The organism is Rhizobium sp. 22-785-1 (assembly GCF_053521965.1).
Window position 1 is genome coordinate 342,697 of record NZ_JBNWDI010000001.1, and the last position, 113,518, is coordinate 456,214.

The 113,518-nt window shown below is 57.1% G+C and carries 110 protein-coding genes, 2 tRNA genes and 2 pseudogenes; 36 read left to right on the forward strand and 78 right to left on the reverse strand.

The genetic code is table 11. From position 1 onward, the window contains the following. Nucleotides 1-170: 170 nt before the first annotated feature. Nucleotides 171-1,010, reverse strand: a complete 840-nt coding sequence (locus ACQZ5M_RS01615; protein WP_296018439.1) for a cell envelope integrity EipB family protein — start codon at nt 1,008-1,010, stop codon at nt 171-173. 118 nt (nt 1,011-1,128) lie between these two features. Here ACQZ5M_RS01615 and ACQZ5M_RS01620 point away from each other — a divergent pair, with 118 nt between their 5' ends. From ACQZ5M_RS01620 to ACQZ5M_RS01635, 4 genes are read left to right on the forward strand one after another with little or no spacing between them, the layout of a single operon-like run. Beyond that, a complete protein-coding gene (locus ACQZ5M_RS01620) occupies nt 1,129-1,599 on the forward strand; it encodes a RidA family protein (protein WP_296037291.1) in 471 nt (156 codons plus the stop codon). After that, complete coding sequence (locus ACQZ5M_RS01625) at nt 1,596-2,339, forward strand: glycerophosphodiester phosphodiesterase (protein WP_296037295.1); 744 nt, start codon at nt 1,596-1,598, stop codon at nt 2,337-2,339. The genes ACQZ5M_RS01620 and ACQZ5M_RS01625 overlap by 4 nt, the downstream gene beginning before the upstream one ends. Next, entirely contained in the window at nt 2,336-3,526 is a 1,191-nt protein-coding gene (locus ACQZ5M_RS01630; protein WP_449078946.1) for a GNAT family N-acetyltransferase, read from the forward strand. Before ACQZ5M_RS01625 ends, ACQZ5M_RS01630 begins: the two co-directional genes overlap by 4 nt. A gap of 21 nt (nt 3,527-3,547) precedes the next feature. Further along, nucleotides 3,548-3,967 (forward strand): HIT family protein, encoded by a 420-nt coding sequence (locus ACQZ5M_RS01635; RefSeq protein WP_296078150.1) that lies wholly within the window; start codon nt 3,548-3,550, stop codon nt 3,965-3,967. 131 nt (nt 3,968-4,098) lie between these two features. On the opposite strand, the gene eno is transcribed toward ACQZ5M_RS01635, so the two are convergent. Then, a complete protein-coding gene (eno, locus tag ACQZ5M_RS01640) occupies nt 4,099-5,373 on the reverse strand; it encodes a phosphopyruvate hydratase (RefSeq protein WP_296078148.1) in 1,275 nt (424 codons plus the stop codon). A gap of 216 nt (nt 5,374-5,589) precedes the next feature. Continuing rightward, entirely contained in the window at nt 5,590-6,438 is an 849-nt protein-coding gene (kdsA, locus tag ACQZ5M_RS01645; protein WP_449078947.1) for a 3-deoxy-8-phosphooctulonate synthase, read from the reverse strand. A 481-nt stretch (nt 6,439-6,919) separates the two neighbouring features. Between kdsA and lexA the strand changes: the two genes are divergently transcribed. Then, nucleotides 6,920-7,645: a transcriptional repressor LexA gene (gene lexA / locus ACQZ5M_RS01650; RefSeq protein WP_296078147.1), complete on the forward strand. Its 726-nt coding sequence runs from the start codon at nt 6,920-6,922 to the stop codon at nt 7,643-7,645. A 147-nt stretch (nt 7,646-7,792) separates the two neighbouring features. Here the strand turns inward: lexA and ACQZ5M_RS01655 are convergent, their stop codons facing one another. Continuing rightward, a complete protein-coding gene (locus ACQZ5M_RS01655) occupies nt 7,793-8,191 on the reverse strand; it encodes a GFA family protein (protein ID WP_449078948.1) in 399 nt (132 codons plus the stop codon). 376 nt (nt 8,192-8,567) lie between these two features. Between ACQZ5M_RS01655 and ACQZ5M_RS01660 the strand changes: the two genes are divergently transcribed. Continuing rightward, the gene (locus ACQZ5M_RS01660) at nt 8,568-9,257 is read left to right on the forward strand and encodes a glutathione S-transferase family protein (RefSeq protein WP_449078949.1); all 690 of its coding nucleotides are present in this window, start codon (nt 8,568-8,570) and stop codon (nt 9,255-9,257) included. Between the two features lie 11 nt (nt 9,258-9,268). On the opposite strand, the gene ACQZ5M_RS01665 is transcribed toward ACQZ5M_RS01660, so the two are convergent. Beyond that, nucleotides 9,269-11,749: a ComEC/Rec2 family competence protein gene (locus ACQZ5M_RS01665; RefSeq protein ID WP_449078950.1), complete on the reverse strand. Its 2,481-nt coding sequence runs from the start codon at nt 11,747-11,749 to the stop codon at nt 9,269-9,271. Between the two features lie 259 nt (nt 11,750-12,008). On the opposite strand from ACQZ5M_RS01665, the gene gltA reads away from it, so the two are divergent. Together gltA and ACQZ5M_RS01675 are read left to right on the forward strand one after the other, a co-directional pair. After that, complete coding sequence (gltA, locus tag ACQZ5M_RS01670) at nt 12,009-13,298, forward strand: citrate synthase (RefSeq protein ID WP_296018848.1); 1,290 nt, start codon at nt 12,009-12,011, stop codon at nt 13,296-13,298. 199 nt (nt 13,299-13,497) lie between these two features. Next, nucleotides 13,498-13,935 (forward strand): PACE efflux transporter, encoded by a 438-nt coding sequence (locus ACQZ5M_RS01675; RefSeq protein WP_296018846.1) that lies wholly within the window; start codon nt 13,498-13,500, stop codon nt 13,933-13,935. Nucleotides 13,936-14,026: 91 nt separating this feature from the next. Here the strand turns inward: ACQZ5M_RS01675 and ACQZ5M_RS01680 are convergent, their stop codons facing one another. From ACQZ5M_RS01680 to ACQZ5M_RS01695, 4 genes are read right to left on the reverse strand one after another with little or no spacing between them, the layout of a single operon-like run. After that, entirely contained in the window at nt 14,027-14,635 is a 609-nt protein-coding gene (locus ACQZ5M_RS01680) for an ABC-type transport auxiliary lipoprotein family protein (protein WP_296078142.1), read from the reverse strand. Between the two features lie 29 nt (nt 14,636-14,664). Further along, nucleotides 14,665-16,035, reverse strand: coding sequence for an MlaD family protein (locus ACQZ5M_RS01685; RefSeq protein WP_296018844.1), 1,371 nt, complete (start codon nt 16,033-16,035; stop codon nt 14,665-14,667). Between the two features lie 2 nt (nt 16,036-16,037). Next, nucleotides 16,038-16,877, reverse strand: coding sequence for an ABC transporter ATP-binding protein (locus tag ACQZ5M_RS01690; protein ID WP_449078951.1), 840 nt, complete (start codon nt 16,875-16,877; stop codon nt 16,038-16,040). A gap of 10 nt (nt 16,878-16,887) precedes the next feature. Then, entirely contained in the window at nt 16,888-18,045 is a 1,158-nt protein-coding gene (locus ACQZ5M_RS01695) for an MlaE family lipid ABC transporter permease subunit (protein WP_449078952.1), read from the reverse strand. A 145-nt stretch (nt 18,046-18,190) separates the two neighbouring features. Between ACQZ5M_RS01695 and dgcA the strand changes: the two genes are divergently transcribed. After that, the gene (dgcA, locus tag ACQZ5M_RS01700) at nt 18,191-19,174 is read left to right on the forward strand and encodes an N-acetyl-D-Glu racemase DgcA (protein ID WP_449078953.1); all 984 of its coding nucleotides are present in this window, start codon (nt 18,191-18,193) and stop codon (nt 19,172-19,174) included. 24 nt (nt 19,175-19,198) lie between these two features. Here dgcA and ACQZ5M_RS01705 read toward each other — a convergent pair whose 3' ends face one another. Next, on the reverse strand, nt 19,199-20,029 hold the full coding sequence (locus tag ACQZ5M_RS01705) for a UDP-2,3-diacylglucosamine diphosphatase (RefSeq protein ID WP_296018835.1): 831 nt from the start codon (nt 20,027-20,029) through the stop codon (nt 19,199-19,201). 231 nt (nt 20,030-20,260) lie between these two features. Between ACQZ5M_RS01705 and ACQZ5M_RS01710 the strand changes: the two genes are divergently transcribed. Together ACQZ5M_RS01710 and ACQZ5M_RS01715 are read left to right on the forward strand one after the other, a co-directional pair. After that, nucleotides 20,261-22,579, forward strand: a complete 2,319-nt coding sequence (locus ACQZ5M_RS01710) for an NADP-dependent malic enzyme (RefSeq protein WP_296018833.1) — start codon at nt 20,261-20,263, stop codon at nt 22,577-22,579. 145 nt (nt 22,580-22,724) lie between these two features. Further along, on the forward strand, nt 22,725-23,924 hold the full coding sequence (locus ACQZ5M_RS01715) for a DUF2865 domain-containing protein (RefSeq protein ID WP_296078135.1): 1,200 nt from the start codon (nt 22,725-22,727) through the stop codon (nt 23,922-23,924). A gap of 922 nt (nt 23,925-24,846) precedes the next feature. Here ACQZ5M_RS01715 and murI read toward each other — a convergent pair. The 3 genes from murI to ACQZ5M_RS01730 all read right to left on the reverse strand — a co-directional run bounded on the left by murI (nt 24,847) and on the right by ACQZ5M_RS01730 (nt 27,099). Next, complete coding sequence (murI, locus tag ACQZ5M_RS01720; RefSeq protein WP_296078133.1) at nt 24,847-25,680, reverse strand: glutamate racemase; 834 nt, start codon at nt 25,678-25,680, stop codon at nt 24,847-24,849. Continuing rightward, the gene (locus tag ACQZ5M_RS01725; RefSeq protein WP_296078131.1) at nt 25,658-26,491 is read right to left on the reverse strand and encodes an RNA methyltransferase; all 834 of its coding nucleotides are present in this window, start codon (nt 26,489-26,491) and stop codon (nt 25,658-25,660) included. The genes murI and ACQZ5M_RS01725 overlap by 23 nt, the downstream gene beginning before the upstream one ends. 77 nt (nt 26,492-26,568) lie before the next feature. Next, nucleotides 26,569-27,099, reverse strand: coding sequence for a hypothetical protein (locus tag ACQZ5M_RS01730; protein WP_449078954.1), 531 nt, complete (start codon nt 27,097-27,099; stop codon nt 26,569-26,571). 214 nt (nt 27,100-27,313) lie between these two features. On the opposite strand from ACQZ5M_RS01730, the gene ACQZ5M_RS01735 reads away from it, so the two are divergent. From ACQZ5M_RS01735 to ACQZ5M_RS01745, 3 genes are all read left to right on the forward strand, one after another. Further along, a complete protein-coding gene (locus ACQZ5M_RS01735) occupies nt 27,314-28,528 on the forward strand; it encodes an NADP-dependent isocitrate dehydrogenase (RefSeq protein WP_449078955.1) in 1,215 nt (404 codons plus the stop codon). A gap of 129 nt (nt 28,529-28,657) precedes the next feature. Beyond that, nucleotides 28,658-29,281, forward strand: coding sequence for a glutathione S-transferase family protein (locus ACQZ5M_RS01740; RefSeq protein WP_449078956.1), 624 nt, complete (start codon nt 28,658-28,660; stop codon nt 29,279-29,281). A gap of 233 nt (nt 29,282-29,514) precedes the next feature. Continuing rightward, on the forward strand, nt 29,515-31,632 hold the full coding sequence (locus ACQZ5M_RS01745; RefSeq protein ID WP_449078957.1) for a putative bifunctional diguanylate cyclase/phosphodiesterase: 2,118 nt from the start codon (nt 29,515-29,517) through the stop codon (nt 31,630-31,632). A gap of 140 nt (nt 31,633-31,772) precedes the next feature. On the opposite strand, the gene lipB is transcribed toward ACQZ5M_RS01745, so the two are convergent. Then, complete coding sequence (gene lipB, locus ACQZ5M_RS01750; protein WP_296078125.1) at nt 31,773-32,507, reverse strand: lipoyl(octanoyl) transferase LipB; 735 nt, start codon at nt 32,505-32,507, stop codon at nt 31,773-31,775. A gap of 188 nt (nt 32,508-32,695) precedes the next feature. On the opposite strand from lipB, the gene ACQZ5M_RS01755 reads away from it, so the two are divergent. Further along, nucleotides 32,696-32,780, forward strand: a tRNA-Leu gene (locus ACQZ5M_RS01755). An 89-nt stretch (nt 32,781-32,869) separates the two neighbouring features. Here the strand turns inward: ACQZ5M_RS01755 and ACQZ5M_RS01760 are convergent. The 3 genes from ACQZ5M_RS01760 to recA form a co-directional block, all read right to left on the reverse strand. Further along, nucleotides 32,870-33,058, reverse strand: a complete 189-nt coding sequence (locus tag ACQZ5M_RS01760) for a hypothetical protein (protein ID WP_449078958.1) — start codon at nt 33,056-33,058, stop codon at nt 32,870-32,872. A gap of 471 nt (nt 33,059-33,529) precedes the next feature. Then, nucleotides 33,530-36,193 (reverse strand): alanine--tRNA ligase, encoded by a 2,664-nt coding sequence (gene alaS / locus ACQZ5M_RS01765; protein ID WP_449078959.1) that lies wholly within the window; start codon nt 36,191-36,193, stop codon nt 33,530-33,532. 206 nt (nt 36,194-36,399) lie between these two features. Then, complete coding sequence (gene recA / locus ACQZ5M_RS01770; protein WP_296018863.1) at nt 36,400-37,488, reverse strand: recombinase RecA; 1,089 nt, start codon at nt 37,486-37,488, stop codon at nt 36,400-36,402. A gap of 245 nt (nt 37,489-37,733) precedes the next feature. Here recA and ACQZ5M_RS01775 point away from each other — a divergent pair, with 245 nt between their 5' ends. Continuing rightward, nucleotides 37,734-38,672, forward strand: coding sequence for a carbohydrate kinase family protein (locus ACQZ5M_RS01775; RefSeq protein ID WP_449078960.1), 939 nt, complete (start codon nt 37,734-37,736; stop codon nt 38,670-38,672). A gap of 30 nt (nt 38,673-38,702) precedes the next feature. After that, nucleotides 38,703-39,626: a pseudouridine-5'-phosphate glycosidase gene (locus ACQZ5M_RS01780; protein WP_449078961.1), complete on the forward strand. Its 924-nt coding sequence runs from the start codon at nt 38,703-38,705 to the stop codon at nt 39,624-39,626. 71 nt (nt 39,627-39,697) lie between these two features. Here ACQZ5M_RS01780 and ACQZ5M_RS01785 read toward each other — a convergent pair whose 3' ends face one another. Together ACQZ5M_RS01785 and ACQZ5M_RS01790 are read right to left on the reverse strand one after the other, a co-directional pair. Then, the gene (locus ACQZ5M_RS01785; protein WP_449078962.1) at nt 39,698-41,929 is read right to left on the reverse strand and encodes an OmpA family protein; all 2,232 of its coding nucleotides are present in this window, start codon (nt 41,927-41,929) and stop codon (nt 39,698-39,700) included. A gap of 327 nt (nt 41,930-42,256) precedes the next feature. Continuing rightward, complete coding sequence (locus ACQZ5M_RS01790; RefSeq protein WP_296075634.1) at nt 42,257-43,522, reverse strand: MFS transporter; 1,266 nt, start codon at nt 43,520-43,522, stop codon at nt 42,257-42,259. A gap of 332 nt (nt 43,523-43,854) precedes the next feature. Here ACQZ5M_RS01790 and ACQZ5M_RS01795 point away from each other — a divergent pair, with 332 nt between their 5' ends. The 5 genes from ACQZ5M_RS01795 (at nt 43,855) to ACQZ5M_RS01815 (ending at nt 47,729) form a co-directional block, all read left to right on the forward strand. After that, nucleotides 43,855-44,628, forward strand: coding sequence for an ABC transporter substrate-binding protein (locus tag ACQZ5M_RS01795; protein WP_296018875.1), 774 nt, complete (start codon nt 43,855-43,857; stop codon nt 44,626-44,628). 116 nt (nt 44,629-44,744) lie between these two features. Beyond that, nucleotides 44,745-45,545, forward strand: a complete 801-nt coding sequence (locus tag ACQZ5M_RS01800) for an ABC transporter permease (RefSeq protein ID WP_296107111.1) — start codon at nt 44,745-44,747, stop codon at nt 45,543-45,545. Beyond that, on the forward strand, nt 45,542-46,372 hold the full coding sequence (locus ACQZ5M_RS01805) for an ABC transporter permease (protein WP_296107113.1): 831 nt from the start codon (nt 45,542-45,544) through the stop codon (nt 46,370-46,372). Before ACQZ5M_RS01800 ends, ACQZ5M_RS01805 begins: the two co-directional genes overlap by 4 nt. A 160-nt stretch (nt 46,373-46,532) precedes the next feature. Next, the gene (locus ACQZ5M_RS01810; RefSeq protein ID WP_449078963.1) at nt 46,533-46,799 is read left to right on the forward strand and encodes an usg protein; all 267 of its coding nucleotides are present in this window, start codon (nt 46,533-46,535) and stop codon (nt 46,797-46,799) included. 105 nt (nt 46,800-46,904) lie between these two features. Then, on the forward strand, nt 46,905-47,729 hold the full coding sequence (locus ACQZ5M_RS01815) for a class I SAM-dependent DNA methyltransferase (protein WP_296018883.1): 825 nt from the start codon (nt 46,905-46,907) through the stop codon (nt 47,727-47,729). Nucleotides 47,730-47,861: 132 nt separating this feature from the next. Here the strand turns inward: ACQZ5M_RS01815 and ACQZ5M_RS01820 are convergent, their stop codons facing one another. The 3 genes from ACQZ5M_RS01820 to ACQZ5M_RS01830 form a co-directional block, all read right to left on the reverse strand. Beyond that, a complete protein-coding gene (locus ACQZ5M_RS01820) occupies nt 47,862-48,350 on the reverse strand; it encodes an Lrp/AsnC family transcriptional regulator (RefSeq protein ID WP_027677373.1) in 489 nt (162 codons plus the stop codon). A 66-nt stretch (nt 48,351-48,416) separates the two neighbouring features. After that, nucleotides 48,417-49,064 carry a uracil-DNA glycosylase family protein gene (locus ACQZ5M_RS01825; protein WP_449078964.1) on the reverse strand — a complete coding sequence of 216 codons (648 nt, stop codon included), beginning with the start codon at nt 49,062-49,064 and terminating at the stop codon, nt 48,417-48,419. A gap of 1 nt (nt 49,065) precedes the next feature. Further along, nucleotides 49,066-49,611, reverse strand: coding sequence for a thermonuclease family protein (locus tag ACQZ5M_RS01830; protein WP_449078965.1), 546 nt, complete (start codon nt 49,609-49,611; stop codon nt 49,066-49,068). 140 nt (nt 49,612-49,751) lie between these two features. Here ACQZ5M_RS01830 and ACQZ5M_RS01835 point away from each other — a divergent pair, with 140 nt between their 5' ends. Then, on the forward strand, nt 49,752-51,287 hold the full coding sequence (locus tag ACQZ5M_RS01835; RefSeq protein ID WP_296081559.1) for a sensor histidine kinase: 1,536 nt from the start codon (nt 49,752-49,754) through the stop codon (nt 51,285-51,287). Nucleotides 51,288-51,290: 3 nt separating this feature from the next. Here ACQZ5M_RS01835 and ACQZ5M_RS01840 read toward each other — a convergent pair whose 3' ends face one another. Next, entirely contained in the window at nt 51,291-51,728 is a 438-nt protein-coding gene (locus ACQZ5M_RS01840) for a diacylglycerol kinase (protein ID WP_449078966.1), read from the reverse strand. 7 nt (nt 51,729-51,735) lie between these two features. Then, entirely contained in the window at nt 51,736-52,758 is a 1,023-nt protein-coding gene (gene cobT / locus ACQZ5M_RS01845) for a nicotinate-nucleotide--dimethylbenzimidazole phosphoribosyltransferase (RefSeq protein WP_449078967.1), read from the reverse strand. A gap of 220 nt (nt 52,759-52,978) precedes the next feature. Here cobT and cobS point away from each other — a divergent pair, with 220 nt between their 5' ends. The 3 genes from cobS to ACQZ5M_RS01860 are packed head-to-tail and all read left to right on the forward strand — an operon-like array spanning nt 52,979 to nt 54,639. Next, nucleotides 52,979-53,731, forward strand: coding sequence for an adenosylcobinamide-GDP ribazoletransferase (cobS, locus tag ACQZ5M_RS01850; RefSeq protein WP_449079181.1), 753 nt, complete (start codon nt 52,979-52,981; stop codon nt 53,729-53,731). Between the two features lie 9 nt (nt 53,732-53,740). Continuing rightward, the gene (locus tag ACQZ5M_RS01855) at nt 53,741-53,935 is read left to right on the forward strand and encodes a DUF1289 domain-containing protein (protein ID WP_296018903.1); all 195 of its coding nucleotides are present in this window, start codon (nt 53,741-53,743) and stop codon (nt 53,933-53,935) included. After that, nucleotides 53,932-54,639, forward strand: coding sequence for a retropepsin-like aspartic protease family protein (locus ACQZ5M_RS01860; protein ID WP_296075616.1), 708 nt, complete (start codon nt 53,932-53,934; stop codon nt 54,637-54,639). Before ACQZ5M_RS01855 ends, ACQZ5M_RS01860 begins: the two co-directional genes overlap by 4 nt. Before the next feature lie 7 nt (nt 54,640-54,646). Here ACQZ5M_RS01860 and ACQZ5M_RS01865 read toward each other — a convergent pair whose 3' ends face one another. The 4 genes and pseudogenes from ACQZ5M_RS01865 to ACQZ5M_RS01880 all read right to left on the reverse strand — a co-directional run. Beyond that, complete coding sequence (locus ACQZ5M_RS01865; protein ID WP_296018906.1) at nt 54,647-55,408, reverse strand: ABC transporter permease; 762 nt, start codon at nt 55,406-55,408, stop codon at nt 54,647-54,649. After that, nucleotides 55,405-56,343, reverse strand: coding sequence for an ABC transporter ATP-binding protein (locus tag ACQZ5M_RS01870; protein ID WP_296018908.1), 939 nt, complete (start codon nt 56,341-56,343; stop codon nt 55,405-55,407). The genes ACQZ5M_RS01865 and ACQZ5M_RS01870 overlap by 4 nt, the downstream gene beginning before the upstream one ends. 329 nt (nt 56,344-56,672) lie before the next feature. Next, nucleotides 56,673-57,845, reverse strand: coding sequence for an extensin family protein (locus ACQZ5M_RS01875; protein ID WP_449078968.1), 1,173 nt, complete (start codon nt 57,843-57,845; stop codon nt 56,673-56,675). 231 nt (nt 57,846-58,076) lie between these two features. Further along, nucleotides 58,077-58,919 (reverse strand): annotated as a pseudogene (locus ACQZ5M_RS01880) (methyl-accepting chemotaxis protein); the annotation flags it as partial. A 328-nt stretch (nt 58,920-59,247) separates the two neighbouring features. On the opposite strand from ACQZ5M_RS01880, the gene ACQZ5M_RS01885 reads away from it, so the two are divergent. Further along, nucleotides 59,248-59,559 (forward strand): DUF1883 domain-containing protein, encoded by a 312-nt coding sequence (locus tag ACQZ5M_RS01885; protein WP_296018911.1) that lies wholly within the window; start codon nt 59,248-59,250, stop codon nt 59,557-59,559. Between the two features lie 63 nt (nt 59,560-59,622). Here the strand turns inward: ACQZ5M_RS01885 and ACQZ5M_RS01890 are convergent, their stop codons facing one another. Next, nucleotides 59,623-60,939 (reverse strand): replication-associated recombination protein A, encoded by a 1,317-nt coding sequence (locus ACQZ5M_RS01890; RefSeq protein WP_296075605.1) that lies wholly within the window; start codon nt 60,937-60,939, stop codon nt 59,623-59,625. Continuing rightward, on the reverse strand, nt 60,936-62,342 hold the full coding sequence (locus ACQZ5M_RS01895; protein WP_296075602.1) for a DegQ family serine endoprotease: 1,407 nt from the start codon (nt 62,340-62,342) through the stop codon (nt 60,936-60,938). The genes ACQZ5M_RS01890 and ACQZ5M_RS01895 overlap by 4 nt, the downstream gene beginning before the upstream one ends. A 172-nt stretch (nt 62,343-62,514) precedes the next feature. Here ACQZ5M_RS01895 and ACQZ5M_RS01900 point away from each other — a divergent pair, with 172 nt between their 5' ends. Continuing rightward, entirely contained in the window at nt 62,515-62,868 is a 354-nt protein-coding gene (locus ACQZ5M_RS01900; RefSeq protein ID WP_449078969.1) for a lysozyme inhibitor LprI family protein, read from the forward strand. Here ACQZ5M_RS01900 and ACQZ5M_RS01905 read toward each other — a convergent pair. Together ACQZ5M_RS01905 and ACQZ5M_RS01910 are read right to left on the reverse strand one after the other, a co-directional pair. Beyond that, nucleotides 62,865-63,866 carry a serine hydrolase domain-containing protein gene (locus ACQZ5M_RS01905; RefSeq protein ID WP_296075598.1) on the reverse strand — a complete coding sequence of 334 codons (1,002 nt, stop codon included), beginning with the start codon at nt 63,864-63,866 and terminating at the stop codon, nt 62,865-62,867. The genes ACQZ5M_RS01900 and ACQZ5M_RS01905 overlap by 4 nt on opposite strands. A gap of 161 nt (nt 63,867-64,027) precedes the next feature. Continuing rightward, on the reverse strand, nt 64,028-64,705 hold the full coding sequence (locus ACQZ5M_RS01910) for an SDR family oxidoreductase (protein ID WP_296075595.1): 678 nt from the start codon (nt 64,703-64,705) through the stop codon (nt 64,028-64,030). A 188-nt stretch (nt 64,706-64,893) separates the two neighbouring features. On the opposite strand from ACQZ5M_RS01910, the pseudogene ACQZ5M_RS01915 reads away from it, so the two are divergent. Continuing rightward, nucleotides 64,894-65,325 (forward strand): annotated as a pseudogene (locus ACQZ5M_RS01915) (GNAT family N-acetyltransferase); the annotation flags it as partial. Between the two features lie 137 nt (nt 65,326-65,462). On the opposite strand, the gene ilvD reads toward ACQZ5M_RS01915, so the two are convergent. Next, complete coding sequence (gene ilvD, locus ACQZ5M_RS01920; protein ID WP_296018921.1) at nt 65,463-67,298, reverse strand: dihydroxy-acid dehydratase; 1,836 nt, start codon at nt 67,296-67,298, stop codon at nt 65,463-65,465. A gap of 252 nt (nt 67,299-67,550) precedes the next feature. Between ilvD and ACQZ5M_RS01925 the strand changes: the two genes are divergently transcribed. The 3 genes from ACQZ5M_RS01925 (at nt 67,551) to msrQ (ending at nt 69,812) form a co-directional block, all read left to right on the forward strand. Beyond that, the gene (locus ACQZ5M_RS01925; protein ID WP_449078970.1) at nt 67,551-68,024 is read left to right on the forward strand and encodes a hypothetical protein; all 474 of its coding nucleotides are present in this window, start codon (nt 67,551-67,553) and stop codon (nt 68,022-68,024) included. Nucleotides 68,025-68,212: 188 nt separating this feature from the next. Beyond that, the gene (gene msrP, locus ACQZ5M_RS01930; protein WP_296075590.1) at nt 68,213-69,154 is read left to right on the forward strand and encodes a protein-methionine-sulfoxide reductase catalytic subunit MsrP; all 942 of its coding nucleotides are present in this window, start codon (nt 68,213-68,215) and stop codon (nt 69,152-69,154) included. A gap of 1 nt (nt 69,155) precedes the next feature. Then, nucleotides 69,156-69,812: a protein-methionine-sulfoxide reductase heme-binding subunit MsrQ gene (msrQ, locus tag ACQZ5M_RS01935; protein ID WP_449078971.1), complete on the forward strand. Its 657-nt coding sequence runs from the start codon at nt 69,156-69,158 to the stop codon at nt 69,810-69,812. Here the strand turns inward: msrQ and ACQZ5M_RS01940 are convergent. Continuing rightward, nucleotides 69,787-70,197 carry a ribosomal maturation YjgA family protein gene (locus tag ACQZ5M_RS01940; protein ID WP_449078972.1) on the reverse strand — a complete coding sequence of 137 codons (411 nt, stop codon included), beginning with the start codon at nt 70,195-70,197 and terminating at the stop codon, nt 69,787-69,789. The genes msrQ and ACQZ5M_RS01940 overlap by 26 nt on opposite strands. A gap of 64 nt (nt 70,198-70,261) precedes the next feature. Here ACQZ5M_RS01940 and ACQZ5M_RS01945 point away from each other — a divergent pair, with 64 nt between their 5' ends. Next, complete coding sequence (locus ACQZ5M_RS01945) at nt 70,262-71,131, forward strand: DUF817 domain-containing protein (protein ID WP_449078973.1); 870 nt, start codon at nt 70,262-70,264, stop codon at nt 71,129-71,131. 188 nt (nt 71,132-71,319) lie between these two features. Next, entirely contained in the window at nt 71,320-71,694 is a 375-nt protein-coding gene (locus ACQZ5M_RS01950; RefSeq protein ID WP_449078974.1) for a hypothetical protein, read from the forward strand. A gap of 500 nt (nt 71,695-72,194) precedes the next feature. Here the strand turns inward: ACQZ5M_RS01950 and rplQ are convergent, their stop codons facing one another. The 31 genes from rplQ to rpsL form a co-directional block, all read right to left on the reverse strand. Then, nucleotides 72,195-72,620, reverse strand: coding sequence for a 50S ribosomal protein L17 (rplQ, locus tag ACQZ5M_RS01955; RefSeq protein ID WP_296038462.1), 426 nt, complete (start codon nt 72,618-72,620; stop codon nt 72,195-72,197). 117 nt (nt 72,621-72,737) lie between these two features. Continuing rightward, nucleotides 72,738-73,748 carry a DNA-directed RNA polymerase subunit alpha gene (locus tag ACQZ5M_RS01960; RefSeq protein WP_003495228.1) on the reverse strand — a complete coding sequence of 337 codons (1,011 nt, stop codon included), beginning with the start codon at nt 73,746-73,748 and terminating at the stop codon, nt 72,738-72,740. Nucleotides 73,749-73,933: 185 nt separating this feature from the next. Continuing rightward, nucleotides 73,934-74,323, reverse strand: a complete 390-nt coding sequence (gene rpsK / locus ACQZ5M_RS01965; protein WP_296038463.1) for a 30S ribosomal protein S11 — start codon at nt 74,321-74,323, stop codon at nt 73,934-73,936. 137 nt (nt 74,324-74,460) lie between these two features. Then, nucleotides 74,461-74,829 (reverse strand): 30S ribosomal protein S13, encoded by a 369-nt coding sequence (rpsM, locus tag ACQZ5M_RS01970; RefSeq protein WP_113327213.1) that lies wholly within the window; start codon nt 74,827-74,829, stop codon nt 74,461-74,463. Between the two features lie 224 nt (nt 74,830-75,053). Beyond that, on the reverse strand, nt 75,054-75,668 hold the full coding sequence (locus tag ACQZ5M_RS01975) for an adenylate kinase (protein ID WP_449078975.1): 615 nt from the start codon (nt 75,666-75,668) through the stop codon (nt 75,054-75,056). Next, a complete protein-coding gene (secY, locus tag ACQZ5M_RS01980) occupies nt 75,665-77,005 on the reverse strand; it encodes a preprotein translocase subunit SecY (protein ID WP_296038467.1) in 1,341 nt (446 codons plus the stop codon). Before secY ends, ACQZ5M_RS01975 begins: the two co-directional genes overlap by 4 nt. A 357-nt stretch (nt 77,006-77,362) precedes the next feature. Further along, a complete protein-coding gene (rplO, locus tag ACQZ5M_RS01985) occupies nt 77,363-77,842 on the reverse strand; it encodes a 50S ribosomal protein L15 (RefSeq protein WP_296075583.1) in 480 nt (159 codons plus the stop codon). 16 nt (nt 77,843-77,858) lie between these two features. Beyond that, nucleotides 77,859-78,065: a 50S ribosomal protein L30 gene (rpmD, locus tag ACQZ5M_RS01990; RefSeq protein WP_296038469.1), complete on the reverse strand. Its 207-nt coding sequence runs from the start codon at nt 78,063-78,065 to the stop codon at nt 77,859-77,861. An 11-nt stretch (nt 78,066-78,076) separates the two neighbouring features. Further along, the gene (gene rpsE, locus ACQZ5M_RS01995; RefSeq protein ID WP_027677412.1) at nt 78,077-78,646 is read right to left on the reverse strand and encodes a 30S ribosomal protein S5; all 570 of its coding nucleotides are present in this window, start codon (nt 78,644-78,646) and stop codon (nt 78,077-78,079) included. A 127-nt stretch (nt 78,647-78,773) separates the two neighbouring features. Continuing rightward, nucleotides 78,774-79,136, reverse strand: coding sequence for a 50S ribosomal protein L18 (gene rplR, locus ACQZ5M_RS02000; protein ID WP_062427526.1), 363 nt, complete (start codon nt 79,134-79,136; stop codon nt 78,774-78,776). 12 nt (nt 79,137-79,148) lie between these two features. Then, complete coding sequence (gene rplF / locus ACQZ5M_RS02005) at nt 79,149-79,682, reverse strand: 50S ribosomal protein L6 (RefSeq protein WP_062427527.1); 534 nt, start codon at nt 79,680-79,682, stop codon at nt 79,149-79,151. Between the two features lie 42 nt (nt 79,683-79,724). Further along, nucleotides 79,725-80,123: a 30S ribosomal protein S8 gene (gene rpsH, locus ACQZ5M_RS02010; RefSeq protein WP_062427528.1), complete on the reverse strand. Its 399-nt coding sequence runs from the start codon at nt 80,121-80,123 to the stop codon at nt 79,725-79,727. A 12-nt stretch (nt 80,124-80,135) separates the two neighbouring features. Next, the gene (gene rpsN, locus ACQZ5M_RS02015) at nt 80,136-80,441 is read right to left on the reverse strand and encodes a 30S ribosomal protein S14 (protein WP_062427529.1); all 306 of its coding nucleotides are present in this window, start codon (nt 80,439-80,441) and stop codon (nt 80,136-80,138) included. 33 nt (nt 80,442-80,474) lie between these two features. Continuing rightward, nucleotides 80,475-81,032: a 50S ribosomal protein L5 gene (rplE, locus tag ACQZ5M_RS02020; RefSeq protein ID WP_296038471.1), complete on the reverse strand. Its 558-nt coding sequence runs from the start codon at nt 81,030-81,032 to the stop codon at nt 80,475-80,477. After that, nucleotides 81,025-81,333, reverse strand: a complete 309-nt coding sequence (rplX, locus tag ACQZ5M_RS02025; RefSeq protein WP_062427531.1) for a 50S ribosomal protein L24 — start codon at nt 81,331-81,333, stop codon at nt 81,025-81,027. Before rplX ends, rplE begins: the two co-directional genes overlap by 8 nt. 12 nt (nt 81,334-81,345) lie before the next feature. Next, entirely contained in the window at nt 81,346-81,714 is a 369-nt protein-coding gene (rplN, locus tag ACQZ5M_RS02030; RefSeq protein ID WP_027677419.1) for a 50S ribosomal protein L14, read from the reverse strand. A 234-nt stretch (nt 81,715-81,948) separates the two neighbouring features. After that, nucleotides 81,949-82,185 (reverse strand): 30S ribosomal protein S17, encoded by a 237-nt coding sequence (gene rpsQ, locus ACQZ5M_RS02035; protein WP_027677420.1) that lies wholly within the window; start codon nt 82,183-82,185, stop codon nt 81,949-81,951. An 11-nt stretch (nt 82,186-82,196) separates the two neighbouring features. Beyond that, entirely contained in the window at nt 82,197-82,397 is a 201-nt protein-coding gene (gene rpmC / locus ACQZ5M_RS02040; RefSeq protein WP_027677421.1) for a 50S ribosomal protein L29, read from the reverse strand. Between the two features lie 12 nt (nt 82,398-82,409). Next, nucleotides 82,410-82,823: a 50S ribosomal protein L16 gene (gene rplP, locus ACQZ5M_RS02045; RefSeq protein WP_027677422.1), complete on the reverse strand. Its 414-nt coding sequence runs from the start codon at nt 82,821-82,823 to the stop codon at nt 82,410-82,412. Between the two features lie 38 nt (nt 82,824-82,861). After that, nucleotides 82,862-83,593, reverse strand: coding sequence for a 30S ribosomal protein S3 (gene rpsC, locus ACQZ5M_RS02050; protein ID WP_296038473.1), 732 nt, complete (start codon nt 83,591-83,593; stop codon nt 82,862-82,864). Then, a complete protein-coding gene (gene rplV, locus ACQZ5M_RS02055) occupies nt 83,593-83,982 on the reverse strand; it encodes a 50S ribosomal protein L22 (protein WP_296038474.1) in 390 nt (129 codons plus the stop codon). The genes rpsC and rplV overlap by 1 nt, the downstream gene beginning before the upstream one ends. Nucleotides 83,983-83,984: 2 nt before the next feature. Continuing rightward, nucleotides 83,985-84,263 carry a 30S ribosomal protein S19 gene (rpsS, locus tag ACQZ5M_RS02060; RefSeq protein WP_027677425.1) on the reverse strand — a complete coding sequence of 93 codons (279 nt, stop codon included), beginning with the start codon at nt 84,261-84,263 and terminating at the stop codon, nt 83,985-83,987. A gap of 15 nt (nt 84,264-84,278) precedes the next feature. Next, nucleotides 84,279-85,115 carry a 50S ribosomal protein L2 gene (rplB, locus tag ACQZ5M_RS02065; protein WP_062427534.1) on the reverse strand — a complete coding sequence of 279 codons (837 nt, stop codon included), beginning with the start codon at nt 85,113-85,115 and terminating at the stop codon, nt 84,279-84,281. A 44-nt stretch (nt 85,116-85,159) separates the two neighbouring features. Beyond that, a complete protein-coding gene (locus tag ACQZ5M_RS02070; RefSeq protein WP_296038475.1) occupies nt 85,160-85,453 on the reverse strand; it encodes a 50S ribosomal protein L23 in 294 nt (97 codons plus the stop codon). Further along, nucleotides 85,450-86,070: a 50S ribosomal protein L4 gene (gene rplD, locus ACQZ5M_RS02075; protein ID WP_296038476.1), complete on the reverse strand. Its 621-nt coding sequence runs from the start codon at nt 86,068-86,070 to the stop codon at nt 85,450-85,452. Before rplD ends, ACQZ5M_RS02070 begins: the two co-directional genes overlap by 4 nt. Before the next feature lie 12 nt (nt 86,071-86,082). After that, entirely contained in the window at nt 86,083-86,724 is a 642-nt protein-coding gene (gene rplC, locus ACQZ5M_RS02080; RefSeq protein WP_296038478.1) for a 50S ribosomal protein L3, read from the reverse strand. 172 nt (nt 86,725-86,896) lie between these two features. After that, complete coding sequence (gene rpsJ, locus ACQZ5M_RS02085) at nt 86,897-87,205, reverse strand: 30S ribosomal protein S10 (protein ID WP_003507767.1); 309 nt, start codon at nt 87,203-87,205, stop codon at nt 86,897-86,899. Nucleotides 87,206-87,516: 311 nt separating this feature from the next. Further along, a complete protein-coding gene (tuf, locus tag ACQZ5M_RS02090; RefSeq protein ID WP_296082073.1) occupies nt 87,517-88,692 on the reverse strand; it encodes an elongation factor Tu in 1,176 nt (391 codons plus the stop codon). Nucleotides 88,693-88,757: 65 nt separating this feature from the next. Next, the gene (gene fusA / locus ACQZ5M_RS02095; protein ID WP_113261681.1) at nt 88,758-90,857 is read right to left on the reverse strand and encodes an elongation factor G; all 2,100 of its coding nucleotides are present in this window, start codon (nt 90,855-90,857) and stop codon (nt 88,758-88,760) included. Between the two features lie 33 nt (nt 90,858-90,890). Continuing rightward, nucleotides 90,891-91,361 carry a 30S ribosomal protein S7 gene (rpsG, locus tag ACQZ5M_RS02100; RefSeq protein WP_062425165.1) on the reverse strand — a complete coding sequence of 157 codons (471 nt, stop codon included), beginning with the start codon at nt 91,359-91,361 and terminating at the stop codon, nt 90,891-90,893. Nucleotides 91,362-91,437: 76 nt separating this feature from the next. Next, on the reverse strand, nt 91,438-91,809 hold the full coding sequence (gene rpsL / locus ACQZ5M_RS02105; RefSeq protein ID WP_003507760.1) for a 30S ribosomal protein S12: 372 nt from the start codon (nt 91,807-91,809) through the stop codon (nt 91,438-91,440). A 557-nt stretch (nt 91,810-92,366) separates the two neighbouring features. Here rpsL and ACQZ5M_RS02110 point away from each other — a divergent pair. Beyond that, nucleotides 92,367-92,660: a transcriptional regulator gene (locus ACQZ5M_RS02110; RefSeq protein ID WP_113261687.1), complete on the forward strand. Its 294-nt coding sequence runs from the start codon at nt 92,367-92,369 to the stop codon at nt 92,658-92,660. A 118-nt stretch (nt 92,661-92,778) separates the two neighbouring features. Here the strand turns inward: ACQZ5M_RS02110 and ACQZ5M_RS02115 are convergent, their stop codons facing one another. From ACQZ5M_RS02115 to ACQZ5M_RS02170, 12 genes are all read right to left on the reverse strand, one after another. Further along, entirely contained in the window at nt 92,779-94,527 is a 1,749-nt protein-coding gene (locus ACQZ5M_RS02115) for an FAD-dependent monooxygenase (RefSeq protein WP_296075552.1), read from the reverse strand. After that, nucleotides 94,524-95,021 carry a MarR family winged helix-turn-helix transcriptional regulator gene (locus tag ACQZ5M_RS02120; RefSeq protein ID WP_296075550.1) on the reverse strand — a complete coding sequence of 166 codons (498 nt, stop codon included), beginning with the start codon at nt 95,019-95,021 and terminating at the stop codon, nt 94,524-94,526. The genes ACQZ5M_RS02115 and ACQZ5M_RS02120 overlap by 4 nt, the downstream gene beginning before the upstream one ends. A gap of 85 nt (nt 95,022-95,106) precedes the next feature. Beyond that, a complete protein-coding gene (locus tag ACQZ5M_RS02125; protein ID WP_449078976.1) occupies nt 95,107-96,690 on the reverse strand; it encodes an ABC-F family ATP-binding cassette domain-containing protein in 1,584 nt (527 codons plus the stop codon). A gap of 255 nt (nt 96,691-96,945) precedes the next feature. Further along, on the reverse strand, nt 96,946-101,154 hold the full coding sequence (rpoC, locus tag ACQZ5M_RS02130) for a DNA-directed RNA polymerase subunit beta' (RefSeq protein ID WP_449078977.1): 4,209 nt from the start codon (nt 101,152-101,154) through the stop codon (nt 96,946-96,948). Nucleotides 101,155-101,337: 183 nt separating this feature from the next. Next, on the reverse strand, nt 101,338-105,477 hold the full coding sequence (rpoB, locus tag ACQZ5M_RS02135; protein WP_449078978.1) for a DNA-directed RNA polymerase subunit beta: 4,140 nt from the start codon (nt 105,475-105,477) through the stop codon (nt 101,338-101,340). Nucleotides 105,478-105,737: 260 nt separating this feature from the next. Beyond that, on the reverse strand, nt 105,738-106,115 hold the full coding sequence (rplL, locus tag ACQZ5M_RS02140) for a 50S ribosomal protein L7/L12 (RefSeq protein WP_004442635.1): 378 nt from the start codon (nt 106,113-106,115) through the stop codon (nt 105,738-105,740). Between the two features lie 58 nt (nt 106,116-106,173). After that, nucleotides 106,174-106,692, reverse strand: coding sequence for a 50S ribosomal protein L10 (rplJ, locus tag ACQZ5M_RS02145; protein WP_296075535.1), 519 nt, complete (start codon nt 106,690-106,692; stop codon nt 106,174-106,176). Between the two features lie 362 nt (nt 106,693-107,054). After that, on the reverse strand, nt 107,055-107,750 hold the full coding sequence (gene rplA, locus ACQZ5M_RS02150; protein ID WP_296075533.1) for a 50S ribosomal protein L1: 696 nt from the start codon (nt 107,748-107,750) through the stop codon (nt 107,055-107,057). A gap of 2 nt (nt 107,751-107,752) precedes the next feature. Beyond that, nucleotides 107,753-108,184 carry a 50S ribosomal protein L11 gene (gene rplK, locus ACQZ5M_RS02155; RefSeq protein WP_062588826.1) on the reverse strand — a complete coding sequence of 144 codons (432 nt, stop codon included), beginning with the start codon at nt 108,182-108,184 and terminating at the stop codon, nt 107,753-107,755. A gap of 218 nt (nt 108,185-108,402) precedes the next feature. Continuing rightward, complete coding sequence (gene nusG, locus ACQZ5M_RS02160) at nt 108,403-108,933, reverse strand: transcription termination/antitermination protein NusG (protein WP_296075560.1); 531 nt, start codon at nt 108,931-108,933, stop codon at nt 108,403-108,405. A gap of 21 nt (nt 108,934-108,954) precedes the next feature. Continuing rightward, nucleotides 108,955-109,155, reverse strand: a complete 201-nt coding sequence (secE, locus tag ACQZ5M_RS02165) for a preprotein translocase subunit SecE (protein ID WP_003523719.1) — start codon at nt 109,153-109,155, stop codon at nt 108,955-108,957. A 186-nt stretch (nt 109,156-109,341) separates the two neighbouring features. Then, nucleotides 109,342-109,417: transfer RNA gene (locus ACQZ5M_RS02170), tRNA-Trp, on the reverse strand. A 464-nt stretch (nt 109,418-109,881) separates the two neighbouring features. Here ACQZ5M_RS02170 and ACQZ5M_RS02175 point away from each other — a divergent pair. Continuing rightward, nucleotides 109,882-111,897 carry a methyl-accepting chemotaxis protein gene (locus ACQZ5M_RS02175; protein WP_449078979.1) on the forward strand — a complete coding sequence of 672 codons (2,016 nt, stop codon included), beginning with the start codon at nt 109,882-109,884 and terminating at the stop codon, nt 111,895-111,897. A gap of 243 nt (nt 111,898-112,140) precedes the next feature. Here the strand turns inward: ACQZ5M_RS02175 and tuf (ACQZ5M_RS02180) are convergent, their stop codons facing one another. Continuing rightward, nucleotides 112,141-113,316 (reverse strand): elongation factor Tu, encoded by a 1,176-nt coding sequence (gene tuf / locus ACQZ5M_RS02180; RefSeq protein ID WP_296082073.1) that lies wholly within the window; start codon nt 113,314-113,316, stop codon nt 112,141-112,143. Between the last annotated feature and the right edge of the window lie 202 nt (nt 113,317-113,518).

Genomic DNA, 113,518 nt, shown 5'->3' on the forward strand with positions numbered 1-113,518 from the left:
GTTGAACCCCCGCGAAGCGAACAGCGCCGTTTGAGCGGCACCACCGGGCGGAATGAACCGGATTTCTCCCGGAACACCCCAAGCTTCGCGTGTGGAATGGTGAGCCGCATACAGCGAGCTCACCCAAATTGCAAGCATCCGGCATGAAAAAACGCCGGCATCGTCAGATTTCAGCGCACTTGTGGCGCTTCGCAGGTTTCAGGCTTGAGAACATCGAGCTTTGCAAGCTTGCCGGTCAAGACGAAGTCGCCATAGTCCATTGTCAGGTCTCGGGTGATTCCGTTCTCGTAAAGCTTGAACGACATGCGATAGATCGGCAGCGAGTCCGTTCCCGTCTTGTCGTTATAATAGGCAATCGTGACTGGCCAGAATGGCGCCTTGGCAAAGTCTCCCGCCATACTGGCATCGGCATCGCCGTCTTTGGGAGTCTGCTGCTTTCCGACGAGAGTGGATGTGATCAGGCTTTGATCACCGTCATCGGAACCGTCGAAGACGCGCGATTCGAAGATACGCTTGCCCATCTTGGCATTCTCGATGACCTGGAACATATGCTCCGTAGGGAATTCACCAGGTACGAGATCGATTTCACGCGGATCCGGCTTCGAGAGGTCGACTTTCATCTTGCCTTCGACGTCAGCGGCAGAACCGATAACTTCCTTGTCGAGCTTGTCGTCGGTGAAGGACTTGGTTTCGAAGGTGAATTTCTTCGATGCCGCGTCCTCGTAGGTCGTCGTCTGCTGGTCGGTCATCCGCACCGCGTCACCGGTATTGATCTGGGTGACAAAACGAAAATCCGTCTTGTAGCCCTTGCAGGACGAGCCGGTGAATTCATAGACCATACGTCCGGTCATACCTTCGATGCCGGAGCGGTCGGACGCGTCCTTCAGCTCAAGATCATAGACGGCGCGGTGGGAGATCAGATTGGGAACGCTGGCAGGCACGGCACTTGCGATGCAGGGCATGAGGCCCACGCCAGCGGCAAGAACGAGAGCAAGGTTCCTGACGATCATTCAATATCTCCTGTTGGACTCATCGCTCATACTGTACAAGCAACCGTCCGGCTTTTGGACATCATGCCCTGAATGCCGGATTTTTGAAAGTTTTACAACCAAAGCGGAAACGGAAAAAATGTCGGACGCAATCGAAGCCCGCCTCAAGGAACTCGGATACACTCTTCCCGCCGCAGCAGCCCCTGCCGCCAACTATGTTCCCTTCACCATCAGCGGCAATCTGCTCTATATTTCTGGCCAATTGCCGATGGAATCCGGCAAGATTGCGGTCACCGGACACGTCGGTCGCGACGTTGATGTTGCCAGCGCGCAAAAGGCGGCAGAGCTTTGCGCCGTTAATATTCTAGCGCAGGTCAAAGCGGCGTTGAACGGCGATCTGTCCAAGGTCCGTCGTGTGCTGAAGCTGAACGGATTCGTTGCCTCCGTCCCGGAGTTCACGGAACAGCACCTCGTCATCAACGGCGCGTCTAACCTGATCGCCAATGTTCTGGGTGACGCAGGCAAGCACGCGCGCGCAGCGGTCGGAATGGCATCGCTTCCTTTCAATGCCGCCGTCGAAATCGACGCCATCGTGGAAATCGACGTATGACACTGAAACTGTCCTGGTTGACGGCGCAGCCCGTCGCCCATCGCGGCTACCACGATCTGAACAAGCAAGTCTGGGAGAACACGCTTTCAGCCTTCTCCCGAGCCATCGAGGGCGGTTATGCCATCGAATGCGATGTGCAACTGGCCGCAGACAGCGTTCCGGTCGTTTTTCATGACGATGAGATGACCCGTCTTACGGGCATCAGGGGCGATGTGCGCGAACGCACCTCCGCCGAACTCGGGATGTTGTCGATCGGTCAGACAAGAGATCGCGTACCGACGCTGAAGCAGCTACTACAGCTGTGTGCTGGCAAGGTGCCGCTTGTCATCGAGTTGAAAGGTCGGGAGGGCGAAGGCGTCGATGATGGCTTCGCCGAAGCCGTTCTGGATGATCTCGAAGGCTACCGGGGCCAAGTGGCGCTGATGAGCTTCGACCACCATCTGCTGAAGGCTTTGAAGACTGCAGGCTCCCCCTGGCCTTTGGGGCTGACCGCAGAAGGCGCTGATCCGGAAGACTTCTTCAAACACGACGAGGCAATGCAGATCGGCCTCGATTTCATCTCCTATTTCTGGGGCCACCTACCGAACAGCTTCATTGAAGCGCAGCGGAAGCTTGGCGTACCGGTAATTACCTGGACGGTACGGGATGAAAATGCCTTGGAGAAGTCCTATACTTATGCTGATCAGATAACATTCGAGGGTTTCGTTCCCGACGTGAAGGACCGGCCAGCTACCGCATGAGCGACGAATACACCATTCGCGTTGCACAGTCCTTCAAGGACATTGCTCCGGAAAGCTGGAACAGGCTTTCCGGAGCATCCAGATCGGCTATCGCCAATCCCTATAATCCATTCACCTCCCACGCCTACCTCGCCTCGCTTGAGGATTCCGGCTCGGCCACGGCCAAGACCGGTTGGCTCGGTCAACATCTGTTGCTGGAGCGCGGCGATGGTGAATTGATGGGCGCCGTTGCGGGCTATCTGAAGAATCACAGCCGCGGCGAATATGTCTTCGACCACGGCTGGGCCGATGCTTTCGAGCGAGCGGGCGGGCGCTACTACCCTAAGCTCCAGTGCTCCGTCCCCTTCACGCCTGCAACCGGCCCACGCCTTCTGACCAGTGGCGTGGACGTAGCCGCGTTTCAGCAGGTCCTCGCATCAGGTCTCCGGCAGGTGACAGAGAAACTCGGAATATCTTCCGCGCATATCACCTTCGCGCCGGAAGACGAAATCGAAGCGCTGCAGGATGAAGGTTTTCTGCATCGCACCGACCAGCAGTTTCATTTCATCAATCAAGGCTACCGAGATCACGCCGATTTTCTTGATGCCCTGTCATCGCGCAAGCGCAAGAGCCTGAAGAAGGAACGGCGCGCAGCGCTGGAAAACGGCATCGAAATCGACTGGCTGACCGGCAGCGATTTGACGGAAGATATCTGGGATCAGTTCTTCACCTTCTACATGGATACCGGCAGCCGCAAATGGGGCAAGCCTTACCTCACCCGCAATTTCTATTCCCTCATCGGCGAGCGGATGGCAGACGATATCCTGCTGGTGATGGCAAAGCGCGACGGCAGGTACGTCGCCGGCGCCATCAACTTCATCGGTGGGGATGCGCTTTACGGACGCCACTGGGGCTGCATTGAAGATCATCCCTTCCTGCATTTTGAAGTCTGCTACCATCAGGCGATCGACTTCGCGCTTTCCAAAGGCTTGAAGCGTGTGGAAGCCGGCGCCCAGGGCGAGCACAAACTGGCCCGCGGCTACACGCCGGTCACCACCCACTCCGCCCACTACATCGCCCATCCCGGCCTTCGCCACGCCATTGCCGATTATCTGGAGCGTGAGCGTAGCGAGGTCGAACAAATCAACGACTATCTTGAAGACCACAGCCCGTTTCGCAAAGGCGAACGGCAGGAAGACGACGTCTAGAAAATTGTAAGGGAGCGCTCAATGGCCGTCTATGACGACAACAACATCTTCGCAAAAATCCTGCGTGGGGAAATCCCTTGCGTCAAGGTCTACGAAGACGACCACACGCTAGCCTTCATGGACGTGATGCCCCAGGCACCCGGCCACTTGCTGGTGATCCCGAAAAGCGGTTCGCGCAACATTCTGGACGCCGATCCCGAAGTTTTGATGAAGACGATTCCGGTCGTCCAGAAGCTCGCGGTTGCCGCTAAGGAAGCCTTCGATGCGGATGGCATTTACATTTCGCAGTTCAACGAGCCGGCCGCTGGCCAGACCGTCTTCCACTTGCACTTCCACGTTGTCCCGCGCAAGGACGGCGAGCCATTAAAGCCGCACAGCGGCGCAATGGCGGATGTGGAGATGTTGAAGGCTCACGCCGAGAAGATCAAACAGGCAATGTAAGTGCGAATCTCGACGTTCCGATCGTCGAGAAGAAAGACCGCATCGCTCACGAAAAAACCCGCCGAGTCCATCGGCGGGTTTTTCTGTTAACGGGCTTATGGAAAGCCACTCCAGATCATCGGAGCTTCAAATCAGCCGCGCAGGATCGAACGACCGGCATAGGCAGCCTGCGGACCCAGCATCTCTTCGATGCGGATCAGCTGGTTGTACTTGGCCAGACGGTCGGAGCGCGACAGCGAGCCGGTCTTGATCTGACCGCAGTTGGTAGCAACTGCGAGATCGGCAATCGTCGAATCTTCCGTCTCTCCAGAGCGGTGAGACATGACCGCGGTATAGCCAGCCTTGTGTGCCGTCTCCACAGCATCAAGCGTCTCGGTCAGAGAGCCGATCTGGTTGACCTTGACGAGGATCGAATTGGCAACGCCCATCTTGATACCGTCGCGCAGGCGCGAAGAGTTGGTGACGAAAAGATCATCGCCAACGAGCTGGACCTTGGAGCCGATCTTGTCGGTCAGGTACTTCCAGCCATCCCAGTCGTCTTCGGCCATGCCGTCTTCGATGGAGATGATCGGGTACTTTGCCGCAAGTTCTGCGAGGTAATCGGCCATGGCTTCCGGCTCGAGCGTGCGGCCTTCGCCTTCCATCTCGTACTTGCCGTTTTTGAAGAACTCGGTCGAGGCGCAGTCGAGAGCAAGCGCGACGTCGTCGCCCGGCCTGTAACCGGCCTTTTCAACCGACTTCATGATGAAGTCCAGCGCTTCCGGCGCGCTCTTCAGGCCTGGCGCAAAGCCGCCTTCGTCGCCGACATTGGTGTTGTGGCCCTGGGCTGCCAGTTCCTTTTTGAGAACGTGGAAGATTTCCGCGCCGATACGCACTGCGTCACGGATACTTTCCGCGCCGACCGGCATGATCATGAATTCCTGGAAGTCGATCGGGTTGTCGGCATGCGCACCGCCATTGATGATGTTCATCATTGGAACGGGCAGCAGGTGGGCATTCGGGCCACCGACGTAACGGTAAAGCGGCAGGCCAGTGGTTTCGGCAGCAGCCTTGGCGACGGCAAGCGAAACGCCGAGAATGGCGTTGGCGCCGAGGCGGGACTTGTTCGGCGTGCCGTCAAGCGCGATCAGTGTCTGATCGACATGGATCTGGCTTTCAGCATCGAAACCGCCAAGCGCATCGAAGATTTCGGTGTTGACGGCTTCGACAGCCTTTTCAACGCCTTTTCCGAGATAGCGCTGTCCGCCATCGCGCAGCTCGACAGCCTCGTGAGCGCCGGTGGATGCGCCAGATGGAACGGCGGCGCGACCGAAGGAGCCGTCTTCGAGGTACACATCGACCTCGACCGTGGGATTGCCACGGCTGTCGAGGATTTCGCGTGCGATGATGTCGGTAATGGCTGTCATGGTCTCTCCCTTGGGACTGGAACAGAGGATTTCAGTCGCTTGTCTTAGAGCGCATCGGCAAAGCTGTGAAGCCGTTTTTGAGCCGGATAGCGGTTAAGCGATACTGAAATATGTGAAAGGTCATTGCCACTTCGCTGTAGACGAAGCGTGAGAAATTACAATGACGACGCGTCGTCCTACGCGCCGCCCCACCTATAAAAATCGATTAGGCCAAAATCAGGCAGCCTTGGCGATGGCATCAAACGCCAGAAGCTTTTCCAGAAGCTTCGGCATATCCTTCAGATGAACCATGTTCGGTCCGTCAGACGGCGCGTTGTCCGGGTCTTCATGAGTTTCGACGAAGAGGCCGGCAATGCCGACGGCGACAGCCGCACGCGACAATGTCTCGACGAATTCGCGCTGGCCGCCGGTGGAACCGCCCTGCCCTCCTGGCTGCTGCACGGAATGCGTCGCATCGAAAACCACGGGCGCACCAAGCGAGGCCATGATCGGCAGCGACCGCATGTCGGACACCAGCGTATTGTAGCCGAAAGACGCGCCACGTTCGCAGAGAAGAACATTGGGATTGCCGCTCTCATTGAGTTTTGAAAGGACGTTCTTCATATCCCAGGGCGCCAGAAACTGCCCCTTTTTCACGTTGATGACCCGTCCGGTCTTTGCGGCGGCCACCAGAAGATCGGTCTGACGGCTGAGAAACGCCGGGATTTGCAGGACATCGACGGTCTCCGCTACAACGGCGCACTGCTCTTCCGTGTGGATATCGGTCAGCACCGGAAAGCCGAACTCTTTCTTGAGGTCGGTGAAGATTTCCATGGCCCTGTCGAGGCCGATACCGCGCTTGCCGGAAAGAGAAGTACGGTTCGCTTTATCGAAAGAGGACTTGTAAACCAGCCCGATGCCGAGCTTGGCGCACAATTCGTGAAGTGTGCCGGCAATCATGAAAGCATGGTCGCGGCTTTCCATCTGGCACGGGCCGGCAATCAGCGAAAACCGCTCCGTGTTGGAGAAGGATACAGCGCCTTTTCCCTCGCCAGCGACCACTTTCAAATTGTTCTTTACAGTCATCTCATTCCTCACGACTCATGCGCCGGACATCGCCGGCAACCGCAACTTTGCGAGCATGCAAAGGCCTTACAACATCAGCCCGAAAATCGGAATCAATTTTCCAGCTTTTCAGGCTTGATACCTTGCGCCAGCAACATGCGACAGACATTCTCGCTGTTCTCACCTCCAGAGAAAGTTGGGCCGGTTACGATGCCTTCCAGGCCTTCTTCGCACGCTGGCTTCGGCCTGCTCCTTACTCGTCCTGCGAGACGCGCTTCTAACCAAGCTGAGCGATCAACCTGCTGCTCGCCATCGTCGTGTTCAGGAGGATGCTGTCATATTCCTAGCGGCAAGCTTCCACATTTGCGCGGAAACAGGACAGCAAAACGGCAAGCCCGAACGTTTGCGGAATTTTAAGGGATTGCAGAACACATATGGAACATATAGTGTTCGTTCTGTATTTGTTTCGCGAATCTTCGCAACGCATTCCAAGGGTTTTCTCATGCTCACGCGCAAACAGCAGGAACTGCTCCTATTCATTCATGAACGAATGAAAGAGTCCGGCGTGCCGCCGTCTTTCGATGAGATGAAAGATGCCCTGGACCTCGCTTCCAAATCCGGTATTCACCGTCTGATCACCGCCTTGGAGGAGCGCGGCTTCATCCGCCGTCTGCCGAACCGGGCAAGAGCGCTGGAGGTTATCAAACTCCCGGAAGCCTATTCCGCACCCGCGCAGAAGCCCGTACGTGGATTCTCCCCAAGCGTGATCGAGGGCAGCCTCGGAAAGCCGAAAGCGCCGGAACCTGCTCCTGCCCCGAAGCCAGTAAATGATGCGATTTCAAGCGCGGTCACCGTTCCTGTGATGGGACGCATCGCTGCCGGTGTTCCGATCTCCGCCATTCAGAACAATACCCACGATGTTGCCGTGCCGGTGGACATGATCGGAACGGGTGAACATTACGCATTGGAAGTCAAGGGTGACTCCATGATCGAGGCCGGCATCTTCGATGGAGACACCGTGATCATACGCAACGGCAGCACGGCCAATCCTGGAGACATCATCGTCGCTCTTGTGGATGATGAGGAAGCGACGTTGAAACGGTTCCGCCGCAAGGGTGCTTCGATAGCCCTGGAGGCCGCGAACCCGGCCTATGAAACCCGTATCTTTGGGCCCGACAGGGTCAAAATTCAGGGCAAACTTGTGGGTCTCATTCGCCGTTATCACTGACCGGTGACTGAAGGCACCCCTACATCGGACCGGTTGAGCGCAGTAATCTCAGAACAAAACCAAAAAAGCAGGTCATCGCCTGCTTTTTTTGTATTCCGCGCGTCAACGGAGACAGAAGCAATGATGGGACAATGAAACTGCACGGGTCTATCGCCCTTCTTCGGTTCGGCCTGTCGATTTCCGATCGCGATCGAAACGGCGCAATGCGGGGAAATCCGGAAGCCATGCCTCACGGCGGATTGTCCAAAGCTCGTAGGTCGGCTCAAATTGATCCGGCTCATCGAGTGAACCGAGATTGACCTCTACTTCGTCGCCGCTCCGGCCAAAAACCGGTGAACCGCAATCGGGGCAAAAAAAGCGGCCATTGTAGCTGCGAGTGTCTCCATCGATCGTTACGGCATCCTCTGGAAAAATTGCCGAGGCGAGAAAGAGCGCACCATGATGTTTGCGACAATCCATGCAATGACAAATCCCGACACGATAGGGCTGACCGACGAGAGATAGCCTTACCTTGCCGCAGGCACAGCCGGCAGACCTCACCACCATGTTATTCCTCCTACTTCACGATACCTAGCCACCGAACACCGAACTTCGAATGAAGTTCAAATCCCACCACTCACGGCGACTGTCTTTGCTCTTCGACAGACCGACACATCAAATAATGTGAAGACCGCTATTCGTGATCCGGCCTGTAACTCCCTGTGGGACCGCGCTACGAGATTACTGACAAATGTTGTCACCCGCGAAAACCCAAGCATTGTCCGCATGAGACTGCGCAACGGTATGCAGCAGTGAGAGGCGCTCTAATATCGAACGAGGGCATATGCGCGGATCTGAATGATTGGGACGCGCTTCAACGTGAACCAGCGCCGGAAGCCATCAAGCCATGCGAACAAACGCATCACCATTTGGAGACAAAAGGATGTACGAACTCTACATAGCCAACAAGAACTACTCGTCTTGGTCGCTTCGGCCCTGGGTGCTGATGGAGACCTTGCAAATCGCATTCGCAGAGAGGCTCGTGCCCTTCAACGATCCCGATCCAGTGAACCGCTTCACCCACTTCTCGCCCACAGGTAAGGTACCCTGTCTGGTGGATGGAAATATCACCGTCTGGGATTCGCTTGCGATCGTCGAATACCTTTCCGAGCGTCATGACGGCGTGTGGGCAAGCAATGCGAATGCCAGGGCATGGTCGCGCTCTGCAACTGCTGAGATGCATTCAGGCTTTCAAGCGTTGCGCAATCTTCATCCCATGAATGTTGGCCTGCGGGTGAGATCAAAAGCGCAGACCGAGGCGCTGACGAAGGACATAGCGCGCATCGACGCCCTCTGGCAGCAGGGGCTTGAAACGTTCAGGGGACCGTTTTTGGCGGGCCAGAACTTCACAGCCGTCGATGCCTTCTTCTGCCCAGTCGCGTTTCGCTTCAAGACCTATGAAACGGCTCTGTCACCGGAGGCTGAGGCCTACAAAGCCCGCCTTCTCGCACTGCCAGCGATGAAAGCATGGGAACAAGCAGCGCTCTCCGAGCAATGGCGTGATCCAGATCATGAAGAGGAAGTCCTGGCGTCAGGCGAAATCATCCAGGATTTGCGCTCATCTCCAAATTGACACCGAAGGACCTAGGGCTGCTTCTCAAGCATCTTTCGGATATGGTCCGGTAACTGCGTATCGAACGTCTTGCTGCGCCAGTCATAAGCGCGATGCACGGACCACGCTCTTTCCAGGCTATTCATCGACGCCCGGGCCTTGGCGACGGGCGCTTCGCTGGCGTTCAGCCAAAGCTCTAGCGATCCCGTTTTTCGCAAGGTGGCTGCGCTGATCAGCAGCGCGCCTGAGCGGCACTCGGTGAAAGGCACGAAGCGCATGGTGACGACAATATCTGCTGCATCGCAAGCCGTTCCGGCAAAGGCCGTATCGGATACAACTGCAACCTTGACACCACTGCCATGGCGTCCGGCGCACCATGCGTCTTTTTGACAGGTGAAGAGATTGCGTCGATCGAAAGCGGTGACCATTCTGGCCTGGGCGCTTTGTCTCTCTTCGCCGCTCAGCGGTTTCGGGCGACGTGTCGCCTTCTGCTGCGTGTCGTTGCCTGCCCTTGCAACCTTGTCATCCAGCACAAGCGGGGCAATGTGCTTCTGCGGCAAAGGCACTGCTCTTTCCCACTGGTCGTAGACGAAACCTCTTGCCTGTCTCTTGGTCGTGGCGATGGCATCGTCGTTGCGAAAAGCCACAAGCGCGCCGTCCTCATAGATCAACAGGTCGGGCTTGGTTTTGCGCTGCTCGACGATCATAAGGCCAAAACCTATGATGAGAACAGGCAGCCCCAGAAGCGCAAGGCGCGTGCGCAGCAACGTGAGCAGAAGAAAGCCCGTTGTCGACACGATGAGAAACCAGGAATGCTGGCGCCCGATAGTGGCATCTCCGCCCCAGCTTGCGACTGTTTTGGCGATATCGATAACGATTGCCATGCCGTAGCCCATCACTTCCAGGAAAGGCGCATCGAGCCCGAATGGCATGAGCAGCATCGCCACCAGAGCAAACGGCATGACGATGAGCGACATCACAGGCATGGCCGCAAGATTGGCGGCAAGCCCATAGGTCGTGACGCGGTGAAAATGCTCCACGGAGTAGATCGCAGTGGAAACCCCGCCGATCAGCGAGGTTATGATGACGCCGCCGACGATAGCGCCGAGTTTGGAGGAAAGCACCATCCATAACGGTGGCCTCGCGATGAAACGCCGCTCCCCGTCCCCTCGCCATCTACTCCAGAACGCATATGCGGCAACCAGCGCCAGTGTCGCGGCAAAGGACATCTGGAAACTGGGCCCCATAATCTCATGCGGAGACATCACGAGAATAACGATCGCCGCCAGCGCCACATTGCGCAGGCTGATCGACGGCCTATCGACGAGGACGGCCGCCAGCATGATCGACATCATCAACCACGCCCGTTCGGCAGAGACTGCAAAACCGGAGATCAGGTAATAGGCAAGCGTCATCATGAGCGCTGCGAATGCGGAGATTTTCTTGACTGGCCAGCGCTGCGAGAAAGCCGGATATAGACTGAACGCCATACGCATGCCGACAAAGAAAATGCCGGATGCGAGCGCCATGTTCAGCCCGGAAATGGCAACAATATGCGCCAGCCCTGAAACGCGCAGCGCCTCCATCGTCTCCTCCGAGATTGCCCTTCTCTCGTCGGTGATAACGGAGGCCGCGAACGCACCGGCATCGCCGCCGATCACGCTGCGTATCCTATCAGCAATGGCCGAACGCAGCATGTAGAGCCAGGAGGAGACGTCATGCACCCACCGCGACCTCCCCTCGACGCTTGCCGGCAGCGGCAACGCCTCAGGTGCGCTGTAGAAGAAGCCAGTGGCACCGATGCCATCGAAATAGGCGGAGAAAGCGAAATCATTGAGGCCGGGAAGAGCCGGACCGGACGGTGGAGAGAGGCGCGCCTTTCCGCTAATACCTGCACCGACCGGAACAGGCTCATGCCGGCTGCGAGAAAGAACGGAGATTCGGTCAGGTAATCGCGCCAGCATCGGATCGCTGGTGGATTTCAGTGCGATGACATAGCGCCAGTGACCCTTTGCATCGACTTCGCGCCGCTCCACCGTGCCACTGATCGTGGTGGTAACGGCACCGTCCAGAACGACCGTTCCCACCCGGCGCGTCTCCAGGTCGGCGAGTATCATTCCAAGCAACAGAAGCGCTGCTGCAGCCAGCAGATATGACAGAACGCTCTGACGGTGACGTGTGACGACCGCAGCCGGTATGATGAAGAGACCGCTTGTGAAAAGGGCGATACCTGAGAGCGCAACCGGCAAAGAAAACCAAAGCGCCGCTCCGGCCGCAATGAAGACCGGGACGAATAGAAAGACATGCCGGTACTGTAGCTCCTCGATCACATAACGCGACAAAGCCGCGCCGATACGATGGACTGGGTTCTGCGGCGGGCTGAGCACCGTGTCGTAAGACCCGATATCGTTGGGCGTCACCGTCTCGGGTAAGCTCGATGCGTCCGGCGCGCCCGTTGCGGGCGTGCGCGTGTCGAGCAAGCGAAAATGCTGCCGTTCCCCCAAATCCTGCAATGGCCGCCCTCTTAAGCCCCTGCAAGCAGTTTGCAGCTTGCAGATTCGGATTGCAATCGCCTGCAGCGATTAAGGAAGCATTGACTTAAAATGAAACAGTTGAGGCGCAAAACGATTAGATCAGCATATTCCAATTCTGCAATGCACAATTTGCCTTTTGGATAGCTTGGCATCTTGGCGCGGATCATATAGCTAAATCCCTGACGCTTAATTGGCCGATGCGTCACTCCCGCATCGCCTGCATATTCGGAGGTATGGTATGACGGAAAAAAGCGCGACAGTGACCCTCGGCGACAAGACGGTCGATCTGCCAGTACGAGAAGGTACGATCGGTCCGAACGTCGTCGATATCGGCACCCTGTACAAACACACCGGCTCCTTCACCTACGATCCCGGTTTTACCTCGACCGCTTCATGCGAATCCAAAATAACCTACATCGATGGTGACGAAGGCGTTCTGCTGCACCGTGGTTACCCGATCGAGCAGCTTGCCGAACAGGGCGACTTTCTCGAAACCTGCTATCTCCTGCTTTACGGCGAATTGCCGACAGCCGCACAGAAGAAGGACTTCGACACCCGTGTGACGCGTCACACCATGGTGCATGAGCAGATGAGCCGCTTCTTCACCGGCTACCGTCGCGACGCCCACCCGATGGCCGTCATGTGCGGCACAGTTGGCGCTCTGTCCGCATTCTACCACGACTCGACAGACATCACCGATCCACACCAGCGCATGGTCGCTTCGCTGCGCATGATCGCCAAGATGCCGACGATCGCGGCCATGGCCTACAAGTATCACATCGGCCAGCCCTTCGTTTACCCGAAGAATGACCTCGATTACGCATCGAACTTCCTGCACATGTGCTTTGCGGTGCCGTGCGAAGAATATAAGGTCGATCCGGTTCTGGCACGCGCCATGGATCGCATCTTCATTCTTCATGCCGATCACGAGCAGAACGCGTCCACCTCGACCGTTCGTCTTGCCGGTTCCTCGGGCGCAAATCCCTTCGCATGTATCGCAGCCGGCATTGCATGCCTCTGGGGCCCTGCCCACGGCGGCGCAAACGAAGCAGCGCTCAACATGTTGAACGAAATCGGCACCGTTGATCGTATTCCGGAATACATCGCTCGCGCCAAGGACAAGAACGATCCGTTCCGCCTGATGGGCTTTGGTCACCGCGTCTACAAGAATTACGATCCTCGCGCCAAGCTCATGCAGAAGACGATGTATGAAGTGCTGGAAGCGACCGGAAATTCCGACGATCCGATCATGCAGGTCGCACTCGAACTGGAAAAGATCGCTCTCTCGGACCCCTACTTCGTCGAGAAGAAGCTTTATCCGAATGTCGACTTCTATTCCGGCATCACGCTGAAGGCTCTGGGCTTCCCCACGACCATGTTTACCGTTCTTTTTGCTCTTGCCCGCACAGTCGGCTGGATCGCTCAGTGGAACGAAATGATCGAAGATCCGCAGCAGCGTATCGGTCGTCCGCGTCAGCTTTACACCGGCGCACCCAAGCGCGACTATCTTCCGGTTTCCAAGCGCTAAACCGTTCGGACAATCCAAACAAAAAAGCGTCTCTCATGGGGCGCTTTTTTTATGTTTCTGACGCTGTCAGAGTGGTTCGCCGCACAGGCAGAGACTTGAAGCAAAAACCGCTTGCCCTTATATCGGGCCTGTGAGGACGACCTCGGCCATGTCGGCAAAAGCATTCGGGACGGCCCGGTGATTATCTCGGGAGTTTCCCATGCGCAGCATAGGCGATCGTATCCGCCACGCTCTTAGCTTCGAAATTATTGGCCTTGCTCTGGTCGTCCCGCTCGGCGCGCTTGTTTTCGGCATGCCAATGAGCGACATCGGCATCGTGGGTGTTGTCAGCGCAACCGTCGCGACGGCTTGGAATTATCTCTACAATCTGGGTTTCGATCATATCTTGCAGCGCCTGCGTGGCACCACGCTGAAGACGACACCCATAAGAGTTGTCCATGCCGCTCTTTTCGAGCTCGGACTTCTGATCGTCCTGATGCCCTTTATCGCCTGGTACCTCGGCATCGGCATTATCCACGCGCTGATCATGGACGTGTCCTTTGCCTTGTTCTACGTGGTCTACGCCTTCGTCTTCAACTGGGCCTATGATGCGATCTTTCCCCTGCCGGAATGGCAGAAGGAAGCCGCGGCCAAGTAATGCTTTCGGGCTTACCGTATAGGGAATTGTACGGAAAAACGCCGCGCATCGGATGATGTCGCGGCGTTAATTCTGAGACCTCAGGTGCCGATTACAGAGCCTTCAACGTCCAGGCAACGATCTCGCGAGATGCAGATGCAAAGGCCGCGTCCAGGGCCTTGACGAAGTTGGCGTTCCCCGTACCGCTGACGCGAGCGCTTGCACGGAACACATCCTGTGCCCGAACCGTCCCGTTGCGATCATTCAACAACTGTACCGAAATCTCGATATTGGCGACGTTGTTCTTTGTGTCGACTTCAAAGGCACGAATATCCGTCACAACCTGATAGTCGATTGCAAGCCCCTGCCCCGGACGTCCCACGCCGCCCAGCCTGCCGGTATCCTGGAAGGCTTCGACCAGCTTGGATTGCACCATGCGCGGAAGACGGTCGCTCCATTGCGACTTGGCCAAATACTGGACTTCGGAGTTCGACAGCCTCACGACGATGTTCTCGCTGTCGAGCGCCTTGAGAGCTGTCGGCTCAGCGACCAGCAACTGGCGCGATTTCAGTGATGGCGCCTGCGTGACTGGCGCGGGTGAAACCGAGAGATCGAACGTATCGTTCGTCGCACCGCCGCCGCATCCAGCCAAAAGCGCTCCCAGCAGAGGCATCATCACGGCAAACTTCGTCGAGACCGGGGCGTTTTTCCGGCGAGGCATCTGCAAAATCATGGAATCACTAACCCCCATCAGCGCCGTGTCCGGCCATCATATTGTTTTACGTTCTCGCCACCGAAAATCAGACGCTGCGGATCGCGGTCGAAATTGGTGATCGTGCTGTTCAGATTGTCCACCGTCTGCCGTGTGCTGCTGATCAGCGCCTGCAAATCCCTCAGCCCCCCATTCGAGAACCGAGCCAGATTGTCGGCAATCGGACCGATCCGCGCATTGAGGTTGTCGGCCACAGCCTTGAACGAGGTGAGTGTCTCGCGCGCCTTGGCAAAAAGCGAATTGGCGTCATCGGTTCCGAGCATGCCGTCGACTTTCGCCAGAATTCCGTCAACGCGGTTCGATGCCATGTTCAGCTTGCGAGACATGTCGGTAAAGTCGGCAATAGCCTGATCGATATCCTGACGACGTGTTCCCACGTCATCGGCAATCTGGCGGAAGGTGGAGATGGCCTGGCGGGCATCGGCGGTCGCTGCCGAAACATCTTCCACGGTATTGCTTACCTTCGCTGCATCGACAGAGGCCAGCAACGCGTCGGCGCGCTTGATCACGGTCTGCACGTCAGCACTTGCCTGTTCGAAATTGGCTGAGGTGCGCTGCACTGTTTCCATCACTGTCTGAATGCCGCTGGAGGAAGCAGCCACATCGGCTGTAACCTTGTCGACATTCGTCAGGATCGAATCGATCTTTTGCGAATCCACCGCCTTCACCAGATCTTCGACCGCCGTTAGCGTACCGTCCAGGCGAACGGAGACGGACTGAACAGTCGTCGAAAGAGAACTCAGGCTTTCCAGAAAGTTTTCGATGCCATCGGAGTTGGAAGCGAGCGCAGCGGAAAACTTCTCGGCGTTGCGAACAGTCTCCGTTAGCGGGCCACGAGCGTCCTGAACGAAGCCCTGCAATTCACCGATCGCGCCATCGGCGCGCTTCAATATCTTGTCGGCTGTGGCCAACAGGTTCGTCACACTCGACAGATCCGCCGTCAGTTCGGCAGGTACGCCGGTTTCGAAGGATTTCTGGAGAATGCGTTCCTCATTGCTGCGACCGCCGGAAAGCTCGATATAGGCAGCACCCGTCAGGCCCTGAATTTCAAGGACGGCGCGGGTGGATGGGAACACGGGTGCATCTGCCTGCACTTCCGTATAGGCAATCGAGTAGGCCGGATCGTCCCGGTCGATCGAAAGACCACGCACCGTACCCACCGGGATACCGTTGAACCGCACCGGCGAACCAACGGACAAGCCGTTTGCCGATCCGGGAATACGGATCGTCAACTGAGCCGTCGGACCGCCGCGACCGAACTCGGCCATCCAGTAGACGAAGCCGAATGCTGCCGCGACCACGATCAGCGTGAAAATACCAACAATGGTGTAATTCGCCTTGGTTTCCATGCCTATCCGTTACTCCCCGGAATCTGTTGCGTGCCATCCGGAAGGACGACTGCGCGAGCCCGCTTTCCGCGGAAATATGATTGGACCCAGGGATCGTCGTTGTTGAACATATCCTCGAGTGTACCTTCGACTGCCACCTTGTTGTTGCCGAGAACGGCAATGCGGTCGCAGACTGAAAACAGACTGTCGAGATCGTGGGTCACCATATAGACGGTCAGCCCCATCGAATCGCGCAAGCGCGCAATCAGCATATCAAATTCTGCAGCACCGATCGGATCGAGACCCGATGTCGGCTCGTCCAGAAAAACCAGATCGGGATCGAGCGCCAATGCGCGCGCAAGCGCGGCGCGCTTGATCATGCCGCCTGAAAGTTCAGATGGAAATTTGTCACCGGCATCCGGCTTCAGCCCCACCATTTCGATCTTCAACGCAGCAAGCTCATCCATGAGCTTCTGCGGGAGGTCGAGATATTCGCGCATCGGCAGCTGAATGTTTTCCTTCACAGTCAGACCGGAGAAGAGAGCACCCTGCTGGAAAAGTACGCCAAGACGCGTGTCGAGCGACATGCGCTCCTCGTCCGATGCCTTGTCATAATCAGTCCCGAGAATCTTGATGGTTCCGCCCTGGCGCGGCAAGAGCCGCAGCACGGTGCGCATCAACACCGACTTGCCCGCACCGGACGGCCCGATGAAGCCTAGAATTTCACCGCGATAGACATCGAGATCGAGATTGTCGAGCACGACCTTGTCGCCGAAGCTGACAGTCACGCCCTCGACGGACAGGACGACTTCGCGGTCCTTCTTGCTCTCTTGGCTATCCGGGACTTGTTCTGATTGATCCACAGCCTTCTCCTTAAAAATCGATGGCTGCGTAGAAGATGGCGAAGAGGCCATCCACAAGAATAACCACGAAGATCGACTTCACCACGGACGACGTGACGTGCTTGCCGAGCGATTCCGCGCTACCACCGACCTTCATGCCCTCAACAGCCGCTACGATTCCGATGATCAGTGCCATGAATGGCGCCTTGATCATGCCGGACGCAATCGTTGAGCTTTCGACGGCGGCGTGAAGACGCGACAGGAAGACCTCAAAAGTAATGCCAGAATAGAGCAGCGACACCACCGCGGCGCCAAACAGTGCGGAAAAGTTTGCGATGATCGTCAAAAGCGGCAGAGCGATTGTCAGCGCCACGAGACGCGGAAAGACGAGGACGCCAACGGGATTGAGACCGATGACCTTCAACGCGTCGATTTCCTCACGCATCTTCATCGAGCCGATTTCGGCGGTAATGGCGCTGCCTGAACGGCCAGCGATCATGATGGCAGTCAACAGGACACCGATTTCGCGCAACTGCAAAATGCCGACGAGATCGACGACGAACACTTCAGCGCCGAAATAGCGAAGCTGAAAAGCACCCTGTTGCGCGATGATCGCGCCGATCAGAAACGACATCAGCACGATGATCGGCACGGCGCGCACGCCCATATTATCAACCTGGTTGACGATGGCGGCAGGCGATACGCCGCGCCCTCGGCCGAGCTTCATCTGCGCGCCACGCACGGCGGAACCCAGAATATACATGCCCGCCAGAAAGTCAGAACCTGCCTGTACGACATTGCGTCCGACCGGATCGAAGATACGGCTGGCAATGCTGCGCTTTTGCGTATCCTTCGGCGGCAGCGGCGCTTCATCGGGAAGCGAGGTAATGATCTCCTCGACCTTCTCGTTGCCCTCGAAGTTCACCTCAGAGCCAGATGCTTCCAAACGACTGCGCAGGCGATGCAAAACCCAGGCGCCCGTCGTATCGATATTGTCGATGCCGGAAAGGTCAATCTTGATAGCACCGGATGCAGCTTTTTCGAGCTTGTCGATTTCAGGCAGTACGGCAGAGATATTGGCATTACGCCAGGATCCGGTCAGCACATAGCGCGCGCCGCCGCGTTCCGCGCCGTCATCCGCCGAGATTGCAGCCGGTTCCACCTGCTTGCCTGGTTGCTGTTCTTGCATATTTCTCCGCGCGAATGCAGCTTATTGAAAGATTCTCTTAACGATTCATATCGTTTGCCGGACCAGCAAGCCACAGCGGTGCTCCGTAAATGGATAGAAATTTTGCGGGTTCCACGCATTTACCCCCAACTATAAGGCAATTTTTATGGGCCGTTACCTCGAAGCCACAACACATACCTTTCCAGTTGCAGGAAGCTTCACCATTTCCCGGGGAAGCCGCACGGAAATCCACGTCGTCACCTGCGCTATTACACAGGATGGCATCAAAGGTCAGGGCGAATGCGTACCCTATGCCCGCTATGGCGAGACGATAGAAGGCGTTCTGGCAGATATCGACGCGGCCGCAAAGGCAATTGCATCGGGCCTGGACAGACAACACCTGCAGCAGGCGATGAAACCGGGCGCCGCGCGCAACGCCGTGGATTGCGCTTTATGGGACTTGGACGCAAAGCTCACGGGTCAACCTGCCTCCTCGCTCATTCTTCCGGGGCCGCCAAAGCCGATTCTGACCGCCTATACGATTTCGCTCGCGGATGCGGAAACCATGGCGGCGAAGACCAGAGAAAACGCCCATCGCCCCTTGCTGAAAATCAAGACGGGAACGCAGGATGACGAGGCTCGACTGCGCGCCGTCCGTGCGGCGGCGCCTGACGCGAAAATCATCGTGGATGCAAACGAAGGATGGGATGAAGACAATATCGAGCGCCACATGGCTATTGCCGCGGAACTCGAAATCTCTCTCATCGAACAACCTCTGCCTGCTGGTAAAGATGATATTCTGGCGAAAATCCGCCGCCCTGTGGCGATCTGCGCCGATGAAAGCGTTCATCTGACAAAGGATCTGGCGTCGCTGAAAGATCGTTACGACGCGATCAACATCAAGCTCGACAAAACAGGTGGTCTTACAGAAGCGATCGTGATGAAACAGGAGGCCGAACGGCTGGGCTACACGATTATGGTTGGCTGCATGCTGGGCACATCTCTCGCCATGGCGCCCGCCGTTTTACTGGCTCAGGATGCGGCGTTCGCAGATCTCGACGGTCCGCTGCTGCTTGCACGGGAACGCGAACCAGGTCTTGTCTATGAAGGATCGCTCGTACATCCTCCGCGGCCGGAACTTTGGGGATAAAAACGCGAGCCGGGGAAGACCTTCTTATGCGGCTTTCGAACTGATCATCTTGGGAAATGCGACCGGCTCCAACTGGCCAAGCTTCGGCTCTACGGTTTTGTCGCTGGTCTGCATCCAAGTGATAAGTTCGAAGGTGCCGTCCATGTTTTCGGCAATCGCCGTGCAGCTTTCCACCCAGTCGCCGGTGTTGATGTAGCGGATACCGTCGATATCCTCCATCACTGCATGGTGAATATGACCGCAGATCACGCCATCGACCTTGTTGCGGCGCGCCTCATCCGCCACGACGCGCTGGAACTCACCGATGAAATTCACCGCGTGCTTCACCTGCAGCTTTGCCCAGGCCGAAAAAGACCAATATGGCAGGCCAATGCGGCGGCGCACGGCAGCAATGGCGACATTAACGGCAATGGCGGCATCGTAAGCCCAGTCACCAAGATAGGCGAGAAGACGCGCGTTGCGCACCACGACATCAAACTCGTCTCCATGCAGCACGAGATATTTTCGTCCATCTGCAGCCTCATGGATCATTCGCTCGGCGACTTCGATGCCGCCGAAATGCGTACCGGGGAATTCGCGCAGGAATTCGTCATGGTTTCCGGGAATGTAGACGATGCGCGCACCCTTACGCGCTTTGCGCAGAAGCTTCTGGACTACGTCGTTGCAGCCCTGCGGCCAGTACCAGCTGCGCCGAAGACGCCAACCATCGATGATATCGCCGACGAGAACGATCGTATCCGCCTCGTGATACTTCAGAAAGTCCAAGAGAAAATCCGTCTTGGCTGCTTTCGAGCCAAGATGCACATCGGAAATGAAGAGCGTCCGGAAGTGTCTGGTTTCGGTCTCAGCAGCCATGAATTCGTCCCCTCGTCTCAGGAAAGGCGTTTGGAAATCTTTCAGCTCTTGGAAAACCAGACTCGTGTTTCAGCAAGATGACAAAGCGGCACTTCGATGGCCGGGGTCCTGGCTTTTTGCGAATAGCGACATTTACGCTTTTGCATACCACCCGCCAAATAAACGGCTGTACCACCGGTATGTTTGTTGTATGCAAAGACCTTCACGATAATTGAAATAAGCGGTGAAAAGATGAGTTCTCAGGACAAGGGCACGACGCCAAGCAAGAGCACGAGCAATGCGGATCTGGATGAGCAGGCGCTTTTCTACCACCGCTATCCTCGCCCCGGAAAACTTGAAATCCAGGCATCCAAACCGCTCGGCAACCAGCGAGATCTGGCACTTGCCTATTCGCCAGGGGTCGCAGCCCCGTGTCTTGCTATCCATGAGAATCCTGAAACGGCAGCGGAATATACCGCACGCGCCAACCTTGTGGCGGTGATTTCCAACGGCACCGCCGTCCTCGGTCTGGGCAATATCGGGCCGTTGGCATCAAAGCCCGTCATGGAAGGCAAAGCCGTCCTCTTCAAGAAATTCGCCGGCATCGACGTCTTCGATATCGAAATCGAGGCGCCCGGCATCAACGACATGGTGTCTACCATTTCGGCGCTGGAGCCGACCTTTGGCGGTATCAATCTCGAAGATATCAAGGCGCCGGAGTGTTTCGAAGTCGAGCGCCAGCTGCGCGCTAAGATGAACATCCCGGTCTTCCACGACGATCAGCATGGTACGGCCATCATCGTTGCCGCAGCCGTGACCAATGCTCTGGAACTTGCAGGCAAGTCTCTTTCCGACGTCAAGATCGTTGCCTCCGGTGCCGGTGCGGCGGCTCTCGCCTGCCTCAACCTACTTGTTGAGATGGGCGCAAAGCGGGAAAACATCTGGGTCCATGATATTGAGGGCCTCGTTTATGAAGGCCGCAACACACTGATGGACGAGTGGAAGGAAATCTACGCGCAGAAGACCGACAAACGCGTGCTGGCCGAATCCATCGAAGGCGCCGATGTTTTCCTTGGTCTGTCGGCTGCTGGCGTTCTCAAGCCCGAGCTTCTGGCCAAGATGGCGGAAAAGCCGCTGATTCTGGCATTGGCCAACCCAAAGCCTGAGATCATGCCGGATGAAGCGCGCGCTGCCCGCCCTGACGCGATGATCTGCACGGGCCGTTCCGACTTCCCGAACCAGGTCAATAACGTCCTCTGCTTCCCTTACATCTTCCGCGGTGCGCTGGATTGTGGCGCAACCAGCATCAATGAAGAAATGAAAATGGCAGCCGTTCGTGCGATCGCCGAGTTGGCCCGCGAGGAAGTTTCCGAAGTCGCAGCAAAGGCCTACAGCGAGGAAACTCCGGTCTTCGGCCCGAACTACCTCATTCCGTCACCGTTCGATCCGCGCCTCATCCTGCGTATCGCGCCGGCGGTTGCCCGCGCTGCCGCCGCAAGCGGTGTCGCTTCGCGACCGATCACGGATTTCGATGCCTATCTCGACCAGCTGAACCGGTTCGTGTGGCGCTCCGGCTTCATCATGAAGCCGATCTTCAACAGCGCCAAGAGCGCGGAAAAGAAGCGCATCATCTTCGCGGAGGGCGAAGACGAGCGCGTGCTGCGCGCAGCCCAGGTTCTCCTCGAAGAAGGAACAGGTGTTCCGATCCTGATCGGGCGTCCGCAGATTATCGAAACGCGCCTGAAGCGCTTTGGCCTGCGCATTCGTCCGAATGCCGATTTCGCCGTCGTCAATCCCGAAGACGATCCGCGCTACCGTGAATATGTCGACGACTACTTCGCGCTTGTCGGTCGCGCCGGTATCAACCCGGAAGCAGCCCGCACCATCATACGCACGAACAGCACGGTCATCGGCGCGCTTTCCGTCAAGCGCGGCGAGGCGGATGCGTTGATCTGCGGTCTTGAAGGCCGGTTCGACCGGCACTTGCGTGACGTGAACCAGATCATCGGCAAGCAAGAAGGCGTGCAGTCCTTCGCTGGCCTCAGTCTGCTGATCACGCAGCGCGGCGCGCTGTTCATGACGGACACCTTCGTCAACTACGATCCAAGCTCTGAAGACATTGCCGAGATGGCGATGCTGGCGGCCAAGGAAATCAAGCGCTTCGGCATCACGCCAAAGATCGCGCTTGCCAGCCATTCAAACTTCGGATCGCGTGATTCTGCCAGCGCCCGCAAGATGCGCGCTGCGTTGCAACTCGTTCGCGATGCAGCGCCGCATCTGGAAATCGATGGCGAAATGCAGGGTGGCTCAGCGCTTTCGGAAATTCTGCGCAAACGCGCCATGCCGAACAGCGCGCTTTCCGGCGAAGCGAACCTCCTAGTGTTTCCGAACCTCGATTCGGCCAATATCTCGCTTGGCATCGTTCGCACCATGACGGAAGGACTGCATGTCGGCCCGATCCTGCTCGGTACCGCGCTTCCGGCCCACATCCTGTCACCCACTGTCACGTCTCGCGGTGTGGTCAATATGGCAGCGCTCGCCGCCGTGCAGGCGTCTCATCCCTCTGCGTGAGGACTTTGGCCGCCCGACATTGCGTGATTTCCAATTAACGCAATTTTGAAACTGCTGTTGCCGCATTGCGGCACAGCCCTATGCTATCCTGAACTTTATCATGCTGCGCGCGTTCGTGATTGATGTTGAGAAGGATGCCGACTGAATGCTGACCGGCCTGCATAAATCCGCCTTACCTGTTTCGCCACGCAGCATCCGGCTTATCGGCTCTGTGCTGGCCGCCTGCCTCGTTGCCCCGCTTACGACGCAGGCACAGGACATCTGCCAAACGCTCGAGGCACAGCTTAGACAACCCTCAAACTCCACGCAGGTCATCGGCAACACGTCGGAAGTGCGACGGTTCGCCAATGCGCTGACGCAGCAGAATCTCGTCATACGCCGCATCAAGAACGATCTGCGACGCTATGGCTGCTCATCCGGCAGCGTCATCGTTTATGGCAACCCCAACACCGATCTGTGCCTGGAAATCACCGATGCGCTGACGCAGGCCGAAGCCGAGCGGGACATGATCGAGCAAGACCGCAATCATGCGCTTTCGCAACGGCGCACCGTTGACGCGGACCGACAAGACCGCATCATGGCGGCACTTGAGGCAGAAGGTTGCCTTGACAGACGTCCGTCCGATTATGCCGCCATAGATCCTCTGCCCGATACACAGCCGCGCGACTATACTGACCCGCTTCGCGACGATGATGGCTGGGGCAATGGCTATGCGCCCGGTCCCGACATACAGGTTCAAGGCGAGCTGAGGACACTTTGTGTACGCACATGCGACGGGGCTTTCTTCCCGATCTCGTCCAATGCATCTCCGCAGGATTTCCCGGAGCAGGCGGCCCAATGCGAGCGGATGTGCCCGGGAACCGAAACGGAACTTTTCTATCATGCCATGGTGGGACAGGAGAGCTCCGACATGGTGTCGGCAAAGACCGGCCAGCCCTATAAGTCGATGCAGACCGCCTTCGCCTACCGAAACGGCTCGCCGTCTTCGCGCTCTGCGTCATGCAGTTGCAACATGGCAGCCTATCATCAGGAAATGAAGCGGCAGGAGCAGCAGGCGAGCGCACCTCAATCTCTGCCAAATCATTCCTCTTCCAACGAGACGCCGTCCACCCAGCCCTACTCGGGCGTCACCCGCATTCCCTCTCCCCAGCCTGAGACCAAAAAGCCTGCAGATCAACCCGCATCCCCACAAGAGGAAGCCAAGGCCGCCCCTGTTCCAGAACGCGATTACGATCCGAAGAACAGCAAGGTCCGTGTTGTCGGTCCCCAGTTCCTCCCGGAAGAAACCAGCCGCATCGACTTGAAAAATCCCGCATTGAAAGGCGCGCAGCCACAGCAAGAATAGCGTGAGGGCTTGAAGCACGTCCCGCAAAAGCATGCAGTGGTTTTGGAAGCCGACCTGCCCAAAAAAGCAGACATCGAAAGCAAGATCGCGACACGATTGTCTCCTCGCCAGAGGAACTCCAGCCAACCGACGTTGACCGGAGAGACCTCTGACTAAGCGATCCTTTAGCGTCGAGCGATGACTTAGAGTCTCCACCGACGTGGACGGCTTCAGTTCGCCAGCGCACTTTACCGCGAGGATGCGTCGCACTCTTGCCTAGATCGCTTTAGAACCGCGGAAACCAGGGCGGCACGAGTGGCTCGCCCGGCACAGGCTCTCTGACAGGGAGGCCAACGTCGCGTCTCATGCGATCCGACAGGTGCGCCGCATGATTTTTTGTCCGCTGACGGGTCAGCATACCAAGCAGCACCGCTTTCAAGGTGGCTCCAACGCCAAAGGTCCGAACCAGTTCGTCAACGGCTTTCGATAGATCATTTACACTCAAAGATTGTTGTTTAGACATAAGTCATCCGTCCCAGCGCAGAAAAGCAACCAGGTCCTCTTGTGATGAAAAAAGGCGTGCGGAAACTGCCTGCGAAGAAAAGTCTACGCGTTCAGAAGACTAGTCAACACACCGTGATGTATAGTGAAACGCCTGACAAGGCAGCGAAAAGCTTAAATCGCCATTCCGCGTCGGTTTTCGCGCAGCAAATGTCCGGAAGATACCGGAGCTACGGAGGAAACGGGCCCATAGAGGCGAGTGTGCTTAAATGTGGTCATTCAACGCCTCCTGTTTCTTGAGTTACGGGCCTGATTTTTGTGACACAGCTGTGCTATATCCGCAAGAGGTTCAATCTCGAATTGCATCAATCAACGGTCTTTGAGTGCAAAAATGTCACATCAACGGATAAGGACATCCGAATGACCGACAAAACCGGCGGATTTAGGCGCGATCTTCGCCTGACGCCGTCCTCAAACCGAAGCCCTGCATTAACCGTCGTGTGGTGAAATCCGGACGACCAGACGTGAAAACCGCAAAATCGAAGCCTTCCGGGTGGTCCACGCCCGGCAACACCTCTACCTTGCGGCGCGCTTGCCGGGCAATGGCTTCGGCAGGATCGAGCCAGTCCACCGGCCACGGCGCAAGCTTGCGAAACAGATTTGCCATGAAGGGATAATGGGTACAGGCAAGTACGACGATATCTGTTTGCCTGCCCTTGTCCTCGATGAAGCAGGGCGAGATTTCAGCAAGCACCGCCTCGTCGGAGACAGTTTCGCCTCTGATCCAGCTCTCCGCCATTCTGGCAAGGTTCTCAGAACCCACCAGCCTGACATGGCATTGAGAGGCAAAAGACTGAATAAGATCGCGGGTGTAAGCCCGCTTGACCGTGCCGGGCGTCGCCAGAACCGAAACCAGGCCCGAACGTGTACGTTCTGCCGCTGGCTTGATGGCAGGAACCGTCCCGACGAACGTCATGTCGGGAAAAGCCTCCCGCAAATCGGCGCCTGCAAGCGTGAAAGCGGTGTTGCAGGCAATGATGCACAGTTCCGGTTGATACGTTTCGAGCAGGTCAGCAAACAAGGTAAGGATGCGCTGGCGTAAACCATCCTCTTCCCAGCCCCCGTAGGGAAAGCCCGCATCGTCAGCGATATAGATGAAGCCTCGCTCTGGCATCAACACCCGCGCCTCACGCAGAACCGTCAGCCCGCCAATACCAGAATCGAAAACGAGAATCGGCTTGGATAGAGAAACGTCAGTCGTTGTCGCCAGAGCCATTCTTTGAGGTCCCCTCGCCTTCGGCGCCCTTGCCTGCCCCTTTCGGCCAGCGGCGCGGAAAGGCATCGAGCGACTTGATCACGCCGCGAAACACGCTGATTTCCTGCTCGGTGAAACCACGCCGTGACAGAACAGCCCGCAGATTGTCCACCATTTTCGGCTTTTTTTCAGCCGGATGAAAATATCCACGCGCATCCAGCGCCTCTTCGATCTGATCGAACAGGCCGAAAACCTGCGCTTTGGTGGAAGGCCGTTGCTGAACGGAATCGAACGCCGTCTCCGCAAGATCCTCCATGCCGGATTTCATCCATTCATAGGACATCAACAGGACGGCCTGGGCAATATTCAATGAAGCGAATGCCGGATTGACGGGGAATGTGACAATCTCATCGGCAAGCGCTACCTCCTCGTTGGTCAGTCCCCAACGTTCGCGACCGAAGAGAACTCCGGTCTTTTCGCCCGCCTTGAACTTGGCGCGTAGAGTTTCGGTCGCAGTGACAGGCGCTCGCACCGGCTTGAAACCATAGCGTTCGCGGGCAGTCGTTGCGTAGACAAAGTTAAGGTCGCGGATGGCGTCTTCCAGCGTCTCATAAACCTTGGTGGCATCGATGACGTGATCTGCCTTCGAGGCCGCAGCGCGGGCCTTCTCACTTGGCCAGCCATCACGCGGATTGACCAGACGCAACTCGGCAAGACCGAAATTGGCCATAGCACGCGCCACCATACCGATATTTTCGCCGAGCTGAGGCTCGACCAGGATGATGGCCGGGCCTTCGGCAATAAGTTCGAGATCGCTATTTGTACCTGCCATAGTCGCCTTCCATTTTTTTAGGCTTCACTGGCACAGTTTTCCGCGCAAATCAAAGGCAAGCGGGCGCGAAAGACGGCTTATTCGCCTTTGATGATGTTGGTCATCTCCTGCTGGAGGGAATCGCGACCCTCGTCGCCAACGCGGTGTATGTCGTTGATGACCGGCTTGCCGTCCTCCTCGATCACATCGAAATTGACCTGATCGACCGTCGTCTTCATCTCTGCCTCATCCATGCAGGCCCAGAGTTTGAACTTAACTGTCACGTCGCTCACGCCGTCCTTGGGCGGCGCTGCCGAGATGTTGACGTCCTGCAACGGGCAACCGTCCTGAGAATTGGTCACGACGTCGTAACCGAAAGGGTCGCCCTTCTCGCCGGACTCTGCTTCATAGGCAGGTTTCTTGGAGGCTTCACGGTACTGAGCGATGAAGGACTTGCTGAAAAGCGTCGTCAGTAGATCTTCGTCGAAGATGTATTTCCAGTCGTCCGCCTCGCCGGACCAGTTCTTCACCGTGATGTCCATAACCTTCTTCACTGGCTCGGTCGGGTCGGCGGCAAAGGCGCTGGAGGAAATGAACATTGCGGCAATGGCGAGCAGAATCTTCTGCATGATGACGTCCTGAAACTTCAGCTTACCCAACGTAAGCGATTCGCCTGAATTTAATCAGCAAGCGCATTTTGGCAATGCAGCAAACGCGTTTTGGTGAAGCCAAAAAAACCGGCCGACGGCTTTGCCTCTGACGGCTCGCAATGCTATAGCGCCACGGGATATTTGCCCTTATGGCGCTCGATTGGGCGCAACCGCTCTCGAAGGTGAGGAATTCATGACAAAGATCAAGGTAGCCAATCCGGTCGTCGATCTCGACGGCGACGAAATGACCCGTATCATCTGGCAGCTCATCAAGGACAAGCTGATCCTGCCATACCTCGATCTGGATATCGAATATTACGATCTTTCCGTTGAAAACCGCGACGCGACCAACGACCAGGTAACCGTCGATGCGGCACACGCCATCAAGAAGCACGGCGTTGGCATCAAGTGCGCAACGATTACACCGGACGAAGCCCGCGTTGAGGAATTCAACCTCAAGCAGATGTGGAAGAGCCCGAACGGCACGATCCGCAACATTCTGGGCGGCGTCATCTTCCGTGAGCCGATCATCTGCAAGAACGTTCCTCGCCTGGTTCCAGGCTGGACCCAGCCGATCGTTGTCGGCCGTCACGCTTTCGGCGACCAGTACAAGGCAACCGATTTCAAGTTCCCCGGCAAGGGCAAGCTGACGATCAAGTTCGTCGGTGAAGATGGCCAGGTCATAGAGAAGGACGTGTTCGACGCTCCGAGCGCCGGCGTGGCTCTTGCCATGTACAACCTCGACGATTCCATCCGCGAATTCGCCCGTGCATCGATGAACTACGGCCTGATGCGCAAGTGGCCGGTTTACCTGTCCACGAAAAACACCATCCTGAAGGCCTATGACGGTCGCTTCAAGGACATCTTCGAAGAAGTCTACCAGAGCGAATTCAAGGCGCAGTTCGACGAAGCCGGCATCACCTACGAGCACCGCCTCATTGACGACATGGTCGCTTCCGCGCTGAAGTGGTCCGGTGGCTACATCTGGGCCTGCAAGAACTACGACGGCGACGTGCAGTCGGACACCGTCGCACAGGGCTTCGGCTCGCTCGGTCTGATGACCTCGGTTCTTCTGTCTCCGGACGGTCGCACGGTGGAAGCAGAAGCAGCGCACGGTACGGTCACGCGCCACTACCGCCAGCATCAGAAGGGCCAGGAAACCTCGACCAACTCCATCGCGTCGATCTTCGCATGGACCCGTGGTCTCGCCCACCGCGCAAAGCTGGACGACAACGCAGAACTGGCAAAGTTCGCATCCACACTGGAAACCGTCTGCGTCGACACCGTCGAAGCTGGCTACATGACCAAGGACCTCGCGCTCCTCATCGGACCCGATCAGCCTTGGCTCTCCACCACCGCCTTCCTCGACAAGATCGACGAAAATCTCAAGAAGGCCATGGCTGCCTGATCGGCACCTGCCCTTCCAAAATCGATGGAAACCCGGCCTTCGCGCCGGGTTTTCTTTTTGCCCCCGGGCGCTGTCTTGATTAGGTCGTCCTGCCGGAGCAAACTCCCATCACCAAATAGGGAGAGAGACATGAACGATCTGACATTTTACACCCACCCCATGTCACGCGGACGCATCATCCGTTGGATGCTAGAGGAAGTGGGGGCGCCGTACGATACAAAAATCATCGGCTTTGAAAGCGATATGAAGGCTGGCGAATACAAAGCGATCAATCCCATGGGCAAAGTGCCAGCGATCAAGCACGGCGACGTGGTCGTGACGGAATGCGCGGCAATCTGCGCCTATCTGGCAGATGCTTTTCCCGAAAAGGGGCTTGCCCCGCCAAGCTCCAACCGTGGTCTCTACTATCGCTGGCTCTTCTTCGCGGCTGGTCCGCTGGAAATGGGCGTCACCAACCGCGCTATGGGCTTTGAAATTCCGGAAGACAAATATCGCATGGCGGGCTGCGGACGCTTCGAGGACCTTATGGACACCCTGGAATACGCCGTAACGCAGACTGCTTTCATCGCCGGCGAAACCTTCACAGCCGCTGACGTCTATGTGGGCTCGCATATTGGTTGGGGACTGCAATTTGGCACGCTGGAGAAGCGCTTGGCGTTCACCGATTATCTCGCGCGTCTTGCGCAGCGCCCAGCTTTCTCGCGAGCTCAGGAGATCGATGACGCGCTCATCAAACAGATGAAGACAAGCTGATCCAATTACGTTCGGAATATCCATACTCTATCAGAGGATGCGTCGCCCAAGCTGCAAAAACCAACCTTAGATTGAGATAAGTCATTGTAGATATTATAAAATTTAACCCCGACCACATATGAATCATTAACTCGTTGTGTTGTAAAACCAATAAGTGCCAATGGGCCTGCGAACGCAGTACACGGTTGCTGCGTTCGCGCTGACGCAGCGCCTTACAACGAGAGGCGACTGTAATGATGACTGTGCTTGGATGCATCGTCTATGACCACAACATCTGGCTGGTGCTGATGGCCGTCTTGCTGTGCGGCACTGGGTCATGGGTGACATCGCGGCTGTTCAGCAAGACGATAACAGCGAGCGGAAAACAGCGCGTGGGCTGGCAGGCAATGACAGCACTTTCCGCGGGCGTGGCGATTTGGTGCACGCATTTCGTCGCCATGCTCGGCTATGATGCGCGCGTACCGATCGGCTTCGATCTGCCGTTGACCGTGGTTTCGCTTCTGGCCGTGGTGTTCGGTAATGCAATCGGTTTCGCAGTAGCCATCAGCAAGCGGCATTTTCTCATGCCCGCCTTGGGCGGCGCGATCGTCGGTCTCGCAATCTCCACCATGCACTATACCGGCATGATAGCCTATCGTGTGCAGGGCATCGTATCCTGGGACGCGACCTACCTCGTCGCCTCCATCCTTCTCTCCGTCGCGCTGTCTTCGGCTGCACTGCATTTTGGCATGCGAAAAGGCAGCAACCTCATGGCAGTGGTCTTGACCCTTGCCATTGCTGTCTTGCACTTCACAGGCATGACGGCATTCCGCATCGAGCCGATGTTCGTCGATGGATCCTTCTCCAATCCGGATTCCCTCTGGACTCTGGCCATCGCGATTTCCGGCATGGCTTTCGTCATCGTTGCCTGCGGCCTGGTCAGCTACCTCATCGATAACGGCACACGCGCCGAGACCATTGAGCATCTTCGCCAAATGGCCTTGTACGACGCTCTGACCGGCCTCCCCAACCGCGCGAACTTCAACGAGAAGCTGGATCGTGAGCTTGCGGTCGCCGATACGCAAAAGATCAGGATCGCCATGATCGGGATCGATCTCAATCGGTTCAAGGAAATCAACGATACACGCGGCCATCATGTGGGGGACGAAGTGTTGACCGACCTTGGAATACGGCTCAAAAACCTCGTTCGCGAAGACAAGGGCGAGTTCATCGCCCGCGTTGGAGGAGACGAGTTTGCAGCCCTCTTCCGCATTGAGGACAAAGACCTAACCGGCGTCAACAGGTTCCTGAAAGGTCTCGAAGCCGTGATGTTCAGTCCGATCAACGTCGACGAATCTCAAATTGTTGCCGGCGCGAGCTTCGGTGTCGCCATCTACCCGAACGATGCGACCACCAAGGAAACGCTCGTCAGCAACGCAGACCTTGCAATGTATCGGGCGAAGTCGCAACTAACGGAAAAACGCGTCTGCTTCTATGAAGCAGGCATGGACACGGCCGTCAAAGCACGTCGCTGCATGGCAGCTGATTTGCGCAAAGCGCTGTCGCGCAATCAACTTTCAATCCACTACCAGGTACAGACCTCGGTCTCTACTGGAGAGGTCACAGGCTACGAAGCCCTCTTGCGTTGGCACCATCCCGAGCATGGTTTCATCCCGCCTTCAGACTTTATTCCGCTCGCGGAGGAGAATGGCCTTATCTTGCAACTTGGGGAGTGGGTGCTGCGCACGGCATGCACCGCCGCGGCCTCATGGGAACCAGCCTGCAAAGTCGCCGTCAACCTGTCCGCAGTCCAGTTTGCCGCTGGCGATCTGCCCAAGCTCGTCATGAGCGTGCTTCTGGAAACGGGACTTGCCCCACATAGACTGGAGCTGGAACTCACGGAGACGGCCATCCTGAAGGATCGTGAGCGCGCCTTTCACATGCTTCGCCAGATCAAGTCCTATGGGGTCTCCGTCGCTCTTGACGACTTTGGCATAGGTTATTCGTCGATTGATACGTTGCGGTCCTTCCCGTTCAGCAAGATCAAGCTCGACCGCTCCTTTATTGATGAAGCCCACAGCAATGAGGAAGCACTGACCATTATCCGCACGGTACTGGCACTCGGCAAGGGCCTCAGAATTCCGGTACTGGCGGAAGGGGTAGAAACGAAGGAACAACTGTCCCTTCTTGAATCCGAAGGATGTGGGGAAGCACAGGGCTACTTGCTCGGACGTCCCGCATCACTCGATCGGATCTTAGCGACGGGGCGCTTGAGTATCGTCGAGCGATCCCTCAGTTCATCAATAGCAGACGCCAAGGACCAGACAAGCGTAGCCGACGTGGCTGTTGGACGAACGGGCACGGACGGCTGAGCCTGAGAACCCCTGACCACGCACCATCGCTGCGCATGGGCTGCAAGACCATCTTGGATAGAGCAGAAGCGTTGGGCGAATTTGCCCAAGCGCCCGGGCCACCTTGTTGCCCCTGAGCCGAAGCGCGCGATGAAACCTCGTTAAGCCGCAGCGCCGGTTTTCTCATTCGCGGTATCGCCAAAGACTTCCTCAAAAGCCTCGCGCAATAACACATCGACGTCATTGATCATCACCAGAAGACCGAGATCGACGAGGCTTGTGACGCCATATTGCGTGATGCCGCAGGGAACGATCCCGCCAAAGTGGCTCAGATCTGGATCCACGTTGATCGAAAGACCATGGAAGCTCACCCATTTGCGCAAGCGAATACCGAGTGCCGCAATCTTGTCCTCCGACATCGAGCCGTCCGGCAGAAGCGGCTTCTCCGGCCTACGTACCCATACACCCACGCGGTCCTCACGCCGCTCGCCCCTGACGTTCATCTTGTCGAGCGTGCGGATAATGACCTCCTCCAGTGAGGCCACATAGGCGCGCACATCCTGGCGTCTGCGCTTGAGGTCAAGCATCACATAGACCACACGCTGTCCCGGCCCGTGATATGTATATTCCCCGCCTCGCCCCGTCGCGAAGACAGGAAAGCGATCCGGCTCGATCAGGTCGGACGAATCGGCACTTGTGCCAGCCGTGTAGAGGGGTGGATGCTCCAGCAGCCACACAAGCTCACCGGCTTCGCCCGCAGCGATTGCCGCAACCTCACGCTCCATCTCCTCAATCGCCTGCTCATAAGGCACCAGCCCGTCGGAGATTCGCCAGCGCACAGGCGGCGAGCCTGCGACGGGATACATTTTTTGGGTGAGATCGGTGCGTGTGAGCATGAAAATGTCCTTTCCACAGCCTTCTGGCAGAACGGAATCGAGGCTGCAAGCCCAGCGTTTCTGGGCTTCTTCCATATAGGGAGCGAAAGGCCTGTTTTTAATTTCAAAAAACTGTCACGACGCTCTTGTGCACCCAAAATCCTTTTGCTACATGCACCCCCGTCGGCGCAAGTCGAACCTACCACGATGCGGTCGTGGCGGAATTGGTAGACGCGCAGCGTTGAGGTCGCTGTGGGGCAACCCGTGGAAGTTCGAGTCTTCTCGACCGCACCAAAAGAAAAACCCGCTTCGGCGGGTTTTTCTTTGTCTTCAGTTATCTAAATGATTTTTCCAAAGCTTTGCGCGAAGGCCCCATAACCCAATCAATGGATCGGGATGTTTCTTTTATCCGCCTCTTCCTTGATAATATCTTCCACCAATTCGCGCTTCAGCGACGGATTTCCGAGTAGATAATCATCCGCAATTTCGAAGATGGATTTCGGGCTCTCGGCACGACTGAGCGTCTCGAGATCCTGTGCAATCTGCTGTCGAAGTCCTGCATAATTTTCCATGATGGTCTCCTCTGTTGAGAAGACAATGCAGACAGCCGCGCGCGAGTTCCTTGGCAACAAGAAACCATCCGCGAGGAAGGGCCAGGTGAGGAAGACTGAATGCTGCGGGTCGCGCATCAGCCGTTGATATTCATCGAACCACGCACCGCACATCCGATTTCCATGTTTCGTCACCAGCACGCAGCCGTGCGACCTTAAGGTGATGTCGCACTCGAATGCGGCAAACGCTACAGAACGGCTCCTACGAGGGAAACATGCTCCCCCTGAGGTAGCATGGCTAAGTCACACATCGCCGATAAGCGATCGGGCGCTCCCTCGAAGCCAGTCGCCGCATTGTTGCGCCTTCCGCTCACTGGGACGCGTGACCGGAAATAGAAAGGGCCGGAACATCCTATTCGATGTTCCGGCCCCTAATCTATCAGCAGTCATATGCAAGGCCGCTACTTTGCCGCCTTCCAACCTAGCGCAGGATCAGCCCGCGAGAGACGCTGCCACTGCTTCGATGGCTTCGTCGGCCTTCGATCCATCCGGACCACCAGCCTGCGCCATGTCTGGACGTCCGCCGCCGCCCTTGCCGCCGAGAGCGGCAGAGGCCGTGCGCACCAGATCGACTGCGCTAAAGCGCGACGTCAGGTCTTCAGTGACCGCCGCAACAGCACTCGCCTTGCCATCATCGGAGACTGCGATCAGCAGCACAACGCCGGAGCCTAGAGTGGTCTTGGCGTCGTCAGCGAGACCCTTCAGGTCCTTGGCGTCGATGCCGGACATGGCCTTGGCCATGAACTTCACGCCACCGACCTCTCTCGCGTCACTGGCAGAGCCTTCTGCCGAACCGCCGCCCATGGCAAGCTTGCGGCGGGCATCCGCCAATTCACGTTCCAGTTTCTTGCGCTCGTCCAGCAGAGCCTCGACACGCGAAATCACATCGCCTGGCTGCACGCGAAGCGACGATGCGAGCGTCTTCACCCGCTCATCCTGCTCGGCGAGATAGGCAAGTGCGCCTGGTCCCGTGACCGCTTCAACGCGACGTACGCCAGCACCCACTGCGCTCTCACCAAGGACGCGGACAAGACCGATCTGCCCTGTCGCGGAGACATGCGTACCGCCACAGAGCTCGACAGAGTACGGTCGGTTGGCCTTTGCGCCATGAATGCCGGTACCCATCGAGACGACGCGCACTTCGTCGCCATATTTTTCGCCGAAGAGCGCCATTGCGCCTTCAGCAATCGCGTCGTCAACGCTCATCAGACGCGTGACGACCGGCGAGTTCTGGAGAATGATTTCATTCGCCATGTCTTCAACGGTCTTCAACTCTTCCGCCGTCATCGGTTTTGGATGCGACACGTCGAAGCGCAGACGCTCAGGCGCAACAAGCGAGCCCTTCTGCGCCACGTGGGTTCCGAGCACTTCGCGCAGCGCTTCGTGCAGCAGATGGGTTGCGGAGTGATTGGCGCGCAGACGCGAACGGCGATCATGATCGACCGTCAACTGCACGGCGTCGCCGAGCTTCACGCCGCCCTTGGCGACCTTGCCGATATGGACGAAGAGGCCCTCGCCCTTCTTCTGCGTGTCGGTCACCGTAAAGCTGCCAGTGTCGGAGGAAATGACACCGGTATCGCCCATCTGACCGCCGGACTCGCCATAAAACGGCGTCTGGTTGACAACGATCTGGACCGTCTCACCTTCAGCTGCAGCATCAACCGACTCGCCATCTTTGACGATCGCCTGAACCACACCTTCCGCGGTCTCGGTGTCGTAGCCGAGGAATTCGGTCGCGCCGAACTTTTCCTTCAGCTCGAACCATACGGTTTCAGTCGCCTTGTCACCGGAGCCGGCCCAGTGCGAACGGGCCTCAGCCTTCTGGCGCTCCATGGCGTCGGTGAAGCCGGCAATGTCCACACCGATTTCACGCGCACGCAGTGCGTCCTGCGTCAGATCGAGCGGGAAGCCATAGGTGTCGTAAAGCTTGAAGGCGGTCTCGCCGTCCAGCATTCCGCCCTTGGACAGATCGGATGTGGCGTCGGACAGAAGAGAGAGGCCACGCTCCAATGTCTTGCGGAAACGCGTTTCTTCAAGCTTCAGCGTCTCGGAGATCAGCGCTTCGGCGCGCACAAGCTCAGGATAGGCGCGACCCATCTGCTGGACGAGCGTCGGCAGCAACTTCCAGATCAGCGGCTCCTTTGAACCGAGAAGCTCGGCATGACGCATGGCGCGGCGCATGATGCGGCGCAGGACATAACCTCGACCTTCATTCGACGGCAGAACGCCATCGGCAATCAGGAAGGCGGAGGACCGCAGATGGTCGGCGATGACGCGGTGGCTCGCACGCTTCTCGCCTTCGGCAGCGACGCCCGTCGCTTCGACAGAGGCCGAGATCAGTGCGCGGAAAAGGTCGGTGTCGTAATTGTCGTGCTTGCCCTGCAGCAGCGCCGAGATACGCTCAAGGCCCATGCCGGTATCGATCGACGGACGCGGCAGGTTGATGCGCTCTTCCTTCGTCACCTGCTCGTACTGCATGAAAACGAGGTTCCAGATCTCGATGAAACGGTCGCCATCCTCATCGGCAGAGCCAGGAGGTCCGCCCCAGATATGATCGCCGTGGTCATAGAAAATTTCCGAGCAAGGACCGCAAGGACCGGTATCGCCCATCGCCCAGAAGTTATCGCTGGTCGGAATGCGAATGATGCGGTCGTCTGAAAAACCGGCGATCTTCTTCCAGAGATCGAAGGCTTCGTCATCGGTGTGATAGACCGTCACCAGAAGGCGGTTCTTATCGATGCCGAATTCCTTGGTGATCAGGTTCCAGGCGTGCGTGATCGCCTCTTCCTTGAAGTAATCGCCGAAGGAGAAGTTGCCGAGCATTTCGAAGAAGGTGTGGTGACGCGCGGTGTAGCCAACGTTATCCAGGTCGTTATGCTTGCCGCCGGCGCGGACGCATTTTTGCGACGAAGCAGCCTTGGAATAAGGGCGGCTTTCAAGACCAGTGAAAACGTTTTTGAACTGGACCATACCCGCATTGGTGAACATCAGTGTCGGGTCGTTGCGCGGCACCAGCGGGCTGGATGGCACAATTTCATGGCCGTTCTTCTTGAAGTAGTCGAGGAAAGTCGACCGGATTTCATTCACACCGCTCATACGAAGTCCTTCATTGCCACGCTCACGCAGCGATAATAAAAAAGTCACAGGCTTTTATCGTTCGCCATGCTGCCTGTCCAGCCAAAGAGCGCCGGGCCCGCCCAGAATGAGGCAGCAAAAAGAACGAGGCCGCGCGAACGGATCGCACGGCCTCATTTCATTTGGTACTATCGCGATGTCCCGGCAAAATGACGGGAGCCTCTCGATTAAGCGTCCGGCTCTACACCATCCGCGTCGGCTTCCGGTCCACCGTTTTCCAGGAACCGGTCGGCAATCAGGCCGGCATTCTGCCGCAGCGCCATTTCGATCTCATTTGCAACGGCTGGATTTTCGCGCAGGAACGTCTTGGCGTTCTCACGTCCCTGCCCCAGCCTCTGGCTGTTATAGGAAAACCAGGCGCCGGACTTTTCGACGATACCGGCCTTCACACCGAGATCGACAAGTTCGCCGGTCTTAGAAACGCCTTCGCCATACATGATGTCGAATTCGACCTGCTTGAAGGGAGGCGCCATCTTGTTCTTGACGACCTTGACGCGCGTCTGGTTGCCAACAACCTCTTCGCGCTCCTTGACCGAACCGATACGGCGAATGTCCAGACGAACAGATGCGTAGAACTTCAGAGCGTTGCCGCCCGTCGTCGTTTCCGGCGAACCGAACATCACGCCGATCTTCATGCGGATCTGGTTGATGAAGATCACCATCGTCTTCGACTTGGAGATTGATGCCGTCAGCTTGCGCAGCGCCTGGCTCATCAAGCGCGCCTGAAGACCGGGCAGGCTGTCACCCATCTCGCCTTCGATTTCGGCACGCGGCGTCAGAGCGGCAACGGAATCCACTACCAGCACATCGACGGCACCGGAGCGAACCAGCGTGTCGGTAATTTCAAGTGCCTGCTCACCCGTGTCGGGCTGCGAAATCAGGAGGTTCTGAAGATCGACACCAAGCTTACGGGCATAGACCGGGTCGAGCGCATGTTCTGCGTCCACGAAGGCGCAGATGCCACCCTTCTTCTGTGCTTCTGCAATGGTCTGCAGTGCCAGCGTCGTCTTACCCGAGCTTTCCGGGCCGTAAATTTCAATGATACGCCCCTTCGGCAAACCGCCGATCCCAAGCGCAATATCAAGGCTCAAAGACCCCGTCGAAACGGTCTCGACCTCGATGACGTTTTCATTGGAACCGAGCTTCATAATCGATCCCTTGCCGAACGAACGTTCGATCTGGGAGAGCGCCGCTTCCAGTGCCTTGCTTTTATCCACCGAATTGTCCTCTACAAGACGCAAAGAATTTTGTGCCATCTGAACCACCTTTAGGTTATTGAAGCCGCACAGGCAACGAAGCAGTGTGGAAACAGTTTGTACTCTTTTTGTTCTCATTCCACAACAGTGCAGCAGCCCTTTGAAAACAAATAATGATAAGCTGTTCGTTCTGCTTTTGTTTTTCTTGATCGGAGGTTTTCCCAAAGCTCCGGAGCCAGTTGGATAGAGCCGCAAAACACCGAATCGGACACGTCCGTCCGGCTCGGAAAGAAGGATGGATCAACGTGAAGAAAATACTCGTTCTGGGCGGCGCGCATATAGACCGGCGCGGCATGATCGAGACTGAAACGGTGCATGGCGCAAGCAATCCCGGATCATGGATGGAAGAGGCTGGCGGCGGCGGATTCAACGCGGCCCGCAATCTTGCGCGCCTTGGCTTTGAAGTGCGGCTGATTGCCCCGCGTGGCGGCGATGGCAATGGCGCGACCGTTGCTGCAGCGGCGCGCGACGCTGGCGTCGAAGACACGCCGTTCACCTTTTTGGATCGTAGCACTCCAAGCTACACGGCAATCATGGAACGCGACGGCAATCTGGTTATCGCCATAGCCGATATGGACCTCTACAAACTATTCACGCCGCGTCGCCTCAAAGTGCGCGCCGTACGCGACGCGATCAAGGCGACCGACATCATCCTCTGCGATGCAAACCTGCCTGAAGATACGCTGAGCGCAATCGGCGTCGCGGCGCGAGCCTGCGAAAAGACCCTCGCGGCCATTGCCATCTCGCCGGCAAAGGTCGTGCGAATGAAATCGGCGTTGACCGACATCGACATGCTGTTCATGAACGAGGCCGAAGCCCGCGCGCTGACCGGTCAGAATGTCACCGATGTGAGACAATGGCCGACCTTGCTAAGAAATATCGGCCTGCGCGGCGGCGTGATTACCAGCGGAGCCAAACGCGTTGTCGCGTTCAACCAGAATGGAACCGCGACGCTCACCCCGCCGCTGATCGAAGCCGTGAAGGATGTGACCGGCGCGGGCGACGCCATGGCATCCGGCTATTTGTCCGCCATTGCCAACGGCAAACCCATCACCGAAGCGCTGCGCCACGGCGCTGCCGCCGCTGCGATCACCGTGCAATCACCCTTTGCCACATCCAGCGAGTTGAACGGCGAAACACTTGGCGCGCTTCTGGCGCTTGTGCCGCAGGCTGAAATGGTGTGAAGAGATCGCTTAATTGAAATGGAAGAGACCATGACCAAGACCACCTCCCCGCTCCTGCCGATCGTCTACTCGGAAGAAGTCGCTGCGGCCAAGCAGCGCGGCGCCCCGATCGTCGCACTCGAATCCACGATCATCACCCACGGCATGCCCTATCCGGGCAACATCCGCATGGCTGAAGGTGTGGAACAGCTGATCCGCGACAATGGCGCGGTTCCAGCAACGATTGCTGTCATTCACGGAACGCTGCATATCGGCCTCGAAAAGGATCAGCTCGAAGCATTGGCGCAGACAAAAGATGCCATGAAGGTCTCGCGGGCCGACATCGCTTTTGCGATCGCAGAGCGCCGCACGGGCGCAACGACCGTTGCCGCCACCATGATCGCCGCCGAACATGCGGGCATCAAGGTCTTCGCCACCGGCGGTATTGGTGGTGTACATCGCGGCGCCGAAGAAAGCTTCGATATCTCCGCTGACCTGACCGAGCTTGCGCGCACTGGCGTCATCGTCGTCTGCGCCGGTGCCAAGGCCATCCTCGACGTGCCGAAGACGCTTGAAGTTCTGGAGACCAACGGCGTCCCGGTGGTCACCTATGGTTCGGAAGAATTCCCGGCCTTCTGGTCGCGCGCTTCTGGCCTCAAGAGCCCGCTGACGCTGAACAGCCCGGCAGCGATTGCCAACTTCCACACAACCCGCGAACAGTTCGGCCTCGAAGGCGGCATGCTGATCGCCAATCCTGTACCGGAAGAAGACGAGATTGGCCGCGACGAGATGGAAATCTATATCGAACGCGCATTGTCGGCGGCCGAAGAAGACGACATCTCCGGCAAGGCGGTGACGCCCTATCTGCTGGCGAAGATTTTCGAAATTACTGAAGGCCGCAGCCTCGATACGAACATCTCGCTTGTGCGCAACAATGCCCGCCTGGCAGCCGAGATCGCCGTAGCGCTCGCCTGAACCAGCTTGGACTAAAGAAAAGACCCGGAAGCCGATGGCTTCCGGGTCTTTTTTGTTGAGTTGCGAGAACCTTACTTCTGCGCGACCGGGCGTACCAGCGGCGTGATGCGGCGGATGGTGACGCGACGGTTTTCCTGGCTCGGACCAAGCGTCTGAACCTTGAGGTAACGCTCGCCATAGCCCTGCGTTGTGAGGTTTTCCGGCGGGATACCGTAAACTTCGGTCAGGACCTTGGCGACGGACTCCGCGCGCTCGTCGGAGAGAACCAGGTTGCTCTCATCCGAACCCACGGCGTCCGTGTGTCCTTCGATGAGGAAGGTTTCAGCCGGGTTCTTTTCCAGAACTTTGTTCATCGCATCAGCAACCTTGCGCAGCGAGCGTGCCTGGCTCATCGGAATTTCGGCACTACCGGTGGCGAAGGTGATGGTATCGAGGTCGATACGACGCACCATGTCACGAACGCGAGCCGAATAGCGGACCTCATCCAGAGAGTAGACGCGCTGGACTGGTTCCACCGGCGGCTGCTCGAGGAAGCGATAGTAGTCGCGATCCTGGTCCGACGACGTATCGATGATGTACTCGTTGACCGGAATACGCAGACGCAGTGGCGGCAAGTCGAGACCCGGGTCGCGATAGACATATTCGCGATCTGGCTCATCCGCCAGTTCCGGTGCGTAGAAGAGCACATATTCGCGGCCACGCGCATCGATACGCGAACGCTGGATGACGTCACCGTAACGGTTGCGAATGGTTACGACCTGCGTGCCGTCGGAACGTTCGATCGTCTCGCGATAACGATCGTCGGGAAGACGTTCGTAATAGGGACGCGCACCTTCGCTGACGAAGCGGTCATCATCACTGCCACGCACGACAACGCGATCACCGAACTGCAGGAAGACGCGGTCGCCCATGTCGCGGTCACGCGGCAGGTCGCGAGGACGCCATTCCCGAACGCCATCGGGCCGGTCGAACTGCGGACGGCGGTCGATGCGCTCACCCTGGATGTTGGTGATGTTCTGGATGTTGATCTGCGGCGCAGGCTGTCCGTCGCGGCGGGCAGCCGCTTGAGCTTCTGCATCCGACGTCGGGACCTTGAAGTCCTGAACCTGCTCGCGTTCACGTCGACGCTGTTCGCGAAGCTGCTCGTTGCCACTGCGATAGACTTCCTTGTCGCTGTCGAGAACGGCTGCACCCTTGTCTACCGGAAGAACGACCGTATCAGCCGACTTGGAAGGATCCTGGGCAATGGCACGGGCCTTGTCCAATTGCTCCTTTGTCATGGGAGGCGCTTCCGTCTGCGGAGTTGCGACCTGGGCTGGAACCGGCTCGCCCGCAGGTGCCTGACCTGTTGCGGCTCCGTCCAGCGGCGCTGGTGTCGGCGCACCCGGAACGGGCGCCGGTGCTGGCTCGCCATTCTGAGCACGTGGCGGGCGCGGCTGTTCGGATGGCTGCTGGCCAGGCGCCGGGTTTGGCTGCTCGGCAGGTGCAGGGGCGCGACCAGGGGTCGGAGGCTCTGCAGGCACCGGTGCGGCGCCCTCGGCAGGTTCTGGAGCTGCTGGACGCTTGGCTGGCTTGACCGGCTTTTCTGGCGCAGCTTCGTTGGCTGCGGGCTCATTTGCCGGCTTGGCGGCTGGCGCTTCTGGCTTGGCAGCTGGAGCTTCCGGCTTTGGCGACTGTTTGCCTTCACCTTCTGGCTGCGCGTCTGCGGCGGGCTTGCGACGCGGGCGCTCTTGTTGCTGGCCAGGCTCGGCCTGGGGCGCGCCTTCAGGAGCGGCTTCGCGGCGGGGACGCTCGGGCCGTGGCTGGCCTTCTGCTTCCGGCTGCGCCTCTGCGGCTGGCTTGCGGCGTGGGCGTTCTTGCTGCTGCTCAGGCTCAGCCTGCGGCGCTGCCTCTGGGGCGGCTTCACGGCGTGGGCGCTCTGGGCGTGGTGCCTCAGCTTCTGGCGCAGCTTCACGCTTGGGACGTTCCTGCGGCTGCTCAGCCTGGGGCTCTGGGGCTGCTTCACGCTTTGGACGCGGTGGAGCTTCCTCACGCTTCTGCTCTGGCTCGCGCTTCGGTTCAGCCTGTGGCTCACCCTGCTGCTCACGCTGGCGGCGCTTCAACAATTCTTCTTCTGGGTTCGCTGGCGCTTCGGCCTGCGCAAGAATAATGGCTCCTTGACCGTTGGAAATGGATCCCTGTTGCTCAACCCGCGCCAAAGGCGCTGCATGCGCAACGGTGGCCACAAGTGCCGGCTCTACTGCGATGGCAATCGACATCAGGGGGAAAACCACCCCGGTCAGTAATTTATTCTTATTCAGCATGGCGCTTCCTCATCTGCCGTCTTCATCCACTTTTGCCCTGCGGCATTGGGGCACAGTCTGCACATAATGGCGCTGAACAACGCCGGGCGTGCGGTCTTGTTCCAATGATGATCATCAAGGGCTGTACCGGGAATGAACGAAAAAAGGCATTTTCTGGAAGCGCGGCCTTAATTGCCGTGGACTATTTCCGACGAAAGACGCACCTTATCGGGGCGCTTCGGGATGGCATGTAACCCAATTCGTATGGAAGGCGGTCCAGGACGCCGGATTCATTCTTGGAAGAATTTGACGACGGCAGGTCAGGCCCACCGCCGTCTAGCGCGATCGCTAAGCTGTTTTTCCACCCGACGCTGGCGCGGCTTCAATCGCTTGCTCATCCGGTACACCGAATTCCGCGTTGCGTTTTTCATATCCGAAACCGGCGAGCAGTGCGACGGCGCAGGCGACGACCACGGCGACGCTGAAAAGCGCGAGGGCATAGTCGCCATTCCAATGCGCGGCAAGTGTCGTCTGCAGAGTGGCGTTGCCAGAGGCGAGCAAATTCCCGAGTTGGTAGGCAAAGCCGGGGAACGTGCCACGCACCTCGTCTGGCGAGAGTTCGTTCAGGTGAACAGGGATGACGCCCCATGCGCCTTGAACGAAGAATTGCAGAACGAAGGCGCCGATTGCGAGCAAGACCACGCCGGGAGCATAAACCCAGAACCATGCAGCAGGTATTGTCAGAACGGCGGCAATCACGATCGCATTGCGGCGGCCGATCTGTTGCGACAGGGTGCCGAAAAACAGGCCGCCGCAAATCGCCCCGATGTTGTAAACGATCGCTATGGCGCCTGTGGTATGGCTGTCATAGCCTCGCTGCGTTTCTAGGAAGGTAGGATAGATATCCTGCGTGCCGTGGCTGAGAAAATTGAACGCCATCATCAGGATAACTGTCCAGATGAAAAGCGGGACGTTCTTCTTCAGCACCGTGAGGAACGGCTGCTGAGGCCGCTTCTGACGTTGGAGAAATGCGGGGGATTCCTCTACATTGCGGCGGATATAGACAACGATCAGCGCTGGCAGCGCGCCGACAAAAAACATCCCTCTCCAGCCGATGATTGGGTAGAGCAGAAAGAAGACGATTGACGCCAGCAAATATCCGGCAGGGTAGCCAGCCTGGAGCAGCCCGGAAACGAATCCGCGCGCTTGAGGCGGCACCGTTTCCATGGTGAGTGAAGCGCCCACACCCCACTCGCCGCCCATGGCGATACCATAGAGTAGGCGCAGCACGATGAACATCGTCAGCCCGGTCGAGAAGCCGGAAAGAAGCTCAAGAGCGGAATAGAGAAGGACATCGACCATGAGGGTGATGCGGCGACCGTAACGGTCGGATGCGAGCCCAAAGATCAGCGCGCCGATCGGCCGCATGGCAAGAGTCAGGAAAATTGCGACCGAGACCGCGGGAATGCTTGTGTTGAACTCCTTGGCAATATCCTTGATGACAAAGACAAGGATGAAGAAGTCGAAGGCGTCGAGCGTCCAGCCGAGGAAGCTGGCGATGACCGTGTTGCGCTGAGAGGGAGTCAACGACTGAACACTTTGGGTTATACTCACGAAAAATCCTCCTTGAAGATGGAGGCGGAGGCCGAAAATCGGGAACCGTCTTCTGAAATAAGAAAACTTATGCCTGAAATTATAAGGCTTACTTACGACGCACGAACGCCACATTCTGTTCCATTAACTTCTAGTAACCAGGCTGCGATTCAAATCGTGTTTCGAGTCGGCTGTCGCAGCGCAAAACAATGATGTTGCATTTTTTTTGCAACGGGATGAGTATCCCGGCAAGCATCCGCAACCGGCTTTTGATCGGTAGCGGAGTGCTAAAGTCTCCACGCACGCAGAACATAAATGAGGCGTGCGTCGAATCGCCAAAAGAGAGGATCGAAATGCTCAACCCCACCCGTCTGTTTGCTGCAGCGTCCATCGCCGCACTGTCGCTGTTTGCTGGCTCCGCCTTGGCGCAGGACAAGATCGTCATCGGCACGGAAGGCGCCTACCCGCCCTTCAACGTTCTGGAAGCTGACGGAAAGCTGACCGGCTTCGATATCGATATCGCCAAGGCGCTCTGCGAAGAAATGAAGGCTGAATGCACCTTCGTTACCAACGACTGGGACGGCATCATCCCTGCCCTTCAGGCCAAGAAGTTCGACGCGATCATTGCGTCCATGTCGATCACGCCTGAGCGCCTGCAGAAGGTAGACTTCTCCAAGAAGTACTACAACACGCCGCCGGCCATTGCAGTGCCGAAGGATTCCCCGATCAAATCTGTGGAAGAGCTGAAGGGCAAGACGATCGGCGCGCAGGGCTCCACCACCCACGCCAACTACGCGGAAAAACATCTTGCCGATTCCGAGCTGAAGCTCTACCCGACGGCTGACGAGTACAAGCTCGACATCACCAATGGCCGTATCGACGGCGTCATCGACGATATCGTTGTGCTGTCGCAGTGGGTAAAGTCGGACGCCGGCGCATGCTGCAAGATCCTGACGGCTCTACCGGTTGATGAAGAAATCAACGGCAAGGGCGCTGGCATCGCGGTTCGTAAGGGCGACACGGCACTGGCCGACAAGTTCAGCGCAGCCATTGCAGCGATCCGCGCTAACGGCAAGTACAAAGAGATCAACGACAAGTACTTCGATTTCGACGTTTACGGCCAGTAAGCGCATTTCTCATGTTGAAATATGATGGCGGGAGGGTTGCCCTTCCGCCATTTTTGTTTGAGAACATCTTCATAAAACAAATATGAAGAGCGGCGGAGACCGCAGGGGACATTGGCATGAGCGGAGTGTTTTCCGCCGTAGGTTCGTTCTGGACCTATCTCACATATCTGTTCGACCCGTTCTGTGGTCCGGTCGGTATCTTCTCACTCTTTGGCAACGGCACATTGCTCACCTGCGGCGACGGCTGGGGCGACGAAATTGCCTTTGGCGTCAAGGTCACCGTTTCAGTGGCAATCGCAACGCTCCCGGTCGGACTGCTTTTGGGCTTTCTGATCGCGCTCGCCGCACAATCGCAGGAGAAATCCCTGCGCCTTGCCGTTGGCATCTACACGACGATCTTCCGTGGTCTGCCGGAGCTTTTGACCCTGTTCATCGTCTATTACGGCATGCAGATCCTGCTGCAGACGATCGGCGGTTATCTCGGCTTCACTGGCCCCATCGAGATCAACGCCTTCGTCGCTGGTATGATTGCGCTTTCGGTCGTCTTCTCGTCCTATGCATCCGAAGTGCTGTTGTCTGCTTTCCGGGCCATACCCAAGGGTCAGTATGAGGCGGGAGATGCGCTTGGCTTGTCGCGCAGCCGCACCATGGTCCTGATCATCATTCCGCAGCTCGTGCGCATCGCCCTGCCCGGCATGACCAATCTCTGGGTGATCCTGTTGAAGGACACATCTTATGTGTCGATCATCGGGCTCGCGGATATCGTGCGACAGACCGGTATTGCTGCGCGTGTCACTAAGGATGCGTTTCTGTTCTACGGTATTGCCTGCATGCTCTACCTTGTCCTCGCTCTCCTCTCGTCGATCGGCATTGGCTATATCGACCGCTGGGCACGTCGCTCGGAGGTGCAGAAATGAGCCATGTCGACCAGTTGATCGAGGCAAGACCTGCACCACCCGCGCCGCCGCGGCAGTTGTCAGTTGCGAGGATCGCAGGCTACGCAATCGTCGCGCTTTGGGCGCTCCTTCTTGGCGGGCTGGTCCTTTCACTGGTCCTGGACTGGGATCCAGACAAGATCGAGCGTTACGGCTGGCGCTATATTGACGGCCTGCTGACGACCATAAGCCTTGTCGGCCTTGCCCTGATCCTCGGCGCCGTGCTCTCCGCACCGATTGCTTTCGCCCGCATGTCGGAGAACAGGGTCGTCAGCGCCATTGCGTTCGCTTATGTCTACGTCTTCCGCAGTACGCCGCTCCTGGCTCAGTTGTTCCTTATCTATTATGGCCTTGGCGGCTTCCGTACCGAACTGGAAGCGGTCGGCCTGTGGTGGTTCTTCCGCGATGCTTGGTATTGCGGCCTCCTTTCACTGACGCTGAACACCGCTGCCTACCAAGCCGAAATCCTGCGCGGTGCAATCGAGAGTGTGCCGAAGGGTCAGCATGAAGGTGCTGCCTCGCTCGGTATTTCCAAGCCGGTGACCTTCTGGAAGATCGTTCTGCCGCAGGCCCTCATCGTTGCGTTGCGCCCCTACGGCAACGAGATCATATTGATGATCAAGGGCTCGGCAGTGGTCTCCATCGTCACCGTCTTTGACCTGATGGGCCAGACCCGCTATGCCTATTCGCGCACCTTCGACTTCCAGGCCTACCTCTGGGCTGCGATTTTCTATCTCTCCATGGTGGAAATTCTGCGCCATGTGTGGGCGATGGTGGAAGCGCGACTGACGCGCCATCTGAAGCGGTAACGCGTTAGCAGCACTCCGTTCGAGCAGCTGCTAACATGATGAGAAACATAAATAATTTGTGACAAACCCCATTCTTGGCAAGGTTCGATTAACCATGTCATGTTCCCATTGTCGATGACACTTTTAACGTGTCCGCGATCAATAGAACGGGAACAGCCACATGAACCATGACATGGAAATGATGCTGAAGGGCTATGGGCTCACCACAGCCGAAATTCTCTATCGCATGCCCGATCATCCCTCCGTCCTGCAAAGCTACCTCTGGCAGAACTACGATCTCGCGCCCGACTTTCCTGAAATGCACGGATTTTTAAAGTTCTGGCAGGAGACGTTGGATGGTCCGCTGCATTCGGTACGTTATGTCCACCGCAAGCTGATCTCGGCGCAGGAATGGCGCTCTCTCAAAGGCGAATTCATTTTGCACTGACGGCGTTGTGGTCCCGGCGAGCGGCTGGCAATCCAAAACAGGCATTGCGCCTAATAGCGTTGCGGCTTAATCAGGCTTCCAACGAAGCCAAGCCGGATGCACGCCATGACCAACAACACAAAGATCGATGAAGAAGCCCTAGCGGAGGCCTACAACCGCGCGCTCGCCCTTGAAAAAGCCGGCGACATCGACGCGGCGGTAAAAGCCTACGAAGAGGTTCTCGCAATCGATCCTGAGGATCATGGCGGTGCCGCCGTCCGCATCGCATCCATGGGGCGCGGCGAAACGCCACCCAAGGCGCCGGACGCTTATGTGGAAACGCTGTTCGATCAGCATGCCGAGGCTTTTGAGGATATCCTCGTCGAACAGCTCGGCTATGCTGTTCCGATGATGGTGCGCCAACGGTTGCAGACGCTAGAACTCGGTCCGTTCAAGCGCCTGCTCGATCTCGGATGCGGCACCGGTCTTACCGGCGAGGCGCTTCGTGACATGGTCGAAGACATCACTGGTATCGACATTTCCGAGAACATGGTCGAAATCGCCCATGAAAAGGATGTCTACGAGACGCTGTATGTCGCTGAAGTGGAGGATTTCCTCGAGGACAATGACGATGAGCCGTTCGACATCGTCACTGCCACCGATGTGCTTCCCTATCTCGGCGCACTCGAACCGCTCTTTTTCGGCGCAGCGGAGAATATGGTCGAAGGCGGCATCTTCATCTTTTCATCGGAAACCCTGCCAGACGACAAGATGGGACGCCGACCCTATATCGTGGGTGCCCACCAGCGCTTCGCGCATTCCGAAACCTATGTTCGCGAACGTCTCGCTGCCACCGGTTTCGAGGTGATCGAGGTCACCGATATCAATGTGCGCATGCAGGATGGAGAACCGACACCGGGTCATCTGGTGGTTGCCAGATTCAAGGGTTAATCTCCTGCCGAATGTTTTGGTCCAGGAAATTTGCAAAGACAGAGAGGCCCGAAGATCGATTTCGATCTTCGGGCCTACTTTTTTAGGACGAAGGAACTTTACCGGCAAAGCACGCCAAACTCGCGGCGCTCTTCACTCTTCACCGGATTTCGGATTGTCAAGAATCATGTAGTCCAGCGGCAGTTCGGTCGTGTACTTGATCTGCTCCATGGCAAAGGCAGACGATACGTCGCGGATTTCGATCTTGGCGATCATTCGCTTGTAGAAGGCGTCATAGGCGGCGATATCCGGAACGACCACGCGTAGCAGATAATCGACGTCGCCGCTCATGCGGTAGAACTCGACAACCTCCGGAAACTCGGACACGACTTCAGAAAAGCGCTTCAGCCACTCGATGGAGTGCGAAGCTGTGCGAATCGAAACAAAGACCGTCACCTTCGTGTTGACCTTCGTCGCGTCCAGAATGGCAACGCGGCGGCGAATGACGCCATCTTCTTCCATCTTCTGGATACGCCGCCAACAGGGCGTCGTGGAAAGCCCGACCTTCTTTGCAAGGTCGGCAACGGCCAGTGTGGAATCCTCTTGCAGAATACGTAGAATTTTACGGTCGAGGCGGTCCAATCTTCTCTCCTACGGAATTATTTTCCCTTATTTACATCAAATAAAACAGAAAAAAAGAAATTTGTTTCAGCGCGTCAGTCTTTCCACATGCTCCTGTAGGACAGGCAACACATCCTGCTCGAACCATGGGTTCTTGCGCAACCATGAGGTGTTGCGCCAGCTCGGATGCGGCAGAGGCAAGATGGCAGGACCGTTATTCGTCTGCAAATAGTTGCGCCAACTTTGCACTGTTTCCGTCATGTTTTTCTTGCGCCGATCACCAAGGTGCCAGCTTTGAGCGTATTGGCCGATAGCCAGAACCAACTCGATCTGCGGCATCGCCTCCATGACCTCTTCACGCCAGCGCGGCGCACATTCGCGCCTTGGTGGCAGGTCGCTACCGCGCTTGTCATAGCCGGGAAAGCAAAAGCCCATGGGTGCGATGGCGAAACGATTGGCGTCATAGAAAGTCGGACGATCGACATTCAGCCACTTTCGCAGCCGATCTCCGGATGCATCGTTGAAAGGAAGTCCACTTTCATGCACACGCAATCCCGGCGCCTGTCCTGCGATCAGTATCCTCGCCTTTGCCGAAATGACAGCGACCGGACGCGGCTCATGGGGCAACCGATCTGCATCACCCCGTAGCGGTGCGTCACGACAGATTCGGCAGCGCGCGATACTGGCGCGCAAGAGTGCGATCGCCGTGTCCGGCTTTTGTAGTTCAGCATCCATATCACCACCGCAAGACATGTCGTAGCATGGTTATAATTCCCGCAAAGGGCCTATCATCATTGATGCCATTGCGCTCACGTCGCCAGTCCCTCGGGCGCTCGAATGCGCCACTCCACAGGCCCAGCCTCTGCGTCCTCGCGTGTTCCTCCTCCTGGGCGTAGAGAAAAAACTCGGTCGTCACGGCAAGCCCTTCCGCGACGACAAGACTTCCCACGTCCTTGCCATCGACAGAACAGCGAACCAGAAGGCGCGAGTACTTGTCAGTTTTGCTCCCGGAACATTCGACCTCTCCACGATCAAGGACATCACGTAAAAAGTCACGTGCTGCCTGCCCGCAGGCCCAGCTCTGATCGTCCACGCCGCAGCTCTGACGAAGTTCGGGCGCATCGATCCCCAAAAGCCGGTAGCGCGTTTTACCCGACGCAAGCGTATCCCCGTCAATGGCGATAAACCGGCCAGAGAAGCGCCGGTCGCTCAAACCATTGACTTTCGCCAATATCAACGCCCCCAGAATGACGATGAGCAGCAGGGTGAATCCGTCCTTCACCGGAGAGAACCTTCTGCCTGACTTTCGTCTCATGTACCAACAAACCCTTTGCAGAAATGGCAAACAAATCCTTTCGCGGCAGCATCTTCTTAAGACTTTACCCTTAATCTGCAAACGTCCCGGATCGGTTTCGTTTGTAGATGAGTAAGAGCGCCAGCATCATTGCCGACAAGAATATCGTCGATCGGTCTCGCACGCGGCGCAACAAGGCCGTGTTCGATGCCGTGAAAGCGACCCGTGAGCGTCTGCAATATGGCAGCACCGGCACGATCGCGTTCGAGCGCGAAATGCTGCAGATGCATGTGGTGGAGATGCTGCATGGCGCTACGATCATGCCCCTCTTCATCATGCTGGCCACGGGCATCGGGATTTATATCACGCGCGACATAGAGCTCGTCGGTTGGACGTTCCTGGCGCTGACCACCCATGCCGTTTGCCTCATGTTTGCCCGTCGTGCGCACAAACAGACGATCAGCACGGCAAGTGCGGACCGCTGGCTCAAGACCTTTCAGGGAATGCAGATCGTCATTGGCTTGATCTGGGCGCTCTTCGCCGCTTATCCCATGAACGCCGAAAATATGTCGCTGGCCATGTTCTACAAGGGCGGCACGCTGCTGATCGCGCTGTCGATAACGGCCATGTCGAATTTCATGCTGCGCCGCGCCATTGTCACCACCTTTCTGCCAGTTCTCGTCGCACTCGGCATCAATGCGGCGCATTCGCAGAACCCGATAGATATCGGCATGGCGCTGATGTTTTTCATGGCCATGCTGTTTTGCCACTACATTACCAGACGGTTGCACAATACGAGCATCAAACTCCTGTCCTTCCAGTCGGAAAAAGACGATCTGATCGCGGAACTGGAAGTGGCGAATTCGATGTCGGACGAGGCTCGCCGCCGCGCGGAAGAAGCCAATCTGGCGAAATCTCGCTTCCTCGCCTCAATGTCGCATGAGTTGCGCACGCCGCTTAATGCGATCCTTGGCTTTTCGGAGGTGATGGCCTCGGAAATCCTGGGACCGCTCAACAATCCGCTGTACAAAGAATATTCGGCGGATATCAACCGCTCCGGCCAGCATCTTCTCGACCTCATCAACGAAATCCTCGATCTTTCTCGCATCGAGGCGGGGCGATATGAGTTGCAGGAAGAGGCCGTATCGCTGCTCGAAATTGCCGAAGACTGCATCGGCATGATTCAGCTACGCGCCCGTGGCAAGAATATCCGTATCACACAGCAGTTCGAGCGCAGCCTGCCGCATGTCTGGGCGGATGAGAAGGCGCTGCGACAGGTGGTTCTCAACCTGTTGTCCAACGCCGTCAAATTTACTCCGCAAGGAGGCGAAATATCGATCAAGGCGGGCTGGACTGCACGCGGCGGTCAGTATGTGTCGATCAGAGATAACGGCCCCGGCATTCCCGAAGAAGAAATTCCAGTGGTACTCTCGGCCTTCGGTCAGGGATCTATCGCCATCAAAAGCGCAGAACAGGGAACAGGCCTTGGCCTGCCAATCGTCCAGGCAATCCTCTCAAAGCATGACGGGCACTTCGTGCTGAAATCCAAACTGCGTGAAGGAACCGAAGCGATAGCCATTCTACCGGCGAAACGGATCCTGCAAACCGTTCCGGCCGTCGAAGACGTGCCGGTAATAGAGCGCCGCAAGCGATCTTTCGCTTAATTTTCAGAACGGATTGACGCTGAGGTATACCGTGGAAATCAGCGAATAGAGAACCAAACCGCCATTCGCCAGCAACAAACAGAAAACGGCGAACGAGCCGAGGTCTTTCGCGTTTCGTGCAGCGCTTGAAAATTCGGGCGACACACGGTCGACGATTTCTTCGATGGCTGTATTGAGTGCCTCCACGCAAAAGAGCAGCAACATCAGCACAATGAAAATCAAGGCATGGACCAGCGGCGCGCCGATGATGGTCAGGAAAATCAGCCCTGCCCCGAATGCCATCACCTCATGCCGGAAGGCTGCCTCCCCCCACAAACGGGTCAGCCCCTGAAAGGAATAACGCGTCGCGGCGATCAGATGGCGAAAGCCTGTCTCCTTGCGAAACGCGGGCTCCGGATTGAGAACGGGATCCGGCGTGGGCGTGTTGTGCGTCCTATCCATCGCAAACTCAGTGGTCAGTGCGGTTCGTGACACCCGCCTGCGCGAATGTCGCCATGCCGGAGTGGCATGCAGCGGCGGCCTTGACGATGCCTGCCGCAAGTGCGGCGCCGGTACCCTCGCCGAGACGCATGCCCAGTGCCAGAAGTGGCGTTTTGCCAAGCCGCTCGACCGCCGCCATATGGCCCGGCTCGCCGGAGACATGGCCGATCAGGCAGTGATCGAGCGCTGCCGGATTTGCAGCTTTCAGAAGAGCGGCAGCAGCCGTCGCAACGTAGCCGTCGATCAAGACCGGGATTTTTTCGACCCGCGCAGCCAGAATTGCACCGGCCATCGCGGCAATCTCGCGACCACCGAGACGGCGCATGATTTCCAGCGGATCCGACAGATGGTCTTTATGGAAATCCACCGCAGCCTTCACGGCGGCGATCTTGCGCGCCATGAACTTTCCTTCGGAACCGGTGCCCGGACCTGTCCATTCTTCTGCCGAACCACCGTAAAGCGCGAGATTGATCGCAGCCGCAACGGTCGTGTTGCCAATTCCCATTTCGCCGATGCACAGAAGATCGGTGCCGCCAGCGATCGCTTCCATACCAAAGGCCATGGTCGCGGCGCAATCGCGCTCCGAAAGTGCATCTTCGCAGGTAATGTCGCCAGTCGGGTAGTCCAGCGCGAGATCGAAAATCTTTAGGCCCAGATCATGGGTCACGCAGATCTGGTTGATTGCAGCTCCGCCCGCAGCAAAGTTTTCGACCATCTGCTGGGTCACCGAAGACGGATAGGGCGTCACGCCATTGCGTGTAACACCATGATTGCCAGCAAAAATCGCCACCAGAGGACGGTTGACGGCGGGTGCGCGTCCAGACCATGCAGCCAGCCACATCGCAATCTCTTCCAGACGTCCGAGCGAACCGGCAGGCTTCGTCAGCTGTGCATTGCGCTCCTTGGCGGCAACCAGTGCATGCGTATCCGGCCCTGGCAGGTCACGCAAAAGAACACGAAAATCATCGAAAGGCAGGCCGCTCACGCTCATGGTATCGATCTTTCTCTCATGCCGAAGACTTGTGTTTTCCGGCAAATCGGTCTTTGTTGCGCCTCTCATAATCGGGGACGGGCAGAGGAACAACCTCTAAAGCATATCGGGCAAAACTACCGAGTGGTTTTGCGGTACCGATATGCTCTTCGAAAGCCTGTATCGGCCATTCGAACAGCGGGAGAGCGGATTGATCCTGGATGGTTTTTTGACGCGGATCATGCATGCTCTGAGCTTTCTAAGCCGCATTCCGGTGCCCGACACGTTTTTCAATGGAGTCAGGGTGGACATGCTGGCTGCCACTCGCGTCTTTCCTGTGGCTGGGCTCATTATCGCGCTGCCATCGGCTCTCCTCCTGGGCCTCCTCGACCGCGCCCATGCCGATCCGTTGGTGAGCGCGGCCCTTACACTAGGCATCGCCACCGTCATCACCGGTGCGCTGCATGAGGATGGTCTGGCCGACACTGCCGATGGATTCGGCGGCGGCGCGGACAAGGAGCGGACCCTCACCATCATGAAGGACAGCCGCATCGGCAGCTACGGGGCGATCGCGCTGATCCTTTCATATCTGGTGCGAGCTGCGGCAATAGCCGTCCCGATCCGCGAATTGCCTTGGCCGGCAAGCGCGGCCTGCCTGATTGCAGTCGCAAGCTTCAGCCGGGCCATGATGGTCTGGCACTGGCATGATCTTCCCCCTGCCCGGGAAGGCGGTATCGCAGCATCCATCGGACAGCCGTCCAGAACCGATTGCAATCAGGCACTCTTCTTCGGCGCGGCCATTGCATGCGTTACGCTGTTCTCGTCGATCTCGATCATTGCATCGATCGTCACCCTGTCCGGTGCCTCGGCGGCCGCCTATCTCTTCGGCCGTCAATGTCAGAAAAAAATCAATGGCCACACAGGCGATACGATCGGCGCAACACAGCAAATTACCGAAATCGTGATGCTGGTCGCCCTTGCTCTGCAAGCCTGAAGAAAAGATATGAAGACGATGGAAACACCCTGCATTCAGGTCTGCCAGCTAAACCGGGAAGGTCTCTGCACCGGCTGCTATCGGACTATCGCTGAAATCACCGGCTGGAGCGGCTTTACCGTCGCTGAAAGACACCGGATCATTGGTGAGTTGCCCAAACGCAAAACGGGGAAAGTGGCAGGAATGGAGAGCGCAAGGGCATGAACAGGCTGACTTTGGTTCTTCTCATCCTCGGTATCGGACTGGCACTTCTCCTCATCAACAATAGTAGCGGAGAGACCTTCGGGATGGATAATGAGCGCTTCGCCAGCGCGCTCTATCTGACACCGATCGCAGTCCTTCTGTCCGCCGGTATCCTGGCAGGCAGTCGCGGCAATCTCCCAACGGTGCTGCGGCAACTGGCCATCTGGCTGGTCATCATCTTAGGCCTTGTCGCGGGTTATCTGTACCGAGGAGACCTGCAGCGGTTTGGCGACCGGTTGTTGGCAGGGCTCGTTCCCGGACGCGCCGTGGTGACGACGACGCGCGACGGTGTGCAGGAAGTTATTCTCAACAAATCAATGGGCGGTCACTTCGAAACCGAAGCCACGATCAACGGCGTCTCCGTCCACATGCTTGTGGATACCGGTGCAAGCTCCGTCGTGCTCTCCAACGCCGATGCGCAGGCGATCGGCATCAACCCGGACAATCTCAATTACACAGTCTCGGTGATGACTGCCAATGGCCGAACAGCTGCGGCATCGGTGCGCCTTACGGAGATCGCCATTGGCCCGATCGTTCGTCGCAACGTCTCCGCGCTCGTCGCTCAGGAAGGCCAGCTGGACCAGAGCCTGCTCGGCATGACGTTCCTCTCGACGCTCGGATCATTGCAAATGCAGACAGACCAGCTGACACTGAGGGATCGGTAAGGCCGGATCAGTTACGCAGCTTGTAACCCGTCCTGAACATCCAGCTGATAACCGCCAGACATACCGCCAGGAATCCCGTGATCATCACGATGCTGATAAGGGGGTTTACATCGGCGATCTCGTAGAAGCTCCAGCGAAACCCGCTGATCAGATAAAGCACCGGGTTGAAGTGGCTGACCGTCTGCCAGAAGGGTGGAAGCATATTGATCGAGTAAAAACTGCCGCCAAGAAAGGTCAAAGGCGGAACCACCAGCATCGGGATCAGGTTGAGCTGCTCGAAATTCGACGCCCACATGCCGATGATGAAACCGAATAGGCTGAAACTGATCGCCGTCAGCACGAAGAACAGCACCATCATGACGGGGTGGGCAATCGAGATATCGACGAAGAAGGACGCCGTGATCAGGATGATCGTGCCTATCATCAGGCCCTTTGTCGCCGCTGCGCCGACGTAGCCTGCCAATATCTCCGTCATGGAGATGGGCGCTGAGAGAATTTCATACACGGTACCGGTGAATTTCGGGAAATAGATGCCGAAGGAGCCGTTGCTGACGCATTGCGTCAGCAAGGTCAGCATGATGAGACCCGGCGTAATGAAGGCGCCGTAGGACACACCTTCCACTTCCTGGATGCGCGAGCCTATGGCGGTGCCGAAAACGATAAAATAAAGCGATGTCGAGATGACCGGCGATATGACGCTTTGCAGCAACGTACGGCGCGTGCGCGCCATTTCGAACAGGTAGATGGACTTGATGGCTTCGAAGTTCATTTTTGTCCTCCTACCAATGCAACGAAAATATCCTCGAGCGAACTTTGCCGCGTCGATATATCTTTGAAATGAACGCCCTCGCCAGCAAGCGCCGACAGAAGCTCCGCGATCCGCCCCTGCTCCCCGTTGCCGTCATACTCATAGGTCAGACAGGAGCCGTCTTCCGAGAGCTGCAGATGAAAGGGCGAAAGGCTTTCCGGAAGCGTTTTGACGGGTGTCGTCAGTTCCAGAGACAATTGTTTGCGTCCGAGCTTTCGCATCAGAGCGGTCTTTTCTTCAACTAGCAGAAGTTCACCCCCATTGATCACCCCGACGCGGTCAGCAATCTCCTCGGCTTCTTCGATGTAGTGGGTCGTGAGAATGATGGTCACGCCAGAGGCGCGCAACTCCTCCACGACCTGCCACATGTCACGTCTGAGCGCGACATCAACACCTGCGGTCGGCTCATCGAGAAAGAGAACCTTCGGCTCATGTGCCAGTGCTTTTGCAATCAGCACCCGCCGCTTCATGCCGCCGGAAAGTTCTCGCAGCATGTTGTCCTTCTTGTTCCACAGCGAAAGGGATTTCAAAACGCGTTCGATCAGTTGGGGATTCTTGCTGTAGCCGTGCAGCCCGCGAGAAAACGATACCGTGTTCCATACCGTCTCGAACTGATCTGTCGTCAGTTCCTGCGGTACGAGCCCGATTAAGGCTCGTGTCTTGCGAAAATCCTTGACCACGTCATGTCCACCGACAAGAACGCTGCCCTCTCCAGGATTGACAAGACCGCAGATGATAGAGATCAGCGTCGTCTTTCCCGCTCCGTTAGGACCGAGAAGAGCCAGAATCTCTCCCTCCTGAATATCGAGGGTGATGCCTTTGAGCGCCTGAAAACCATTGGCGTATGACTTCGTCAGATTGCGGATGGACACGATTGGCTTGCGGGAGGACGTCATAGATAAACTTTCGGCAGGATACTGAAGCGCGAATATAGGCACGCAGGAGCGGAAACACTACACCCGGCTTGCAGTTCCAGTTTCTTCGACATCCGCATTATGATCCGGGAACTTTGTCATGAAGATGTGATGCAGACTGGCTAACGATAAATGCGGCAGGCTCGGCGCGATTTGACGGCAGAGACTGCCCGGTTTTCAGCACCGTTGCATATTTCGAGATATACGGCAGTCATACTGAAAGACATTTCCGGGCAGAGGCTTACCCTAGGACTCTGCCCTGTTTTTTTATGCGACCGAAAACCCGGCCACGGCAGGTAGAAAGCCTGCCGTCAGTCGCAGTGGCGATAACCGGACTTGCGGGTGCGAAGATCGAAATGGAAGTGATTCCAGTGGTTGGGATCACTTCCCGGACCAAGAACCGTCGAGAAGTACTTGCAGCTGTCGGAGCGGACGGCTTTGAGCAGACCTTTTTCGCGGAAGGCAAAAAAACTCTTGGTGCGAACGTCTATTTCCTTACCGTTCTTCAGCGTAATCGTCCCAATGTCGATGGCGTTGCCGCGGGCGTGTTCCGACCATGGATTGCTGGCCCGGGAATTCATCTTGCGGCAGGAATAACCGCCCATCGGTGTGATGCGACCGACACCGGACAAGTATCGGAAACGGGATGACGGCACGAGTTCGAATTTCACCCACTTGGCAAAGGCCAGCGTCACCTGGCAGTTGAGCTTCACCGCCGGACGGATCGCGACACCGCTATCGAGGCCGCTGAGTTCGATGGGGTAATCGATACCGCAAGTGGGACCATCGGCAATGCGCGCCACATCGCGGAAAGCAACGCCTAATCTGCGAAGCTCGGTGCGGCAGGCAACCTCAGAGGGCGGCATCATGCCTGGCGGTTGCGACATGCGCCTTTCCTGCGCCGGATTGTCGGGCATCAACATTGCCACGTCTTCAACCGGTTGCGCCTGCCGACGACCGCCTGCGGGCGGAGGCGGAATAAGGCGGGATTGATTGGCCAGCTGGCGTGGCGGCTGTTGTGGCGGATAGGAGCCGCTGTCGGGAGCAGACACCTCGATATCCTGCTCTTCGGCGTGGCTTCGCCCCGGCGTCACACCAAGTCCAGCATCCATGTTCACGCCCTGCTCACCCTCCGCCATCTGCGACGGCATGTGGGTTGATTGCGGCTGGACGGGTGCGAGACGGCTTGCCTGCGCATCGAGCGTCGAATAGCCCTGCCCCGCTGAATTCAGTAGTGGATCACGTGAAGCCTGCTCCCGCGGCATGGGCTGCGAAAGCGCGGATGGGTCATTGAATGGCACGTTCTGGCTGACGGGCGCAGGTGGCGCACTGTAATTCTGCCGGCTGGAAGAGCGAATGGAACTGACCCGGGTCGCTCCATCGACCTCAGCGGGGGGCACCAACCCCTCCGCTGAGCACGATACGATCACCGCAGACATTGTTATCAACGTCGCAAGACGACGCGGAAGGGAAACATACGCCATACCAGAACCTGCACCTTCAGCGACCGCAACACGCGGCGATCAGGTCAAATTGTAAAGAAATCTGGTAAACGAACCCTTGTTGCCGAAGCAAAGAAAGTGACCGGCAAAGGCTTGTATGTTTGGAAACGAGACAGCGTCGAGTCGACAATGCGAGTGTCGAGCTTCTAGTAGCGTGGAAAAACCGAAGGGGCCGTCGTACGCAACGCCCCCCTGATCGGATCAAAACGAGACTCAGGCCGCCCGTGACATCGGGCCTCCAGCAGAAACGTTTCCAAGCTGGAAGCGTGCCAGAAGCGAATGCAGCTTGCGGCTCTCCTCAGCCAGCGTTTCGCCCGCCACCGTCGTTTCTTCCACCATCGCAGCATTCTGCTGGGTCATCTGGTCCATATGGTTGACGGAGGTATTGATCTCCTCCAGACCGGTGGCCTGCTCGCGCGCAACCGTGGCAATCGAGTTCACATGACCGTCGACGCGGTTGACCAGCGATACGATCTCCTCCAGCGCTTCTCCGGTGGAGCGAACCAGCGTTACACCGCCACTTACCTGTTCCGCCGAACTGTTGATCAGCGTCTTGATCTCCTTCGCAGCATTGGCGGAGCGCTGTGCGAGTTCGCGAACCTCCTGTGCAACAACGGCAAAGCCACGACCGGCCTCGCCGGCACGCGCGGCTTCCACACCCGCATTCAAGGCAAGCAGGTTTGTCTGGAAAGCAATCTCGTCGATGACGACGATGATCTGGCCGATCTTGCGCGAGGACTCCCCGATCCGGTCCATCGCCTCCACCGCGCTGCGCACGAATTCGCCCGAGCGTCCTGCGCTTTGCTTTGTCTCCGTCACCATTTGCCGTGCTTCATTGGCGCGTTCCGACGCGGTGCGAACTGTGGATGTTATCTCGTCCAGTGCGGCTGCGGTTTCTTCCAGAGCCGCGGCCTGCTGTTCGGTGCGGCGGGAAAGATTGCCCATTGCTTCGCTGATATCGGCGGCACTGACATTCACAACCTCGCTGCTGCGCGAGATTGTTGCAATCACGTCCCTTAGAGCGCCGACGGCGCTATTGAAGTCGGGGCGCAACTTTCAGTATCGCCACAAATAGGGCGACAAGCGCATAAAGCCGCGTGGACATGTTTAAATGTTTCATCTGCCCCCAAGTGTAATAAATTGTTGATATGCTTAAAAAATTTCCAAGTATAAAACGAATTTTTCGCTTGCATTAAAATATATTACATGAAGGGAAATATCATCTATACGCATTATGAATGTAAGTCAGGCTCATCAAACTTTCGATAGTGTCGCGACTTGCGATCGTCTTAAATAAAAAAATTGGAAAAACAAAATATAAAGTAATTGTGCATTAACAAATCGAAATCATTATCTCTACGCAAAATAAATCCACGAGAACGATATGCCCAAACCTAATTTTCGCTACACCCATTACGATCTCAAAGAGATACGTACCGGTACCATTATTGAAGTGTCATTGAACGCGGTTGCAAACGTGCGTTTGATGACAGCTGGTAATTTCCAGAGATTTACAGAATTGTTGGATTTCAAGTATGTGGGCGGCGTTGCACGAAAATCACCGGTACGCATAGCTATCCCGGAGACGGCCCATTGGCACGTCGTCGTGGATGGTGAAGGCCACAATGGCTTGGCAGAGTCATCGGTCAAGATGCTACCGCCCAACCCGGCCACCGCTGCGCGCAAGACTGCCTGATCGATCCTCCGACAACACCCGAAGGCGAAGCGCAAACATACCCCGAGACGGGACACTCGCGCTTTAGCGGGGGTTACGGTCCCGCCGAAGCTTCGACCACCAGTCCAAACGTTTTCGAATGTCTCGCTCAAAACCGCGATCAGGCGGATCGTAAAATGTTGTGCGCCCCATCTTTTCGGGAAAATAATCCTGGCCCGAGAAAGCATCCGGCTCGTCATGGTCATAGCGATAGCCATCGCCATAGCCCTCGCCCTTCATCAGCTTGGTCGGCGCATTGAGAATATGCTTGGGCGGCAGCAATGAGCCATTTTCCTTGGCTGCCCGCATAGCGCTCTTGTAAGCAGTATAGACAGCATTGGATTTCGGTGCTGTCGCCAGATAGACGCATGCCTGCGCAAGCGCAAGCTCGCCTTCGGGCGAGCCGAGGTAATCATACGCATCTTTGGCGGCATTGCAGATGACAAGCGCCTGCGGATCGGCAAGGCCAATATCCTCCACCGCCATGCGGACCAGCCGCCGGCCGAGATAAAGGGGATCTTCACCAGCGTCGAGCATGCGTGCCAGATAGTAGAGCGCAGCGTCCGGATCGGAACCACGCACGGATTTGTGCAGGGCAGAAATCAGATTGTAATGCCCATCCTGACTTTTGTCGTAGACCGGAGCGCGGCGCTGGACGATGCGGGTGAGACCTTCGGTATCGAAGACTTCGCCTGCCCTTGCCGCACGCCAGACTTCTTCGGCAAGCGTTAGAACCGCACGCCCATCGCCATCCGCCATGCGAAGCAGCGACAGCCTGGCATCATCGTCAAGCGGCAGCGGTTTAGCTTCCGTTTGTTCGGCACGGTTCAAGAGTTCAAGGAGGCTTTCCTCATCATGCGACTTGAAAGTGAGGACGCGTGCCCGCGACAAAAGAGCGGCGTTAAGCTCGAAGGATGGATTTTCCGTCGTTGCTCCGACGAGAATGATGGTGCCATCTTCCATGACCGGCAGAAAACTGTCCTGCTGGGCGCGATTGAAGCGATGGATTTCGTCCACGAAGAGCAGCGTCTGCCGCCCGTTCATTCGACGCGCACGCGCCGCCTCGAACACTTTCTTGAGATCGGCAACACCGGAAAAGATCGCCGAAATCTGTTCGAATGCAAGCCCCGCCTCGCCGGAGAGCAGCCGAGCCACGGTCGTCTTGCCAGTTCCCGGCGGCCCCCAGAAGATCATCGAGCCGAGCGAACCGCTCTCGATCATGCGACGCAGAACGCCCTCTTCACCCGTCAGATGCGGCTGGCCCGTGACCTGCGCAATCGTCGTTGGGCGTAGCCGATCCGCCAAAGGCCGCCGATTGGCGACCTCGGCTGGAACCTGGGGTGCAAAGAGGTCTCCACTCATCGCAGGAACTGCCGCAAACGCTGACCGTCACGAATGATTTCCAGACGCCAGAAGCCGGGATTGTCGTGCAACGCTTCTTCCATTTGGGCACTGGATGTAATGTCCGCGCCGTTCAGTGACACGATAATGTCCTTCGGCTGAAAGCCGACGCGCGCAGCGGGCGAGCCCCGAGCGACATCGACGATGACAACGCCGGTGGTCGTGGCGACCATGCGCAATTCGTCGGCAAGCTTCGGCGAGAGATTGGCGACCGTCGCACCCGCGAATGGATTGCGGCCTTCCAGCAGACGCTCGTCACGCGGTGCGGTTTCCGGCGCAGTGTCGAGCGCGATGGTGACGGTCTTTTCCTTGCCCTTGTCGATTAGCGTGATCTTCGCGGACTTGCCTATTCCTGCTGTTGTCAGACGATAACCCAGCGCGTCTGGATGCTCTACCTCGATATCGTTGACCGCAGTGACCACTTGACCAGGCTCGATACCCGCTTTTTCAGCGGGCCCGCCCTTCACTACGCTGACGACGAGAGCGCCGCGTGCGCGCTTCAGTCCGAGAGCCTCGGCAACTTCGGATGTCACCGGGTCGAATGTCGCACCAACATAAGGCCGCTGGAAGCTCTTGTCGCCCTTTTCAGCCGAGGCAAGGAACACCTTGACGAGATTGGCCGGAATGGCGAAACCGATACCGTTGGAGCCACCGCCGCGCGAAAAGATGGCGGTGTTGATGCCGATCAACTCGCCATTCATATTCATCAGCGCGCCGCCGGAATTGCCCGGGTTGATCGATGCATCCGTCTGAATGAAGAAGCCGAAATCGCCCTGGGTCACCTGATTGCGCGCTAGCGCCGACACGATACCGCTGGTGACGGTCTGGCCAACACCGAACGGATTGCCGATCGCCAGTACCAGATCACCCACTTCGGTCGCGTCCGAGTTGCCAAGCGGCAGCACGGGGAACTGCTCCTTCGCATCGATTTGCAGCACGGCAAGATCGACGCGGTCATCTTTTAGCAGAACCTTCGAAGAAAACTCACGACCATCCGCCAACGCCACTTTGATATCATCGGCCCCCTCGATGACGTGGTTGTTCGTAACCACCAGACCGCTGGCGGAAACGATCACACCAGAGCCGAGCGAGGATTGCTTTTCCGTACGGTTTGGCAATTGCTGCCCGAAAAACTGTTCAAAAAATGGATCACCGGCAAAGGGCGAAACGCGGCGCTGAACGATGCGCTCGGCATAGACATTGACCACCGCTCCGGAAGTACGCTTGACCAGCGGCGCAAAGGACAGCTGCATTTCAGTGCGGCTCGACGGCACTGCCTTGGCGTCCTGTGCCTGTGCACTGAACGGCGCCAGAAGCAACGCCGCCAGAAAGCCGTGGGCCATGAATTTCAACACGCGCTGCATGTGATTCCTCATCTTCATCAATAGGATGCAGTTATAGCGTCTCAGCCTATAAATCAAACGGCGGCAATATCATGACATGTGGCTTTGCGAGCGACAGCTTTACTTTCTGTGGAACTGGTTTGCAGGTCTGAGAATTTATCCGCCAAGATTTGATCAAAAAAGAGAAAGAAAAATGCAGTTTCGAAAACACGCACTGGCCATGTTTATTGTTTGCGCGTCTTACTCGCACGGATCGCCCGTCGGCGCTGCAAGCTTCGATTGCGGCAAGGCCGATCTCGCAGCAGATGAAAAAGCGATCTGCGAAAATCGCGCTCTGAACGATCAAGACGTGAAGATGGCCACGACCTTCGATATTCTAACGCAGCTCATGGCCATGGGAGCCCGCGATACGCTAAAAACCGAACAGGCCGAATGGTTGAAACACCGACAGACCTGCGAAGCCGATGTCGCCTGCCTGACTAAAGCCTATGACGAGCGCATGGTGAAACTCGGCGAAGCGTTCCAAAGCATCAACCGCCCGCTTTAAACTGTCTCGATGATATCCGTCATCAACGCATGCAGGGCATCCCGGTAACCGGTGCGCGCCGAGGGCGCGTCTTCTCGGGATGTCATAACGACAGATAGCGCCTTCGACGGAACGATATAGAGCATCTGCCCGCCATAACCCCAGGCATAATAAACCTTCTTACCCGCCATTTCTTTGATGAACCAGCAATAACCGTATCCGTCGCCATTGAAAACTGAATTGGTCCTCTGCGTCCATGACTGATCAATCCAGCTTTGCGATAGAAGTCGCTGACCATCTTTAGTTCTACCGCCACGCCGATAAAGCTCTCCAAAAGCAAGCAACGAGCGCGCCGTCATCGCCATCTGGTTACCTCCAAGATAAATCCCCTGAGGATCTCGCTCCCAGCTTCCAATGGAAAAACCCTCCAGCGGCTTGAACCAATCGCGTGCCAGCGAGAGCGTGGAGCGGCCAGAGGCTTTAGTCAGGATTGCCGAGAGAAGATGAGTCGAGGCGGTGGAATAGAGCATGGTCCCGCCCGGCTCACCGTCGAAGCCAGAGCCGAGGGCGGTGCGGACCCAATTGCGGCTTGCGACCCAACGGCCGTAGTTGGGGCCGGACATTCGAGCCAGACCCGCCTGCATTGACAGTAGATTGCCGATGGTAACGCGCTCAAGTCTCGGATCGGAATTCGCGGGAAAGTCCGCCCGCAGCACAGAAGCGATCAGCTGATCCGCACCTTCCAGTATTTTGCGATCAATCGCCATGCCGACAAGAGCTGAGACGATAGACTTCGAAGCCGACTTTATATTCGTCGACCCGTTAAGCGCCGCACCATTATAGGCGCGCGACGCAACTTCTTTGCCATCGACGCTGACGATTACAGTTTTCAGCGTCTGGAGTGAACCAGACCCATCCAGGACAGGATCGAGTTCTTTGCGCACATCAGAGGATTGCGCGGACACTTTGGTGGCGAAAGGTAGGGTGGCGAAGACTGCGAGTACTGTGCGACGTTTCATACGTGTCTAGGTAGGCCCTCGCACAGCCAAAGGAAGCGGCATCACCACCTTGTGACCTGCGAAACTTTGCTCGAGAAAAAGATTCTGCGAACAACGCGTTTGAGTGATTTCCGAAATGAAAACATCAGCGTCTTGATTCAACATTCGAAGGAACGCCACGTCTACTCTTCGTAAATCATCTTCCGCGTCATGCCGCCATCCAGGACGAGAACCTGCCCGGTCATAAAGCCAGCGCCAGTGAGATAGAGCACGCCATCAGCTATATCTTTTGGCCGACCAACGCGGCCTACCGGATGCTGCGCCTCGTCTTTCTTACGCAGATCGGTTTCATCCGTTATCCACCCTGGCGCGATGGCATTGACGCGGATCTTCGGTCCAAGGCTGACGGCCAGCGCGTGGGTTAGAGCAACGAGACCGCCCTTGGACGCAGCATAGGCCTCAGTTTCAGGCTCGGACATGAAGGCGCGCGTCGAAGCCATATTAACAATGCTGGCACCCTCTCCCATCAAAGGCACGGCGGACCTCGTCATCAGGAAAGCGCCAGTCAAATGGCTGTCGGTCACTTTCCGCCAGTCTGAAAGTGAGAGCTCATGGATCGGCCCGTTCACGGGACTCGCGATACCAGCATTGTTGACCAGCAACTCAAGCCCCTTCCAACCAAGCTGATCGAAAGCGGCAAGCACAGAGGTTTCATTGCCCACATCGCACAAAATATGGCAAGCCGCCGTCTTGGTTTCCTTCACATCGAAAGACGCGACCGTCCAGCCGGCTTCCAACAAAGCCTCGATGATACTGGTTCCGATCAGGCCACCGCCGCCGGTCACAACTGCGCGCTTCATAATGTTCTCCCTACCATGTCGTGCGGCAACGTTTGCGATAGCCAGGTTGTTCCGATGTTGACACCGGGGTTGAACCTGGCGAAGGCTCGCGCATCATGGGACGGATGAACAATGCCACCAAGAAACCTGCCGTACTGACATCAGAACGCCTGTTGCTGCGACCGCTCAAAATTTGAGATACAGCAAGGCTCGCGCGGATCACCAACGATACTCTCAGTACCCGCAACCTTCTCAAGACCACAATGCCTTTCACCGCCGTGGAATCTCGGCGACTGATCTCAAGGATTCTGAAAAAGAAGCGTCCGGTTTGGGCTATCGAGAGCGGGCAGATCATCGGCCTGATTGGCATCTCTGGTGAGTTTGGAGATTGGCTGGCCCGCAGCGCCTGGGCAAAGGTTACGCCTGTGCGGCACACGTTTATCATAGATCATGCGTTTCAGCGCTTAAAGGTCGAAGCGCTTCATGCCAGCTTGATCGCCGACAGCAAGGTATCTCACCCCATCTTGAGGAAGCTGGGGTTTCAAGAGGACAGGATCGCGAGCGCCTTCTGTTGCGAGCGAAGCAAAGTCATGTCTCTCATCCGTTACAAGCTTGACCGACATAGATGGGAAGACGCTTAAATCAACCAAAGCTTACAAAAGGGTCACTGTGACCTAACTCGATCTTGCAACGACGACTTTCAACATGTTGTAAAAAATGGAAAAAACGCCCTCTTTAGAGCGTTTTCCAATGAACTCGGAGGATGCAGAGCGCAAACTCACTCAGGAAGAATGCGAACTGCACCCTTGTCCGCGCTCGAAGCAAAGGCTGCATAAGCCTTCAGCGCAGTCGTAACATTGCGTTTGCGGAATTCTGCGGGCTTCCAGCCAAGCTGATCCTGCTCCGCGCGACGCGCTGCAAGTTCGGCATCCGACACCTTGAGATTGATCGTCCGGTTCGGGATGTCGATCTCAATCGGATCGCCTTGGCGCACCAGACCAATAGCACCACCTTGTGCCGCTTCTGGAGAAGCGTGGCCAATGGAAAGTCCAGACGTGCCGCCAGAGAAGCGACCATCGGTAATCAGAGCGCAGGCCTTACCCAGCCCCTTCGACTTGAGGTAGCTTGTCGGATAGAGCATCTCCTGCATACCAGGACCACCCTTCGGGCCTTCATAACGGATCACGACGACGTCGCCAGCCTTGACCTCGTTGGACAGAATACCCTTCACCGCCGCGTCCTGGCTCTCGTAAACGACAGCCGTTCCGTTGAACTTCAAAATACTCTCGTCGACGCCCGCCGTCTTCACGATGCAGCCATCCAGCGCAATATTGCCATACAGCACGGCAAGACCGCCATCTTTAGAGAACGGTTTCTCGACGGAGCGGATGACGCCGTTTTCGCTGTCAGTGTCGAGATCGTCCCAGCGAGACGACTGGCTGAAAGCAACCTGTGTCGGAACGCCGCCTGGTGCAGCCTTGAAGAACTCGCGCACGGTTTCGGAGTTGGTGCGAGTGATATCCCAACGGTCGATGGCATCGCCAAGCGTGGGTTCATGCACTGTAGGGCAATCGCGATTGATCAGGCCGCCGCGGTCGAGCTCACCCAGGATGCGCATGATGCCGCCGGCGCGATGCACGTCTTCCATATGCACGTCCTGCTTTGCAGGCGCGACCTTGGAGAGGCAAGGAACCTTGCGTGACAGACGGTCGATGTCTTCCATGGTGAAGTCGACTCCACCTTCGTGCGCCGCCGCCAGAATGTGCAGAACGGTGTTGGTGGAACCGCCCATGGCAATATCGAGCGACATGGCATTCTCGAAAGCAGCTTTGGAGGCAATGGTGCGCGGCAGAACAGTTTCGTCGTCCTGCTCGTAATAGCGGCGCGCCAGATCGACGATGAGATGACCGGCTTCGACGAACAGACGCTTGCGATCCGAATGAGTCGCGAGCGTTGAGCCATTGCCGGGTAAAGACAAGCCAAGCGCTTCGGTCAGACAGTTCATCGAGTTGGCGGTAAACATGCCGGAGCAGGACCCGCAGGTTGGGCAGGCCGAGCGCTCGATGATCTTGACGTCCTCATCGGACACCTTGTCGTCGGCAGCCGCGACCATGGCATCTACCAGATCGAGTGCAACGGTCTTGCCGTGCAGAACGACCTTGCCCGCCTCCATGGGACCACCGGAAACGAAGACAGCCGGGATATTGAGGCGCATAGCGGCATTCAGCATACCGGGCGTGATCTTGTCGCAGTTGGAAATGCAGACCATGGCGTCGGCGCAATGCGCATTGACCATATACTCGACTGAGTCCGCGATGATTTCGCGCGATGGCAGCGAGTAGAGCATACCATCGTGACCCATGGCGATGCCGTCATCGACGGCAATCGTGTTGAACTCCTTGGCAACACCGCCAGCCGCCTCGATCTCGCGGGCCACGAGCTGACCAAGGTCTTTCAAGTGGACGTGACCCGGAACGAACTGGGTGAAGGAGTTGACCACCGCAATAATTGGCTTGCCAAAATCGCCATCTTTCATACCGGTGGCGCGCCAAAGGCCACGCGCACCCGCCATGTTGCGGCCATGGGTTGTCGTTCTGGAGCGATAGACAGGCATCTCGTTATTCCTCGGTTCTCTCAAACTCGCGGGCATATCTCCCAGGCACATCAACGCGCCCTGCCCGCTTAAAATCTGAGGCGTCTTCTACTCCATTCGCCAACGGCTGTCACTGTCACCTTGCGGCAAAACAGTACGGTGCGGTACGGTACGCAACTTGTTATTTAAATCTGACGCGATCACACTATCGCATCGCATGTCTTAGCGTGTATTGATAGTTCTATGAATGAAATCCCGGCTTGAGGATGTCCGATGATCGTGAAGAATTGGCTGGTACACCCTCACAGACTACGAGTAATCCGCATGGCGCCAACCTTCCTTGTTGCTCTCTTCAGCGCCGCTCAAGCAGAGGAGACAAAGGGACGGCACGTGCAGATCGCTGTCCTGCTCGATGCCTCACCAGAGCCTCTGATCGCGGAATCGATCTGCGAGAAGGAGGTAGAATGCGTGGTCATTTCCAGACCTGACATTGGAATAAAAGTAACTGTCGTTTTGCGTCAGAGAGACGATCGCCAGGCAAACAGATTGACTGTCGATTGCGCATCGCCCTGTTCGTTTCCCCTGGGCATTGGAACGATCAATTTCCGCGGGCACCAAACCTTCGATCTCATCGACGGCGAATCCGGCGTGGGCCGGCATTATCTTTTTCAGCGGCCGCACACCACGATAGGCAGCATATCGGTTATGACTGAACCAACCGGGCCGAGCCAACGTCCACCGATCTGAATAACATCGCAACTTTCTGACAGCTGAGGCGCCATCCTGTCTTGGCACGTCCGAGTGTGCCGACTGGTCTTTCACTTTCGCGCGATTGGTGAACCGACATCTGTTGTTTGCCGTAAATCGGGATCATATCATAAGAACCTGCCTCACCCTGCACATTCCGTGCAGCACCTGTTTCTCAGGAGATTTCCATGGCCGTCTATCGCCCTCCCCGTATCGCCTCCAGCGAAATCACGCCGCGCGATATCTATCTCTCCAGACGTGGCTTTCTCGGTACGGCAGCCGGGCTCGCCGCTATTGGGCTAACAGGTCGAGAGGCGATGGCAGCACCGCTGACGGCAAAGCCCGGTGCCTATAGGCTGGATGAACAACTGACGCCGCTCGATGCTGTCACAAGCTACAATAACTTTTACGAATTCGGCGTCGGTAAATCCGATCCGAAGGAGAACTCCGGAAAGTTCAAACCGACGCCCTGGACGGTGAAGGTCGATGGCCTCGTCGGCAAGCCGAAGGAATTCGGTCTTGAAGAGTTGATGAAGTTCGATCTTGAGGAGCGCCCGTACCGCATGCGCTGCGTCGAGGGGTGGTCCATGGCGATCCCTTGGATCGGCTTTCCTCTTGCGGCCCTCCTAGACAAGGTGGAGCCACTCGGCAGTGCCAAATTCGTCGCCTTCGAAACCGTGGTTCGTCCGGATGAGATGCCAGGCCAAAGCGGTCTCTTCCAGCCGCTGAACTGGCCTTACGTCGAGGGCTTGCGGCTTGATGAAGCGCGCCACCCGCTCACGATCCTCGCGGTTGGCCTTTATGGTGAGACGTTGCCCAATCAGAACGGCGCGCCGATCCGCCTCGTCGTGCCATGGAAATACGGCTTCAAGGGTATCAAATCCATCGTGCGGATTTCGCTGGTAGAAAAGCAGCCGGAAACAACCTGGAAGAACTCCAACGCGCGCGAATACGGATTTTATTCCAACGTCAATCCCAACGTCGATCACCCGCGCTGGAGCCAGGCGACGGAGCAGCGCATTGGTGAAGGCGGCTTCTTCAGCGTGAAGAACCGCCCGACCTTGATGTTCAATGGCTATGAAGAGGTTGCAAGCCTCTATACCGGCATGGATCTGAAGGCGAATTACTGACATGGCATTTGCCCTGCCCTTGCCATCGCTCCCCAAACGCTATCAGCCCGCTGCCATTTGGGCGCTTTACATCCTTGGCCTCTGTCCAGGCCTCTGGTATTTCTACCTCGCTGCGACAGGGGGGCTCGGCTTCAATCCCGTGAAGGATTTCGAGCACCTGCTTGGCATATGGGCTCTAAGGTTTCTGTGCCTTGGATTGATCGTCACGCCATTGCGTGACCTGTTCAATATCAACCTTATCGCCTATCGCCGCGCATTGGGCTTGCTGGCATTCTATTACGTGCTGGCCCACTTCGCAGTCTATCTGACACTAGACCGAGGACTTATCTTCAGCTCCATCATCGGAGATATTCTTAAACGTCCGTACATCATGCTTGGCATGGCAGGGTTAGCCATGCTCATTCCACTGGCGCTGACTTCTAATCGCTGGTCCATCCGTAGGCTTGGTTCCCGCTGGAATACGCTCCACAAACTAGCTTATTCGGTGCTGATCGTCGCCGTTTTACATTTCGTTCTGGCGCGCAAAAGTCTGACATTGGAGCCGATCTTTTACATCACGCTCGCTGTCGTTCTGCTCGGCTACCGCCTGATCCGGCCGACCATCATGGCGCGCCGTAGGGCACAGAGAGCTGCTAATGTCTCACGAACCACCTCATGATCCGTGCCGCGACCACGATGCCAGTCAGATAGCAAACGATATTCCAAAGTGAGAAGACACGGCCCAGCAGCAAGGTGCCGGCAGCCGTGTCACGGAAGGCGTCCAGCGCGGTGAAATGCACCAGCCGGAGCAACTCAACGGCAATGGCGATACAACAGGCCGTGACCACAACGAAACGGGGCGTTCTGTGCCGGGCCAATAGCGTCGCGATCAGCAGGTAAGCCATCGCGCCCCACAAAACGGAGCCGCCATATTTGACGACGGGAAACGTGAGCCCGATCGCATAGCCATAGCGCCGCAGCGCAAGCCCCGTCAAAATGACCAGAATGTAGGCCAGAAAAAGCAACAGGCGTGACGCATAAAATTTGCCACTATCGATTGTCATCGTCGCGCTTTACGTCGATTCTGTCGCCACCTCAAACGGTCGGCAAACTGGGACACCTGCTTTGATGACCGATGCAACGTTTCCAACCAGCCGCCTATCGTTTCTGGATAACTATCTTTGTGATGCGCGACCCTGGGGAAGTCTGAGCGGCACCGGGCGCTTCATTGTCGAGTTTCTCTATTTCGGCATCAAGAATGCCAGAGCCTGCATGTTTGCGGGGCTGTTCTTCCTGTCGATCTTTCTGGTACCTCGCACGGGCCTCTTTGGGCTTCCGCGTTACGATGTTCTGCTCGTCATTGCGTTGGGCATCCAGATATTCATGATTTGGAGCAAACTAGAAACACTCGATGAAGCCAAGGCGATCTTTCTGTTCCACATCGTCGGCTTCGCCCTGGAACTATTCAAGACGTCCAGCGCCATCCAGTCCTGGTCTTACCAGGACTTCGCATACAGCAAGATTTATGGCGTGCCGCTGTTTTCCGGCTTCATGTATGCCGCAGTCGGCAGCTATATCATTCAGGCTTGGAGGCTGTTCGATCTCAGAATCCGGCATCACCCGCCCTATTGGATGGCAACGCTGATAGCGCTTGCGATCTATGCCAACTTCTTCACCCATCACTTCATAGGGGATTATCGCTGGTATATCGCCGCCTGTGCTCTTGGCTTATATTCCCGGACCGCTGTCACCTACCGGCCCTATGACCAGGATCGGGAGATGCCGCTTTTGCTCTCCTTCATTCTCATCGGCTTCTTCGTTTGGCTTGCGGAAAATATTTCGACATTCTTCGCAATCTGGAGCTACCCAAGCCAGCTTGGGGCTTGGTCTGCAGTCAGCCTCGGCAAATGGAGCTCTTGGTCTCTTCTCGTCATCATGACCTTCACCATCGTCGCCCATTTGAAACACATCAAGCATAGGATTTTTATCCCCGAATAGTTCGGCACCACCTGTCGAACTGGTTAACGACACTCCCCCAAAAATCGTACTAAAAGCCGTCATTTACAGCATCAGGCAACAAGCTTACTCTGATGATTGGCTGTCCTCTGACAGCAAGCGATATGACGTCGTGAAGGCTGTCGTGATGAACACGACTTGTCTGCCTCTCTTTTGGAAAGGAAACGGCGTTGCGTATCGGCGTCCTCGTGCTTTTGGCAAGCGTCTCGGCATCCTCGGCTTTCGCAGCAAACATCAAGCCCGGACCATCGGAAACGGACTATCTGTTTCAATGCAGCGCGACTTTTATCATCAACGCGCATGAACTGAAGGACAGCGGTAAGTCACCCAAAATCCAAGCCAAAGCTGCTGAGTACGACAGCAAGTTCAACAAGCTTGCGGCGAGAGCGAGATCGTCGTTTGAAGAAAACAGGCGCACAAAAGCAGAAGCATCGGCCTATCTGCAAAAGCACGTCGACACTATGTCCGTGCTCTTCGCCAAGGAGCCAGAAGTCATGAAACGCTTCGTCCAGCAGTGCGATACGCGCTATCAGGACACGCTATAACCCATCGGTCTGTTGAACAGCCTCTGATCGACAGCGGCTTCGCGAAATAAATTCGGGCTTTGTGAATGGGAAACGAACCGGTCCATGGCTCTACCTACTCACGATTCTTAAACGACACGCATTCGCCGAATCCCGCTGGAATGTAGCGGCGCCCCTAGCCATCGATCTTGGCCCTTATATCGGTCCGCGAGCGACGTAGGACGTATACGCCTACCGTCTCGAACGAGGCGTCAGTTCGCTCGCTACGCTTAGCACCTCGTTGGTCACATTCCCTGATCGTGAAACCTCTCCACACCTTTGCGCAACATGCTCTACGACTTCAGACGCGCAGCGGTACCTCACCACCAAGTGATCGCCGGACGAAACTATATATACAGCAGACAGCGCTCACCATAATCCGCGGCGTTCCCAGCTGACTGCCATCGGACGCATGAATAGACATAAAAAAACCGGGTGATCGCTCACCCGGTTCTTTAGATGTCCATGCTTAAGCGTGAGGCTTACGCAGCTTCAGCAGCAGCAGTCTCAGCAGCCACGCGAGCCTTGTCGGCTGCGCCCTTGGCATCGACGTCGCGCTCAACGAACTCAACGACAGCCAGAGCTGCGTTGTCGCCCTGGCGGAAGCCAGCCTTCATGATGCGGATGTAGCCGCCGTTACGGTTCGCGTAACGGGTTGCAATCGCGTCAAAGAGTTTACGGACAGCGTCCTGATCCTTGATCTGCGAGATGGCCTGACGACGAGCGTGCAGGTCGCCGCGCTTGCCGAGCGTAACCAGCTTTTCTACGATCGGGCGAATTTCCTTCGCCTTTGGCAGAGTGGTGACGATCTGCTCATGAGTAATGAGCGAAGCAGCCATGTTGGCAAACATTGCCTTGCGGTGGCTGGCGGTTCTATTGAGCTTGCGGCCTGAATTTCCGTGGCGCATTGCTATTCTCCTTTAGTGCAGGTTTCCTATACGGTCCTGCCGTTTCCTGGCACATGCAGACGACTGGTCTGCTGTTTGACGGGGAAAGGCAGTCTTTAAGGGCCTGCCTTTTCTTTGTTAATATTGGTCTTCGTAACGCTTGGCGAGATCTTCGATGTTCTCTGGCGGCCATGCTGGCACTTCCATGCCGAGATGCAGACCCATGGAAGCGAGAACTTCCTTGATTTCGTTGAGCGACTTGCGACCGAAGTTTGGCGTGCGAAGCATTTCGGCTTCCGTCTTCTGGATCAGGTCGCCGATGTAGACAATGTTGTCGTTCTTCAGGCAATTTGCCGAACGAACGGACAGCTCAAGCTCGTCGACCTTCTTGAGAAGTGCCGGGTTGAACGCCAGTTCCGTAACCGATTCTTCTTCAGCTTCCTTCTGCGGCTCGTCGAAGTTGACGAAGACGCCAAGCTGGTCCTGAAGGATACGAGCGGCGAAGGCAACGGCATCTTCGCCGGATACGGAACCGTTGGTCTCGATCGTCATGATCAGCTTGTCATAGTCGAGAACCTGGCCTTCACGGGTGTTTTCCACCTTGTAGGACACTTTCTTGACCGGAGAATAAAGGCTGTCCACAGGGATGAGGCCGATCGGGGCATCTTCCGCGCGGTTGCGTTCTGCAGGCACGTAGCCCTTGCCGTTGTTGACGGTGAATTCCATCCGGATTTCAGCGCCATCGTCGAGCGTGCAGATAACATGGTCAGGGTTTAGTATCTCAATGTCGCCAACCGTCTGGATATCGCCAGCGGTAACGGCACCTGGGCCCTGCTTGCGCACGACCATGCGCTTGGAATCATCGCCGTCCATCTTGATGGCGATTTCCTTGATATTGAGCACAATGTCCGTCACATCTTCCCGAACGCCGGGGATGGAGGAGAATTCATGCAGAACGCCGTCAATCTGCACGGCAGTCACAGCGGCGCCACGCAGAGACGACAGGAGAACGCGACGAAGCGCGTTGCCGAGCGTGAGACCGAAGCCACGTTCCAGCGGCTCGGCAACCAGCGTTGCCTTGGTGCGGCTGGAGGACGTGAACTCGACCTTGTTCGGCTTGATCAGTTCCTGCCAATTCTTTTGAATCATCTTTAAACCTTCCGTTCGCCGCCACCATTCAATCGTGGCGGACCGAGCATGATCACCGAGAGGAACCGAAACGGTTCATCGGAGGGTTTCAAGCGTAAGCACACCGGCCACGCCGGCAACCACACGCCGATTACGCGAAAATTCCGCCAGACCGATGGAAAGGCGGAACCTCCAGACAGAACGCGTTAGACGCGGCGCTTCTTGCGCGGGCGGCAACCGTTATGCGGGATCGGCGTCACGTCGCGGATGGAGGTGATGAGGAAACCAGCAGCCTGCAGAGCGCGAAGTGCGGATTCACGACCCGAACCAGGACCGCAAACCTCGACCTCAAGCGACTTCATGCCGTGTTCCTGAGCCTTCTTGGCGCAATCTTCAGCAGCGATCTGGGCAGCAAACGGGGTAGACTTACGCGAACCCTTGAAGCCCTTGGCACCAGCGGACGACCAGGCAATCGCGTTGCCCTGCGCGTCGGTGATGGTGATCATCGTGTTGTTGAAGGTCGAGTTGACGTGCGCTACACCCGACGTGATATTTTTACGTTCGCGACGGCGAACGCGTGTGGCTTCCTTGGCCATGATAGTCCTTTCATTGATCTCTTCACCGCCGTAACACCAGCGGCTACACCGGCACGCAACCCGCTTGCGAGCATTGCGCCAAACTCAGAAAGGCTGGCGCGGTTCGCACCAGCCTTCTCTTCCGTATGAACGGAAAATTACTTCTTCTTACCCGCGATAGCCTTCGCCGGACCCTTGCGGGTACGAGCGTTGGTGTGCGTGCGCTGACCGCGAACCGGAAGGCCACGGCGGTGGCGCAGGCCACGGTAGCAGCCAAGATCCATGAGGCGCTTGATGTTCATCGCGGTTTCGCGACGAAGATCACCCTCGACCTGATAATCGCGGTCGATCGTTTCGCGGATCTGAAGGACTTCGGCGTCCGTCAGCTGATGAACGCGCTTGTCGGCCGAGAGACCAACCTTGTCCATGATTTCCTGCGCGAATTTCGGACCGATCCCGTGAATGTAGGTCAAAGCGATAACAACGCGCTTAGCCGTCGGGATGTTGACGCCAGCGATACGTGCCACGTCTATTCTCCTTGCGTTCCAGTTGCCATCCGGCAAGTGGTGCTTCCATTTGAGCGGCACGATGCTGCCGCCAGTTCAAATTCCTGTTCGTCACAAGTCAAAACGACCGAACCCGGACTTTCCTTCCCTAAAGGAAAATCCGCGCCAGTCGCTTGGGTTGTCGCGAGTTGGCGCGGTGTTTAACGGAATCGGTTCAAAAAAGCAACCGGCCCCGCCAAGATTCTTTAGATCCGCGCAGCAGAAGCTGCCGGGCTGTTGTCCTTTTCCAAGGCACCCGCGATTGCGGCAGTGACCGCATCGACATCCGCCATGCCGTCCAGTACAACGAGCTCACCCTGCTCGCGGTAGTATTCGGACAGCGGCGCTGTCTTCTCACGATATTCGGAGAGGCGCTTGCGGAACGATTCGGGATTGTCGTCCGAACGAACCGTATCACCAGCCGCGACCGTCTCAGCCACACGGTTTTCGATTCGGCGCACCAGCGCCTCTTCGTCTACCTTGAGCTCGATGACAGCATCCAGCTGAATGTTCTTCTGCTGGAGGTTTTCGCTCAGCGCCTTGGCTTGCGGCACGGTGCGCGGGTAACCATCGAGGATGAAGCCCTTCGCACAGTCAGCCTGCTCGATCCGCTCCGAAACGATCTGGTTGACGATATCGTCCGACACGAGACCACCGGCATCCATCACCGCCTTGGCGCGCTTGCCGATGTCCGTTCCCGCAGTCACAGCCGCACGCAGCATATCGCCGGTGGAAAGCTGCGGAATGCCGTACTTGTCCGTCAAACGCTTGGCCTGTGTTCCCTTGCCTGCACCTGGCGGTCCCAAAAATATCAGTCTCATCGTCCCCTCTTTCCTCCACGCAGTTTCGATTTCTTGATCAGCCCCTCATATTGCTGGGCAATCAGGTGGCCCTGGATTTGCGCAACAGTATCCAGAGTTACACTGACTACGATCAAAAGCGAAGTACCACCAAGGGCTAACGGTATGCCTGTACGGGCAATAAGTGTCTCAGGAAGGATACAGACGAAGACAAGATAAATTGCACCGACGACCGTGATGCGCGTCAGCACGTAGTCGATGTACTCTGCGGTGCGCTCGCCAGGGCGAATGCCAGGAATGAAGCCGCCATGCTTTTTCAGATTGTCGGCCGTGTCCTTCGGATTGAACACGATCGCCGTGTAGAAGAAGGCAAAGAACGCGATCAACAGGCCGTAGAACAGCATGAAGAGCGGCTGGCCGTGCTGAAGGGACGAGATGATCGTCGTCGCCCAGCCGGGAAGGTTCGTGCTGTTGGTAAAGCCCGCAGCCGTTGCCGGCAGAAGCAACAGCGAGGACGCGAAGATCGCAGGAATAACGCCAGCCGTGTTGAGCTTGAGCGGCAGGTGCGACGTGTCGCCCTGGAACATGCGGTTACCGACCTGACGCTTCGGATATTGAATCAAGAGACGGCGCTGGGCGCGTTCAACAAAGACGATCAGCGCGATCACCAGGATGGCGACGATAACGACCGTGAGGATCAGAGTTGTCGACAACGCACCCGTACGACCGAGTTCAAGCGTACCGGCCAAAGCCTTCGGCAAGCCTGCAGCAATACCAGCGAAGATGATCAGCGAGATACCGTTGCCGATACCGCGAGACGTGATCTGCTCGCCAAGCCACATCAGGAACATCGTGCCGCCGAGCAGCGTGATGACGGTAGAAACGCGGAAGAACCAGCCCGGATCGACAACGAGGCCAGCACCACTCTCTAGACCAACGGCGATGCCGTAAGCCTGCAGCGTGCCAAGCAGCACGGTTCCGTAGCGCGTGTACTGGTTGATGATCTTGCGGCCTGCTTCGCCTTCCTTCTTCAACGCTTCGAGCGATGGAACGACCGAGGTCATCAACTGCACGATAATCGAAGCGGAGATGTAAGGCATGATGCCAAGCGCAAAGATCGCCATGCGCTCGACAGCGCCACCCGCAAACATATTGAAGAGGCCGAGAATGCCATTCGCCTGACCGCGAAACGCCTGGGCATAGGCTTCCGGATTTAGACCAGGAAGCGGAATATGCGTGCCGAGACGATAGACGAGAAGTGCGGCAAGGGTAAACCAGAGACGCTTTTTCAGATCTTCAGCCTTGGCGAAGGTCGAAAAATTCAGGTTTGAGGCCAGTTGTTCCGCTGCTGAAGCCATAAAATTCTCCGCATGACCCTGTCCAGCAGCACGGTGAACGGCGTCTCCGGCAGGGTCCATAAAGATACTGGTTCAAAAACCGGGCTTCGGACGGAAAGCGACTGTTGCGCCGCAATCATGCCTCACCCTTGTTTTCGTATGTCCTATCCCCTCCCCCTACCGAGTTCAAGGTCAAAGGGGTTCAAGAACTGTGAGGCTCTCACTTGCGCTGCAAGCTGCGGCATTTTGAGCGCGAGACATGCAAAGTCGCAATGAGTCGCTGCGCAGATCCGTCAAATCGATTAGATTTTCAAAGACTTACGTAGCGTAAAGAGAAACGCCCGGGGCGAAACACCCCGGGCGTTCAGACACCATATATTACTCGGAAGCTTCCGGCGCAACAACGAGAAGCTTGATGGAACCACCAGCCTTCTCGATTTTTTCAAGAGCAGGCTTGGAAGCGCCAGCGACTTCGAAAGCCACCTTTGCCTTAAGCTCGCCATCGGCCAGAATGCGAACGCCGTCCTTCGGACGACGGATAACACCAGCAGCCTTGAGAGCAGCGGCATCAACCGTTGCCTTGGCGTCCAACTTGCCAGCATCGATAGCAGCCTGAACGCGACCGAGAGAAACGGTGACGTATTCGGAAGCGAAGATGTTGTTGAAGCCGCGCTTCGGTAGACGACGGTAGATTGGCATCTGACCGCCTTCGAAGCCGTTGATAGCAACGCCCGAACGAGCCTTCTGACCCTTGACGCCGCGACCACCGGTCTTGCCCTTGCCGGAACCAATACCGCGACCTACGCGGATACGGTCCTTGGTGGCGCCTTCGTTGTCTCTGATTTCATTGAGTTTCATGATAGGTTCCTCCGTCTCACTTCTCGTCTACGACGCGAACGAGATGCTGGACCGCACGAATCATGCCACGAACAGAAGGCGTATCTTCCAGCGTGCGCTGACGGTGCATCTTGTTAAGACCCAGGCCGATCAGCGTCTGACGCTGGATCTCCGGGCGGCGATTTGGGCTGCCGATCTGTTCGACCGTGACAGTCTTCTTGGCTTCAGTTGTAGTCTTGGCCATGATCCAGATCCTTACTCTTCAGAAGCGACGCCGGACGCGACGCGACGTGCCTGAAGGGTTGCATACTTCAGACCGCGCTGAGCAGCGATGTCCTTGGGATGAACCTGATGCTTCAGAGCGTCGAACGTTGCACGAACCATGTTGTACGGGTTCGAAGAGCCCGTGGACTTGGCAACAACGTCGTGAACGCCGAGCGTTTCGAAAACGGCGCGCATTGGACCACCGGCGATGATACCGGTACCAGCCTTGGCGGAACGCAGCAGAACCTTGCCGGCGCCGTGGCGACCGTTAACGTCGTGATGCAGCGTACGGCCATCGCGCAGCGGAACGAAGATCAGATCGCGCTTGGCAGCTTCAGTCGCCTTGCGGATTGCTTCTGGAACTTCACGAGCCTTGCCGTGACCGAAGCCAACGCGGCCCTTCTGGTCGCCAACAACAACGAGAGCGGCGAAGCCGAAACGACGGCCACCCTTAACAACCTTTGCAACGCGGTTGATCGCGACCAGCTTGTCGACGAACTCGCTATCGCGCTCTTCGCGGTTCTGGCGATCGTCGCGAGAACCTCTTTTTTCCTGTGCCATTGTCCTTTTCCTTTTTCTTTTCCGGTATCGAACGGCAAACGAAAGTAGGCCCTCCGGCTCCATTGCTGAAGCCCGGTTGGCCCGGTGAAAATCCACCCGGCGCGATCACGCCCGGGTGGATAAAGTCTTAGAAGTTCAGACCGCCTTCGCGGGCAGCATCTGCCAGGGCCTTAACGCGGCCGTGATAGATGAATGCGCCACGGTCGAATACGACATCCTTGACGCCAGCCTTGCCAGCGCGCTCGGCAACCAGCTTGCCAACAACGGCAGCTGCCGCAACGTCAGCGCCGGTCTTCAGCGACGAGCGCAGATCGGCTTCGAGCGTGGAGGCAGACGCGAGCGTCTTGCCTGCAACATCATCGATGATCTGAGCGTAGATGTTCTTCGACGAGCGATGAACCGACAGGCGCGGGCGACCGTTAGCAACCGCCTTGAGCTGGCGGCGTACACGGTTCGCACGACGTGCAAGTGCTTCTTTCCTGCTAGCCATTTCGCGAGTTCCTTACTTCTTCTTGCCTTCTTTGCGGACGATCCGTTCTTCAGCGTACTTGACGCCTTTACCCTTGTAGGGCTCGGGACCACGGTATTCGCGGATTTCCGCGGCAACCTGACCGACCTGCTGCTTGTTGATGCCGGAAACGATGATTTCCGTCGGCTTCGGCACGGCGATGGTGATGCCCTGCGGCGGCTCGTAGACAACGTCGTGCGAGAAACCGAGTGCCAGCTGCAGGTTCTTGCCCTGCATGGCTGCACGGTAACCAACGCCGTTGATTTCGAGCTTGCGCTCGTAGCCATCCTTAACACCCTTGAAGATGTTCTCGATCATGGTGCGGGACATGCCCCACTTCGAACGAGCTTCCTTGGTGTTGTTGGACGGCTGTACCGAAACGCCGTTGTCTTCCAGCTTGAGCTGGATGTCGTCATTTGCGACGAAGAACAGTTCGCCCTTCGGACCCTTGGCAGTAATCTTCTGGCCTTCAACGTTGGCCGTCACACCTGCGGGAACCTGAACGGGCTTTTTACCGATACGAGACATATTTCTATCCTGTCTGTCCGTTACGGAGATCCTTACTCGGCCTTAGAAGACCGAGCAGAGAACCTCGCCACCAACGTTCTGTTCGCGAGCCTGGTGATCGGCCATCACGCCCTTCGGTGTCGAAAGGATGGTGATGCCGAGGCCGTTCGCGACCTGCGGAATGGACTTAACCGAGACATAAACTCGGCGGCCCGGCTTGGATACGCGGCCGATCTCACGGATCACCGACGCACCTTCGTAATACTTCAGTTCGATGGTGAACTCGGACTTGCCGTTTTCAAAATCGACCTTGGAATAACCGCGTATGTAGCCTTCAGCCTGCAGCACGTCGAGAACGCGTGCGCGGAGGCTGGAAGCAGGCGTGCTAACCGAAGACTTGCGACGGGAAGCACCATTGCGGATGCGGGTGAGCATATCACCCAAAGGATCAGTCATGGTCATGTGCCCGTCTCCTTACCAGCTCGACTTGACAATGCCCGGCACCTTGCCGGAATTGCCCAGCTCACGAAGCGCGATACGCGACATCTTGAGCTTGCGATAGAACGCGCGCGGACGGCCCGTTACTTCGCAGCGGTTGCGGATACGCGTCTTCGAGCCGTCACGCGGCAGCGAAGCGAGCTTCAGAGTTGCCTGGAACCGCTCTTCGATCGGAAGGGACTGGTTCATGACGATGGCCTTGAGGGCGGCACGCTTGCCGGCCTGGGAGGCAACTGTCTTGCGGCGGCGCTTGTTCTTTTCAACTGCGCTTGTTTTCGCCATATCGGAGTTCCTTTTCTACGCTCGTCGTTACGGTTACTGACGGAACGGGAAGTTGAACTCTGTCAAAAGAGCCCGTGCTTCGTCGTCGGTCGGAGCCGTCGTGCAAACGATGATGTCCATGCCCCACATCTGATCAACCTTGTCGTAGTTGATTTCTGGGAACACAATGTGCTCCTTGATGCCCATGGCGAAGTTGCCACGGCCGTCAAAGCTCTTCGGGTTCAGGCCCCGGAAGTCGCGAACGCGCGGAAGCGCGATGTTGACCAGACGATCAAGGAATTCGTACATGCGTGCGCCACGAAGGGTAACCTTCGCACCGATTGGCATGCCTTCGCGAACCTTGAAGCCAGCAATCGAGTTGCGGGCGCGGGTTACGACTGGCTTCTGACCTGCAATAGCAGCCAGATCGCCGGCAGCAACCGTGGGCTTCTTGGAGTCGGCAGTCGCCTCACCCACACCCATGTTGATGACGATCTTTTCCAGCTTCGGGATCATCATGACGTTAGCGTAGGAGAACTTCTCCTGCATGGCGCCGCGGATACGGTTGACGTATTCCGTCTTGAGACGCGGTTCGTACTTGGTCTCAGCCATCGATGACTTCTCCCGAACGCTTGGCCACACGGACCTTCTTGCCCTCTACAACCTTGAAGCCAACGCGAGTCGGCTTGCCATCCTTATCGGCGATGGCGATGTTGGAGATGTGCAAGGATGCTTCCTTGTTGATAATGCCGGCTTCCTGGCTCTGGGTCTGGCGCTGGTGACGCTTCACCATGTTTACGCCACGCACAACAGCACGGTCTTCCTTCGGCATTACCTGGATTACTTCGCCGGTACGGCCCTTGTCCTTACCGGTCAATACGACAACCTTGTCGCCTTTACGAATCTTCTGCATCGCTCGTGCTCCTTACAGTACTTCTGGAGCCAGCGAGATGATCTTCATGTGGTTCTTACCGCGAAGCTCGCGAGGAACCGGTCCGAAGATACGGGTGCCGATCGGCTCTTTCTTGTTGTCGATAAGAACAGCTGCGTTGTTATCGAAACGGATGACGCTGCCGTCGGCGCGGCGGATGTCTTTAGCGGTACGCACAACAACCGCCTTCATCACGTCGCCCTTCTTGACGCGGCCGCGCGGAATAGCTTCCTTGATGGAAACGACGATAATGTCGCCCACGGAAGCGTACTTGCGCTTGGAGCCGCCCAGCACCTTGATGCACATGACACGACGTGCGCCGGAATTATCCGCCACGTCGAGGTTTGTTTGCATCTGAATCATGTCAGGTCGCCTTCTTGTTGTTACCGGACCGGTTGGGCACACATCATGGACGCTGCCCCCTGTTCCAGCTTATGAAATCTCTGTCTTTGCGCGGAAGAAACTTGCCAGGGTGGTTTCCCAAAGGGACCTTCCGTGCGCATCAAAGCAAAAGACGCTCGGGTTACGAGCGTCCTTGCGCTGCTTCATACAGATTTTCGCGCCAAGTGCAATAGACCTGGCGCGATTCCGTTGAAATTAAGCGTGAGCGGCAACAACCGTCCAGCGCTTATCCTTGGAGATCGGTGCGCATTCCTCAATGGAAACCACATCGCCGACCTTGTACTGGTTGTTTTCGTCGTGCGCCTTGTACTTCTTCGAACGACGAACGGTCTTCTGCAGCAGCGGGTGAGCGAATCGACGCTCAACGCGAACTACGACAGTCTTCTCGTTCTTGTCGGATACAACGACGCCCTGGAGAATGCGTTTAGGCATAGTATTCTTCCTTAGGCCTTGGCTTCTGCGGCCTTTTGGGCAGCAATGGTTTTGATCCGGGCGATGTCCTTACGGACTTCGTTGATGCGCGAGGACTTTTCAAGCTGGCCAGTGGCCTTCTGGAAACGCAGGTTGAACTGTTCCTTCTTCAGGTCAGCCAACTTGTCCTTGAGCTGGTCGGCGCTGAGGCCGCGAATATCTTCGGCTTTCATTTGCCTTGCTCCTTACTCTGCGATGCGCTGTACGAAGCGCGTCTTGACCGAGAGCTTGGCAGCGCCGAGACGAAGCGCCTCACGGGCGATCTCCTCGGAAACACCGTCGATCTCGAACATCATACGACCGGGCTTGACTTTGCATGCCCAGTAATCAACCGAACCCTTACCCTTACCCATACGAACTTCGGTCGGCTTAGCCGTAACCGGAGTATCGGGGAATACGCGGATCCAAACGCGACCTGCGCGCTTCATGTAACGCGTGATCGCGCGGCGGGCCGCCTCGATCTCGCGTGCATTCACGCGGTTCGGTTCCTGCGACTTCAAGCCGAATTCACCGAATGCCAGGTCAAAGCCGCCCTTGGCGACGCCCTTGATGCGTCCCTTGAACTGCTTGCGGTACTTAGTACGCTTTGGCTGCAACATTTTCTTACTTCTCCGAGCTTATCTTTCGCCAGCGTCAATCAAGCGTTTTCGCGACGACGATCGTTGCGATCGCCACGCTCACGGCTTGCAGGACCCTGAGCATCGCCTTCGAGCGCACGACGCTCGGAAGCCATTGGATCGTGCTCAAGGATTTCGCCCTTGAAGATCCAGACCTTGATGCCGCAGATGCCGAATGCGGTTTCGGCTTCAGCCGTACCGTAGTCGATGTCTGCACGCAGCGTGTGAAGCGGAACGCGGCCTTCGCGGTACCATTCGGTACGAGCGATTTCCGCGCCGCCGAGACGGCCTGCGCAGGTGATCTTGATGCCTTCCGCGCCGAGGCGCAGAGCGGACTGTACGGCGCGCTTCATGGCGCGACGGAAAGCCACGCGGCGTTCCAGCTGCTGGGCGATCGACTGTGCAACGAGCGTTGCGTCGACTTCCGGCTTGCGCACTTCAACGATGTTGAGATGCGTTTCGGAGCTGGTCATCTCCGAGATCTTCTTGCGAAGCTTCTCGATGTCAGCGCCCTTCTTGCCGATGATGAGGCCCGGACGAGCGGAGTGGATCGTAACGCGGCACTTCTTGTGTGGGCGCTCGATAACGACCTTTGCAATACCAGCCTGCTTCAGTTCCTTCACGAGGTAGGCACGGATAGCAAGGTCTTCATGCAGAAGGTTACCGTACTCGGCAGTGTCAGCGTACCAACGGCTGTCCCACGTACGGTTGATGCCCAGGCGGAAGCCGATTGGATTGATTTTCTGACCCATTATGCGGCCTCCCCTTTTTCCTCGACTTCACGAACAACGATCGTGAGGTGCGAGAACGGCTTTTCGATGCGCGATGCACGGCCACGGCCACGAGCGTGGAAGCGCTTCATGGTGATGGACTTGCCAACATAGGCCTCGGCGACGACGAGAGCGTCGACGTCGAGGTCATGGTTGTTTTCGGCGTTCGCGATAGCCGATTCCAGCGTCTTCTTGACGGTGGAAGCGATACGCTTGCGCGAGAACTCGAGCTCGGCGAGAGCGCGATCAACCTTCTTGCCACGGATAAGAGCGGCAACCAGGTTCAGTTTCTGGGGGCTGACGCGAAGCGTACGGGCAACGGCCTGAGCCTCGTTGTCCTTCAGCCGGCGTTCGGTCTTAGCCTTCGCCATGATTACTTCCTCTTTGCCTTCTTGTCCGCGCCATGACCGTAATAGGTCCGGGTCGGAGAGAATTCACCGAACTTGTGACCGACCATGTCTTCGTTGACAGAGACGGGCACATGCTTGCTGCCGTTGTAAACGCCGAAGGTAAGACCAACGAACTGCGGCAGGATCGTGGAGCGACGGCTCCAGATCTTGATTACTTCACTGCGGCCGCCTGCGCGCACCTTCTCAGCCTTAGCGAGAAGATAGCCGTCAACAAACGGACCTTTCCATACTGAACGAGCCACTTGAGACTTCCTCTCTTACTTCTTGCGCTGATGGCGCGAACGCATGATGAACTTGTCGGTCGACTTGTTCGAGCGGGTACGCTTGCCCTTGGTGGGCTTGCCCCATGGCGTCACAGGATGACGACCACCGGACGTGCGACCTTCACCACCACCGTGAGGGTGGTCGACCGGGTTCATAACGACGCCGCGAACATGCGGACGCTTGCCGCGCCAACGCGAACGACCAGCCTTGCCGTCGTTGATGTTGCCGTGATCAGCGTTGGAAACAGCACCGATGGATGCGAGGCAGGAGCCATGCACCAGACGCTGTTCACCCGAGTTGAGACGCAGGATCGCCATACCGGCATCGCGGCCAACGAGCTGTGCATAGGTACCGGCGGAGCGAGCGATCTGACCGCCCTTGCCCGGCTTCATCTCGACGTTATGGATGATCGAGCCGACAGGAATGAACTGCAGCGGCATTGTGTTGCCGGGCTTTACGTCCACTGCCTTGTCGGAGGCGATCACCTTGTCACCAGCAGCAAGACGCTGTGGCGCGAGAATGTAAGCCTGTTCGCCGTCCGTGTATGTCACGAGCGCGATGAATGCGGTGCGGTTCGGGTCATATTCCAGACGTTCAACCGTACCTTCAACGTCGAACTTGCGACGCTTGAAGTCTACCAGACGGTAGGTCCGCTTGTGACCGCCGCCCTGGAAACGAACGGTGATCCGGCCCTGGTTGTTACGGCCACCCTTCGAGCTGAGGCCCTGTGTAAGAGCCTTTACCGGCTTGCCCTTGTAGAGCGAAGCACGGTCCACAATAACCAGCTGGCGCTGGCTAGGTGTGGTCGGATTGAAACTTTTCAATGCCATTGTATTTGTTCCCTTTTGGGTCTTTGCCCGCTTGGGCCTAACCTTTAGAGTCCGGTGGACACGTCGATGGATTGACCTTCAGCAAGTGTCACGATCGCCTTCTTGACGTCCTTCTTCTTGCCAGCGAATCCACGGAAACGGCGCGTCTTACCCTTGCGGATAAGCGTGTTCACACCCGTGACCTTGACGCCGAAGAGAGCTTCCACGGCAGCCTTGATTTCAGGCTTGGAAGCGTCCTTGGCGACGTTGAATACGACCTGGTTCTGTTCGGATACCAGCGTCGACTTTTCCGTGATCGAGGGAGACACGATCACATCGTAGTGGCGAAGATCCGTCATTTGAACCGCTCCTCCAGAGCCTCTACAGCAGCCTTGGAAAGCACGAGCTTGCCACGGCGCAGGATGTCGTAAACATTGATGCCCTGTACCGGCAGAACGTCCACGTTCGGGATGTTCTGAGCTGCGAGCTTGAAGTTGCCGTCAAGTTCTGCGCCGCCGATAACGAGAGCGTTGGTCAGGCCGAGCGAAGCGAAGTTGCCCAGCAGAGCCTTTGTCTTTGCGTCCGATGCAATCAGCTGATCGACGATGATCAGTTCTTCAGCCTTTGCCTTTGCAGACAGGGCGAGACGCAGGCCGAGCGCGCGAACCTTCTTGGGAAGGTCGTGAGCGTGGCTGCGAACGACTGGGCCGTGGGCCTTGCCGCCGCCGCGGAACTGCGGTGCGCGAGCCGAATGGTGACGAGCGCGGCCCGTACCCTTCTGCTTGTACATCTTTGCACCCGTGCGGGAAACTTCCGAACGGTTCTTGGTCTTGTGCGTGCCCTGCTGCTTCTTAGCAAGCTGCCAGCGCACAACGCGGGCCAGGATGTCCTGGCGTGGGTCGAGGCCGAAGATTTCGTCCGACAGGGCTACCTTGCCGGCGTCTTTTCCCTCGAGGGTCGTGACGTTCAATTCCATGATAAGGCTCCCTTACTTCGCAGCCGACTTGACGGCGTCGCGGACGATGATCCAGGAACCCTTGGAACCGGGAACGGCGCCCTTCACGAGGATCAGACCGCGATCCTCATCGGTCGAAACCACTTCCAGGTTCTGGGTGGTGACGCGAGTCTGGCCCATGTGACCAGCCATGCGCTTACCCTTCCACACGCGGCCCGGATCCTGGTTGGAACCCGTCGAACCGTGCGCACGGTGAGAGATCGAGTTACCGTGCGATGCGCGGCCACCACCGAAGTTGTGACGCTTCATCGAACCGGCAAAACCCTTACCGATCGTTGTTCCGGTTACGTCGACCAGCTGGCCGGCTTGAAAATGATTTGCGGTCAGTGTTGCACCGACGTCGATCAGGTTCTCGGACGAGACCCGGAATTCGACGAGCTTAGCTTTCGGCTCGACATTGGCAGCGGCGAAGTGGCCACGGAGCGCCTTTGTCGTGTTCTTGACCTTGGACTGGCCTGCACCGAGCTGAACTGCGGTATAGCCATTCTTGTCTTCCGTACGCTGGGCAACGACTTGTACGTTATCCAGACGCAGGACCGTTACGGGAATATGCTCACCAGCGTCGTTGTAGACGCGGGTCATTCCCACTTTCTGTGCAATCACACCTGAACGCATTGGTTCAATCCTCTTGCGAGCCTTGAAGGGAAAACCCTTGCTCGGCCTTTTGTTAAGGAGTTCCCTTCGACATCTCACGATGTTTCCGGTCTCCGGATTGGAAGACGTTGGATTGCTCCACGTACCTTCCTTGTTATATCGGCCCTTACTTTCGCAAGGTCAGGCCGAGGTCTTAGAGCTTGATTTCCACGTCAACGCCAGCAGCGAGGTCAAGCTTCATCAGCGCGTCAACAGTCTGCGGGGTGGGGTCAACGATGTCGAGAAGACGCTTGTGCGTCCGCATTTCGAACTGCTCACGGCTCTTCTTGTCCACGTGGGGAGAGCGGTTAACAGTGAATTTTTCAATGCGGGTCGGCAGCGGAACCGGGCCGCGAACGCTGGCGCCGGTGCGCTTGGCGGTCGACACGATTTCACGGGTAGAGGCATCGAGGATCCGGTGGTCAAACGCCTTGAGGCGGATACGGATATTCTGGCCGTTCATTCGTCTTGTCCTTGTTCTTTATTATTGATTTCCGCACGCGGAAATACATGAACCTAGTTAATCGTGGCGCCGCAGATTTTCAAAAATCGAGAGGAATGCGAAAGGCGCACCCCAATCATTTCAGTAGTCTGTATTGCGAAATCACCGGGACTCGCAAGCCGTTGCGAATCCAGCGGTGAACGTGAGTGCGCGTTTACGCGCTTTCACCGAAATTTTCAAGCACTAAAAGTGCAGCGCCCATACGCTTTTTCATCAAACGGCTGACGGCGGTGTTTTTGCACCGCCGTCAGACATAATTTCAAACGTCGAGATTACTCGATGATCGAGGCAACGATGCCGGCGCCAACGGTACGGCCACCTTCGCGGATAGCGAAGCGCAGCTTTTCTTCCATCGCGATCGGAACGATCAGCTCGACTTCAACAGTGACGTTATCGCCAGGCATAACCATTTCCGTGCCTTCTGGAAGCGAAACGATACCGGTAACGTCAGTCGTACGGAAGTAGAACTGCGGACGGTAGTTCGTGAAGAACGGCGTATGACGGCCGCCTTCTTCCTTCGTCAGGATGTAGGCTTCTGCCATGAACTTCTTGTGCGGCTTGACAGAACCTGGCTTGCAGAGAATCTGGCCACGCTCAACGCCATCGCGCTGTACGCCACGAACCAGAGCACCGATGTTGTCGCCAGCCTGGCCCTGATCGAGCAGCTTGCGGAACATTTCAACGCCGGTAACAGTCGTCTTCGACGTCGCGCGGATGCCGACGATTTCGACTTCTTCACCAACCTTGACGATACCGCGCTCAACGCGACCCGTCACAACCGTACCACGACCAGAGATCGAGAACACGTCTTCGATCGGCATCAGGAACGGCTGGTCGATCGGACGCTCAGGCGTCGGGATGTAGGCGTCAACCTGAGCCATCAGCTCGCGGATTGCGTCTTCACCGATCTTCTTGTCGGAATCTTCGAGAGCGGCCAGTGCCGAACCCTTGACGATCGGAATGTCGTCGCCTGGGAAGTCGTAGGACGACAGAAGTTCGCGAACTTCAAGCTCGACGAGCTCGAGAAGTTCTGCGTCGTCAACCTGATCGACCTTGTTGAGGAACACGACGATCGCCGGAACGCCAACCTGGCGAGCAAGCAGGATGTGCTCGCGCGTCTGCGGCATCGGGCCGTCAGCAGCGGAGCAGACCAGGATCGCGCCGTCCATCTGGGCAGCACCGGTGATCATGTTCTTCACGTAGTCGGCGTGGCCGGGGCAGTCAACGTGAGCGTAGTGACGGTTCGGCGTCTCATACTCAACGTGTGCCGTCGAAATCGTGATACCACGAGCCTTTTCTTCAGGAGCGGCGTCGATCTGGTCATACGCCTTGAACTCGCCGAAGAACTTCGTGATCGCTGCCGTCAGAGACGTCTTGCCGTGGTCAACGTGACCGATCGTGCCGATGTTGACGTGCGGCTTCGTCCGCTCAAACTTGCTCTTTGCCATTAGTGGCTCTCCATCTTGTCCCTAAGCGGGAATAAACTCTAAATCTCGTTTGGGGCGTACCCCGATCACTTCTGACCGGAGTACTTTGCCTGGATGTCGGCAGCAACGTTGCTCGGAACCGGCGCATAGTGATCGAATGTCATCGAATACTGTGCACGGCCCTGAGACATCGAACGAAGGTTGTCGACGTACTTGAACATGTTGGCCAGCGGAACGTGAGCGCTGATCACGATGGTGATGCCACGCGATTCCTGACCCTGGATCTGACCGCGACGCGAGTTCAGATCGCCGATCACGTCACCGACGTAATCTTCAGGAGTTACGACTTCCACCTTCATCATCGGCTCGAGAAGCTGTGCACCAGCCTTCTTCGCTGCTTCGCGGAAGCAGGCACGCGATGCAATTTCGAACGCCAGGACAGACGAGTCAACATCGTGGTATGCACCATCGATGAGCGTTGCCTTGACACCGAGCATCGGGAAGCCAGCCAGAGGACCGGAAGACAGAACGCTTTCGATACCCTTCTGAACGCCTGGGATGTATTCCTTCGGAACAGCACCACCAACGATCTTGGATTCGAACTTGAAGTCTTCGCCTTCTGGGTTCGGTTCGAAGATGATCTTGACACGAGCGAACTGACCGGTACCACCGGACTGCTTCTTGTGGGTGTAATCTTCTTCGTGCAGACGCGTGATCGTTTCACGGTAAGCAACCTGCGGAGCGCCAACGGTGGCTTCAACCTTGAACTCGCGACGCATACGGTCAACGAGAATGTCGAGGTGAAGTTCGCCCATGCCGGCAATGATCGTCTGACCGGATTCTTCGTCCGTCTTGACGCGGAACGAAGGATCTTCAGCAGCCAGGCGGTTAAGCGCGAGGCCCATCTTTTCCTGGTCGCCCTTGGTCTTCGGCTCGATCGCGATCTGGATAACCGGCTCAGGGAATTCCATACGCTCGAGGATAACCGGCTTCAACGGATCGCAAAGCGTGTCGCCCGTCGTGGTTTCCTTGAGGCCCGCTAGAGCAACGATGTCGCCAGCAAAGGCTTCTTCGATGTCTTCACGGCTGTTGGAGTGCATCTGAAGCATACGGCCGACGCGCTCGCGCTTGTCCTTGACCGTGTTGATAACGGATGTGCCCTTTTCGAGCTTGCCCGAGTAGATACGCGCGAAGGTGAGCGAACCGACGAAGGGGTCGTTCATGATCTTGAACGCGAGCATGGACAGCGGCTCGGCGTCGTCAGCGTGACGCTCGATTTCGGCTTCCGTCTTGAAGTCGATGCCCTTGATCGCCGGAATGTCCAGCGGAGAAGGCAGGTAATCGACAACAGCGTCGAGAAGTGGCTGAACGCCCTTGTTCTTGAACGCGGTACCGCAGAACATCGGGTGGAACTTCACGTCGATGGTGCCGCGACGAACGAGCTGACGGATCTTTTCGTTGTCCGGGTAGTTGCCTTCGAGGTAGGCTTCCATCGCTTCTTCGTCGATCTCGACAACAGTCTCGATCAGCTTTTCACGATATTCTTCAGCCTTGGCCTTCATGTCTTCTGGAATTTCGACGACGTCCCACTGGGCGCCGAGGGATTCGTCGCGCCAGATCAGAGCATTCATCTCGATCAAGTCGATAACGCCCTTGAATTCCGTTTCAGCGCCGATCGGCAGCTGCATGACGACAGCAGTGGCACCGAGGCGGGTCTTGATCATTTCTACCGAGCGGTAGAAGTCAGCACCCGTCTTGTCCATCTTGTTGCAGAAGATCATACGTGGAACGTTGTACTTCTCTGCCTGACGCCAGACGGTTTCCGTCTGCGGCTCAACACCGGCGTTGGCGTCGAGCAGCGCGATAGCGCCGTCGAGAACGCGCAGCGAACGCTCAACTTCAATGGTGAAGTCGACGTGGCCGGGGGTGTCGATGATATTGAAACGGCGCATCTTGCCATCGCGACCCTTCCAGAAGGTCGTGGTAGCAGCAGAGGTGATCGTGATGCCACGCTCTTGCTCCTGCTCCATCCAGTCCATCGTGGCTGCGCCATCGTGAACTTCACCGATCTTGTGCGACTTACCGGTGTAGTAGAGAATACGCTCGGTGGTGGTCGTCTTACCGGCGTCGATATGCGCCATGATACCGAAGTTACGGTAATCTTCGATTTTATATTCGCGAGCCATAATGGACTGCCTTTCGATCTTCGACCGTTGAGATTACCAGCGGTAGTGCGAGAATGCGCGGTTAGCATCAGCCATCTTGTGCGTATCTTCACGCTTCTTGACGGCAGATCCGCGGTTGTTCGCGGCGTCCATGAGTTCGCCGGAGAGGCGATCAACCATGGTCGTTTCGTTGCGCTTGCGCGCAGCAGCGATCAGCCAGCGGATGGCGAGAGCCTGGCGGCGCTCCGGACGAACGTCGACCGGAACCTGGTATGTCGCACCACCAACGCGGCGAGAACGGACTTCAACATGCGGAGCAACGTTGTCGAGAGCGGAATGGAACACGCCGAGCGGCTCCTGCTTCGTCTTGCCCTGCACGGCGTCGAACGCGCCGTAAACAATGCTTTCGGCGACAGACTTCTTGCCGTGAAGCATGATGGCATTCATGAACTTGGTGACGACCAGATCGCCGAACTTCGGGTCCGGGTTGATCTCACGCTTTTCTGCACTATGGCGACGGGACATACTCTTTGTCTCTCATTTGTTATTGACGCTATACCACGCGGAGAACCTCGCGCAGCGCCGAATTGTTATTGCCGAATTACTTCGGACGCTTCGCACCATACTTCGAACGGCGCTGCTTACGGTTCTTGACGCCCTGGGTATCGAGAACACCGCGGATGATGTGGTAACGAACGCCCGGCAAGTCCTTGACGCGGCCACCACGGATCATGACAACGGAGTGTTCCTGAAGGTTATGACCTTCACCAGGAATGTAACCGATGACTTCGAAGCCGTTGGTGAGGCGGATCTTGGCAACCTTACGAAGAGCCGAGTTCGGCTTCTTTGGGGTCGTCGTGTAAACGCGGGTGCAAACGCCACGCTTTTGTGGGTTTTCCTGCAGAGCAGGAACCTTGTTGCGCTTTACCTGTGCCTGACGCGGCTTACGGATCAGCTGGTTTACGGTAGGCATATAACCATCCCTTGCAAAAACTACTTTAGCCACCCCTTCGGGTGGCGGCTACGCCGTCTCCGGCAACCAAACACGCACAGCCTCATGCGCAAAACGTGGCCCGATCCGGTTTCCTCGGATGGACCACCAAGAGCAGAGGACGTAAAGACATACGTCTTGCGTGCAACAATCGTGTCTCTTACGTGTTTTGGACCCCTGTTTGAAGTGATCTCCAGGACGAGTCGTCCCAGATGGCCAGACTTCACATCGGCTCCGATGGCGGGCGTACTACTGTCTTAGCCCGCTTTCGTCAAGGGTGAATCCGAATTTTGTCCCCGCGTGGCAGGCTCTAACGCCCGGCGCTGGGGCAATTCTCAAGGCTTTTACCATAAAGCCCCTACCCTCACCATTGTTTTTCGGCTTGTGCCCTTTGGCTTTTCACAAAAGCCGTCTATTGATTCCCTTGAAGCACCATTCGGCCCAAGATCAGGGTTGCGATGGACACAACATGTGGCAGGCGTCAACGTCAGATGGATTCGCCTCTGGCACCCTCCACCAAAGACAAAAGGAATCGCGTCATGATCACCGAACCCGACAACGATAATGGACGCGACGAAGCTATGGTCTTCGTCATTATCGGCAAGGCCTATGAGCGCGAAGGCGAAGACGGCATCGACATCCACGTCATCCTCCAGGCGCCAGACGACGACACGGCCGTGCGCGAAGCCTTGAACGCTCTGTCGGAAGAAGGCTTCCTCGAAGCCGATCTCGACCAGATCGGCATGATTACCGAAGTGCCGGACGACGAACCCCATGCATCCGCCTATCAGGGCGCCCTGGAAGGCGAAGTGTCGATCATCCGCTTTGCGTGACAATAGAAAAGGGGCGTGCGGCAGCGCGCCCCCGTGTTCCTCGCCACCTCCGCGCAGACTCAGCCGGATAGCCTTAGCCTGCGCAGGTTAAATCGTTGGTCAAGACCTCACCTCTCCTTCAATTGGACTCGGCCCGACAGCTCTCCGCCACCAACGGATCGACGCGGGCCTGCGCCCCAGAACGAGGCAAACCAAAAATCTTCTGGCAGTATGATCGGAGCTTTTCGGGACGATCAGCCTCGCCTCTGTAAGCGATGTGCCCATCCGGTCGAATGAGGATCAGTGACGGCTGTTCGATACCGTAAGCACTATGCGCTTCATGATCGAGGTCATAGAGGGAGGTCGGCTTCGTCTCCCCTGCAGTCGCGGTGGCGAGCACCAGGCGGGGACGAATGAAATACCAGTCACTGACGGTCGCGAAACTCGACTGAAGTCGAGCCGAGCTTTCCCGATTGCGCCCGTCGAACCCAAGCAGCGTCCACCCAAAACTTTCTCCATCGGGATTGTAGATGCAATCGAAGAGCGTCGTCGAACTGCCGTCCTGTGCGATCACCTTTGCATCCGGAGCGCGCTCCCCTGCCTTCGGTGCGGTCTTGGTGACCAGGTCCTTTAACCCGGACAGATGGTCCTCGTTCAAGGGGCTTTTCGGGTAGGCAACATTCAATTGCTGCAGATCCGCACTGCCTTGAATGAGCGTGCCGATATCTGGAACGAACCTTGCCGCCAGATCGATCGCGGCATCCTTGATCGCGCCGCGATAAACGCTGTTTTCAAAACCGCGAACCTGTTGATCGTCAAGCCTGCGGTGCTCGCCGCCCCTCTCATCATCATAAGACTGAAGCAGCAGAGGTGCCGCCCAACCGTCAAGGACCATCGCCAAGCGCCAGGCCAAACCCACCGCGTCATGAAACCCCGAATTCATGCCCTGCCCGCCAGCAGGCAGCGCCTCGTGTCCAGCGTCACCTACAAGAAATACCCTTCCCTTGGCGTAGTGGTCCGCAGCCCCATGCTGAAAGCGACTATGCGTCAACCAGATGGGATCGGTGAGCGTCAGTGTCTCGTCCTCGGTAACCTCTCGTGCAATGGCCTGCATTTCCTCTAGAGTCGGGTCTCTGTCCGGAAGACCGGTATCGTCGGACAGGAAGAACAGGCGGTGATACCCGCCCCAGACGGGGAGCACCCCACAGAAGCCTTTCTCGTAATAGAAAAACCACAGATGGTCGAAGTCGGTGGAGCGGCGCCATGTCAGCTTTGCGTCAAGTTGCCGGTTCATGACGTGAGGCAGCTTCTTGAGTTCAAATTCGAGACCCAGTCCCTTGCGGACAGAGCCATCGTGCCCGTCTGCGCCGACGAGGTAACGACAGCGCAAGGTCTCGATGGGTTCAACGATTTGATCTTCATCATCCCGGCTGACCGTGCCGACCGTGACCGTCACACCATCGGCATCCTGCTCGAAGGAGATGACCCTTCTACCTCGCTCGACCTCTCCTGCGCTGCTCCTGATCCGTTCAGTCAACGTCTGCTCGATTACGTCCTGGCCGCTATAGAGAACGGGTCCGTAAGGACTATCGACATCGGCGATCCTGACGGGGTTGACCGGGCGCCCATTCAGCAGCGTGTTGATTTCGGTTATCTGGTAGGATTTCTCTGCAAGGGCATCGCGAAGACCAATGCTCGCCAAGAGTTCCTGTGGACGAGCCCAGAGATTATTGGCGCGGGAATGCGCGCGCGGCTCGTGTCGCTGTTCAAACAGTCGAAATGTCACACCGTGATGCGCCAGCGCACAGGCCGTCGTCAGCCCGATTGGACCGCCCCCGACGATGATCACATCGACATCGAAATTTCTTTTCTCTTGTTCCGCCTTCATAATGTTTCTTTCTCGGATGCCTCGTCGAGATCATCGCCATTCGTTTGGAGAGCTTCGTCCAGTGCTGAATTGAGGTCTCGCAGGACGTCCATGGCGGCGGCCAACCGCTGCGCGCCAACGCGCCTGAGAATGTATTCGTCAAGCGACAGAACGGCCGTCTCGGCCTGTTTCAAAGCTGCCCTGCCAGCTATTGTCAGCACGACGAGCTTTGCCCGCATGTGATGGGGGTTCGGCTCCAGCCTGACAAATCCACGCTCGACCAGAAGATCAGTCACACGCTGTACCGACTGGCGTGTCAAACCCATGTTACGAGCGATGTGCGCGACGGGCAGCGGCAACTGTGCGTAGCCCAACGCTCCTAAAACCTGCCACCATGCCGTCGTCAGTCCAAGTGGCCCGACGATCCGATTGCCCGTATCCACCAACCGACCATTGCTTTCGAAAATAGAAAGCACGAGGCCGCGAACGATCTTCTGGGTGTCATCGGCACTCATGTCAGCCTCCCGTCAAATTGACAACATGCTGTCAACTAGAGATCAAGCTAATGGTTCCAGACACTGACAAAACAAATGGAGGCGTTCACCCCGCCAATCGAATGACCCTGTGCGGTGACAGCGCCCTCACGAATGACTCGTCGTGACTAACAGCAAGGATCGCCCCGTCATAGATTGCCAATGCTCCCTCAAGCGCTGCAATCCCATCCAGGTCCAGATGATTGGTCGGCTCGTCGAGGATCAACAGTTGCGGCGGTGTCACGGCACCAAGTGCGCAAGCGAGCCCGGCCCGCAGGCGTTCGCCGCCGCTCAGATTGGCCGCTTTGCGCAATGCATCGTCTGCGCGGAATTTAAACCGAGCCAACGCAGCATAGGCCTCTCGATCTGCTGTCACGGGGTTGATCTGCTGGAAGTTCTCAAGCAAGCTCATATCACCGGAGAGAGACAGGACGTGCTGATCGAGAACCGCGAAGGGCACCCGCACGTCCACAGCGCCCTCAAATGGTGTCAACGCACCGGAGATCATTTTCAACAGCGTGGACTTGCCGCTTCCATTCGGTCCGGCAAGCAGAATGCGTTCCGACCCAGTCACGGCCATGGTAAGGTCACGGATGACAGGTCGTGATCGGTCATAGCCGCCGGAAACAGCATCGAGGCGAAGGACGGTCTTGCCTGCGACCAAACCGGTCGACGGGATATCCATTCGAATCGGCTGAAGTACTTCTATCCGCGAGCGTGCGGAGGATAATGCTTCCTCGGCCGCCTCGCGTCGGGCATCGCGCAACCGCTGACTTGCGCCGCCGGAGGCCTCCGCCCGCCCCTGCGCCGCATCCATCAATATCTTCGGCTGATCGCCTCTGCTCCGGCTCCTCGCCCCCACACTGTCCTTACGTGCTTTCCGCTCGGACGCTTGCTGCGCGCGCTGTGCCACCTCACGACTTGCTCTTCCCGCATGCAAAAGATCATGTGTCGCCGCGTCCAGTTCTAACTGCTTACGCCCACGGTAGGCACTGAAATTACCGCCATAGCGGGACAACCCAAGCGTCGTGAGTTCTGCAATCGCATCCATCTCTTCCAGCAGTTCGCGATCGTGGCTGACGACGATTGCGCCACCCTTCCAATGACGGACAAGCGCGATCACCAGATCCCGGCCCGCTCTGTCGAGATTGTTGGTCGGCTCGTCCAGCAAAAGGAAATCCGGCCCAGCCATCATTATCGCCGCAAGCGCCGCCCGGACCCGCTGCCCACCAGAAAGATTGGCAAGCCGCGTATCGGGATCGGCGGAGAGACCGTGATCCGCCAGCGCCGACTCCATTCTGGCCCCTAAAGTCCAGTCGGCTTCAGCCAGTTCCTCCACACTTGCCTTCCCCTCGGCTGCAAGGTCAAGGAGCGCCAACGCCTCCTTAAGACCGAAGAGATCGGCAAGCGTCGCATCCTGGTGAATCATCCCGTCTTGGCGCATCAGCGCGACCGTGCCATTCACGGCAACGCAACCGGCGTGCGGGGTCATATCTCCGGCGATCACACGCAAAAGCGTCGTCTTGCCCACACCGTTGCGCCCGACGAGCCCAATGCGCTCATCAGTGAAATTGAAATCGATATTGGTGAAAAGCGGTTTGCCGTCAGGCTTGATGCAGGACAGACCGGAAAGAGAAATCGACGAAACCATAGGACAGTACATCTCGCTGCAGAACCAAGGGTGAAGTGGTTGCGCGTGTAAAATCCATTGTCGTCATCTCTCCTCTATCGAAGCATCTGGAAGATAAGACCGTTTGCCCGATCGTTCAAGTCACATCAATTTTCGCAGGCGTGTCCTGAGAAAACGGCCCACTGTCCGAACCAAAACAAAAAACGCCCGGATTACTCCGGGCGTTTCTATGTCCATTGGCGAGGACCTCCATGAGAGGCCCCTGCCCTGACTGCCTTACTCGGCAGCCGGTGCCTTGTCCGTCATGTCCTGCAGCATCTGGTTGGCGGAAGCAGAGCCAGTGCTCTTCTTGCGCTCCTCGATGATGAGGTCGTCGCGGGTCGTCGCGATGCGGCGGATCTGCGTCATGGTGCCGCCGGTACCAGCCGGAATGAGACGGCCGACGATGACGTTCTCCTTGAGGCCCTGCAGCGTGTCCGTCTTGCCGGCGATTGCAGCTTCGGTGAGAACCTTGGTGGTTTCCTGGAACGAAGCAGCCGAGATGAAGGACGGCGTCTGCAGCGATGCCTTGGTGATACCGAGAAGAACCGGTTCGCCATAGGCAGGCTTCTTGCCTTCTTCGATCAGACGATCGTTGTTGTCTTCCATCTCGATGCGGTCGACGTTGTCGCCCACGATATACTGGCTGTCGCCGGCATCCGTGATCTCAACCTTCTGCAGCATCTGACGAACGATGACTTCGATGTGCTTGTCGTTGATGACAACGCCCTGCAGACGATAGACTTCCTGGATTTCGTTCACGAGGTAGGAAGCGAGTGCCTCCACGCCCTTGATCGCCAGAATGTCGTGCGGTGCCGGGTTACCGTCGAGGATGTACTCACCCTTCTCGATGTAGTCGCCTTCCTGAAGATGGAAGGGCTTGCCCTTCGGGATCAGGTATTCGACTGGCTCGACGCCGTCTTCCGCAGGCTCGATCATCACGCGGCGCTTGTTCTTGTAGTCGCGGCCGAGACGGATCGTACCATCGATTTCAGCGATGATAGCATGATCCTTCGGACGACGCGCTTCGAAGAGTTCGGCAACGCGCGGCAGACCACCGGTGATGTCCTTGGTCTTGGCGCTTTCCAGCGGCGAACGTGCAAGCACATCACCCTGAGAAACCTTCTGACCAGGCTCGACCGACAGAATTGCATCCACTGAAAGCTGGAAGCGGGCTTCGCCGCCACGGGACAGCTTGGCAACAGCGCCAGACGCATCCTTGATGACGATCGCAGGCTTCAGATCCGAACCACGAGGTGTCGAACGCCAGTCGATAACTTGACGCTTGGTGATACCGGTGGATTCGTCGGTCGCTTCGAGAACGGAGAGACCATCGACCAGATCTTCGAAGTGAACAGTACCTTCCACTTCCGTCATCATCGGACGGGTGTAAGGGTCCCACTCTGCCAGACGCTGACCGCGCTTGACCTTGTCGCCATCATCGACGAACAGCTTCGAACCGTAAGCGACGCGCTGCGAAGAACGCTCAACGCCACGCTCATCGAGAATGGTAACCGACATGTTGCGGCCCATGGCGATGAGAACACCTTCCGACGAGCGGAGGATGTTGCGGTTCTTCATCTGGATCGTGCCTTCGTAGGACGCTTCCAGGAACGACTGGTCAACAACGTTGGCCGTGCCACCAAGGTGGAACGTACGCATGGTCAACTGTGTGCCCGGCTCACCGATCGACTGAGCGGCGATAACGCCAACGGCTTCGCCCATGTTGACGGGTGTGCCGCGTGCAAGGTCACGACCGTAGCAGACGCCGCAGACGCCGACCTGGATTTCGCAGGTTAGGGCCGAACGGATGCGAACGGACTGGATGCCAGCCTTTTCGATCACAGCGACATCGGCTTCGTCGATCAGCGTACCGGCCTTGACGATATTCTCGCCAGTCACCGGGTTGTCGATATCGTCGAGCGACGTACGACCGAGAATACGTGCGCCAAGCGAAGCAACGACCTGACCGGCATCGACGATGGCGGTCATGGTGAGGCCCTTGTCGGTGCCGCAATCACGAGAGTTGACGATGCAGTCCTGCGCAACGTCGACGAGACGACGTGTCAGGTAACCGGAGTTCGCCGTCTTCAAAGCGGTGTCTGCAAGACCCTTACGGGCGCCGTGGGTCGAGTTGAAGTACTCGTTAACGGTCAGACCTTCTTTGAAGTTCGAGATGATCGGCGTTTCGATGATCTCACCCGATGGCTTGGCCATGAGGCCGCGCATACCACCGAGCTGACGCATCTGGTTCGGTGAACCGCGGGCGCCGGAGTGGCTCATCATGTAGATGGAGTTCATCGGCTTTTGACGACCGGTTTCCTCGTCGAACTCAACAGCCTTAATGCGGGCCATCATCTCTTCGGCGACCTTTTCAGTCGCCTTGCCCCAGGCGTCGACAACCTTGTTGTACTTTTCGCCCTGGGTGATGAGGCCGTCATTGTACTGCTGCTCGTATTCCTTCACCAGAGATTCGGTGTCGCCAACGATCTTCGCCTTGGTGTCCGGAATGATCATGTCGTCCTTGCCGAACGAAATACCGGCGCGGCAGGCATGGGTGAAGCCGAGCTGCATGATGCGGTCGCAGAAAATGACCGTGTCCTTCTGGCCGCAATGACGGTAGACCGTGTCGATCATCTTGGAGATGTTCTTCTTGGTCATTTCCTGGTTGCAGGTCTCGAACGGCACGTTCACGTTCTTCGGCAGAAGTTCGCCGATAATCATGCGTCCAGGCGTCGTTTCATAGATCTTGGAAACGAGCTTGCCGTCGGCATCCATGGTCTTGAAGCGACCACGGATCTTGGCATGCAGCGTCACGACCTTGTTTTCAAGAGCATGATGCAACTCGCCCATGTCGGAGAAGGCCATGCCTTCGCCGGGCTCGCGCTCGTTCATGATCGATAGGTAGTACAGGCCGAGAACCATGTCCTGCGACGGAACGATGATCGGTGCGCCGTTTGCAGGGTGCAGAATGTTGTTCGTCGACATCATCAGCACGCGTGCTTCCAGCTGCGCTTCGAGCGACAGCGGAACGTGCACGGCCATCTGGTCACCGTCGAAGTCGGCGTTAAACGCCGTGCAGACGAGCGGATGCAGCTGGATGGCCTTACCTTCGACCAGAGTCGGTTCGAAAGCCTGGATACCCAGACGGTGCAGCGTCGGTGCGCGGTTCAGAAGAACCGGATGCTCGCGGATGACCTCGTCGAGGATATCCCAGACTTCCGGCTTTTCCTTTTCAACCAGCTTCTTGGCCTGCTTGACGGTGGAGGAGTAACCCTTCGCGTCAAGGCGGGCATAGATGAACGGCTTGAAGAGCTCGAGCGCCATCTTCTTCGGCAGGCCGCACTGGTGCAGCTTCAGTTCCGGACCGGTCACGATGACCGAACGGCCGGAATAGTCGACGCGCTTACCCAGAAGGTTCTGGCGGAAGCGGCCCTGCTTGCCCTTGAGCATGTCGGAGAGCGACTTCAGAGGACGCTTGTTGGCACCCGTGATGACGCGACCGCGACGGCCGTTGTCGAACAGCGCGTCAACGGATTCCTGCAACATACGCTTTTCGTTGCGGATGATGATGCCCGGTGCGCGAAGCTCGATAAGACGCTTCAGACGGTTGTTACGGTTGATGACGCGGCGGTACAGGTCGTTCAGGTCAGACGTCGCGAAGCGGCCGCCATCCAGCGGAACCAGCGGACGCAAGTCCGGCGGGATGACCGGAACGACCTTCATGATCATCCATTCCGGACGGTTGCCGGATTCCATGAAGTTCTCGACGATCTTCAGACGCTTCATCAGCTTCTTCTGCTTGAGATCCGAGGTGGTCTCAGCAAGATCGGAACGCAGATCGCCAGCGATCTTCTCGAGGTTCATGGAAGCGAGCATTTCATAGATCGCTTCAGCACCGATCATGGCCGTGAACTGGTCTTCACCGAATTCATCGACAGCAATCATGTACTCTTCTTCGGACAGAAGCTGGTTCTGCTTCATCGAAGTCAGGCCAGGTTCGGTCACGATGTAGTTTTCGAAGTAGAGAACGCGCTCTACATCCTTCAGCGTCATATCGAGCAGGGTCGAGATACGCGAAGGCAGCGACTTCAGGAACCAGATATGGGCAACTGGAGCAGCAAGCTCGATATGGCCCATACGCTCACGGCGAACGCGCGACAACGTCACTTCGACGCCGCACTTTTCGCAGATGATGCCCTTGTACTTCATGCGCTTGTACTTACCGCACAGGCACTCATAGTCCTTGATCGGTCCAAAAATGCGCGCGCAGAACAGGCCGTCGCGCTCAGGCTTGAACGTACGGTAGTTGATTGTTTCCGGCTTCTTGATCTCGCCGTAGGACCACGACAGGATTTTTTCCGGCGAAGCGATCGAAATCCGGATGGAATCGAAATGCTGCGCGGGCACCTGCGGGTTGAAAAGATTCATGACCTCTTGGTTCATGCCTTGTCTCCTTAAGGGGATGGAGCCCCTTGCTTGCATCTGGCGCGATCTTTCCCGGGCTGACCGGCCAGTGCTTCAAATATGGATCTATCCGCAAAATGCGGCGAAAGTGTCCGCCCACGAACACGCGTCCGTGAGCGAAACTGGCAGGCGCTCATTTCGAAGCGCCTGCCTTTTCTGATCTTATTCCGCCGCGTCAGGCAGCTGATCGCCAGCCTGCTGCTCTTCGAGCTTGGAGTTTTCCAGCTCGACGGAAAGGCCCAGAGACCGCATTTCCTTGACGAGAACGTTAAAGCTCTCGGGAATACCAGCTTCGAAGGTGTCGTCGCCACGGACGATCGCTTCGTAAACCTTGGTGCGGCCCGCCACGTCGTCAGACTTGACGGTGAGCATTTCCTGCAGCGTGTAGGCTGCGCCGTAAGCTTCCAGAGCCCAGACTTCCATTTCCCCGAAGCGCTGACCGCCGAACTGCGCCTTTCCGCCCAGCGGCTGCTGGGTAACGAGCGAGTAAGGACCGATCGAGCGAGCGTGGATCTTGTCGTCGACAAGGTGGTTCAGCTTGATCATGTACATGTAGCCGACAGTCACCTTGCGGTCGAAAGCCTCACCCGTACGTCCATCATAGAGAACCGACTGACCGGACTCATTGAGACCAGCGCGCTTCAGCATCGAAGCAACATCGGGCTCATGCGCACCGTCGAAGACCGGTGTTGCGATGGAGACGCCCTTGCGGGACTGCTCTGCCAGGCGCACCAGCGCATCGTCGTCGAAGGAAGACACTTCGTCCTTCGCCTCAGACGCGTAGACTTCCGTCAACTCGTTCTTCAGGTCGGTGATGTCCATCGTCTTGCGATACTCGTCGAGCAGCTCGCCGATCTTCTTGCCCATACCGGCGCAAGCCCATGCGAGGTGCGTTTCGAGGATCTGACCGACGTTCATGCGCGAAGGCACGCCCAGCGGGTTCAAGCAGATGTCGACATGCGTACCATCTTCCAGGAACGGCATGTCTTCGACAGGCACGATACGCGAGACGACGCCCTTGTTACCGTGACGGCCAGCCATCTTGTCGCCCGGCTGGATCTTGCGCTTAACGGCCACGAAGACCTTGACCATCTTCATGACGCCAGGAGGCATTTCGTCGCCGCGCTGGACCTTCTCGACCTTGTCCATGAAGCGCTGTTCAAGGCGCGACTTTGACTCGTCGTACTGACCACGCAGAGCTTCGATCTCGGCCTGAACCTTCTCGTCCTCGACCGCAAACATCCACCACTGCGAGCGGGGATATTCGGAGACGACGGCGTTAGAAAGCTCAACACCCTTCTTGAAGCCCTTCGGACCGGCAATCGAAACCTGGCCGCGCAGCATGTCGACCAGACGGCCATAGACGTTGCGGTCCAGAATTGCCTGTTCGTCGTCGCGGTCCTTTGCAAGACGCTCGATTTCCTCGCGCTCGATAGCCATCGCACGTTCGTCCTTTTCGACGCCGTGACGGTTGAACACGCGAACTTCGACGACCGTACCGAACGTGCCGGGAGGCATGCGCATGGAGGTGTCGCGAACGTCGGAAGCCTTTTCACCGAAGATGGCGCGCAGAAGCTTTTCTTCCGGCGTCATCGGGCTTTCGCCCTTCGGCGTGATCTTGCCGACAAGGATATCGCCAGGCTGAACTTCCGCACCGATGTAGACGATACCGGCTTCGTCGAGGTTCTTCAGCGCTTCTTCCGAAACGTTCGGAATGTCGCGCGTGATTTCTTCCGGACCAAGCTTGGTGTCGCGGGCCATCACTTCGAATTCTTCGATGTGGATGGAGGTGAACACGTCGTCGGAGACGATGCGCTCGGACATCAGGATCGAGTCTTCGTAGTTGTAACCGTTCCAAGGCATGAACGCGACGAGCGCGTTGCGGCCAAGTGCCAGGTCACCGAGATCGGTCGAAGGACCGTCCGCGATGATATCGCCCTTGTTCAGAATGTCACCGACGGCGACCAGCGGACGCTGGTTGACGCAGGTGTTCTGGTTGGAACGCTGGAACTTCTGCAGGCGGTAGATGTCAACGCCGGACTTGCCAGCATCGAGATCTTCCGTTGCACGGATAACGATACGCGTCGCATCCACCTGGTCGACCACGCCGCCACGACGGGCTGCAATGGCAGCGCCGGAGTCACGGGCAACGATCGGCTCCATGCCGGTACCGACGAACGGTGCCTCGGCCCGCAGAAGCGGAACGGCCTGACGCTGCATGTTCGAGCCCATGAGAGCGCGGTTAGCGTCGTCGTTTTCCAGGAACGGAATGAGGGCGGCCGCGACCGAAACCAGCTGCTTCGGCGAGACGTCCATCAGGTTGATGTTGTCACGCGGAGCCAGCATAACTTCGCCGGCATGACGGCAAACCACGAATTCTTCCGTGAATGCGCCTTCAGCGTCGAGCTCGGCATTGGCCTGTGCAACGTAATACTTCGCCTCTTCCATAGCGGAGAGGTAGATCACGTCGGTGGTGACCTTGCCGTCCACGATCTTGCGGTACGGGCTCTCGATGAAGCCGTACTTGTTGACGCGCGCAAAGGTCGCCAGGCTGTTGATAAGACCGATGTTCGGGCCTTCCGGCGTTTCGATCGGGCAAATACGGCCGTAGTGGGTCGGGTGAACGTCGCGGACTTCAAAGCCTGCGCGCTCGCGGGTCAGACCGCCCGGTCCAAGAGCCGAAAGACGGCGCTTGTGGGTGATTTCCGAAAGCGGGTTCACCTGGTCCATGAACTGCGACAGCTGCGAGGAGCCGAAGAATTCACGAACGGCAGCAGCTGCCGGCTTCGCGTTGATCAGGTCCTGCGGCATCACAGTGTCGATTTCGATCGAGGACATACGTTCCTTGATCGCGCGTTCCATGCGCAGGAGACCCAGACGATACTGGTTTTCCATCAACTCGCCGACAGAACGAACACGGCGGTTGCCGAGGTTGTCGATGTCGTCAATTTCGCCCTTGCCGTCACGCAGCTCGACCAGCATCTTAACCACGGCCAGGATGTCGTCCTTGCGCAGCGTGCGCACGGTGTCTTCCACGTCGAGGTCGAGACGCATGTTCATTTTGACGCGACCGACGGCCGAAAGGTCGTAACGCTCGGCGTCGAAGAACAGCGAGTTGAACATGGCTTCCGCAGAATCCATGGTCGGCGGTTCGCCCGGGCGCATCACGCGGTAGATATCGAACAGAGCGTCCTGACGGTTCTCGTTCTTGTCTGCAGCAAGCGTGTTGCGGATATAGGCGCCAACATTGACGTGGTCGATGTTGAGGACAGAGATTTCGTCGAAGCCATGACCGAGAATGACGGTCAGCGCCTTATCGTCGATTTCATCGCCAGCTTCGAGATAGATTTCACCCGTCTCATAGTTGACGATGTCTTCGGCCAGGAAATTGCCGTACAGATCTTCGTCGCTGGCCTTGAGAGCCTTTAGACCCTTCTCGGTCAACTGACGCAGCAGACGCGGGGTCAGCTTTTTGCCACCCTCGACAACGACTTCGCCGGTGTCGGCATCGATCATGTCGGTGATGACCTTGGCGTTCTTCAGCGTCTCGGGCTGGAACGGGATGCGCCATCCGTCGCCTTCGCGTGCGTAGGTCGCCTTGGTGTAGAAGGTCGACAGAATTTCTTCGCCATCCATGCCAAGCGCCATGAGGAGCGAGGTGACAGGAAGCTTGCGGCGACGGTCGATACGCGCGAACACGACATCCTTGGCGTCGAACTCGATATCGAGCCAGGAGCCGCGGTAAGGGATGACACGCGCAGCAAAGAGCAGCTTGCCGGAAGAGTGGCTCTTGCCCTTATCGTGGTCGAAGAACACGCCTGGCGAACGGTGCATCTGAGACACGATAACGCGCTCGGTGCCGTTGACGATGAACGTGCCGTTATTGGTCATGAGCGGCATGTCGCCCATGTAGACCGACTGTTCCTTGATATCCTTGATGGACTTCGCGCCTGTATCCTCGTCGATATCGAACACGATGAGGCGTAGCGTCACCTTGAGCGGCGCTGCGTAGGTCAGATCGCGCTGACGGCATTCCTCGACATCGAACTTCGGTGCTTCGAATTCGTAGGATACGAATTCCAGCATGGACGCGCCGGAGAAGTCGGTGATCGGGAATACGGATTTGAATACGGCGTTCAATCCCTCGTCGGGACGTCCGCCCTTGGGCTCGTCAACCATGAGGAATTGGTCATACGAAGCCTTCTGAACCTCGATGAGGTTCGGCATTTCCGCTACTTCTGGAATTTTGCCGAAAAACTTGCGTACGCGCCTACGACCGTTAAACGAAAGGGTCTGAGCCATCGTCGCTCCTTTAAAATTGCATCCGGGCCTGCAACGGACGGGTACCGATGGCCAGTCGACCCCGTCGAATAATGGGTAAAATCAATCTCGTTCCACTTCCCGGATCGATCAGGCCGGATTGCCTGATGAGCTGGTTCGGAACCATTCTCTTGAAGAACCCATTACCCAAGAACCGTTTTCAGGCGGTTCTTGGGTAATCGGTTTCAAACAGAGCGATAATGGGAGAAGGATTTTCCTTCTCCCATCAGCAATCTTAAAGATTACTTAACGTCGACCTTAGCGCCGGCGTCTTCAAGCTTCTTCTTGAGGTCAGCAGCTTCAGCCTTGGAAACAGCTTCCTTGACAGGCTTCGGAGCGCCTTCAACGAGGTCCTTAGCTTCCTTCAGGCCGAGGCCGGTGATGCCACGAACTTCCTTGATGACGTTGATCTTGTTGGCGCCAGCGTCAACCAGGATAACGTCGAATTCGGTCTTTTCTTCTTCAGGAGCAGCAGCGGCAGCAGCGCCACCAGCAGCAGCAACTGCTACAGGAGCAGCAGCCGAAACGCCCCACTTCTCTTCGAGAAGCTTGGAAAGCTCAGCAGCTTCCAGAACGGTCAACGAGGAGAGGTCTTCTACGATCTTTGCGAGATCAGCCATTTTTCAGTTCCTTTAATTCGGTTCGAACCGGTTTGAATATTTACAGCGAAAAACCGCCTTAAGCGGCTTCGTCCTTCTTGGAGTAAGCCGAGAACACACGAGCAAGCTGGCTTGCCGGTGCTGCCACAACCGTTGCGACGCGGGTTGCCGGGGCATTGAGAAGGCCCAGCAGCTTCGCACGCAGCTCGTCCAGCGAAGGCAGAGTCGCAAGCGACTTGACTGCATCAGCTGTCAGCGTGGTTGCGCCCATGGCGCCGCCCAGTACAACGACCTTGTCGTTGGTCTTGGCGAAGTCCATGACGACTTTCGGAGCAATCATAGGGTCAGTGCTGTATGCAATCAGCGTCTGTCCCTTGAAGAGATCTGACATCCCTTCCGACTCCGTACCCTGAAGAGCGATCTTGGCCAGGCGGTTCTTCGCGACCTTGACGGTGCCGCCAGCAGCACGCATTTTCGAACGAAAATCGTTCATCTGCGCAACTGTGACACCAGCATAGTGGGCCACGACAACTGAACCGGAAGCCTTGAAGACTTCGTTCAGCTCCGTGACGAATTCGCGTTTTTCCGCTCTTTCCACTGTCTGTCTCCAGTAGATGACTACACATTGAATGTGCACCCATCGGGTTTGCCTTTGCCCCAAGGGTTTTCGTTGCCGAAATCCCAAGCGACGCTTGAGGATCCTGTCCCCCGCTCTGTCGCCGCAAACGGCTTCAGGCACAGGCACATCAGGTTCGAACCGGATTATTTAGCATCGTCTCGATGCGAAAATCCGGGCTCTTACCCGTCTCATGCAGGTTGAATGATTAAGGCCAATATCTCGGGAGATACCAACCACCTGCAATCTCGGACAGGAATTCCGGGTTACCCCGGAAATTTCCGGCTCTTGCGAACCGGAAATCAGTATTGCCGCGCCTCCTTGGAAGGCGCAGCGAAATCAACTTAAGCCGTAACCGACGAAGGGTCGATCTTGAAGCCTGGGCCCATGGTCGAGGAGATCGCTACGCGCTTGACGTAGTTGCCCTTTGCACCGGTAGGCTTAGCCTTGATGACGGCGTCAGCAAAAGCCTTGATGTTTTCTTCCAACGCCTTGGCATCGAACGAAGCCTTGCCAACGCCGGCGTGAACGATACCGGCCTTTTCGACGCGGAACTCGACAGCGCCACCCTTGGAAGCCTTGACGGCACCAGCGACATCCATCGTAACCGTACCGACCTTCGGGTTCGGCATCATGCCGCGTGGGCCGAGAACCTTGCCGAGACGACCGACGAGCGGCATCATGTCAGGGGTCGCGATAACGCGGTCGAAATCGATCTTGCCGCCCTGAACCGTTTCCAGCAGGTCTTCGGCGCCAACGATGTCTGCACCAGCAGCCTTGGCTTCATCAGCCTTGGCGCCACGAGCAAAAACAGCAACGCGAACGTCACGGCCTGTGCCGTTCGGCAGATTGACAACGCCACGAACCATCTGGTCGGCGTGACGCGGGTCAACGCCGAGATTCATTGCAACTTCAATGGTTTCGTCGAACTTGGCGACAGCCCGTTCCTTAACCATCGAGATGGCGTCGGTCAGGACGTAGAGCTTGTTCGGGTCAACACCTTCACGGGTCTTCTGTACGCGCTTTGCAAGCTTAGCCATGATCAACCTACCACTTCCAGGCCCATGGCGCGGGCAGAGCCCTCAACCATTGCCATTGCGCCTTCGATGTTGGCTGCATTCAGATCCTTCATCTTGGCTTCTGCGATCGTCTTGACCTGAGCCTTGGTGATGGAGCCGACCTTGGCGCCCTTACCAGGCGTCTTGGAACCGGAGGTGATCTTAGCTTCCTTCTTCAGCCAGTACGTCATTGGTGGCTGCTTCATGACGAAGGTGAAGGACTTGTCCTGGTAATAGGTGATGACGACCGGGATCGGCATACCCTTTTCCATTTCCTGCGTGGCGGCATTGAACGCCTTGCAGAATTCCATGATGTTAATGCCACGCTGACCAAGTGCCGGGCCGATTGGCGGGGACGGGTTAGCCGATCCTGCCTTAACCTGCAACTTGAGCTGGCCTGCAACTTTCTTAGCCATTACTCTCTGCCTTTCAAATCGAACCGGTTTCCCGGTCCATATGCCGGAATAACCGGCGGCTGCGGTTGCGTGGTTCGACCCCTGCCCCGGCTTCAGAGCCAGATGATCTTCCACGCGCTTTGCGGCCCTGGCCGCATCACATCAGGCTGTAGAAGCAAATGCTTGCTCTATAATCCTGATGTATTTGACAAAGGGCGAAACCACCCTCCGAAACTTGATCAGACCTTCTCGACCTGATTGTACTCGAGCTCTACCGGAGTAGCGCGACCGAAGATCGACACTTCGACCTTGAGGCGCGAGCGCTCCTCGTCAACGTCCTGAACGACACCGTTGAACGATGCGAACGGACCGTCGGAGACGCGAACCTGCTCGCCGATTTCGAACGAAACCGAAGACTTCGGACGCTCGACACCTTCCTGGACCTGACCGAGAATACGGTCAGCCTCGGAATCCGGAATCGGAACCGGCTTATTGTCGGAACCGAGAAAGCCGGTGACCTTCGGCGTATTCTTGATGAGGTGATAAGCCTCATCCGTCAAGTTAGCGCGCACCAGCACGTAACCTGGAAAGAACTTGCGCTCGCTATCAACCTTGCGGCCACGACGCACCTCAACGACCTTTTCAGTCGGAACGAGGATTTTTTCGAACAGATGGTCCAGACCCTTCTGGCGAACCTTTTCTTCGATCGATTCAGCGACCTTCTTCTCGAAATTCGAGTAGGCCTGAACAATGTACCAACGCGCTGCCATTATAGCTCTCCGTTCGATGCGTTAGCGGCCGACATTCAGCACGAGGCTGAGCAACCAGCCGATGAGCTGATCTGCCGCAAAGAAGAACAGAGCCGCAAAGATGACCATAACCAGCACCATAGCCGTGGAAATCATGGTCTCGCGGCGCGATGGCCAAGTGATCTTCGACGCTTCGGCGCGCACCTGCTGCAGAAACGTAAACGGGTTGGTTTTGGATGCCATTGACTGCCCACGCAATTACGGCGCGTAAAGCCGATACTAATCAGCCCCACGCACCGCGTGTCTGTTTTGACCCTACATAAACGCCGATTCCCTTTTTAACAAGAGAAAATCGACATTCGGTGAATTCGCCGGATACCCGGCACCCAATCGCCATGCAGCGAGATTGCGCGCTTGCGACTGAGAAAATGGCAGGGGCAGTAAGGCTCGAACTTACGACCTGCGGTTTTGGAGACCGCCGCTCTACCAACTGAGCTATACCCCTTCAGACCAAACCAGACTCAGCAATTCGCCTCGTCCGCCCGGTGTGTGCCTCCTTTAAGACGGCGCGCCGCGATTGGCAAGCGTCTTTTTACATTTTTCCAAAGTCAGACGATGCACGCAGACCACTGACAATAAGAACCCGCGACATTCACAACTACGTTTCTTGAAATACAATTTTCTAAAGTATTAAGAAAGTATTTACCTAATATATCAGAATTTTTCCTAGAAAAAATTCAATTATTCGAGTGAACCAATATCGATGCCGCATCGTTATGGCACCGTCTTGCTGGGCCTTTTAGTGGGCAACTGGACATTGTCGCTCGAATGAATTGCAGCGGCGCTTCAAGACCATTTTTATGCTGCAGGAAGAGATGATGACTTCCCGCGCGCTCATCGGCGGTGCGGGTGCTCGGTCATGCTGGGTGGGTCGCATTAGGGTTCCTCTATCATCTGCGGCTAAGACACATGATGAAGCAACTGCAACATATGAAGACCTCCTTCAAGATTACAATCACCTTCGCGATTCTCATCGTTGTCGCGGCAACGGTCAGTATCCTGAATTATCGCAGCATTCATTTCATCGACAAGACGAATGGCTGGATACAGCACACGAATGAGGTCTATCGGGCGACGAACAAAATTCTCGTGGCCATCGTCAATCAGGAAACTGGCTTGCGTGGTTACCTCATTGCGGGAAACGATGCATTCCTCGATCCCTATCGCGGCGGCATCAGTGATTATGAAGCGGGCCTCGCCAATGTGAAGGCGTTGACTTCAGACAATCCCGCCCAGCAGCAACGACTTGCCAACCTTGACGAACAGGCAAAGGCTTGGCGCGCCAACATCGCGGAAAAAGAGATTGCGCTGATGCGCAATACATCCACCGCCGAGCAGGCCAGAGCGTTGGAAGCTCAGGGCGCGGGCAAAGCCTATATGGACAAGATCCGCAGCACCATTGCGGAAATTCAGGAAACCGAGCGCAGCCTGATGGACGCGCGAAGTGCTGACGGCGATGCTGCGGTTGGCAACTCAGACTGGGTCAACATCGGCGGCCTGATCGGCCTTACAGGCTTCGCGCTTTTCGGCGGCTTTGCTCTTTATCGCGGCATCGCCGAACCCGTCGGCAGTTCGACAGCCGTCATGCGCAAGCTGGCCGATGGTGATCTGGACGTCGACGTCCCTTTCACAGAGTTGAAGAACGAGCTGGGTGAAATGGCCCGTGCAGTCGAAGTCTTCAAACAGAATGCTATCAAGGTTCGTGAGCTGAATGCGCAGGAGGCAGCACTACAGGCAAAGAGTGCCGACCTCCAATCGAACATCGGCGAAGTGGTCTCCGCCGCCGTGGCTGGCGACTTCACCAAGCGCATTACCAAGAACTACGGCAATGTCGACCTCGACAGGTTTGCAGCCCAGGTCAATGAACTGGTCGCTTCCGTCGATCATGGCGTAGCAGAAACCCGGCGCGTTATCTCTGCTCTTTCGGACGGCGATCTGACGGCAGGCATGCATGGCGAATTCCAGGGTGCATTTGCCGAACTGCGTGACAACGTCAATCACACCATGGCAAACCTGCGCCATCTTCTCGGCCAGGTTCGCATCGCGATCGAAACAATCAATAGTGGCGCGGGCGAAATGCGCACAGCGTCTGGCGAGTTGTCCAAGCGGACCGAGCAGCAAGCTGCGTCTCTTGAGGAGACCTCCGCGGCACTGGAGGAGATCACCGCTGCGGTGAAAAACTCCACCGAGCGGGCAACGGAAGCAAGCCATATGGTAGACGAGGCACGCCGCTCGACCGAACAGTCCAGCGCAGTGGTGCAGAATGCCGTTTCCGCCATGGGCCGCATAGAGCAGGCCTCGGGCGAGATCGGCCAGATCATCAACGTGATCGACGAGATCGCATTCCAGACCAACCTTCTCGCCCTCAATGCAGGCGTGGAAGCAGCGCGCGCTGGCGAAGCAGGAAAGGGATTTGCCGTCGTCGCACAGGAAGTCCGCGAGCTTGCGCAACGCTCCGCTCACGCTGCCAAAGAAATCAAGACACTGATCTCCCGCTCCGGCGACGAGGTGCAGACCGGCGTAAAACTGGTAACGGCGACCGGCGACGCGCTCGGCCAGATCCAGAGCCATGTGATCAAGATCAACGAGCACGTCCACTCGATTGCGACCGCAGCGCGGGAACAGTCTACTGGATTGTCGGAGGTCAACACCGCGGTCAATCACATGGACCAGATGACACAGCAGAATGCCGCCATGGTGGAGGAATCGACAGCCTCCTCCAACCGCCTGGCCGACGAGGCGTCCAATCTCGCCCGCCTCATCACCCGCTTCAAGCTGGACGATGCGGCCCCTGCCCTTCGCGCGGCACCACTCGATGCACCGCCAATCCTCTCCCCTGCCCGCGCATTGGGCGGCAGGTTGAGCAGAGCGTTCAGCGGAAGAACAGCGGCAGTTGCTTCTCCCGGTCAGTGGGAGGAGTTCTAAAGGCGACGATGCCCACCACCCCAGTCCCAACGAGGCGGAGTGGCGACCATCAGACGATAGGTCTTTGAACGTCCATCCGGTGCGTCCCCTCACCGGATGTTTTTGTTTCTACGCGAAGTCCGAGCGCAGACCCAACTCTGCCGGCTAGCAGCCAGATCTGTTGGAGACACATCCCAGGCACCCGAAAACGCAAAAGCCCCGCTGTCTCCAGCGGGGCTTTCTCAAATCCCTTGCGGGAAAAGATTACTCGATGATCGAAGCAACGATGCCGGCGCCGACGGTACGGCCGCCTTCGCGGATCGCGAAGCGCAGCTTTTCTTCCATCGCGATCGGAACGATCAGCTCGACTTCAACAGTGACGTTATCGCCAGGCATAACCATTTCCGTGCCTTCTGGAAGCGAAACGATACCGGTAACGTCAGTCGTACGGAAGTAGAACTGCGGACGGTAGTTCGTGAAGAACGGCGTATGACGGCCACCTTCTTCCTTCGTCAGGATGTAGGCTTCTGCCATGAACTTCTTGTGCGGCTTGACAGAACCTGGCTTGCAGAGAATCTGACCACGCTCAACGCCATCGCGCTGTACGCCACGAACCAGAGCACCGATGTTGTCGCCAGCCTGGCCCTGATCGAGCAGCTTGCGGAACATTTCAACGCCGGTAACAGTCGTCTTCGACGTCGCGCGGATGCCGACGATTTCGACTTCTTCACCAACCTTGACGATACCGCGCTCAACGCGACCCGTCACAACCGTACCACGACCAGAGATCGAGAACACGTCTTCGATCGGCATCAGGAACGGCTGGTCGATCGGACGCTCAGGCGTCGGGATGTAGGCGTCAACCTGAGCCATCAGCTCGCGGATTGCGTCTTCACCGATCTTCTTGTCGGAATCTTCGAGAGCGGCCAGCGCCGAACCCTTGACGATCGGAATGTCGTCGCCTGGGAAGTCGTAGGACGACAGAAGTTCGCGAACTTCAAGCTCGACGAGCTCGAGAAGTTCCGCGTCGTCAACCTGGTCGACCTTGTTGAGGAATACGACAATCGCCGGAACGCCAACCTGGCGAGCAAGCAGGATGTGCTCGCGCGTCTGCGGCATCGGGCCGTCAGCAGCAGAGCAAACCAGGATAGCGCCGTCCATCTGGGCAGCACCGGTGATCATGTTCTTCACGTAGTCGGCGTGGCCGGGGCAGTCAACGTGAGCGTAGTGACGGTTCGGCGTCTCATACTCAACGTGTGCCGTCGAAATCGTGATACCACGAGCCTTTTCTTCAGGAGCGGCGTCGATCTGGTCATACGCCTTGAACTCGCCGAAGAACTTCGTGATCGCTGCCGTCAGAGACGTCTTGCCGTGGTCAACGTGACCGATCGTGCCGATGTTGACGTGCGGCTTCGTCCGCTCAAACTTGCTCTTTGCCATGTGAATTGCTTCCTGTGAACGTGAAGTAGTTTCCCCGGCGAACCGGTTTGGTGTGGCCGTTTAAGGCTTTGTAACCGAATGCGCAAGACTTAATTGTCAAGGCACCGAATCCACAGCCGAAAGCGGCAGGATTGGCGCCATATGGGGATCTTCATCCGCGTTATCAACCACTTTAATGGCGAGCGGAGCGCCGCAGCGGCAC

Bases quoted from the DNA above. Each gene is read 5' to 3' on its own strand.
- rplR (WP_062427526.1), bottom strand. From the start codon at position 79,136: ATGGCTAGCAGGAAAGAAGCACTTGCACGTCGTGCGAACCGTGTACGC.
- msrQ (WP_449078971.1), top strand. From the start codon at position 69,156: ATGGCATTTGCCCTGCCCTTGCCATCGCTCCCCAAACGCTATCAGCCC.
- ACQZ5M_RS01890 (WP_296075605.1), bottom strand. From the start codon at position 60,939: ATGAGTGGAGACCTCTTTGCACCCCAGGTTCCAGCCGAGGTCGCCAAT.
- ACQZ5M_RS01940 (WP_449078972.1), bottom strand. From the start codon at position 70,197: ATGACAATCGATAGTGGCAAATTTTATGCGTCACGCCTGTTGCTTTTT.
- gltA (WP_296018848.1), top strand. From the start codon at position 12,009: ATGACGGAAAAAAGCGCGACAGTGACCCTCGGCGACAAGACGGTCGAT.
- tuf (WP_296082073.1), bottom strand. From the start codon at position 88,692: ATGGCAAAGAGCAAGTTTGAGCGGACGAAGCCGCACGTCAACATCGGC.
- ACQZ5M_RS01620 (WP_296037291.1), top strand. From the start codon at position 1,129: ATGTCGGACGCAATCGAAGCCCGCCTCAAGGAACTCGGATACACTCTT.
- rpsJ (WP_003507767.1), bottom strand. From the start codon at position 87,205: ATGAACGGCCAGAATATCCGTATCCGCCTCAAGGCGTTTGACCACCGG.
- rplL (WP_004442635.1), bottom strand. From the start codon at position 106,115: ATGGCTGATCTCGCAAAGATCGTAGAAGACCTCTCCTCGTTGACCGTT.
- ACQZ5M_RS01625 (WP_296037295.1), top strand. From the start codon at position 1,596: ATGACACTGAAACTGTCCTGGTTGACGGCGCAGCCCGTCGCCCATCGC.
- rpoB (WP_449078978.1), bottom strand. From the start codon at position 105,477: ATGGCTCAGACCCTTTCGTTTAACGGTCGTAGGCGCGTACGCAAGTTT.
- ACQZ5M_RS02070 (WP_296038475.1), bottom strand. From the start codon at position 85,453: ATGACGGATCTTCGCCACTACGATGTGATCGTGTCTCCCTCGATCACG.
- cobT (WP_449078967.1), bottom strand. From the start codon at position 52,758: ATGAGCGTGAGCGGCCTGCCTTTCGATGATTTTCGTGTTCTTTTGCGT.
- ACQZ5M_RS01835 (WP_296081559.1), top strand. From the start codon at position 49,752: ATGAGTAAGAGCGCCAGCATCATTGCCGACAAGAATATCGTCGATCGG.
- rplN (WP_027677419.1), bottom strand. From the start codon at position 81,714: ATGATTCAGATGCAAACAAACCTCGACGTGGCGGATAATTCCGGCGCA.
- dgcA (WP_449078953.1), top strand. From the start codon at position 18,191: ATGGGCCGTTACCTCGAAGCCACAACACATACCTTTCCAGTTGCAGGA.
- ACQZ5M_RS01795 (WP_296018875.1), top strand. From the start codon at position 43,855: ATGCTCAACCCCACCCGTCTGTTTGCTGCAGCGTCCATCGCCGCACTG.
- kdsA (WP_449078947.1), bottom strand. From the start codon at position 6,438: ATGACTGTAAAGAACAATTTGAAAGTGGTCGCTGGCGAGGGAAAAGGC.
- ACQZ5M_RS01815 (WP_296018883.1), top strand. From the start codon at position 46,905: ATGACCAACAACACAAAGATCGATGAAGAAGCCCTAGCGGAGGCCTAC.
- rplC (WP_296038478.1), bottom strand. From the start codon at position 86,724: ATGCGTTCAGGTGTGATTGCACAGAAAGTGGGAATGACCCGCGTCTAC.
- ACQZ5M_RS01975 (WP_449078975.1), bottom strand. From the start codon at position 75,668: ATGAGACTGATATTTTTGGGACCGCCAGGTGCAGGCAAGGGAACACAG.
- rplB (WP_062427534.1), bottom strand. From the start codon at position 85,115: ATGGCATTGAAAAGTTTCAATCCGACCACACCTAGCCAGCGCCAGCTG.
- recA (WP_296018863.1), bottom strand. From the start codon at position 37,488: ATGGCACAAAATTCTTTGCGTCTTGTAGAGGACAATTCGGTGGATAAA.
- ACQZ5M_RS01875 (WP_449078968.1), bottom strand. From the start codon at position 57,845: ATGGCGTATGTTTCCCTTCCGCGTCGTCTTGCGACGTTGATAACAATG.
- rpsC (WP_296038473.1), bottom strand. From the start codon at position 83,593: ATGGGTCAGAAAATCAATCCAATCGGCTTCCGCCTGGGCATCAACCGT.
- rplQ (WP_296038462.1), bottom strand. From the start codon at position 72,620: ATGCGCCACGGAAATTCAGGCCGCAAGCTCAATAGAACCGCCAGCCAC.
- lexA (WP_296078147.1), top strand. From the start codon at position 6,920: ATGCTCACGCGCAAACAGCAGGAACTGCTCCTATTCATTCATGAACGA.
- rpsG (WP_062425165.1), bottom strand. From the start codon at position 91,361: ATGTCCCGTCGCCATAGTGCAGAAAAGCGTGAGATCAACCCGGACCCG.
- rpsN (WP_062427529.1), bottom strand. From the start codon at position 80,441: ATGGCGAAAACAAGCGCAGTTGAAAAGAACAAGCGCCGCCGCAAGACA.
- ACQZ5M_RS01810 (WP_449078963.1), top strand. From the start codon at position 46,533: ATGAACCATGACATGGAAATGATGCTGAAGGGCTATGGGCTCACCACA.
- ACQZ5M_RS02120 (WP_296075550.1), bottom strand. From the start codon at position 95,021: ATGAGTGCCGATGACACCCAGAAGATCGTTCGCGGCCTCGTGCTTTCT.
- ACQZ5M_RS01855 (WP_296018903.1), top strand. From the start codon at position 53,741: ATGAAGACGATGGAAACACCCTGCATTCAGGTCTGCCAGCTAAACCGG.
- ACQZ5M_RS01705 (WP_296018835.1), bottom strand. From the start codon at position 20,029: ATGGCTGCTGAGACCGAAACCAGACACTTCCGGACGCTCTTCATTTCC.
- murI (WP_296078133.1), bottom strand. From the start codon at position 25,680: ATGGCTCTGGCGACAACGACTGACGTTTCTCTATCCAAGCCGATTCTC.
- rpoC (WP_449078977.1), bottom strand. From the start codon at position 101,154: ATGAACCAAGAGGTCATGAATCTTTTCAACCCGCAGGTGCCCGCGCAG.
- nusG (WP_296075560.1), bottom strand. From the start codon at position 108,933: ATGGCAGCGCGTTGGTACATTGTTCAGGCCTACTCGAATTTCGAGAAG.
- ACQZ5M_RS01865 (WP_296018906.1), bottom strand. From the start codon at position 55,408: ATGAACTTCGAAGCCATCAAGTCCATCTACCTGTTCGAAATGGCGCGC.
- rpmC (WP_027677421.1), bottom strand. From the start codon at position 82,397: ATGAAAGCCGAAGATATTCGCGGCCTCAGCGCCGACCAGCTCAAGGAC.
- ACQZ5M_RS01680 (WP_296078142.1), bottom strand. From the start codon at position 14,635: ATGCCTCGCCGGAAAAACGCCCCGGTCTCGACGAAGTTTGCCGTGATG.
- rplV (WP_296038474.1), bottom strand. From the start codon at position 83,982: ATGGCGAAGGCTAAGACCGAACGCCGGCTGAAGGACAACGAGGCTCAG.
- ACQZ5M_RS01860 (WP_296075616.1), top strand. From the start codon at position 53,932: ATGAACAGGCTGACTTTGGTTCTTCTCATCCTCGGTATCGGACTGGCA.
- ACQZ5M_RS01730 (WP_449078954.1), bottom strand. From the start codon at position 27,099: ATGCAGAAGATTCTGCTCGCCATTGCCGCAATGTTCATTTCCTCCAGC.
- rplP (WP_027677422.1), bottom strand. From the start codon at position 82,823: ATGTTGCAGCCAAAGCGTACTAAGTACCGCAAGCAGTTCAAGGGACGC.
- lipB (WP_296078125.1), bottom strand. From the start codon at position 32,507: ATGCTCACACGCACCGATCTCACCCAAAAAATGTATCCCGTCGCAGGC.
- ACQZ5M_RS01710 (WP_296018833.1), top strand. From the start codon at position 20,261: ATGAGTTCTCAGGACAAGGGCACGACGCCAAGCAAGAGCACGAGCAAT.
- ACQZ5M_RS01960 (WP_003495228.1), bottom strand. From the start codon at position 73,748: ATGATTCAAAAGAATTGGCAGGAACTGATCAAGCCGAACAAGGTCGAG.
- ACQZ5M_RS01685 (WP_296018844.1), bottom strand. From the start codon at position 16,035: ATGGAAACCAAGGCGAATTACACCATTGTTGGTATTTTCACGCTGATC.
- ACQZ5M_RS01785 (WP_449078962.1), bottom strand. From the start codon at position 41,929: ATGCTGAATAAGAATAAATTACTGACCGGGGTGGTTTTCCCCCTGATG.
- rplX (WP_062427531.1), bottom strand. From the start codon at position 81,333: ATGCAGAAGATTCGTAAAGGCGACAAGGTTGTCGTATTGACCGGTAAG.
- ACQZ5M_RS01760 (WP_449078958.1), bottom strand. From the start codon at position 33,058: ATGGAAAATTATGCAGGACTTCGACAGCAGATTGCACAGGATCTCGAG.
- rpsQ (WP_027677420.1), bottom strand. From the start codon at position 82,185: ATGCCTAAACGCATTCTCCAGGGCGTCGTTGTATCCGACAAGAACGAG.
- rpsE (WP_027677412.1), bottom strand. From the start codon at position 78,646: ATGGCACAGGAAAAAAGAGGTTCTCGCGACGATCGCCAGAACCGCGAA.
- rplF (WP_062427527.1), bottom strand. From the start codon at position 79,682: ATGTCTCGTATCGGTAAAAAGCCCGTTCAGGTTCCCGCAGGTGTGACG.
- ACQZ5M_RS02125 (WP_449078976.1), bottom strand. From the start codon at position 96,690: ATGGTTTCGTCGATTTCTCTTTCCGGTCTGTCCTGCATCAAGCCTGAC.
- alaS (WP_449078959.1), bottom strand. From the start codon at position 36,193: ATGAGCGGTGTGAATGAAATCCGGTCGACTTTCCTCGACTACTTCAAG.
- ACQZ5M_RS01885 (WP_296018911.1), top strand. From the start codon at position 59,248: ATGCCCAAACCTAATTTTCGCTACACCCATTACGATCTCAAAGAGATA.
- rplD (WP_296038476.1), bottom strand. From the start codon at position 86,070: ATGGAATTGAACGTCACGACCCTCGAGGGAAAAGACGCCGGCAAGGTA.
- ACQZ5M_RS02110 (WP_113261687.1), top strand. From the start codon at position 92,367: ATGATCACCGAACCCGACAACGATAATGGACGCGACGAAGCTATGGTC.
- ACQZ5M_RS01895 (WP_296075602.1), bottom strand. From the start codon at position 62,342: ATGCAGCGCGTGTTGAAATTCATGGCCCACGGCTTTCTGGCGGCGTTG.
- eno (WP_296078148.1), bottom strand. From the start codon at position 5,373: ATGACAGCCATTACCGACATCATCGCACGCGAAATCCTCGACAGCCGT.
- ilvD (WP_296018921.1), bottom strand. From the start codon at position 67,298: ATGCCTGTCTATCGCTCCAGAACGACAACCCATGGCCGCAACATGGCG.
- msrP (WP_296075590.1), top strand. From the start codon at position 68,213: ATGGCCGTCTATCGCCCTCCCCGTATCGCCTCCAGCGAAATCACGCCG.
- ACQZ5M_RS01870 (WP_296018908.1), bottom strand. From the start codon at position 56,343: ATGACGTCCTCCCGCAAGCCAATCGTGTCCATCCGCAATCTGACGAAG.
- ACQZ5M_RS01910 (WP_296075595.1), bottom strand. From the start codon at position 64,705: ATGAAGCGCGCAGTTGTGACCGGCGGCGGTGGCCTGATCGGAACCAGT.
- rplE (WP_296038471.1), bottom strand. From the start codon at position 81,032: ATGGCTGAGACCAAGTACGAACCGCGTCTCAAGACGGAATACGTCAAC.
- ACQZ5M_RS01825 (WP_449078964.1), bottom strand. From the start codon at position 49,064: ATGGATGCTGAACTACAAAAGCCGGACACGGCGATCGCACTCTTGCGC.
- ACQZ5M_RS01660 (WP_449078949.1), top strand. From the start codon at position 8,568: ATGTACGAACTCTACATAGCCAACAAGAACTACTCGTCTTGGTCGCTT.
- ACQZ5M_RS01745 (WP_449078957.1), top strand. From the start codon at position 29,515: ATGATGACTGTGCTTGGATGCATCGTCTATGACCACAACATCTGGCTG.
- ACQZ5M_RS01905 (WP_296075598.1), bottom strand. From the start codon at position 63,866: ATGAAACGTCGCACAGTACTCGCAGTCTTCGCCACCCTACCTTTCGCC.
- ACQZ5M_RS02175 (WP_449078979.1), top strand. From the start codon at position 109,882: ATGATGAAGCAACTGCAACATATGAAGACCTCCTTCAAGATTACAATC.
- ACQZ5M_RS01635 (WP_296078150.1), top strand. From the start codon at position 3,548: ATGGCCGTCTATGACGACAACAACATCTTCGCAAAAATCCTGCGTGGG.
- ACQZ5M_RS02115 (WP_296075552.1), bottom strand. From the start codon at position 94,527: ATGAAGGCGGAACAAGAGAAAAGAAATTTCGATGTCGATGTGATCATC.
- rpsH (WP_062427528.1), bottom strand. From the start codon at position 80,123: ATGACCATGACTGATCCTTTGGGTGATATGCTCACCCGCATCCGCAAT.
- cobS (WP_449079181.1), top strand. From the start codon at position 52,979: ATGCATGCTCTGAGCTTTCTAAGCCGCATTCCGGTGCCCGACACGTTT.
- rplA (WP_296075533.1), bottom strand. From the start codon at position 107,750: ATGGCTAAGCTTGCAAAGCGCGTACAGAAGACCCGTGAAGGTGTTGAC.
- ACQZ5M_RS01615 (WP_296018439.1), bottom strand. From the start codon at position 1,010: ATGATCGTCAGGAACCTTGCTCTCGTTCTTGCCGCTGGCGTGGGCCTC.
- ACQZ5M_RS01900 (WP_449078969.1), top strand. From the start codon at position 62,515: ATGCAGTTTCGAAAACACGCACTGGCCATGTTTATTGTTTGCGCGTCT.
- ACQZ5M_RS01695 (WP_449078952.1), bottom strand. From the start codon at position 18,045: ATGCAAGAACAGCAACCAGGCAAGCAGGTGGAACCGGCTGCAATCTCG.
- ACQZ5M_RS01715 (WP_296078135.1), top strand. From the start codon at position 22,725: ATGCTGACCGGCCTGCATAAATCCGCCTTACCTGTTTCGCCACGCAGC.
- ACQZ5M_RS01800 (WP_296107111.1), top strand. From the start codon at position 44,745: ATGAGCGGAGTGTTTTCCGCCGTAGGTTCGTTCTGGACCTATCTCACA.
- rpsL (WP_003507760.1), bottom strand. From the start codon at position 91,809: ATGCCTACCGTAAACCAGCTGATCCGTAAGCCGCGTCAGGCACAGGTA.
- ACQZ5M_RS01740 (WP_449078956.1), top strand. From the start codon at position 28,658: ATGAACGATCTGACATTTTACACCCACCCCATGTCACGCGGACGCATC.
- ACQZ5M_RS01725 (WP_296078131.1), bottom strand. From the start codon at position 26,491: ATGGCAGGTACAAATAGCGATCTCGAACTTATTGCCGAAGGCCCGGCC.
- ACQZ5M_RS01925 (WP_449078970.1), top strand. From the start codon at position 67,551: ATGATCGTGAAGAATTGGCTGGTACACCCTCACAGACTACGAGTAATC.
- ACQZ5M_RS01630 (WP_449078946.1), top strand. From the start codon at position 2,336: ATGAGCGACGAATACACCATTCGCGTTGCACAGTCCTTCAAGGACATT.
- fusA (WP_113261681.1), bottom strand. From the start codon at position 90,857: ATGGCTCGCGAATATAAAATCGAAGATTACCGTAACTTCGGTATCATG.
- rplO (WP_296075583.1), bottom strand. From the start codon at position 77,842: ATGAAACTCAATGAAATCAGAGACAACGAAGGCGCCACCAAGGACCGT.
- rpsK (WP_296038463.1), bottom strand. From the start codon at position 74,323: ATGGCCAAGGAAGCCACACGCGTTCGCCGTCGCGAACGTAAAAATATC.
- tuf (WP_296082073.1), bottom strand. From the start codon at position 113,316: ATGGCAAAGAGCAAGTTTGAGCGGACGAAGCCGCACGTCAACATCGGC.
- ACQZ5M_RS01805 (WP_296107113.1), top strand. From the start codon at position 45,542: ATGAGCCATGTCGACCAGTTGATCGAGGCAAGACCTGCACCACCCGCG.
- ACQZ5M_RS01840 (WP_449078966.1), bottom strand. From the start codon at position 51,728: ATGGATAGGACGCACAACACGCCCACGCCGGATCCCGTTCTCAATCCG.
- ACQZ5M_RS01675 (WP_296018846.1), top strand. From the start codon at position 13,498: ATGCGCAGCATAGGCGATCGTATCCGCCACGCTCTTAGCTTCGAAATT.
- ACQZ5M_RS01945 (WP_449078973.1), top strand. From the start codon at position 70,262: ATGACCGATGCAACGTTTCCAACCAGCCGCCTATCGTTTCTGGATAAC.
- ACQZ5M_RS01735 (WP_449078955.1), top strand. From the start codon at position 27,314: ATGACAAAGATCAAGGTAGCCAATCCGGTCGTCGATCTCGACGGCGAC.
- rpmD (WP_296038469.1), bottom strand. From the start codon at position 78,065: ATGGCCAAGACTACAACTGAAGCCAAGAAGACTGTCACGGTCGAACAG.
- ACQZ5M_RS01655 (WP_449078948.1), bottom strand. From the start codon at position 8,191: ATGGTGGTGAGGTCTGCCGGCTGTGCCTGCGGCAAGGTAAGGCTATCT.
- rplK (WP_062588826.1), bottom strand. From the start codon at position 108,184: ATGGCTAAGAAAGTTGCAGGCCAGCTCAAGTTGCAGGTTAAGGCAGGA.
- secY (WP_296038467.1), bottom strand. From the start codon at position 77,005: ATGGCTTCAGCAGCGGAACAACTGGCCTCAAACCTGAATTTTTCGACC.
- secE (WP_003523719.1), bottom strand. From the start codon at position 109,155: ATGGCATCCAAAACCAACCCGTTTACGTTTCTGCAGCAGGTGCGCGCC.
- ACQZ5M_RS01780 (WP_449078961.1), top strand. From the start codon at position 38,703: ATGACCAAGACCACCTCCCCGCTCCTGCCGATCGTCTACTCGGAAGAA.